102 protein-coding genes, 1 tRNA gene and 18 pseudogenes (1 of these 121 running past the window's edge) are annotated in these 112102 nt (G+C 63.9%); 35 read left to right on the forward strand and 86 right to left on the reverse strand.

The genetic code is table 11. The features are described 5' to 3' along the window. Nucleotides 1–23 precede the first annotated feature (23 nt). The 3 genes and pseudogenes from ACFQDL_RS03220 to ACFQDL_RS03230 all read right to left on the reverse strand — a co-directional run bounded on the left by ACFQDL_RS03220 (nucleotide 24) and on the right by ACFQDL_RS03230 (nucleotide 2262). The gene (locus ACFQDL_RS03220; RefSeq protein ID WP_379912833.1) at nucleotides 24–233 is read right to left on the reverse strand and encodes a group II intron maturase-specific domain-containing protein; all 210 of its coding nucleotides are present in this window, start codon (nucleotides 231–233) and stop codon (nucleotides 24–26) included. 168 nt (nucleotides 234–401) lie between these two features. Continuing rightward, a pseudogene (gene ltrA, locus ACFQDL_RS03225) lies at nucleotides 402–1271 on the reverse strand (group II intron reverse transcriptase/maturase); the annotation flags it as partial. Between the two features lie 739 nt (nucleotides 1272–2010). Next, a complete protein-coding gene (locus ACFQDL_RS03230; RefSeq protein WP_379913472.1) occupies nucleotides 2011–2262 on the reverse strand; it encodes a hypothetical protein in 252 nt (83 codons plus the stop codon). Between ACFQDL_RS03230 and ACFQDL_RS03235 the strand changes: the two genes are divergently transcribed. After that, nucleotides 2212–2331, forward strand: coding sequence for a helix-turn-helix domain-containing protein (locus tag ACFQDL_RS03235; RefSeq protein ID WP_379912835.1), 120 nt, complete (start codon nucleotides 2212–2214; stop codon nucleotides 2329–2331). The genes ACFQDL_RS03230 and ACFQDL_RS03235 overlap by 51 nt on opposite strands. A 111-nt stretch (nucleotides 2332–2442) precedes the next feature. On the opposite strand, the gene ACFQDL_RS03240 is transcribed toward ACFQDL_RS03235, so the two are convergent. The 17 genes and pseudogenes from ACFQDL_RS03240 to ACFQDL_RS03320 form a co-directional block, all read right to left on the reverse strand. Further along, complete coding sequence (locus tag ACFQDL_RS03240; protein WP_379907798.1) at nucleotides 2443–3054, reverse strand: type II secretion system protein GspD; 612 nt, start codon at nucleotides 3052–3054, stop codon at nucleotides 2443–2445. Further along, nucleotides 3048–4607, reverse strand: a complete 1560-nt coding sequence (locus ACFQDL_RS03245) for a secretin N-terminal domain-containing protein (protein ID WP_379907799.1) — start codon at nucleotides 4605–4607, stop codon at nucleotides 3048–3050. The genes ACFQDL_RS03240 and ACFQDL_RS03245 overlap by 7 nt, the downstream gene beginning before the upstream one ends. Continuing rightward, nucleotides 4600–5265, reverse strand: a complete 666-nt coding sequence (locus tag ACFQDL_RS03250; protein ID WP_379907800.1) for a hypothetical protein — start codon at nucleotides 5263–5265, stop codon at nucleotides 4600–4602. Before ACFQDL_RS03250 ends, ACFQDL_RS03245 begins: the two co-directional genes overlap by 8 nt. Then, nucleotides 5262–5867 carry a type II secretion system protein GspM gene (gene gspM / locus ACFQDL_RS03255; protein WP_379907801.1) on the reverse strand — a complete coding sequence of 202 codons (606 nt, stop codon included), beginning with the start codon at nucleotides 5865–5867 and terminating at the stop codon, nucleotides 5262–5264. The genes ACFQDL_RS03250 and gspM overlap by 4 nt, the downstream gene beginning before the upstream one ends. Next, complete coding sequence (locus tag ACFQDL_RS03260; RefSeq protein ID WP_379907802.1) at nucleotides 5864–6988, reverse strand: PilN domain-containing protein; 1125 nt, start codon at nucleotides 6986–6988, stop codon at nucleotides 5864–5866. Before ACFQDL_RS03260 ends, gspM begins: the two co-directional genes overlap by 4 nt. Before the next feature lie 137 nt (nucleotides 6989–7125). Then, nucleotides 7126–8061, reverse strand: a complete 936-nt coding sequence (locus ACFQDL_RS03265) for a type II secretion system minor pseudopilin (RefSeq protein WP_379907803.1) — start codon at nucleotides 8059–8061, stop codon at nucleotides 7126–7128. Beyond that, nucleotides 8039–8761: a prepilin-type N-terminal cleavage/methylation domain-containing protein gene (locus ACFQDL_RS03270; protein ID WP_379907804.1), complete on the reverse strand. Its 723-nt coding sequence runs from the start codon at nucleotides 8759–8761 to the stop codon at nucleotides 8039–8041. The genes ACFQDL_RS03265 and ACFQDL_RS03270 overlap by 23 nt, the downstream gene beginning before the upstream one ends. Further along, the gene (locus ACFQDL_RS03275; protein WP_379907805.1) at nucleotides 8758–9147 is read right to left on the reverse strand and encodes a type IV pilus modification PilV family protein; all 390 of its coding nucleotides are present in this window, start codon (nucleotides 9145–9147) and stop codon (nucleotides 8758–8760) included. The genes ACFQDL_RS03270 and ACFQDL_RS03275 overlap by 4 nt, the downstream gene beginning before the upstream one ends. Continuing rightward, nucleotides 9140–9430 carry a GspH/FimT family pseudopilin gene (locus tag ACFQDL_RS03280; RefSeq protein WP_379912837.1) on the reverse strand — a complete coding sequence of 97 codons (291 nt, stop codon included), beginning with the start codon at nucleotides 9428–9430 and terminating at the stop codon, nucleotides 9140–9142. Before ACFQDL_RS03280 ends, ACFQDL_RS03275 begins: the two co-directional genes overlap by 8 nt. Nucleotides 9431–9579: 149 nt before the next feature. Beyond that, nucleotides 9580–9651, reverse strand: a pseudogene (locus ACFQDL_RS03285) (prepilin-type N-terminal cleavage/methylation domain-containing protein); the annotation flags it as partial. 15 nt (nucleotides 9652–9666) lie between these two features. Next, a pseudogene (gene gspG / locus ACFQDL_RS03290) lies at nucleotides 9667–9992 on the reverse strand (type II secretion system major pseudopilin GspG). After that, the gene (locus ACFQDL_RS03295; protein ID WP_379907806.1) at nucleotides 9986–10123 is read right to left on the reverse strand and encodes a prepilin-type N-terminal cleavage/methylation domain-containing protein; all 138 of its coding nucleotides are present in this window, start codon (nucleotides 10121–10123) and stop codon (nucleotides 9986–9988) included. Before ACFQDL_RS03295 ends, gspG begins: the two are co-directional and overlap by 7 nt. A gap of 19 nt (nucleotides 10124–10142) precedes the next feature. Further along, nucleotides 10143–11360: a type II secretion system F family protein gene (locus tag ACFQDL_RS03300; RefSeq protein ID WP_379907807.1), complete on the reverse strand. Its 1218-nt coding sequence runs from the start codon at nucleotides 11358–11360 to the stop codon at nucleotides 10143–10145. 3 nt (nucleotides 11361–11363) lie between these two features. Further along, nucleotides 11364–12545 carry a GspE/PulE family protein gene (locus ACFQDL_RS03305; protein WP_379907808.1) on the reverse strand — a complete coding sequence of 394 codons (1182 nt, stop codon included), beginning with the start codon at nucleotides 12543–12545 and terminating at the stop codon, nucleotides 11364–11366. Further along, nucleotides 12545–12706 (reverse strand): hypothetical protein, encoded by a 162-nt coding sequence (locus ACFQDL_RS03310; protein ID WP_379907809.1) that lies wholly within the window; start codon nucleotides 12704–12706, stop codon nucleotides 12545–12547. Before ACFQDL_RS03310 ends, ACFQDL_RS03305 begins: the two co-directional genes overlap by 1 nt. An 83-nt stretch (nucleotides 12707–12789) precedes the next feature. After that, nucleotides 12790–13083: pseudogene (locus ACFQDL_RS03315) on the reverse strand (type II secretion system protein GspE); the annotation flags it as partial. A 331-nt stretch (nucleotides 13084–13414) separates the two neighbouring features. Beyond that, a complete protein-coding gene (locus tag ACFQDL_RS03320; RefSeq protein WP_379907810.1) occupies nucleotides 13415–14617 on the reverse strand; it encodes a GAK system CofD-like protein in 1203 nt (400 codons plus the stop codon). Between the two features lie 137 nt (nucleotides 14618–14754). On the opposite strand from ACFQDL_RS03320, the gene ACFQDL_RS03325 reads away from it, so the two are divergent. The 3 genes from ACFQDL_RS03325 (at nucleotide 14755) to phnP (ending at nucleotide 17531) form a co-directional block, all read left to right on the forward strand. Further along, the gene (locus ACFQDL_RS03325; protein ID WP_379907811.1) at nucleotides 14755–15969 is read left to right on the forward strand and encodes an EAL domain-containing protein; all 1215 of its coding nucleotides are present in this window, start codon (nucleotides 14755–14757) and stop codon (nucleotides 15967–15969) included. Nucleotides 15970–16174: 205 nt separating this feature from the next. Further along, nucleotides 16175–16774, forward strand: a complete 600-nt coding sequence (gene phnN, locus ACFQDL_RS03330) for a ribose 1,5-bisphosphokinase (RefSeq protein ID WP_379907812.1) — start codon at nucleotides 16175–16177, stop codon at nucleotides 16772–16774. Continuing rightward, nucleotides 16767–17531 (forward strand): phosphonate metabolism protein PhnP, encoded by a 765-nt coding sequence (gene phnP, locus ACFQDL_RS03335; RefSeq protein WP_379907813.1) that lies wholly within the window; start codon nucleotides 16767–16769, stop codon nucleotides 17529–17531. The genes phnN and phnP overlap by 8 nt, the downstream gene beginning before the upstream one ends. A gap of 79 nt (nucleotides 17532–17610) precedes the next feature. Here phnP and ACFQDL_RS03340 read toward each other — a convergent pair whose 3' ends face one another. Then, on the reverse strand, nucleotides 17611–18219 hold the full coding sequence (locus ACFQDL_RS03340) for a hypothetical protein (RefSeq protein ID WP_379907814.1): 609 nt from the start codon (nucleotides 18217–18219) through the stop codon (nucleotides 17611–17613). A gap of 94 nt (nucleotides 18220–18313) precedes the next feature. On the opposite strand from ACFQDL_RS03340, the gene dauA reads away from it, so the two are divergent. Further along, nucleotides 18314–20038 carry a C4-dicarboxylic acid transporter DauA gene (dauA, locus tag ACFQDL_RS03345; RefSeq protein WP_379907815.1) on the forward strand — a complete coding sequence of 575 codons (1725 nt, stop codon included), beginning with the start codon at nucleotides 18314–18316 and terminating at the stop codon, nucleotides 20036–20038. A gap of 279 nt (nucleotides 20039–20317) precedes the next feature. On the opposite strand, the gene ACFQDL_RS03350 is transcribed toward dauA, so the two are convergent. The 13 genes and pseudogenes from ACFQDL_RS03350 to ACFQDL_RS03405 form a co-directional block, all read right to left on the reverse strand. After that, nucleotides 20318–20803, reverse strand: a complete 486-nt coding sequence (locus ACFQDL_RS03350) for a molybdopterin-binding protein (protein WP_379907816.1) — start codon at nucleotides 20801–20803, stop codon at nucleotides 20318–20320. Then, nucleotides 20797–21555, reverse strand: a complete 759-nt coding sequence (locus ACFQDL_RS03355; protein WP_379907817.1) for a molybdopterin molybdotransferase MoeA — start codon at nucleotides 21553–21555, stop codon at nucleotides 20797–20799. The genes ACFQDL_RS03350 and ACFQDL_RS03355 overlap by 7 nt, the downstream gene beginning before the upstream one ends. Beyond that, nucleotides 21552–22100 (reverse strand): molybdenum cofactor biosynthesis protein B, encoded by a 549-nt coding sequence (gene moaB, locus ACFQDL_RS03360; protein WP_379907818.1) that lies wholly within the window; start codon nucleotides 22098–22100, stop codon nucleotides 21552–21554. The genes ACFQDL_RS03355 and moaB overlap by 4 nt, the downstream gene beginning before the upstream one ends. A gap of 10 nt (nucleotides 22101–22110) precedes the next feature. Further along, nucleotides 22111–22524 carry a putative zinc-binding protein gene (locus ACFQDL_RS03365; protein WP_379907819.1) on the reverse strand — a complete coding sequence of 138 codons (414 nt, stop codon included), beginning with the start codon at nucleotides 22522–22524 and terminating at the stop codon, nucleotides 22111–22113. A gap of 163 nt (nucleotides 22525–22687) precedes the next feature. Continuing rightward, nucleotides 22688–23380 (reverse strand): Crp/Fnr family transcriptional regulator, encoded by a 693-nt coding sequence (locus tag ACFQDL_RS03370; protein WP_379907820.1) that lies wholly within the window; start codon nucleotides 23378–23380, stop codon nucleotides 22688–22690. Nucleotides 23381–23542: 162 nt separating this feature from the next. Beyond that, nucleotides 23543–24542 (reverse strand): annotated as a pseudogene (gene moaA, locus ACFQDL_RS03375) (GTP 3',8-cyclase MoaA). Nucleotides 24543–24567: 25 nt separating this feature from the next. Continuing rightward, entirely contained in the window at nucleotides 24568–24813 is a 246-nt protein-coding gene (locus ACFQDL_RS32905) for a peptidylprolyl isomerase (RefSeq protein ID WP_465264011.1), read from the reverse strand. Next, a pseudogene (locus ACFQDL_RS03380) lies at nucleotides 24802–25439 on the reverse strand (peptidylprolyl isomerase); the annotation flags it as partial. The gene ACFQDL_RS32905 and the pseudogene ACFQDL_RS03380, both read right to left, overlap by 12 nt. A gap of 119 nt (nucleotides 25440–25558) precedes the next feature. Continuing rightward, a pseudogene (gene narI / locus ACFQDL_RS03385) lies at nucleotides 25559–26232 on the reverse strand (respiratory nitrate reductase subunit gamma). Between the two features lie 15 nt (nucleotides 26233–26247). Then, a complete protein-coding gene (gene narJ / locus ACFQDL_RS03390) occupies nucleotides 26248–26811 on the reverse strand; it encodes a nitrate reductase molybdenum cofactor assembly chaperone (protein ID WP_379907821.1) in 564 nt (187 codons plus the stop codon). A 35-nt stretch (nucleotides 26812–26846) separates the two neighbouring features. After that, entirely contained in the window at nucleotides 26847–26975 is a 129-nt protein-coding gene (locus ACFQDL_RS03395) for a hypothetical protein (RefSeq protein ID WP_379907822.1), read from the reverse strand. Between the two features lie 59 nt (nucleotides 26976–27034). Further along, a pseudogene (gene narH / locus ACFQDL_RS03400) lies at nucleotides 27035–28596 on the reverse strand (nitrate reductase subunit beta). Then, nucleotides 28593–32342 carry a nitrate reductase subunit alpha gene (locus ACFQDL_RS03405; RefSeq protein WP_379907823.1) on the reverse strand — a complete coding sequence of 1250 codons (3750 nt, stop codon included), beginning with the start codon at nucleotides 32340–32342 and terminating at the stop codon, nucleotides 28593–28595. The pseudogene narH and the gene ACFQDL_RS03405 overlap by 4 nt, the downstream one beginning before the upstream one ends. 538 nt (nucleotides 32343–32880) lie before the next feature. Between ACFQDL_RS03405 and ACFQDL_RS03410 the strand changes: the two genes are divergently transcribed. Genes ACFQDL_RS03410 through ACFQDL_RS03430 form a run of 5 tightly spaced genes read left to right on the forward strand, consistent with a single transcriptional unit; the run spans nucleotide 32881 to nucleotide 39004 of the window. Next, on the forward strand, nucleotides 32881–34686 hold the full coding sequence (locus tag ACFQDL_RS03410) for a TOL_0244 family TonB-dependent receptor (protein ID WP_379907824.1): 1806 nt from the start codon (nucleotides 32881–32883) through the stop codon (nucleotides 34684–34686). Beyond that, entirely contained in the window at nucleotides 34683–35417 is a 735-nt protein-coding gene (locus tag ACFQDL_RS03415; protein WP_465263943.1) for a YfiR family protein, read from the forward strand. Before ACFQDL_RS03410 ends, ACFQDL_RS03415 begins: the two co-directional genes overlap by 4 nt. After that, nucleotides 35350–36828, forward strand: coding sequence for a sensor histidine kinase, YfiR-like protein-associated (locus ACFQDL_RS03420; RefSeq protein WP_379912839.1), 1479 nt, complete (start codon nucleotides 35350–35352; stop codon nucleotides 36826–36828). Before ACFQDL_RS03415 ends, ACFQDL_RS03420 begins: the two co-directional genes overlap by 68 nt. Further along, complete coding sequence (locus ACFQDL_RS03425) at nucleotides 36825–37259, forward strand: response regulator (protein WP_379907825.1); 435 nt, start codon at nucleotides 36825–36827, stop codon at nucleotides 37257–37259. Before ACFQDL_RS03420 ends, ACFQDL_RS03425 begins: the two co-directional genes overlap by 4 nt. 11 nt (nucleotides 37260–37270) lie before the next feature. After that, complete coding sequence (locus ACFQDL_RS03430) at nucleotides 37271–39004, forward strand: putative bifunctional diguanylate cyclase/phosphodiesterase (protein WP_379907826.1); 1734 nt, start codon at nucleotides 37271–37273, stop codon at nucleotides 39002–39004. Between the two features lie 34 nt (nucleotides 39005–39038). Here ACFQDL_RS03430 and ptsP read toward each other — a convergent pair whose 3' ends face one another. Continuing rightward, the gene (gene ptsP / locus ACFQDL_RS03435) at nucleotides 39039–40751 is read right to left on the reverse strand and encodes a phosphoenolpyruvate--protein phosphotransferase (protein ID WP_379907827.1); all 1713 of its coding nucleotides are present in this window, start codon (nucleotides 40749–40751) and stop codon (nucleotides 39039–39041) included. A gap of 233 nt (nucleotides 40752–40984) precedes the next feature. Here ptsP and ACFQDL_RS03440 point away from each other — a divergent pair, with 233 nt between their 5' ends. Continuing rightward, entirely contained in the window at nucleotides 40985–43189 is a 2205-nt protein-coding gene (locus ACFQDL_RS03440) for a glycosyltransferase (protein ID WP_379907828.1), read from the forward strand. A gap of 94 nt (nucleotides 43190–43283) precedes the next feature. On the opposite strand, the gene nhaD is transcribed toward ACFQDL_RS03440, so the two are convergent. From nhaD to ACFQDL_RS03455, 3 genes are all read right to left on the reverse strand, one after another. Then, nucleotides 43284–44711, reverse strand: a complete 1428-nt coding sequence (gene nhaD / locus ACFQDL_RS03445) for a sodium:proton antiporter NhaD (RefSeq protein ID WP_379907829.1) — start codon at nucleotides 44709–44711, stop codon at nucleotides 43284–43286. Nucleotides 44712–44961: 250 nt separating this feature from the next. Continuing rightward, complete coding sequence (locus ACFQDL_RS03450) at nucleotides 44962–45357, reverse strand: substrate-binding domain-containing protein (protein ID WP_379912841.1); 396 nt, start codon at nucleotides 45355–45357, stop codon at nucleotides 44962–44964. Continuing rightward, nucleotides 45252–45860, reverse strand: coding sequence for a LysR family transcriptional regulator (locus tag ACFQDL_RS03455; RefSeq protein WP_379907830.1), 609 nt, complete (start codon nucleotides 45858–45860; stop codon nucleotides 45252–45254). Before ACFQDL_RS03455 ends, ACFQDL_RS03450 begins: the two co-directional genes overlap by 106 nt. Nucleotides 45861–45977: 117 nt before the next feature. Between ACFQDL_RS03455 and ACFQDL_RS03460 the strand changes: the two genes are divergently transcribed. From ACFQDL_RS03460 to ACFQDL_RS03470, 3 genes are all read left to right on the forward strand, one after another. Then, the gene (locus ACFQDL_RS03460; protein WP_379907831.1) at nucleotides 45978–46217 is read left to right on the forward strand and encodes a hypothetical protein; all 240 of its coding nucleotides are present in this window, start codon (nucleotides 45978–45980) and stop codon (nucleotides 46215–46217) included. Then, entirely contained in the window at nucleotides 46196–46972 is a 777-nt protein-coding gene (locus ACFQDL_RS03465; RefSeq protein ID WP_379907832.1) for an agmatinase, read from the forward strand. Before ACFQDL_RS03460 ends, ACFQDL_RS03465 begins: the two co-directional genes overlap by 22 nt. 199 nt (nucleotides 46973–47171) lie before the next feature. Continuing rightward, the gene (locus tag ACFQDL_RS03470) at nucleotides 47172–47813 is read left to right on the forward strand and encodes a TetR/AcrR family transcriptional regulator (protein ID WP_379907833.1); all 642 of its coding nucleotides are present in this window, start codon (nucleotides 47172–47174) and stop codon (nucleotides 47811–47813) included. A gap of 100 nt (nucleotides 47814–47913) precedes the next feature. Here ACFQDL_RS03470 and ACFQDL_RS03475 read toward each other — a convergent pair whose 3' ends face one another. The 9 genes from ACFQDL_RS03475 to ACFQDL_RS03515 all read right to left on the reverse strand — a co-directional run bounded on the left by ACFQDL_RS03475 (nucleotide 47914) and on the right by ACFQDL_RS03515 (nucleotide 55068). Then, nucleotides 47914–48663, reverse strand: coding sequence for an SDR family NAD(P)-dependent oxidoreductase (locus tag ACFQDL_RS03475; protein WP_379907834.1), 750 nt, complete (start codon nucleotides 48661–48663; stop codon nucleotides 47914–47916). Beyond that, nucleotides 48660–49442, reverse strand: a complete 783-nt coding sequence (locus tag ACFQDL_RS03480) for an SDR family NAD(P)-dependent oxidoreductase (RefSeq protein ID WP_379907835.1) — start codon at nucleotides 49440–49442, stop codon at nucleotides 48660–48662. Before ACFQDL_RS03480 ends, ACFQDL_RS03475 begins: the two co-directional genes overlap by 4 nt. Nucleotides 49443–49456: 14 nt before the next feature. Beyond that, entirely contained in the window at nucleotides 49457–49948 is a 492-nt protein-coding gene (locus ACFQDL_RS03485; protein WP_379907836.1) for a creatininase family protein, read from the reverse strand. Beyond that, complete coding sequence (locus ACFQDL_RS03490; protein WP_379907837.1) at nucleotides 49945–50220, reverse strand: creatininase family protein; 276 nt, start codon at nucleotides 50218–50220, stop codon at nucleotides 49945–49947. Before ACFQDL_RS03490 ends, ACFQDL_RS03485 begins: the two co-directional genes overlap by 4 nt. Before the next feature lie 12 nt (nucleotides 50221–50232). After that, complete coding sequence (locus ACFQDL_RS03495; protein WP_379907838.1) at nucleotides 50233–51039, reverse strand: ABC transporter ATP-binding protein; 807 nt, start codon at nucleotides 51037–51039, stop codon at nucleotides 50233–50235. Then, a complete protein-coding gene (locus ACFQDL_RS03500; protein ID WP_379907839.1) occupies nucleotides 51036–51926 on the reverse strand; it encodes an ABC transporter permease in 891 nt (296 codons plus the stop codon). The genes ACFQDL_RS03495 and ACFQDL_RS03500 overlap by 4 nt, the downstream gene beginning before the upstream one ends. Nucleotides 51927–51941: 15 nt before the next feature. After that, a complete protein-coding gene (locus tag ACFQDL_RS03505) occupies nucleotides 51942–53006 on the reverse strand; it encodes an ABC transporter substrate-binding protein (protein ID WP_379907840.1) in 1065 nt (354 codons plus the stop codon). Nucleotides 53007–53263: 257 nt separating this feature from the next. After that, a complete protein-coding gene (locus ACFQDL_RS03510) occupies nucleotides 53264–54142 on the reverse strand; it encodes a LysR family transcriptional regulator (protein ID WP_379907841.1) in 879 nt (292 codons plus the stop codon). Between the two features lie 14 nt (nucleotides 54143–54156). Continuing rightward, entirely contained in the window at nucleotides 54157–55068 is a 912-nt protein-coding gene (locus tag ACFQDL_RS03515) for a LysR family transcriptional regulator (protein WP_379907842.1), read from the reverse strand. Between the two features lie 306 nt (nucleotides 55069–55374). On the opposite strand from ACFQDL_RS03515, the gene speB reads away from it, so the two are divergent. Both speB and ACFQDL_RS03530 read left to right on the forward strand, forming a co-directional pair. Further along, the gene (speB, locus tag ACFQDL_RS03520) at nucleotides 55375–56349 is read left to right on the forward strand and encodes an agmatinase (RefSeq protein WP_379907843.1); all 975 of its coding nucleotides are present in this window, start codon (nucleotides 55375–55377) and stop codon (nucleotides 56347–56349) included. A 301-nt stretch (nucleotides 56350–56650) separates the two neighbouring features. Continuing rightward, a pseudogene (locus ACFQDL_RS03530) lies at nucleotides 56651–57981 on the forward strand (APC family permease). A 167-nt stretch (nucleotides 57982–58148) separates the two neighbouring features. Here ACFQDL_RS03530 and ACFQDL_RS03535 read toward each other — a convergent pair. Together ACFQDL_RS03535 and ACFQDL_RS03540 are read right to left on the reverse strand one after the other, a co-directional pair. Then, nucleotides 58149–59009 carry an SPFH domain-containing protein gene (locus ACFQDL_RS03535; RefSeq protein ID WP_379907844.1) on the reverse strand — a complete coding sequence of 287 codons (861 nt, stop codon included), beginning with the start codon at nucleotides 59007–59009 and terminating at the stop codon, nucleotides 58149–58151. A gap of 45 nt (nucleotides 59010–59054) precedes the next feature. Then, nucleotides 59055–59507: an NfeD family protein gene (locus tag ACFQDL_RS03540; protein ID WP_379907845.1), complete on the reverse strand. Its 453-nt coding sequence runs from the start codon at nucleotides 59505–59507 to the stop codon at nucleotides 59055–59057. Between the two features lie 293 nt (nucleotides 59508–59800). On the opposite strand from ACFQDL_RS03540, the gene ACFQDL_RS03545 reads away from it, so the two are divergent. The 3 genes and pseudogenes from ACFQDL_RS03545 (at nucleotide 59801) to ACFQDL_RS03555 (ending at nucleotide 62473) form a co-directional block, all read left to right on the forward strand. Then, nucleotides 59801–60097 (forward strand): SemiSWEET transporter, encoded by a 297-nt coding sequence (locus ACFQDL_RS03545; protein WP_379907846.1) that lies wholly within the window; start codon nucleotides 59801–59803, stop codon nucleotides 60095–60097. A 292-nt stretch (nucleotides 60098–60389) separates the two neighbouring features. Next, a complete protein-coding gene (locus tag ACFQDL_RS03550) occupies nucleotides 60390–60806 on the forward strand; it encodes a universal stress protein (RefSeq protein WP_379907847.1) in 417 nt (138 codons plus the stop codon). A gap of 54 nt (nucleotides 60807–60860) precedes the next feature. Beyond that, nucleotides 60861–62473, forward strand: a pseudogene (locus ACFQDL_RS03555) (BCCT family transporter). Nucleotides 62474–62759: 286 nt separating this feature from the next. Here the strand turns inward: ACFQDL_RS03555 and ACFQDL_RS03560 are convergent. The 6 genes from ACFQDL_RS03560 to ACFQDL_RS03585 form a co-directional block, all read right to left on the reverse strand. After that, entirely contained in the window at nucleotides 62760–63386 is a 627-nt protein-coding gene (locus tag ACFQDL_RS03560) for an SDR family oxidoreductase (RefSeq protein ID WP_379907848.1), read from the reverse strand. A 270-nt stretch (nucleotides 63387–63656) separates the two neighbouring features. Beyond that, nucleotides 63657–64208, reverse strand: a complete 552-nt coding sequence (locus ACFQDL_RS03565; RefSeq protein ID WP_379907849.1) for a GAF domain-containing protein — start codon at nucleotides 64206–64208, stop codon at nucleotides 63657–63659. Next, nucleotides 64097–64963 (reverse strand): hypothetical protein, encoded by an 867-nt coding sequence (locus tag ACFQDL_RS03570; protein ID WP_379907850.1) that lies wholly within the window; start codon nucleotides 64961–64963, stop codon nucleotides 64097–64099. Before ACFQDL_RS03570 ends, ACFQDL_RS03565 begins: the two co-directional genes overlap by 112 nt. Before the next feature lie 222 nt (nucleotides 64964–65185). Then, nucleotides 65186–66424 carry an efflux RND transporter permease subunit gene (locus ACFQDL_RS03575; protein WP_379907851.1) on the reverse strand — a complete coding sequence of 413 codons (1239 nt, stop codon included), beginning with the start codon at nucleotides 66422–66424 and terminating at the stop codon, nucleotides 65186–65188. Beyond that, complete coding sequence (locus ACFQDL_RS03580; protein WP_379907852.1) at nucleotides 66385–68283, reverse strand: efflux RND transporter permease subunit; 1899 nt, start codon at nucleotides 68281–68283, stop codon at nucleotides 66385–66387. Before ACFQDL_RS03580 ends, ACFQDL_RS03575 begins: the two co-directional genes overlap by 40 nt. After that, nucleotides 68280–69431: an efflux RND transporter periplasmic adaptor subunit gene (locus tag ACFQDL_RS03585; protein WP_379907853.1), complete on the reverse strand. Its 1152-nt coding sequence runs from the start codon at nucleotides 69429–69431 to the stop codon at nucleotides 68280–68282. The genes ACFQDL_RS03580 and ACFQDL_RS03585 overlap by 4 nt, the downstream gene beginning before the upstream one ends. A 106-nt stretch (nucleotides 69432–69537) precedes the next feature. Here ACFQDL_RS03585 and ACFQDL_RS03590 point away from each other — a divergent pair. Both ACFQDL_RS03590 and ACFQDL_RS03595 read left to right on the forward strand, forming a co-directional pair. Then, nucleotides 69538–70178: pseudogene (locus ACFQDL_RS03590) on the forward strand (TetR/AcrR family transcriptional regulator). A gap of 34 nt (nucleotides 70179–70212) precedes the next feature. Beyond that, nucleotides 70213–71562, forward strand: coding sequence for an MBL fold metallo-hydrolase (locus ACFQDL_RS03595; RefSeq protein WP_379907854.1), 1350 nt, complete (start codon nucleotides 70213–70215; stop codon nucleotides 71560–71562). A gap of 6 nt (nucleotides 71563–71568) precedes the next feature. On the opposite strand, the gene xylB is transcribed toward ACFQDL_RS03595, so the two are convergent. From xylB to ACFQDL_RS03640, 9 genes and pseudogenes are all read right to left on the reverse strand, one after another. Then, entirely contained in the window at nucleotides 71569–73062 is a 1494-nt protein-coding gene (gene xylB, locus ACFQDL_RS03600; RefSeq protein WP_379907855.1) for a xylulokinase, read from the reverse strand. Between the two features lie 2 nt (nucleotides 73063–73064). Next, nucleotides 73065–75103 (reverse strand): annotated as a pseudogene (gene tkt / locus ACFQDL_RS03605) (transketolase). Beyond that, entirely contained in the window at nucleotides 75100–76068 is a 969-nt protein-coding gene (tal, locus tag ACFQDL_RS03610; protein ID WP_379907856.1) for a transaldolase, read from the reverse strand. Before tal ends, tkt begins: the two are co-directional and overlap by 4 nt. 11 nt (nucleotides 76069–76079) lie before the next feature. Then, nucleotides 76080–76742 (reverse strand): HAD family hydrolase, encoded by a 663-nt coding sequence (locus tag ACFQDL_RS03615; protein WP_379907857.1) that lies wholly within the window; start codon nucleotides 76740–76742, stop codon nucleotides 76080–76082. Next, nucleotides 76742–78223 carry a mannitol dehydrogenase family protein gene (locus ACFQDL_RS03620; protein ID WP_379907858.1) on the reverse strand — a complete coding sequence of 494 codons (1482 nt, stop codon included), beginning with the start codon at nucleotides 78221–78223 and terminating at the stop codon, nucleotides 76742–76744. The genes ACFQDL_RS03615 and ACFQDL_RS03620 overlap by 1 nt, the downstream gene beginning before the upstream one ends. A 196-nt stretch (nucleotides 78224–78419) precedes the next feature. Then, nucleotides 78420–79484 (reverse strand): ABC transporter ATP-binding protein, encoded by a 1065-nt coding sequence (locus ACFQDL_RS03625; protein ID WP_379912845.1) that lies wholly within the window; start codon nucleotides 79482–79484, stop codon nucleotides 78420–78422. A gap of 59 nt (nucleotides 79485–79543) precedes the next feature. Continuing rightward, on the reverse strand, nucleotides 79544–80377 hold the full coding sequence (locus tag ACFQDL_RS03630; RefSeq protein ID WP_465263944.1) for a carbohydrate ABC transporter permease: 834 nt from the start codon (nucleotides 80375–80377) through the stop codon (nucleotides 79544–79546). Nucleotides 80378–80481: 104 nt separating this feature from the next. Then, complete coding sequence (locus tag ACFQDL_RS03635; protein WP_379912849.1) at nucleotides 80482–81288, reverse strand: carbohydrate ABC transporter permease; 807 nt, start codon at nucleotides 81286–81288, stop codon at nucleotides 80482–80484. 345 nt (nucleotides 81289–81633) lie between these two features. Then, the gene (locus tag ACFQDL_RS03640) at nucleotides 81634–82950 is read right to left on the reverse strand and encodes an ABC transporter substrate-binding protein (RefSeq protein WP_379907859.1); all 1317 of its coding nucleotides are present in this window, start codon (nucleotides 82948–82950) and stop codon (nucleotides 81634–81636) included. Between the two features lie 473 nt (nucleotides 82951–83423). Here ACFQDL_RS03640 and ACFQDL_RS03645 point away from each other — a divergent pair, with 473 nt between their 5' ends. Next, nucleotides 83424–84332 (forward strand): AraC family transcriptional regulator, encoded by a 909-nt coding sequence (locus tag ACFQDL_RS03645; protein WP_379907860.1) that lies wholly within the window; start codon nucleotides 83424–83426, stop codon nucleotides 84330–84332. Nucleotides 84333–84487: 155 nt separating this feature from the next. Here ACFQDL_RS03645 and ACFQDL_RS03650 read toward each other — a convergent pair whose 3' ends face one another. From ACFQDL_RS03650 to ACFQDL_RS03660, 3 genes and pseudogenes are all read right to left on the reverse strand, one after another. Next, nucleotides 84488–84916, reverse strand: coding sequence for a BLUF domain-containing protein (locus ACFQDL_RS03650; RefSeq protein WP_379907861.1), 429 nt, complete (start codon nucleotides 84914–84916; stop codon nucleotides 84488–84490). Nucleotides 84917–85198: 282 nt separating this feature from the next. Then, on the reverse strand, nucleotides 85199–86548 hold the full coding sequence (locus tag ACFQDL_RS03655; RefSeq protein WP_379907862.1) for an aminotransferase: 1350 nt from the start codon (nucleotides 86546–86548) through the stop codon (nucleotides 85199–85201). Nucleotides 86549–86574: 26 nt separating this feature from the next. After that, nucleotides 86575–88039, reverse strand: a pseudogene (locus ACFQDL_RS03660) (NAD-dependent succinate-semialdehyde dehydrogenase). Between the two features lie 152 nt (nucleotides 88040–88191). Here ACFQDL_RS03660 and ACFQDL_RS03665 point away from each other — a divergent pair. Further along, nucleotides 88192–89130, forward strand: coding sequence for a LysR family transcriptional regulator (locus ACFQDL_RS03665; protein WP_379907863.1), 939 nt, complete (start codon nucleotides 88192–88194; stop codon nucleotides 89128–89130). Nucleotides 89131–89232: 102 nt separating this feature from the next. Here ACFQDL_RS03665 and ACFQDL_RS03670 read toward each other — a convergent pair. The 4 genes and pseudogenes from ACFQDL_RS03670 to ACFQDL_RS03685 all read right to left on the reverse strand — a co-directional run bounded on the left by ACFQDL_RS03670 (nucleotide 89233) and on the right by ACFQDL_RS03685 (nucleotide 91760). Continuing rightward, a pseudogene (locus ACFQDL_RS03670) lies at nucleotides 89233–89861 on the reverse strand (hypothetical protein). 104 nt (nucleotides 89862–89965) lie between these two features. Then, nucleotides 89966–90706 (reverse strand): annotated as a pseudogene (locus tag ACFQDL_RS03675) (AAA family ATPase); the annotation flags it as partial. 56 nt (nucleotides 90707–90762) lie between these two features. Then, the gene (locus tag ACFQDL_RS03680; RefSeq protein ID WP_379907864.1) at nucleotides 90763–91170 is read right to left on the reverse strand and encodes an ATP-dependent metallopeptidase FtsH/Yme1/Tma family protein; all 408 of its coding nucleotides are present in this window, start codon (nucleotides 91168–91170) and stop codon (nucleotides 90763–90765) included. 281 nt (nucleotides 91171–91451) lie between these two features. Continuing rightward, complete coding sequence (locus ACFQDL_RS03685) at nucleotides 91452–91760, reverse strand: hypothetical protein (protein ID WP_379907865.1); 309 nt, start codon at nucleotides 91758–91760, stop codon at nucleotides 91452–91454. A gap of 328 nt (nucleotides 91761–92088) precedes the next feature. Here ACFQDL_RS03685 and ACFQDL_RS03690 point away from each other — a divergent pair, with 328 nt between their 5' ends. Further along, nucleotides 92089–92292: a DUF6726 family protein gene (locus ACFQDL_RS03690; RefSeq protein ID WP_379907866.1), complete on the forward strand. Its 204-nt coding sequence runs from the start codon at nucleotides 92089–92091 to the stop codon at nucleotides 92290–92292. A 1084-nt stretch (nucleotides 92293–93376) separates the two neighbouring features. On the opposite strand, the gene ACFQDL_RS03695 is transcribed toward ACFQDL_RS03690, so the two are convergent. The 7 genes from ACFQDL_RS03695 to ACFQDL_RS03725 form a co-directional block, all read right to left on the reverse strand. Next, a tRNA-Ser gene (locus ACFQDL_RS03695) sits at nucleotides 93377–93464 on the reverse strand. A gap of 365 nt (nucleotides 93465–93829) precedes the next feature. Beyond that, on the reverse strand, nucleotides 93830–94957 hold the full coding sequence (gene ftsZ / locus ACFQDL_RS03700; RefSeq protein ID WP_379907867.1) for a cell division protein FtsZ: 1128 nt from the start codon (nucleotides 94955–94957) through the stop codon (nucleotides 93830–93832). 263 nt (nucleotides 94958–95220) lie between these two features. Further along, a complete protein-coding gene (gene ftsA / locus ACFQDL_RS03705) occupies nucleotides 95221–96477 on the reverse strand; it encodes a cell division protein FtsA (RefSeq protein ID WP_379907868.1) in 1257 nt (418 codons plus the stop codon). Nucleotides 96478–96957: 480 nt separating this feature from the next. Further along, on the reverse strand, nucleotides 96958–97599 hold the full coding sequence (locus tag ACFQDL_RS03710; protein ID WP_379907869.1) for a gamma-glutamylcyclotransferase family protein: 642 nt from the start codon (nucleotides 97597–97599) through the stop codon (nucleotides 96958–96960). Next, nucleotides 97596–98030, reverse strand: coding sequence for a DNA recombination protein RmuC (rmuC, locus tag ACFQDL_RS03715; protein WP_379907870.1), 435 nt, complete (start codon nucleotides 98028–98030; stop codon nucleotides 97596–97598). Before rmuC ends, ACFQDL_RS03710 begins: the two co-directional genes overlap by 4 nt. After that, complete coding sequence (locus tag ACFQDL_RS03720) at nucleotides 97913–99088, reverse strand: DNA recombination protein RmuC (protein WP_379907871.1); 1176 nt, start codon at nucleotides 99086–99088, stop codon at nucleotides 97913–97915. The genes rmuC and ACFQDL_RS03720 overlap by 118 nt, the downstream gene beginning before the upstream one ends. Nucleotides 99089–99094: 6 nt before the next feature. Next, nucleotides 99095–99445 (reverse strand): hypothetical protein, encoded by a 351-nt coding sequence (locus ACFQDL_RS03725; RefSeq protein ID WP_379907872.1) that lies wholly within the window; start codon nucleotides 99443–99445, stop codon nucleotides 99095–99097. 156 nt (nucleotides 99446–99601) lie between these two features. Between ACFQDL_RS03725 and ACFQDL_RS03730 the strand changes: the two genes are divergently transcribed. The 3 genes from ACFQDL_RS03730 to ACFQDL_RS03740 all read left to right on the forward strand — a co-directional run bounded on the left by ACFQDL_RS03730 (nucleotide 99602) and on the right by ACFQDL_RS03740 (nucleotide 101463). Beyond that, a complete protein-coding gene (locus ACFQDL_RS03730; protein ID WP_379907873.1) occupies nucleotides 99602–100018 on the forward strand; it encodes a potassium channel family protein in 417 nt (138 codons plus the stop codon). An 86-nt stretch (nucleotides 100019–100104) separates the two neighbouring features. Next, nucleotides 100105–100659 carry a potassium channel family protein gene (locus ACFQDL_RS03735; RefSeq protein WP_379907874.1) on the forward strand — a complete coding sequence of 185 codons (555 nt, stop codon included), beginning with the start codon at nucleotides 100105–100107 and terminating at the stop codon, nucleotides 100657–100659. 162 nt (nucleotides 100660–100821) lie between these two features. After that, on the forward strand, nucleotides 100822–101463 hold the full coding sequence (locus tag ACFQDL_RS03740; protein ID WP_379912851.1) for an O-methyltransferase: 642 nt from the start codon (nucleotides 100822–100824) through the stop codon (nucleotides 101461–101463). 94 nt (nucleotides 101464–101557) lie between these two features. On the opposite strand, the gene ACFQDL_RS03745 is transcribed toward ACFQDL_RS03740, so the two are convergent. The 3 genes from ACFQDL_RS03745 to ACFQDL_RS03755 form a co-directional block, all read right to left on the reverse strand. After that, nucleotides 101558–102154 (reverse strand): DUF3501 family protein, encoded by a 597-nt coding sequence (locus ACFQDL_RS03745; RefSeq protein ID WP_379907875.1) that lies wholly within the window; start codon nucleotides 102152–102154, stop codon nucleotides 101558–101560. Between the two features lie 29 nt (nucleotides 102155–102183). Then, entirely contained in the window at nucleotides 102184–102993 is an 810-nt protein-coding gene (locus ACFQDL_RS03750; protein ID WP_379907876.1) for a heterodisulfide reductase-related iron-sulfur binding cluster, read from the reverse strand. A gap of 615 nt (nucleotides 102994–103608) precedes the next feature. Next, nucleotides 103609–104028: a rubrerythrin family protein gene (locus ACFQDL_RS03755; RefSeq protein ID WP_379907877.1), complete on the reverse strand. Its 420-nt coding sequence runs from the start codon at nucleotides 104026–104028 to the stop codon at nucleotides 103609–103611. Between the two features lie 149 nt (nucleotides 104029–104177). Between ACFQDL_RS03755 and ACFQDL_RS03760 the strand changes: the two genes are divergently transcribed. From ACFQDL_RS03760 to ACFQDL_RS03800, 8 genes and pseudogenes are all read left to right on the forward strand, one after another. Beyond that, the gene (locus ACFQDL_RS03760; protein WP_379907878.1) at nucleotides 104178–105101 is read left to right on the forward strand and encodes a hydrogen peroxide-inducible genes activator; all 924 of its coding nucleotides are present in this window, start codon (nucleotides 104178–104180) and stop codon (nucleotides 105099–105101) included. 9 nt (nucleotides 105102–105110) lie between these two features. Beyond that, a complete protein-coding gene (locus ACFQDL_RS03765) occupies nucleotides 105111–106373 on the forward strand; it encodes an intermembrane phospholipid transport protein YdbH family protein (RefSeq protein ID WP_379907879.1) in 1263 nt (420 codons plus the stop codon). Next, nucleotides 106361–107400: pseudogene (locus ACFQDL_RS32910) on the forward strand (intermembrane phospholipid transport YdbH family protein). Before ACFQDL_RS03765 ends, ACFQDL_RS32910 begins: the two are co-directional and overlap by 13 nt. Before the next feature lie 25 nt (nucleotides 107401–107425). After that, a complete protein-coding gene (locus tag ACFQDL_RS03780; protein ID WP_379907881.1) occupies nucleotides 107426–107623 on the forward strand; it encodes a YnbE family lipoprotein in 198 nt (65 codons plus the stop codon). A 12-nt stretch (nucleotides 107624–107635) separates the two neighbouring features. Further along, nucleotides 107636–107977 (forward strand): YdbL family probable chaperone protein, encoded by a 342-nt coding sequence (locus tag ACFQDL_RS03785; RefSeq protein ID WP_379907882.1) that lies wholly within the window; start codon nucleotides 107636–107638, stop codon nucleotides 107975–107977. A 113-nt stretch (nucleotides 107978–108090) separates the two neighbouring features. After that, nucleotides 108091–108381: pseudogene (locus ACFQDL_RS03790) on the forward strand (disulfide bond formation protein B); the annotation flags it as partial. A gap of 65 nt (nucleotides 108382–108446) precedes the next feature. Beyond that, entirely contained in the window at nucleotides 108447–108614 is a 168-nt protein-coding gene (locus ACFQDL_RS03795; protein WP_379907883.1) for a disulfide bond formation protein B, read from the forward strand. Nucleotides 108615–108622: 8 nt separating this feature from the next. Next, on the forward strand, nucleotides 108623–109651 hold the full coding sequence (locus ACFQDL_RS03800) for a lipid A deacylase LpxR family protein (protein WP_379907884.1): 1029 nt from the start codon (nucleotides 108623–108625) through the stop codon (nucleotides 109649–109651). Nucleotides 109652–109924: 273 nt separating this feature from the next. Here the strand turns inward: ACFQDL_RS03800 and ACFQDL_RS03805 are convergent, their stop codons facing one another. The 5 genes and pseudogenes from ACFQDL_RS03805 to dctP all read right to left on the reverse strand — a co-directional run. Further along, on the reverse strand, nucleotides 109925–110224 hold the full coding sequence (locus ACFQDL_RS03805) for a TRAP transporter large permease subunit (RefSeq protein WP_379912855.1): 300 nt from the start codon (nucleotides 110222–110224) through the stop codon (nucleotides 109925–109927). Beyond that, a complete protein-coding gene (locus ACFQDL_RS03810; protein WP_379912857.1) occupies nucleotides 110206–110550 on the reverse strand; it encodes a TRAP transporter large permease subunit in 345 nt (114 codons plus the stop codon). The genes ACFQDL_RS03805 and ACFQDL_RS03810 overlap by 19 nt, the downstream gene beginning before the upstream one ends. Nucleotides 110551–110662: 112 nt before the next feature. After that, nucleotides 110663–111220: pseudogene (locus ACFQDL_RS03815) on the reverse strand (TRAP transporter large permease subunit); the annotation flags it as partial. Beyond that, complete coding sequence (locus ACFQDL_RS03820; protein ID WP_379907885.1) at nucleotides 111220–111765, reverse strand: TRAP transporter small permease; 546 nt, start codon at nucleotides 111763–111765, stop codon at nucleotides 111220–111222. The pseudogene ACFQDL_RS03815 and the gene ACFQDL_RS03820, both read right to left, overlap by 1 nt. 69 nt (nucleotides 111766–111834) lie before the next feature. Beyond that, nucleotides 111835–112102 carry the end of a TRAP transporter substrate-binding protein DctP gene (gene dctP, locus ACFQDL_RS03825; RefSeq protein ID WP_379907886.1) on the reverse strand. The gene runs 740 nt beyond the window's last position, so 268 of the gene's 1008 nt are visible here — the last part of the coding sequence; its start codon lies off the right edge, out of view; the stop codon is at nucleotides 111835–111837.

Consider the following 112102-nt stretch of genomic DNA (forward strand, 5'->3'; position numbering starts at 1 on the left):
CCACCAACGGCGGCTCAGCGCCGCTACCGATTGCGCCACCCACGGGGCAGCCCCAGGCCGATCAGCTCCCGGTAGATCGTCTTGCCACGGCGCCACTGCTTGAACTGGAGGGCCCTCAGGCGGCGACGTATCCAGCCATCCAGACTGCGCCAGATGCGCGGCGTCTGTGCCAAGCCGAAGTAGCCTTTCCAACCCAACAGATAGCGTCGCAGCTTCTCGACCACCTCGGCCATGCTACGTCCGCCGTTTCGTCGGGTCAGTTGCCTGCCCCTTTGCTTGAACGCCTTCAGCGCCTTTTCCGATACCGCGCGCCGCACCTCGCCATCCCGACCCTGCCACAGGGCATAGCCAAGGAGTTTGCGGCTGAACACGCGGGTCACCGCACTTTTGGATTCATTGATCTTCAGGCGCAGTTTATCGTAGCAACGCCGCAGCAGGCGCATCACCCGCTCGCCCGCCTTCTGACTGCGCACGTATACATTGCAGTCATCAGCGTAACGGGCAAAGCAGTGCCCTCGACGCTCAAGCTCACGATCCACCTCATCGAGCAACACCTTGGCCAGCAGCGGTGAGAGCGGACCGCCTTGCGGCGTGCCCTCCACCCGCTCGATCACCACGCCGCCTTCCATGATCCCCGCGTTCAGTTAGGCACGAATCAGCCGGATCACCCCGGCGTCCTTCACGCGCTTACTGAGTCGGTCGATCAGGATGTCGTGATTGACCCGGTCGAAGAACTTCGACAGGTCAACATCGACCACGATGTGGCAACCTTGCTGGACATAGCGCTGCGCGGCCAGCACCGCGTCCCGCGCCCGGCGACCGGGGCGAAACCCGTAGCTGTGCTCGCTGGAGGTCGGATCGATCAACGGTTGCAGCACCTGCAACAGTGCCTGCTGTATCAGACGGTCGGTCACAGTGGGAATACCCAACTCACGTTCACTTCCGTCTGGCTTCGGGATGCCCACACGCCGCACAGGCCGGGGCCTGTACGTGCCGTCCAGCAGTTGCTGTCGGATGCTTGGCCATGCCTGTTTCAGGCACGTCCCGGTCTGGGCTATATCCAGACCATCAACGCCTGCGGCACCCTTGTTTGCCTTCACGCGTTTCCAGGCACGCTGCATGTTTTCTCTCGCGAGCACCTGCCTCAGCAGGTCTCGCCCTGCGTCCTCCGACTCTTGTCGCGCAAGGCCGGTTTCATCGCTGGCCGTTTGGGGCAGGGCTTCACCCTGACCGGGCACGACCCGCCCCGCGCAGGCGGGCATCTGATGCATTACCGTTCTCGTCGACAAGACGTTTGACGCTCCTTCTCGTTTGGCCCTTCGCCCCTTGCCGGCGGCTACTATGGCCTCTGCTGACTTCTCGCTCCGTGTCTCCACGTCGCCCTTTCAGGCACAAGGCGAGACCTCCCCGGGTAAGAACACACGCCTTCACCGCACAACCGCCGGATATACGCCACTTCGCCTTGGCCACGAGAGCTTCGCGGCTTCTTGCCCGCTCGCCCTGCTCGGCGGCGCCTCATATCCGATTCTTGTTCATCGGCTCACGGTTTACGCTCCACGCTTCCTCCCCACGGTCAGTCACCTTTGCGCAGTTGCGCTTCACTTCGTTCGCTGTGGCCAGCTTACGGGAGGACTTGCACCTCCAGGAGTGCGCCCGTGCCGGGTGCACAAGAAAGTAATCCATTGGATTACTATTGATCGCATGCTAACGACGATCACCGAGCTACCGGAGTATATACGCCGCTCCAGCGATCTGTTGGACGAGTCAGAACGCAAGTCGCGTTATCGACGACCTCGCGGCACATCCGCGAGCCGGCGATCCAATGGAAGGCACCGGCGGCATCCGGAAGCTACGGTGGCGTCGTGGAAGCAGAGGCAAGAGTAGTCCCTTCTGAGATATCGGACGAGCGCCAGTTCTACGAGACCGAGATGTGGCGGATTACGGCGCGCCCGTAATCAGGAGTAACCGGCACCCAGATGCGGTGCGCGCCTAATCCGCCCTACGGGCTGGTCAGGCTTCTCGTGAAAACAGCATTGGAGAAACACCATGGCTAACGCATTCAAGAGCATCGCGCAAGGATTGCAGGAAGCCCTCGCCCTCGAAGAGGGTAAAGCCGTCGCGGTCCGGGTTCATCGCCCGGAAGAGATTGACGTTGCCGAACTGCGTCATAGCCTCGGTTTGACGCAACAGGAGTTTGCCGCCAAGTTTTGCATCAGCCTCGGCACGCTTCGCCACTGGGAACGGGGAGATCGCAAGCCCCAAGGACCGGCTCTGGCGCTGCTACATGTAGTTGCCAAAGAACCTCAGGCTGTGCTTCGCGCTTTGGCTTGACGAGGCACCGGGCACCGATTTCGCAAAATAGGTGAACGGCCCATTCAGAGATTACGGATTCGCCCGGGGGCCGGGCTCCCACAAGAAGACAAACTTGGAGCCGGGGTGCTATCAGTTGTTCGCCTTCGCCGAATCCATCGGTTGCGACGGCAGGTTCAGGCCACGCAGCTTGTTCTGGTACTCGCGGGTCACCTCGCGGGCATCCGCGGTATCGGTCACGGCGGTCGGCGTGATCATCACCACGAGCTCGGTGCGCTGCACGCTCTTGCCCCGGCTGCCGAACGCCCAGCCGACCACCGGCACATGTCGAAGATAGGGAACACCCTCGCCGTCGTTGGTGTTGTTTTCCTTGATCAGACCGCCCAGCACCAGGGTTTCGCCGCTCTGTACCGCAACGCTGGTGTTGACGCGGCGCTGGATGATGGTCGGCGAGTCGATCCCGGAACTGGTGGTACGGTCGACATCGTTGACCTCCTGGGTGATATCGAGCACCACCATGCCACCGGCATTGACCCTCGGGGTCACCTCCAGCAGCACACCGGTGTCGCGATACTGGATCGTGCTGGTGACATTGCCGGTATCGCTGCTGGTATTGGTGGTCGACGAGGTCTGGATCGGCACCTGGTCGCCGACCCGTATTTCGGCGGTATGATTGTCGAGTACCATCAGCGTCGGTGACGAAATCACGTTCAGCCGCGAGTCCTGCGCCAGCAGGTTCAACAACCCCGGGTCTGACCGCCACTGATCACTTCGTAGCTGGCGCTGCCGACGAGGTCCGCCGCCGACGGCACCGGGCTCTGGCCGATGGTGCCGAATCCCTTGGTATTGCTGTCGAGATGGTTCTTGAAGAACCACTGCAAACCGTAACGCAGCTCATCCTCGAGCGAGACCTCGACGATGGTGGCCTCGACCAGCACCTGGAGCGGCAGCACGTCGAGCTTCTGGATCGCTTTGTAGACCTTGTCGTAATCGCTTGGCGAGGCCATGATCAGCAGCGCGTTGTTCTCCTCGTCGGCAATGATGCTGACCTCGCCGACATCGAGACTGGCCCCGCCGACACTGGCTTCTGCCCGCGTCAGGGTTCCGTCGTCTTCTTCGGCGGGCGTTTCCGTTGTGGTGGCCGTCGCCGGTCTGCGCGCCGCTTCGGCCTGTCGTGCCTGCTGCGTGCGGCGCTGACCTTCGAACAGCTGCCCCAGCATGTCGGCCATGCTTTCGGCACGACCGTTCTGCACGTAATAGACATACATCCCCAACCCCTGAGCACCTTCGCTGCGATCCAGCCGGGTGATCCAGGCCCGGGCATCGGTGAGATACTTGCGTTGCGGCGTAATCACCAGCAGGGCATTGAGACGCTCGATCGGCATGAAACGCACCATCCCGGCCAGAGGCCCGTCGGCCGCATCGCCGAAAATGGTTTGCAGCTCGTCAACGAGGGTCAGCGCATCAACCGACTGCAGCCGGAACAGCCCCACGGACATGCCCTGCAGCTGATCGACGTCGAACGTCTTGATGGTTTCCCGCAGGTTGATCAGCTCCGACTGGGTCCCTCCCAGCAACAGCAGGTTGCGCCGTTCGTCCGCTTCCATCATGCCCTGCTGCGGCTTCAATGGCTCGAGGATCTTCAGCATTTCCTGGGCACCGATATAGCGCAGCGGTACCACCAACAGCTGATAACCGCGATCGGCGCTGAGGTTGGCCCGCAGGCTGATGGCACCGCCATTGACGGCGTCAACCGGCACCACCTCGTAAAAGTCATAGTGATCGACCAGGGCGGCACCGTTGACCTGCAGCAGCTTCTCCAGTGTCGGCACCAGGGCTTCGCGGCTGATGGGACGGCTGGTCTGCATGTTCACAACACCCCGGACCCGGTCGTCGAGGATGTAGTTCACCTGCAGAATATCGCCGAGGATCGTTTTCACCACCTCGCTGATTTCGGCCCCCTGGAAATTGAAGGTAATATCACCTTCGACCGGTGCCTCTCCGGCTCTCCTGCCGACATCGAAAAAGACTCCGTTACCACCATAGAACTCCGCCCGCGGCGCCTGGGTCCCTTCCAGCACGCCGGCCTCCGCAGCAAAACGCTCAGGCTCTCCCACCACATCGACCTTGGTTTTCTGGCTGATAGCACTGGCCCCGCTCGGCTGGGCCTGCTGCCGGGCGTTCGCCCCGCGCCAGGGGCTGTCGAGGGCATTCTCATTTTGCATGTCCTGCAGCGCACAGGCGCTAAGCATCAGGCAGGAGACGAACAGCAGAGATTTTTTCAAGACCTTACTCATCGGGAGTCTCCGTGGCGGATTCAGCATCCTGCTCCAGCTGGCGCGAGGCGGCGCGGGTGCGTTCTTCTACGGTACCGGGCTCGGCGGCCTCTTCATCGCCGGCGCCCTGTTCCGGCGCTGCAACAGGTGTCATATCCCTGGGTTCCAGTAATTCCAGCGTCACCTGCTCGTCCCCGGAGCCCATGGTGACTGTTTCGGCGTTGATCTCGTCGAGTATCCAGTTGGCATCGAGCGGCATGCCGGCGCCGAGTGTCAACCGGCGGTCGCCATTGCGCTCTTGAAACAGCGCCTTGACCTCGTCGCCGACGATGACGATGCCGGTCAGCTTCCAGGTTTCCCGGAGCTCCTGGGCCGAACCGCCGCTTCCGGTATCCTCGGCCTGGGGCCTGCGGCTGGAATGGAACAGGGGCCGCTGCAGCATGTCATCGAACTGGCTGCGGGGCGGAAACGGCGGCAACTGCATGGGATCGGGCTGAGCCGGAACCAACGATGCGTCCGGTTCGATATCCGTGCCCAGGTCCGGCGCGTCGGACGGTGGAAGCGACTCGGCCGGCAGGCTCTCGACAGGCGCCTCTTCCTCATCCTGGGCCAGGAGCGGCCCTGTCAACGCCGTGAGCAACAGCAGCGCACTCAGGCGAAGTCCATTCAATACCCTCATGGCACCTGCTCCTTGCCGGCATAGCCAGTGAGATCGAAACGAATATCCAGTGCCGGGACCGACTGCACCTGCACGCGGCGATTATTGCGTCGTGATACCCGGGTCTGGCGGCGGGGATTGGCCAGTACCGTCACATTCTCGGCGAAGAGTGCAGGCTTCCCCGATTCGATGTTGTAGAAAAGATCCACCAAGTCCTCGAGTTCACCACGCATATGCACCTGGATACTGATCGCCTGCAGCGGTCCCTCCTCCTCGCGACTGAGGATCTGGGTACTGATCACCTGGCCGCCATTGCGCCCGACCAGCTGATGCAGATACTGCTGAAGATGCGCGGCCGCCAGCGCCGGTTTGCTCTCGGGCAGATAAAGGTCGGTCACCGGATTGGCCGCCTGCAGCTGCACCAGACGGGCTTCGTCGGCTTCGAGCCCTTCAGCCAGGCGGCGATAGATCGCCAGTTGGTTTTCCAGCGTTTCGATGCGCTCGCCATAAGCCAGGAAGCTGCCAACGAGCGGCTGGATCACATAGAGGATAAGCAATAGAACGGCGATGATCAGCAGGCCGACGGCCAGCAAGCGGCTGCGTTGCGGGCTCATCGGCTTCATGGCGCCGCCTCCTCGTAGGGACTGGCCGGCTCTTCGAGCCGGGCTTCGATGCTGAAACGCTCGCGCCGGCTGCGCGGATTGATGGTGACCGGCGAGGTGAAATCGACCGACATCAGCATCTCCGACTCCTCCAGGATACCGATCAGCGATGAAGCGCTGCCGGACTCGCCCTGTATCCGCAGGCTCTGACCATTGAGTTCGAACCGGCTGAGCCAGGTGTTGTCGGGCAGCAACTGTGTCAGTTCGTCGAGCACGAACAGTACCGGCAGCTGCTCGGCCTTGCGCCGTCCAAGGTATTGCCGGCCATCGACCAGGGCTTCGATCTCGGCACGGATCTGCTGAGCCCGTTGCGCCTCTGCACGGGGCTGATCGAGCGCCGCTTCCAGCGCTTCGACCCGTTGCGATCGCTGGTAGAGCGGAAAACCGACCAGCATCACCAGCAGCAGGGCCACGATGATCAGTCGGTTTCGCATCGAGCGCTGACGGCCCTGCGTATTGCCGCTACGCAGCTCCGGCGGCAGCAGATTGAGCCTGTGCCGCTCGGCAGAGGTCCGGGCCTCGACCGGCAAAACTGCGGTCGGGACGATGCCGAAGGTCTTGAGCCGCTGCAGCAACGTATCGAGCCGCTTGCGGGGAAGCAGATAAAGATCGACCAGAATCCGCTGGGCCGCCGGCTCACGCCGGGTGACGCGATAACCGAAATAGACATCCTCCGCCTTGAAGGGCGTATGCCGGTCCATCTCGAAGCCCAGCACCGACGCCAGCCGCGGTTCGGTCACCGCCGGCAGCGCAATGGACTTGTGCAGCACCGCGCCCGGCTCGAGCTGAAGCACCGTCCGGCCGGCCTGGCTCGCCATCTGTCGCAGCTGCTGGATCAGAGCGGGCGGCGGCGCAACGTTCAAAGGCAGACGGTAGATCTCTTCGGTGTCATCCAGAACCACCAGCTCCACTTCCTCCTGCGGCTCGACGCGCACCACCAGCGCCTGGCCGCTGAAGCGGCGCCGCCATCCGGTCGGCAACAGCCCGTAAAGCTCCCCGCTCCACCAACGCCAGAAACGGGCCAGCGGATCTCCCAGCTCCTGCTGCCAGCGTCTGATCCTGCTACCGGTCGCGTCGATCACACCGTCTCCCTTTAGATGCAATTGATTTGTTGAGCCTAGTTCATATTCGCAAAATGGTGACGCGTGACGGGCGACGCGTTACGCGAAAAAGCCAAAGAGCCCGCGACCGTCGACAAATGTCTATCACGCGAGACGTGTCACCTGTCGCCTTCTGTTTCAATCACCGGCTGCATTTCCCGCTTCAGATCCGTCAGCGTGAAGGCCCCACGCTGCGAGCGGCCACGCCTGACCAGGTGGGCACTGTAGCGGCTACGCACCACCGGGCCGACCTCGGCTTCGGTCAGCACCCTATAGTTGATGCCGGAGCGCCCCTGGCTGACATACTGGGAAAGCCCAACCGGTGGCTCCGGCGGTTCGAGGCCGTCGAGCCGGTTCTGCCGGCGCTGCTCGATGTACTGGTCGACCGTTCCCTCGTCCGCGCCGGGCAGCGCCAGCAGTGCCAGGCGCGGCGCATAGAGCGGGTTGATGGCCGGCAGTCCGTTCAACACCGTGACACTGCCCTTCACCTGCCGATAAAGCCCCGGGGTCATGCCCAGCACCAGCTGCAGCTCTTCGACCTTTTCGAACCGGGCGTTGGCCGGCCCCTTCTCACGGCCGACCGCCAGATAATCGTCCTCCTCGGCGCCGTTGAGCCGGCGCAGGTCGTCTTCGTCGCGCCAGTCGAGGATCGCATCGGCCAGGGCCTCGGCCCGGGGACCGTCGAGCTCCGCCGCCAGAAACAGGCCGGTCAGCAGCTCTACCGGCGCCGCATTCAGATCGATCTTGCCGCTCTCGTCCTGCAGCGCGACGTGCACCAGGATATCGTCCAGTTCCAGCACCTGGATGCCGCCATCGGCCAGCCACTGGTTCTCTTCCGGCTGCTGCAGATTCCACAGCGCCCACTGCATGCCCGCCTCGCTGGCATACTTGCCGCGCGTCGCATCGACCAGGTTCTGCGCCAGCAGGCCGTTGCTGCGGCTGCCCTGGGACAGGTTGCCGGCCATCAGCGACAGCAGTACCAGGACCCAGAGCACGGCCACCAGCGCCAGGCCCCGTTGCCGGTGCGCAGGCTTACAGAAGCGTTTTTCCGCCATAGCGGTACTCCGTCGGCGATACCAGCAGTTCTGGCCAGAAGGCGGTATCGGCCTCGCCTGCCAGCCCGTCTTCGTCCTGCGGCAGGACCTGGAAGCGAATCAGGTACGGCAGCACCGATTCCTCGACCCATTCCCGGCGCCATTCGGGCTGATCGGTCTGGTCGTAATAGAGGTACTCGAACTCCAGCTCCGCCACCCCTTCCAGCAGCACCCGCTCCTCGGGCTCGGTGAACGGGATCTCCTCGCCATTGAGTCCTTCCCCGGTCGGCTCGAACGGCGCCAGCCAGTCGATGATCTCCCCTTCGGTATAGGGCCGGGTCGTCATGATCAGCTGTTTCAGTTGCGTTTCCGTTTCCTTGACGCGGAGCTGGCACCAGTAGAATTCGGCGACGCCGTTGCGGGTCGGCAGCTCGGTGACGAAGATCAACTGCTCCCGATCGCCGTGCATGGCCACCGACAGCCTGGCGTCGATATCCCGCAGCCGCAGCGGCTGCGCCTGTTCCAGCAGCCGGCGCACGAAGGTCTGCACCAGATACCGCTCATGCACCCGCTCCTGCTGCGAGACCACCCGTTCCCAGCTGCCGGTGGCGATGCGAAAGGCACCGAACACCAGCATCGCCACCATGCCGGTCAGCAGCAGGGCGATCATCAGCTCCACCAGGGTGAAGCCCTGCATCCTGTGGGTCGGTTGACGAATCATTCCTCGTTCACCAGCCGCAGGGTACTGAGGGTCAGCGCCTGATTACGGTCCCACTCGACGGTGACATCGATGCGATAGGGCACCAGAGTCGCATCGAAGCCTTCGTCCTGCTCCGGAAAGTCGAAGCGATCGATGCGCGACACCCAGCGGAAGCGGTCGTCGATGCGGCCCTCGTCACGGCCCGGGGTGATTTCATTCAGCGAACCCAGTTCCGCCATGCGGGACTCGGCCAGCAACAGCGCCTGCTGGCGCGCCGCGGCGCTGTCGGTGGTGCGCATCGTCAGCGAGAAGATCTGCAGGATGACGCCGAGCGACAGCGACAGGATCAGGAAAGCCACCAGCACCTCGAGCAGGGTGAAGCCGCTGTTCTGCCTGCGCCTATTCACCGGGGACCCGCTCTTCGTCACGCCCGCTGCCGTCATCGATGCGGACCCGGCCGGTCAGCCAGTCGACGCCGATCTCGTATCGGCCGCCGCTGCCGGTAAGCACCACTGTGCCGCCGCTCGAGCTGCCGTCGGGATAAAAGCGGATGCTGGGACCGCTTTCCGGGTCCCCTCGGTCGGCGGCACGACGATCTCGTTGCCGAGCGCCAGGGCGCCGTCGTCGTTCAGGGTCAGCTCGATATCGACCGGCAGATCCAATGGCTCGGTACGGTTGCTCAGGCGCAATGCGTGGGCCTCGGTATCGACGCTGAGCGCGACGAGTCGGCTCTCGGCCATCGCCTGGCTGCGCAACTGACGCAGCAGCGCCGCGGTTTTCTGGGTATAGCTCTTGAGTTCGACGCCCGGAAGCACTGCGGCAAAGCGCGGTACCACCAGACTCAGCATCAGGGACGCCAGCACCAGTACCACCATCAGCTCGAGCAGCGTAAAGCCCCGTTCCATTCTCATGGCGAACTCGAGTACCTACTCCCAGCTGCGTACATCCTGGTTTTCACCATCGCCGCCCTCTTTGTTGTCCGCGCCGAGGGAATAAAGATCGAACTCACCGTTGCGGCCCGGATATTCGTAGACATAGTCGAACCCCAGGGATCCTTGCGGATCACCTTTTTCTTCAGATAGGGGCCGTTCCAGTTCGGCGCGCTGGAGGGCTTCTCGATCAGCGCATCCAGCCCTTCGTTGCCGGTCGGATATCGACCCACCTCGAGCCGGTAGAGATCGAGCGCCGCGCTCAGCTCCTCGATCTGCAGCGCCGCCGTCTTGGTCTTGGAGGTCCCCAGATGTTTCAGCACCGGGGACCGACCAGGCTGGCCAGCAGGCCGAGGATAACCAGCACGACCAGCAGCTCGAGCAGCGTAAAACCCCGCTGAGGGTGCCCCGCTGACGGGGTGGGGGAATGTTCAAGAGTGGAAAGCTTGCTCACGGTTAAGATTCCTCACAGGTCAGATAGGCAGTTCGTTGATCGACATGATCGCCACCAGAATCGACAGGATGATGCCGGCAATCATCAATCCGAGTCCGACGATCAGCACAGGTTCCAGGATCGTCAGCATGCGCTGCACGGCATTGGCCACTTCGCGGTCATAGACATCGGCGACCTTGAGCAGCATCTCGTCGAGCTGCCCGGTCTCCTCGCCGACCTGGATCATCTGCAACGCCAGCACCGGGAAAACGCCGGTCGCCTGCAGCGGCTCGGCCAGACGGCGCCCCTCCTTGAGACTGACGGCAGCCGTGTCGGCCCCCTCGGCCATGGCCTGATTCACCAGGGTGTCGCGGGCGATCTGCAGGGCCGTCAGCAACGGTACACCGCCGCGCACCAGGGTGCCGAGACTGCGACTGAAACGCGCCGTATCGAGCCGCTGCAACAGACTGCCCGCCAGCGGCAGACGCAGTACCCGGGCATCCCAGCGCAGGCGCGCATCCGGATCCTGCAAACGGCGCCGGAAAACCAGCGCCGCGAGAATCAGCAACAGCAATATCCAGGGACCCAGGTCACGGATGAACTCGGCAATGCCGATGACGATACTGGTGGACAGCGGCAGCGCCCGCCCCATGTCGTCGAACAGTTGCTGGAACTGCGGTACCACGTAGGTGAGGATGATCAGCAGCGACAGGCCGGCGACAATCAGCAGGATCAGCGGGTAGAGCAGCGCCGACAGGGTTTTCTCCCGCAGTTCGCGACTGCGCTCCATGTAGAAGGCCAGATCGGTCAACCCCTCGCCAAGGCTGCCGGACAGCTCGGCCGCATGTACCATGCTGATGTAGAAGCGGGAAAATTGCCCGCCCTGCTCCTTCAGCACGGCCGACAAGGACTGCCCCTTGCGTACCCCCTCCTGAACATTTTCCAGCAGCGCCCGGGTCTCTGCATCCCCGGCAACCCGGCGCATGATTTCCAGCGCCCGGTCGAGCGACACCCCGGCGCGCATCAGGGTCGCCAGATCCAGGGTAAACTGCAGCACCCTTTTCTGCGACGAGCCACCAAGGCTCAGCTTCAGCTGCAGCAGATTCTGCAATCCTGCGCCGCTGCCCTCCTCGACCGAGATAGGGATCAGCCCGGAGCGCTGCAACTGCTGCACCGCCAGCGCCTGATCGCCAGCTTCGACGGCGCCGCTGCGTTGTTCGCCCTCCGGCGTCACCGCGCGGTACTGAAACTGCGGCATGGATCAGGTCTCCTGGGTGACACGTATGACTTCTTCGAGATTGGTGATGCCCGCCAGCGCCTTCATGCAGCCATCCTCGTACATGGTGCGCATGCCGGCGGCCCTGGCCGCCTGATGGATACGCCCGGAATCCGCATGTTGCAGCGACAGGCGGCGGATTTCATCGTTCATTTGCAGTAGTTCATGAATCACCACCCGGCCATGGAAGCCGGTGCCCTGGCAGTGCTGACAGCCGCCGGCGCGGTACAGCTGCACCGGCTTGCCGCCGCTCAGCGCCTCGAGACCGAGCTCGGCCACCATCTCGGGCAACGGCGTATAGGCTTCCTTGCAATGGTTGCAGAGCACCCGTACCAGGCGCTGGGCAATCACCGCATTCAGGGTCGAGGTCAGCAGATAGTCTTCGACCCCCATCTCGAGCAGACGGGTGACACTGGTCGCGGCGTCATTGGTATGCAGGGTCGAGAGCACCAGGTGCCCGGTCAGCGCCGACTGGATACAGATGCGTGCCGTTTCGAGGTCGCGCATCTCGCCGACCATGATGACATCGGGGTCCTGGCGCACGATCGATCTCAGGGCACTGGCGAAGGTCAGGCCGATCGACGACTTCACCTGGATCTGGTTGATGCCCTCGAGCTGGTACTCGACCGGATCCTCGACGGTGATGATCTTGCGCTCGGGCGTATTGAGGCGATGCAACGCGGTATAGAGCGTCGTGGTCTTGCCGCTGCCGGTCGGCCCTGTCGCCAGTATCATGCCGTTGGGAATCTTCAGCAGTTCCTCGAGCGCCTGGCGGGTGTCTTCGGCGAAGCCCAGGGCGACGAAGTCCAGCGAGACGCTTTCGCGGTTCAGCAATCGCAGCACCACGCTCTCGCCGTACATGGTCGGTACCGTCGAGACACGCACGTCGAGATCCTGCCCCTGAACCCGCAGCTCGATGCGCCCGTCCTGCGGCAGACGCCGTTCGGCGATATTGAGACGCGCCATGATCTTGATACGGGAGATCACCGCCGGCGCCATCTTCATCGGCGGCGCTTCGCCCTCTTTCAGCACGCCGTCGATGCGATAGCGTACCTTGAGGCTGTTCTCGAACGGCTCGACATGGATATCCGAGGCCCGCGCCTCGACCGCCCGCTGGATGATCAGGTTGACGAGCCGGATGACCGGCGCGCCGCTGGCCATGTCCATCAGCAGCTCGACGCTCTCCTCGCTCTCCTCCCCGGCGCCACCTCGGACAGGATATCGCCCATCTGGCTCTGGCCCTCGCCATAGAGCCTCTCCAGCGCCGTATCGATCTCGGAGCCGATACCCACCAGGGGACGGACCTCGCAGTCGGCCGCCAGCGCCACGGCCTCGGCGGCAAAGCGATCCTGGGGTTGGCCATCGCCAGCACAAGGATATCGTCCTCACGCCGCAGCGGCACCAGCTGAGACTCTTTCAGAAAACGGAAGGAGAGACCGCTTTCGAGCACCGGGGTTTCGGGATAATCGGCGGCGGCAGCCTGTGGCAGTTTCAGCAGCTCGGCGAGACTGGCCGCCATATTGCGCTCCGATACCAGTCCCAGCTTGACCAGCAGAACCGACAGTGGCGACTCGTCGGCCTGGTTGCTGCGCATGCGTTCGACCCGCGCGAGATCCGCCTCGGACAAACGCCCGGCCCGCACCAGCGCCTGACCCAGTGCTTTGTCGTCCAGTTGCAGCAGCTCGGTCTGTTCGGCCACGGCCATCGGTTTTCCCCTCCCGTTCGCTGTCCGACACTCTCATTTGGTGCGGTTCACTCCGTTCACCGGCACCCTACGTCAAGCGTTCTTCGTAGGGTGCTGGTAAGCGCAGCGCAGCGCACCGAATCTTCTACGTCACTATAGCCGAAGTTCCGCCTCGCCAAAGGTTGCCGTCCTGCTCTAAGCTGAAGCGGAACAGGATCGAAGGATCATGCCGGTGTAGGAGCACGGCCCTCCGGGCGAAACTGTGTTGCACCGAAGCTATTAACCGACAGACTGGGCTCCCATAGGCGTGTAGACCCCAGTCTGTCGGGCGAACTGACCGGTCCCCCGCGGCCTACTGGCCGACCGACAACAAGGCCGCGACCAGCAGTTCGGCATCGGCCAGCGGCGCGCTCTGGTCAGACACCAGCCGGCGGTCGAGCACGCGGATGCCGAGTGCCTCCAGCGCCGGACGGTCGATGCCGCCATTGTAGTGACCATTGCGACTGTCGACGACAATATGGCTCAGCAACTGGCTGGAAGGCGTTTCGGGGCCACAGTCGGCGTGCAGCACGGCGAGCAGCCGGTGCACGGCATCGGTCAGGCTGATACCGAATTGCTCCGGGTCGCCGCCCAGGCTCGGCACGTAGACCTTGGGCGCGTCGGAGGCCGCGATGGCACGCCCGGCACCGCGGGGAAGCAGATTCGCCAGCACGCTGGTATAGAAACTGCCGGGCGGGAAGCAGATCATGTCCGCCGCCGCGATCATCGCCCGCCGCGACTCCGGCAGAATGGACTGTACGGGCGCCAGCTCGTCGAGCGACTGGCTCAGGCTCAGCCCTTCGATCACCGCGCCGCAGGCCGCCAGATCGAGCCCTGTGATCAGGTGCTCGCCGATCACCCGGCGGCCGTCGCTGAGTTCCGCCACCAGGTGGTAATGGTCATTGGTGACCGTATGCACTTCACCGAGTACCTCGGCGTAGCGGGCAAATTCGGCGATGGCCGAATCCAGGTCCTTGGCGTTGCGCAGCCAGGTACCGGTCAGCACGAGGTTGCCGATACTGGCGCCGCGCAGATCGAAATCAGCCGGCATGGCTTCACGGCAGGCCTGGAGCTGAACACAGATCAAATGCCTCAGCGGCGGGTCGATCACCCGTGCAAGGGGGTGAGTACCGGCAACAATGGTGTCCAGCTCTGCCCACAGCTGCGCCGGGGCATCGTCTTTCGACAACCGGTGCGCAAACAGCCGCACGCCCTCCGGGTGTCCGGTGACCCGCTCGTCGGCCAGCGACATCAGCCTGCTGCGCAGATCGCCGATGGACGGCATGCCGAACGCCTGACGCAGAATCGCCGAACTGCCGCCCGAGTCGTAGGGCGTCACCAGATGAACCGAGTTATGGGTATGGAACTTGAGCGCGCGACTGGCGCCGTCGAGCGCCGAGCCACCGGTAAAAAACAGCAGTGCCGGCCCCTGCTCCGGCGCCCTGGCACCGCATCCCGAGCCGGACGAGTCCATGCCCTGAAGCGCAGCGCTATGGGTCTGTTTCCCTGATGCCATCGATTGAGCGTGCCTGTCGTGCGGATAAGGCCGACCATTATCCCCATTCCGAGGCTCCGACGATAGACCGAACCCTGAACCTTCTACCGATGGCACAGTGCTTGCTCCAACCGAGCATACTGTTTCGGGACACTCACATGACTGCCAAGCTTTTTCCCTGCTTCCAGCCCATCATCGAGATCGCCAGCGGCCGCGTTATCGGCCATGAGGCCCTGGCCCGCCGCCGGAGCGTCGGCGGTGCTATCGAGTCCGCGGCCGACATCTTCAGCGACATGAGCCGCAGCCCCGGGGAGCGCCTGGAAGCCGATCGCAGGGTGCGCTATCAGGCCCTGGAACGCTTCGCCGCCGACGCCGACAACGGCTTTCTCTGTCTCAATCTGTCCCCCGAGTGGATCGACCAGCTCGAGTCGCTGGACCGGTTGCCCAGCCTCGAAATGATCCGCGAGATCGGCCTCGATCCGCACCGGGTCGTGCTCGAGATCACCGAGCACGCGGGCTGCGTCGAGCGCATCCGCGACCTGGCCGAGCAGTACCGCGATGCCGGCGTGCGGATCGCCTACGATGACTTCGGTAGCGGCTTTCAGCAGCTGGACCGGCTACAGGCCTTCACCCCGGACCTGATCAAGCTCGATCTCGGAATGCTCCACAAGGGTGCAGGCAACGCACAAAAAAGGATCATTCTGCAGCAAATCGGGCAGATGGGCGCCCAGCTCGGCAGCCGGATCGTCTGCGAAGGCGTCGAAACGGCCGAGGACTTTTTCCTCGCACTTCACTGCAATGCCAGCTACGTTCAGGGCTATCTGTTCGAGCCGGCATTGCCGGAACTGGCCGCGGCCGATGCCACCTGCCCGCGGGTACGGGAACTGCTGGCCCGGCACCTGGACATGACGGTCGAGCAGACCGCCCGCCGGCAATGGCAGAGCGAAGGGCTGCACAGCAGCCTGCAGGCCCTGCGAGACCTGCTGCTCGCCGACGCCAGCCCGCGGGCCTTGGAGCACTTTCATCCGGCCCGGGGCATACTGCGCTTCTATATCTGCAACCGGCACGGCGAGCAAATATCGCCGAACTACCACTTCACCGAAGGGCACTGGCATGCCGACCGGAGCGTGATCGGCAACAACTGGAGCTGGCGTCCCTACTTCTACCAGTTGATCGGCTCGCCGGACTACGCCCGTCGGGTCCTGCACTCTTCGCCTTATCTCGATCTGGGCACCGGTCAGCCCTGTATCACCCTGAGCCTGGCGCTGGATGCCGACCGGGTAATGCTGGTCGATGTCCAGACGCCTGAAGCGACCCTGGTCTCCGGAACCTTCCACAGCGAACTGATGCCGGTGCAGACATCCGAAATCTGAGCAAAAGACCCCGGTTGTTCCGACACGGATAGTCAGGTTGCATGCCTGAAGCATGATGGCTGCCAAATCTCCGGCCACACTTCACTAACATTTCAGGAAGTAATTCTGAGAATGGCATTATTTCCTGAAACGTTAGTAAGTTGCAGTAGGGAGCCGCCGACGGCGGCTTCGACATCCGCAGCATGCCGGGAGGTCGACTTTGAACATGTCTGGAAGCATAGCCGCCCTGTTTTCCGAACCCAGCCGTGGCGCCCGCCTGATCTACCTGATGGGCCCGTCCGGCAGTGGCAAGGATACGCTGATCCAGGCGCTCAAGGCCCGTCACCACGAGGTGCTGGTTGCGCACCGCTATATCACCCGCCCCTGGCGCGCGGGCAACGAGAACCATGTCGAGCTGAGCCCGCAGGAGTTCGCCCAGCGCCAGACCCTGGGTCTGTTCCTGATGAGCTGGGAGGCTCATGGTCGCGACTACGGCATCGGCTGCGAGGTCGAGGCCTGGCTCGCGGCCGGCCATCCGGTACTGGTCAACGGTTCACGCGGTCATCTGGAGGAGGCCCAGCTGCGTTTCGGACCGACACTGTTGCCGGTGCTGCTGCGGGTTGACGAAGCGGTGCTGCGGGCGCGCCTCGAAACCCGCGGCCGCGAGTCGCCCGCCGAGATCGAGGAGCGCCTGGCGCGGGCCCGGGAATACGGTAACGGTATAAGCGACAAGGCGGTCGTCATCGACAACAACGGCCCCGTCGAGCAGGCCGTCGAGGTGCTCGAGCGCCTGCTCGAAGCGCCGGAGCTGAGCCTCGATGGTTGAACTCGAACTGCTCGGTACCGGCGATGCCGGCCGGGTGCCGCTCTGGGGCTGCGAATGCCCGGCCTGCGATCGTGCCCGCCTCGACGAGCGCTACCGCCGCCGCCCCTGCAGTGCGGCGCTGCACGCAAGGGACGGCATCACGCTGATCGATGCCGGCAGCACGGATCTGGCCGAGCGTTTCACCTTCGACGAGATCAGGCGGATCTGGCTGACCCATTTCCATATGGACCATGTGCAGGGGCTCTTTCATCTGCGCTGGAGCGAGCGCATCGAAAGGATCCCCGTCTACCGGCCGGAAGACGACAAAGGCGCCGACGACCTCTACAAGCACCCGGGGGTATTGAGTTTCCAGCCGCCCTGCCGGCCCTTCGAGTCCCGACGCTTTGGCGCGATCAGCGTGACCCCACTGCCGCTGAACCATTCGCGCCCGACCCAGGGGCTGCTGATCGAAACGGCCCATACGCGCCTGGCCTGGCTCACCGACACCGTCGGCCTGCCCGACGAAACCCGGGACTTCCTGCTCGGCCAGCCACCCCTGCACTGGCTGGTGCTGGACTGCTCCGTGCCGCCGCAGGAAATACCGCCGCGCAACCACAACGACCTCAACCAGGCGCTGACGATTCATAACATTCTGGCGCCGAAAAGGACCCTGCTGACCCATGTCGGCCAAAGGCTCGATACCTGGCTGATGGAGCATCCGGGCGAGTTGCCCGAAGACGTTACAATTGCGACGGACGGGATGCGGATCGGTCTGTAGTTGTTTGCCCCACAAGCAGCAAATAACTGCCGTGCCTGACCGATTCGCCGTAAGAAGGTGCCCTTCGGGTGCGCAGCGCCTACGGGGACATGAGGAAACCCAGCAGGATATAGAACCCGAGATACAGCAGCGGATAAACAACGACCAGCGACCAGAGCAGCCCGATGCGCACGCCCCTTCGCAGGTCGGCCTCGCGGATTCGGCCCACCAGGGCGCGCGACAGCCAGAGCGCCAGCAGCATCGCCGGAATCAGCACCGACCAGAACAGCGGAAATTCGAGCCCGGCCAGCCAGCGGCCGTCGAACGGCTCCGGAAAATAGGCGAGCGGCGCCAGCAATAGCGGCGGAATGCGCCAGCTGCCGCTGCCGGCATAGACCAGCGCCAGCGGTACGCAGAGCAGCATCGCCAGCAGGTGCAGCAGCCAGACCGCCCGGCTCGGCCGCACCTCGCGCTTGTGCCGCTCGACGGACTCGAGCTGACGCGCCCAGCGACCGTAATGGTAGTCGTTCAGCCGCTCGAGATGGGGTTCGAGGGCCGGGATCCGGTCGCTATTCTCGCGCACCCAGAGCAACGCATCCTCAGCGCTGGCGAAGCGCCGGCGATAACGGAGGCCGAAGCGCTTCTGCTCGCAGCCGAAATCGTCGTGCCGGGAATCGTAGCGCACCGGATTGGGTATCGGTTCGGACATGGTCATTCCTTAGAGCTTTTGGCTAATTGAAACCGAAGGCTTATTCCATATAGAGTATAAGCCTTTAGCTTCCGATCATAAGGATGCGCCCGCCATGCCCCACCGCGCCCATCTCTTTTCGCTGCGTATCGCCAATGCCCTGCGCGAAAGCTGTCTCGCCGAGCCCTATACCGGCCGGCGTTTCGCCAGGGATCTGATGGCCGGCATCACCGTCGGCATCATTGCAATCCCGCTGGCGATGGCGCTGGCGATCGCCAGCGGCGTACCGCCGCAGTATGGCCTCTATTCGGCGATGATCGCCGGTTTCGTCATCGCCCTGACCGGCGGCTCGCGCTACAGCATCTCCGGGCCGACCGCCGCCTTCGTCGTGATCCTCTTTCCCGTGGCCCAGCAGTTCGGGCTCGCCGGCCTTTTGCTGGCGACGCTGATGTCCGGCCTGATCCTGGTGGCGCTGGCACTGGCCCGTCTGGGCCGGTTGATCGAGTATATACCGGAACCCGTGACCCTGGGCTTCACCTCTGGTATCGCCATCGTCATCGCGACACTGCAGGTCCGGGACTTCTTCGGTCTGGATATCGAGGAGTTGCCGGAGTCCTGGCTCGGCAAGGTTGAAACCCTGCTGCTGGCGCTGCCGGAGCTGGACCCCGCGAGCCTGGCGGTTGCCGCCATCACCCTCGGTCTGATGATCCTCTGGCCGAAACTGAAGACGCCGGTCCCGGGCCACCTGCCGGCGCTGCTGATCGGCGTGGGCCTGTCGCTGCTGCTCGGCGCCTTCGGCCAGGAAGTCGATACCATCGGCTCGCGCTTCAGCTATCTGCTGCCGGACGGCACCTCGGGCCAGGGCATCCCGCCGGTGCTGCCGTCCTTCGAATGGCCCTGGTTGCAGTCAGGCCCCGGTGGCGAGCCGCTGGCGCTGTCGTTCGAGACCCTGCGCGCCCTGCTGCCGGCGGCCTTCACCATCGCCATGCTCGGCGCCATCGAGTCGCTGCTCTGCGCCGTGGTGCTCGATGGCATGACCGGCAAGCGCCACAACGCCAATACCGAACTGCTGGGACAGGGGCTCGGCAACCTGGTCGCCCCCTTCTTCGGCGGTATCACCGCCACGGCCGCGATCGCCCGCTCGGCGGCCAACTACCGTGCCGGCGCCGAGAGCCCGGTTTCAGCAATGATCCATGCGCTGGTGGTGATGGCCGCGCTGCTGGCGATCGCGCCGCTGCTGTCCTACCTGCCAATGGCGTCGATGGCGGCGATGCTGCTGATGGTGGCCTGGAACATGAGCGAGGCCCACAAGGTGGTGGCACTGGTGCGCCGGGCGCCGGCCGGCGACATCCTGGTGCTGGTCGTCTGCCTGTCGCTGACGGTGCTGTTCGACATGGTGATCGCGATCGCCACCGGCATCGTGCTGGCCTCGCTGCTGTTCGTGCGCGACCTGGCGGCGATGACGAAGGTCAGCGAGATCGGCGGCAACCGCCGCCTGGTGCCCGAGCCGCTGCCGCAGGGCTGGTCGCTGTACAAGATCAACGGCCCGCTGTTCTTCGCCGCCGCCGACCGGGTGTTCTCGGAGCTCGAGCTGCTCTGCCGCTACAACGACGGCGTGCTGCTCTATCTTGACGGCGTGCCGATGCTCGATGCCGGCGGGCTCTCGGCGCTGGAGAAGTTCATCGCCAGTTGCCGCGAACGCAACGTTAAGCTGCTGATCGCCGACCTGCAGTTTCAGCCCCTCAAGGCCCTGGCCCGCGCCGGCATCCAACCCGTCGAGGGCCGCCTCGCGTTCGCCCCGACCCTGGCCGAGGCATTGGAGCGAGTGGGAAAAACCTGATGGACGGTGCGGTTCGCAGGCTCACCGGCACCCTACGCGGCTTCCGATCATGTAGGGTGCTGCAGAGCACAGCGAAGCGCATCGAACGGCATTGTTGGGCTTCGGGCTGCGCCCTCAGGCCAACCTACGGTAACAACGCACCTGTCGTAGGGTGCTGGTAAGCGAAGTGCACCGCACCGATAAGCGCGTCTGTAGGAGCCCGGTCTCCGGGCGAACAGGAATTGGCACCGAATTTATTCGCCCACAGAGTGGGCTCCCACAGGCGCCATTTCGCCCCTCCTACATCCCCAGTTCCGAGAACGGGATGAATTCGAGTTTCATGCCGCGCTCGACGGCGGTCTGCGGCGGCACCACCAGCAGGCCCTCCGCCAGCAGCGCCGAGCTCAGTACGCCGGAACTCTGGTTATGGGCCGGCGCGGCCAGCAGGGTGCCCTCCTTCTCGCTCAAGGCCACCCTCAGGTACTCCTCGCGGGCGATGCGCTTGTCGCGGCTGAAGCCTGCCAGCACCGGGTAGCGGCGTGGCAACAGGCCTGTCGCCTGCCCCTGCATGCGCAGCAGGTAGGGCCTCGCCAGCATCAGGAAGGTCACCAGCACGGCCCCGGGATTGCCCGGCAGACCGATGAAGGGCGTCTCGCCGATGCGACCGAACGCCAGCGGCTTGCCCGGCTTGATGGCGATGCGCCAGAGACTGAGTTCGCCCAGTGCCTCGATCGCGCCCTTGACGTGGTCCTCGTCACCGACCGAGACGCCGCCACTGCTCAGCACCAGATCCCCCAGCCGGCGGCGTCCTGCAGCGCGGCGCGGGTCGCCTCCGGGGTGTCGGCGACGATCCCCGGACTCCAGACCTCGGTATCGAGTCCTTTCAGGAGTCCCAGCAGCGTGAAATAGTTGGAGTTGTAGATCTGTCCGGGCGCGCAGGGCTGCCCCGGCATCACCAGTTCATCGCCGGTGTTGATCACCGCGACGCGCAGCCGGCGATAGACCTCGACACCGTCCACCCCGACCGATGCCAGTACTCCGAGCTGTGCCGCACCGAGACGGGTGCCGGCCGCCAGCAGAGACTGTCCCGGCGCGATATCCTGGGCGGCCCTGCGGATATGGTCGCCGGGGCCCGGACGCTGGCGCAGCCTTATAAGATCGCCATCGCGCACCACCTGCTCCTGCATCACCACGCAGTCGGCGCCGGGCGGAATCGGCGCGCCGGTGAAGATCCGTGCCGCGGTGCCCGGCACCAGAGTCTGCGGTGGCTGGCCGGCGGCGATGCGCTGCTCCACCGGCAGCCGGAGGTCATCACCCAAATCCGCCAGCGACAGCGCATAGCCGTCCATGGCGCTGTTGTCGACCGGCGGCACCGCGATCGGCGAGACGACATCCTGGGCAAGCACCCGCCCGGTTGCATGATCCAGCGCCAGCCATTCGGTTTCGGCCACCGGCCGCGCCGCCTCGAGCAGCGCGGCCAGCGCCTGGGCGAACGGCATCAGCACGTCCTTGACGGAATCGCAGCCGCAACCGCTCATGACCGGCTCCCGCAGGCGGTCTCGGCCTTCGGCACCACCATCTCGACGAAGTTGCAGGGCCGGTGGCGGGCATCGAGCTGCTCGACGATGCAGCGGTCCCAGGCGGTGGCGCAGGCCCGGGGCGAGCCGGGCATGCAGAAGATGACGGTACGGTTGGCGACGCCGGCCACGGCCCGCGATTGCATTGTCGAGGTGCCGATCTCCTCGTAGGAGATGGCGCGAAACAGCTCGCCATAGCCCTCGATCGCCTTGTCGAACAGCGGCTCCAGCGCCTCGGGTGTGTTGTCGCGGGCGGTGAAACCGGTGCCGCCGGTCACCAGTATGGCCTGCACCTCGGGGTCGGCGATCCAGATCGACGCCTGGGCGCGCAACTGATAGATATCGTCCGGCACCAGCGCCCGGTCGGCGAGCCGATGTCCGGCTTCCTGCAACCGCAGCTGCAGGGTATCGCCGGAGGTGTCGGTTTCCAGCGTGCGGGTGTCGGAGACCGTCAGCACGGCGATATTGAGCGGACGGAAAGGTACCTTGTCGTGAACATGTCCCATAGGTTGTTCCTCAGGAAGCAGCCAGTTCGCCGACCAGCCGGATGACTTCGGCGGCGACCTCGTTGAACTGTTGTGCATCGGCCTTGCAGCCGTTGCGTTTGCGATAACCGAATTCGTACAGTTTCAGATGGCGGTCCGCCTCGACGCCTTCGCGGGCCAGGCATTGCGCGACGCAATGCAGCGGACAGCCGTCGATGCCGATGACCGGCCGCCCGGAGCGGGCGGTCTTCACCAGCGCCGGAACCCCGCCGCCGACGCCGGCGATGCAGGACATCTCGACCACACCCTGGTGGTCGAGATGGACGGCGACGTCGTTGGCCAGCTGGGCCACATTCGAACAACCCGAGCAGGAATACAGTAAAGGCAGGTCGCGGCGGCGCGTCATTTCAATCCCCCTCTGGCCCAAATGGCCAGCTGCGGTCATTACATCCGGAACAACCCGAGCATGAATACAGCAAAGGCAGATTACGGCGGTTTACCACTTCAAAACCTCCCAGGCAGAAAATTGCTCCTGCATTTCCGGAGCGCCGGACCGCTGCCCACATGGCGGGGCGGCGCTCCGCGGGCGGCCTTCCGCCATCCCTGGCCTAGATCATCTCCTGCAGTGCCGACACGTCGAGGACCTGCAACTGACGGGTCGTGCCCTCGACGATGCCCTCCTCCTTGAGGTCGTGCATGATGCGCGACAAGGTCTCGGGCTGCATCGCCAGACGCGACGCGATCAGGCGCTTGGCCACCGGCAGCTCGATGTGGCCGGTATTGCCCGTTGCATCCGGTACCAGCAACTGCAGCAGGTAGCGCACGAAACGGTGGCGGGCGTTCTGCAGCGTCAGGGTTTCGATCTCGTCGAGGCGCAGGTGCAGCCGGCGCGCCATCGAGGCCATGACCCGAAAACAGGCCTGGCTCGAAGCTTCGAGGCAGCCCTTGTAGGCCAGGTTGCTGAACGACAATACCCGGGTCGCGCCCAGCGCCTCGGCGTTGACCGGATACTGGGTCTGGGACATGAACATCACCGCCTCGGCCAGGCTGTCGCCTTCACGCATCAGGTGTACCACCTTTTCCTGACCGTCGAAGGCGATGCGAAACAACTTGATGCTGCCGGACAGCACCAGGAAGAAGCGTTCGGCCTTGTCGCCCTGGGTGAAGAGCCGCTCGCCGCCATCGAGATCGAGCAGCCGGGCTCGGGCCGTGGCCTGTTCGAACTCCTCGTCATCGAGGGCATCGAACAGCATATGATGTCGGGCCTGTTGCAGTGCAGTGTTGATATCGCCTCTTTTCATGGGAACTCCTGGGCGTTTTATTCAATATTGTGTTCGGTGCCAATTGGCGGTGATGCGGTGCCGTTCGCGTTCCGGTGCGGTGCGGTGCGCTTCGCTTACCGGCACCCTACGTCCTGTCCGACTGTGTAGGGTGCTGGTGAGCAACGCGAACCGCACCGCTTCTCACCCGCCTGTCATGTTCATAAAACGCAGTACCTGCGGCTGGTCGGGGTCGTCGAACCAGTGCTGCTTCGGCTTGCGCCGTACCGCTTCCACTATAGCCGCCTTGAGCCGTTCGAGATCGCCGGGATAGCGGCGCAGCAGGCCGCGCAGGTCGACCGAATGTTCATTGCCCAGGCACAGCAGCAGCCGCCCCTCGGCGGTAACCCGGACGCGGTTGCAGCTGGCGCAGAAATTGTGGCTGTGGGGCGAGATCAGGCCGATACGTACCCGGCTGTCGGCCATGCGGTAATAGCGCGAGGGTCCGCCGGTGGTTTCGGTGCTTGGCAGCAGTGGGTAACGCTCGCCGATGCGCGAGAGCACCTCGTCGCTGGAGCAGAAGGTCGCATCGCGGTCGTGCTCGGAGATGGCGCCCAGCGGCATCTCCTCGATAAAGCTGATATCGACACCGCGGTCGCGGGCATAGTCGACCAGCGGCAGGATCTCGTCGTCGTTGCGCCCGTTGAGGATCACGGCATTGAGCTTGATCCGCTCGAAGCCGGCGCCGATCGCCGCATCGATGCCGTCGAGCACCTGGCCCAGGCGGTCGCGACGGGTCAGGCTGGCGAAACGCACCGGATCCAGGAGTCGAGGCTGATATTGAGACGCTTCAGGCCCGCTTCGCGCAATGGGCGGGCATATTTACTCAGCTGCGAGCCGTTGGTGGTCATGGTCAGCTCGTCGAGGCCCTCGAGGCGGCCGAGGTTCTGCACCAGTTCGAGGATATCGCGCCGTACCAGGGCTCGCCGCCGGTCAGGCGGATACGCCTGACGCCCAGCTCGCTGAACGCGCGGCCCACCAGCGCCATCTCCTCCAGCGTCAGCACCCGGGCCCGCGGCAGGAACTGCATCTCCTCGGCCATGCAGTAGACACAGCGGAAATCGCAGCGGTCGGTGACCGACAGCCGTACATAATCGATGCGCCGGCCGAAGCCGTCTATGAGTTCTGCAAAGTTTCGAGGCATCTTCTGTTCCTGCGGGGCGCTTTCCTTATTGCAGCAGCAGCGAATCGGCCGCCTGCATCTCGTGGCCCTGGATCTCGGCCTGGCCGGCCAGCAGCGCGATGTACTGGTTGATGCCGCGACGGTAGACCTGTTCGCGCAGATAGGCGCGAATCCGGTCCTCGACCATTGCGTAGTCCAGAGGCTGCCCCGGCACCCGCTTGTCGATGCGCACCACATGATAACCATAGCGACTTTCGACCGGACTGGCGCAAAGACCTTCGTCAAGGCTCAGTACCTGGCGCTCGAACTCCGGCACCGTCTGGCCCTTGTCGAGCTGGCCGAGCTGGCCGCCGAGCTCCTGGACGGGCAGTCGGAATGGGCCTGGGCCAACGCGGCGAAGCGCTCCGGCGCCTGCTGCAGCTGCGCGATCAACGCCTCGGCTTCCGCCTTGCGCTGCGCCCGCTCCTCGGGGTCATTGGGATCGGCGCCGAGCAGGATATGGCTGGCGGCGACATAGTCCGGGGTACGGAATTTCTGCGGGTTGGCCTCGAAGTAGCGCCGGCAGTCGGCCTCGTGTGCCTGCGGCAACTCGACCTCGTCGGCCAGCAGTTGGCGGATGCACGCCTCCTCGTCGGACTCCCCGTCCTGCGGCAGCGCCTCGATGCCGAGTTCGCGGGCACGGTCGAGCAGCAACTGGCGCACCACCAGTGCCTGCACCGCCTGTACGCGCGCCTCGTCGACGCCGTCGGCCGGGTGATACTGCATCTCGTGGGCGATGCTCTCTTCGCTGATCCGCACGCCGTTGACGCGAACCTCGGCAAACGCCGGCGGTTCGGTCGGCAGGCTGCGGGTATCGATCAGTTGCATGATGTTCTCCTTGGGTGACGCGTTACGCGTTGTGTTGGGTTGCGCTGGCATTTGTGCTCCTGCAATGCCGGCCTTCCCGCCATCCGTGGCGGTCGCTTCGCTCCACCCAACCTACATGAGCGGTTGTAGGTTGGGTGAAGTTCCGAAGGGACGAAACCCAACACCCATCGTTAACGGGTGCGGACCACCTGGTAGCTGCGGTTGAAGTATTTCACCGGCACGCTCCAGATATGCACCATCCGGGTGAACGGGAAGACGATGAACATCGTCAGGCCGACCAGGATGTGCAGCTTGTAGATCAGGCTGACATCGGCGATATGGGCCGCCGCACCGCTTTGCAGGGTCACCAGGCTCTGGGCCCAGGCGGCGAGCTTGAGCATCACGCTGCCGTCGAGGTGGCCGAGGGAGAACGGGATGGTCAGCAGGCCCAGGGTCACCTGGACGAACAGCAGCGCCAGGATGAAGATATCGGCCCTGGTGCTGGTCGCCCGCACCCGCGGCTCGCCGAGACGGCGCTTGAGCAGCAGGAAGGCGCCGGCCCAGCAGGCGATACCGGCGGCGCCGCCGCTCACTATCGCCAGCAGCTGCTTGTTGCCGCTGGAGATGAAGGGCTCGTAGAGCGCATGGGGGTCAGCAGCCCGACCAGGTGGCCGAAGAAGATGAACAGCACCCCGACGTGGAACAGCACGCTGGCGCGGCGAAAGCCCTTCGAGCTCAGCATCTGGCTGGAACTGGCGCGCCAGGTGAACTGTTCCCGGTCATAGCGGATCCAGCTGGCGATCAGGAAGGTCGCGCCGGCGATATAGGGGTAGACCCCGAACAGCAGATCGTTGATATAAGACATTTTTCCTCTCCCGACTCAGTTGGCGCCCGAGGCTGCCGGACTCTGTGACATCGGCTGGATATGCAGCGGACGCACCTGATCGATCTGGGCGCGACGCTGCTGCACAGCGTTATCGCCGCAGTCCTGGGCGCTGCCCTCGGTAAAGCGCACCATCTCCTCCTCCCAGACCCGATCGAGCGCTTCCGGGGTATCGTCGCGCGCTTCGGCCGCGACCTTCTCGCGCAGCGCCTCGCGCTCGACACTGACACCGGCGATACCGAGCAGGGTCTCGAACAGCACCGCATAGTCGCTGCCGCGCTCGCTCAGGCGCACCTCCAGCAGGCTCAGGATGTGGCAGACCTCGCCGAGCCACTGCTCCGCCTCTTGCTGCGGCCGTTTCGACAGGTACTCGAGGAACAGCGGCAGATAGTCCGGCAGCTCGCGGCTGTCGAGGACGAAGCCGTTTTTCTCGTACACCGCCATCAGGTCGACCATTGCCTGGCCGCGGTCGCGGGACTCGCCGTGGACATGCTCGAACAGCAGCAGCGAGAGCGAGCGGCCGCGATCGAACAGGCCGACGTAGTTCTCCTGGGCATCCATCAGGTCGCGGGTGCAGAGCTGCTCGGCGAATTCGATCAGCGCCTCGCGCTGATCGGCGTCCGGGCCTTGTCGGCCCGCAGTTCCTCGACCAGGTCCCGCCGCGCCTCGAACAGCTCAGCGCCCGGATAGTCCAGCAGCAGTGAAATAACCTTGAGGCTACGCATTTTTTACCTCCAGCATTCCCGGGAGCAGGTGTTGAGTTCGTGCCAGGGCGTGTTGGGTTTTAGGCATCTTCCAGCTCCTTCGGGTCGACCTGCTTGACCCCGCTGATCTTCTGCACCATGGTGACGTTCTGCTTCTTGGCGCCGAACAGGTTGAACTCGCTCTCGCCGCCGGCACAGCCGTTGCCGAAGCTGAAGCCGCAGCCGTTGCGTTCCGGGAAGGCCTCCTTCGCCAGTTCGCGGTGACTGGTCGGGATCACGAAGCGGTCCTCGTAGTTGGCGATCGCCGGTACCGGTACATCTCCTGCACCTGGCCTTCGGAGAGGCCGACGTCCTCCAGCACCTCGAGGTTGCGCTTGCCTTCGACCTGCTCGTCGCGCTTGTAGGCGCGCATCGCCAGCAGGCGCTTGAGTGCCAGCACCACCGGCTTCTCGTCGCCCGCGGTCAGCAGGTTGGCGAGGTACTTGACCGGGATGCGCAGACTGTCGACATCCGGAATGGCGCCGTTCATGCCGACCTGGCCGGCATCGGCGGCGGACTGGATCGGGCTCAGCGGCGGCACGTACCAGACCATCGGCAGGGTGCGATATTCCGGGTGCAGCGGCAGCGCCAGTTTCCAGTCCATCGCCAGCTTGTACACCGGCGACTGCTGCGCAGCCTTGATGACGCTGTCGGCGACGCCGTCGCGACGGGCCTGGGCGATGATCGCCGGGTCGTGCGGATCGAGGAAGATCTCCAGCTGCTTCTCGTACAGGTCCTGTTCGGAACCGCTGGCCGCCACTTCCTTGATGCGGTCGGCGTCATAGAGCATCACGCCGAGGTAGCGGATGCGGCCGACGCAGGTCTCGGAGCAGACGGTCGGCATGCCGGCCTCGATGCGCGGATAGCAGAAGATGCACTTCTCGGACTTGCCGGTCTTCCAGTTGTAGTAGATCTTCTTGTACGGACAGCCGGAGACGCACATGCGCCAGCCGCGGCACTTGTCCTGGTCGATCAGCACGATGCCGTCTTCCTCGCGCTTGTAGATGGCGCCGGACGGGCAGCTGGCGACGCAGGCCGGGTTCAGGCAGTGCTCGCACAGCCGCGGCAGGTACATCATGAAGGTGTTCTCGAACTGGCCGTAGATCTCCTTCTGGACGTTGTCGAAGTTCTTGTCCTTCGAGCGCTTCTTGAACTCGGTGCCGAGGATCTCCTCCCAGTTCGGGCCCCACTCGATCTTCTTCATGCGGTCGCCGGTGATCAGCGAGCGCGGACGGGCCACCGGCTGGTGCTTGCCCTCCGGGGCGTTGTGCAGGTGCTGGTAGTCGAAGTCGAACGGCTCGTAGTAGTCGTCGATCTCCGGCAGGTCGGGGTTGGCGAAGATGTTCGCCAGCACCCGCCACTTGTTGCCGATGCGCGGCTCGATATCGCCGTTGGCCTTGCGCACCCAGCCGCCCTTCCACTTGTCCTGGTTCTCCCACTCCTTCGGGTAGCCGATACCGGGCTTGGTCTCGACGTTGTTGAACCAGGCGTACTCCATCCCCTCGCGGGAGGTCCAGACGTTCTTGCAGGTGACCGAGCAGGTGTGACAGCCGATGCACTTGTCCAGGTTCAGCACCATGCCTACTTGCGAACGGATTTTCATTTCACGGCCTCCTGTACATAGTCGTGGCCTTCACCGTCGAGCCAGTCGATATTCTTCATCTTGCGCACCACCACGAACTCGTCGCGGTTCGAACCGACGGTGCCGTAGTAGTTGAACCCGTAGGACTGCTGTGCATAGCCGCCGATCATATGGGTCGGTTTCGGACAGACGCGGGTCACCGAGTTGTGGATACCGCCGCGGGTACCCGAGGTTTCGGCGCCCGGCACGTTCACGATGCGCTCCTGGGCGTGGTACATCATCGTCATGCCCTCGTTGACGCGCTGCGAGACCACCGCACGCGCCGCGATGGTGCCGTTGGTGTTGAAGATCTCGACCCAGTCGTTGTCCTCGATGCCGACCTTGGCGGCGTCGCCCTCCGACATCCAGATGATCGGACCGCCGCGGGACAGGGTCAGCATCAGCAGGTTGTCGCTGTAGGTGGAGTGGATGCCCCACTTCTGGTGCGGCGTGATCCAGTTCAGCGCGATCTCCGGGTTGCCGTTGGACTTCTTGTTCATGATCGGGTGCACCGACTTGGTATTGATCGGCGGCCGATAGACCAGCAGGCTCTCGCCCAGATCGCGCATCCACTGGTGATCCTGGTAGAACTGCTGACGTCCGGTCAGGGTGCGCCAGGGGATCAGCTCGTGGACGTTGGTGTAGCCGGCATTGTAGGAGACGTGCTCGTCCTCGAGGCCCGACCAGGTCGGCGACGAGATGATCTTGCGCGGCTGCGCCTGGACGTCGCGGAAACGGATCTTCTCCTCCTCCTTCGGTTCGGCCAGATGGGTATGGTCGAGACCGGTGAACTCGCCCAGTGCCTCCCAGGCCTTGACCGCCACCTGACCGTTGGTCTCCGGCGCCAGCGCCAGGATCATCTCGGCGGCGTCGATGGCGGTCTCGATGCGGGCACGGCCCTTGCTCTCACCCTCGTCGACATGGGTCCAGTTGAGCTTCTTCAGCAGGTCGACCTCGTCCTTGGTATCCCAGCTGATGCCCTTGCCGCCGTTGCCGACCGACTCCAGCAGCGGGCCGACCGAGGTGAAGCGGGCATAGGTGTTGGGGTAGTCGCGCTCGACCACGCTCAGGCTCGGCATGGTCTTGCCCGGCACCGGCTCGCACTCGCCCTTCTTCCAGTCCTGGACGCCGAACGGCTGCGCCAGCTCCGCCGGGGTGTCATGCTGCAGCGGCAGCGTCACCAGGTCCTTCTCGACGCCGAGGTGACCGACGCAGACCTCGGAGAACGCCTTCGCGATGCCCTTGTAGATGTCCCAGTCGGAACGGGCTTCCCAGGCCGGATCCGTGGCCGCGGACAGCGGGTGGATGAACGGATGCATGTCCGAGGTGTTGAGGTCGTCCTTCTCGTACCAGGTCGCGGTCGGCAGCACGATATCGGAATAGAGGCAGGTGGTGGACATGCGGAAGTCCAGCGTCACCAGCAGGTCGACCTTGCCCTCCGGCGCCTGGTCGTGCCAGACGACCTCTTCCGGCTTCTTGCCGCCGGTCGCGCCCAGGTCCTCGCCCAGCACGCTGTGGTTGGTGCCCAGCAGGTACTTGAGCATGTACTCGTGGCCCTTGCCGGAGGAACCGAGCAGGTTCGAGCGCCAGATGAACATGTTGCGCGGGAAGTTCTGCGGGTTGTCCGGATCCTCGGCGGCGAAGCGCAGGGTGCCGTTCTTCAGCTGCTCGACCGTGTACTCGGCCGGGTTGCGGCCGGCCTGTTCGGCCTTGCGCACCAGCTCCAGCGGGTTGGTGCCCAGCTGCGGACAGGACGGCAGCCAGCCCATACGCTCGGCGCGGACGTTGTAATCGATCAGGCTGCCGGTCCACTTGGACTTGTCGGCCAGCGGCGAGAGGATCTCCTGGGCCTCCAGCTTCTCGTAGCGCCACTGGCTGGAGTGGTTGTAGAAGAAGGAGGTGCCGTTCATGTGACGCGGCGGACGCTGCCAGTCGAGGGCGAACGCCAGCGGCAGCCAGCCGCACTGGGGACGCAGTTTTTCCTGCCCGACGTAATGCGCCCAGCCGCCGCCGCTCTGACCGATGCAGCCGCACAGCACCAGCAGGTTGATCAGCCCGCGGTAGTTCATGTCCATGTGGTACCAGTGGTTCATACCGGCACCGACGATGATCATCGAACGACCGCGGGTCTTGTTGGCGTTGTCGCCGAATTCACGGGCGATGCGCTCGACGATCTTGCGGTCGACACCGGTGATGCGCTCCTGCCAGGCGGGCGTGTAGGGCGCGTTGTCGTCGTAGCTCTTCGCCACGTAGTCGCCGCCGAGACCGCGGTCGATGCCGTAGTTGGCCAGCATCAGGTCGTAGACGGTGACCACCAGGCTCTCGCTGCCGTCGGCCAGCTTGATGCGCTTGGCCGGCAGGTTGTGGTGCACTACGTCGGCGATCTTGTTGTCCTGGAAGTACTCGTTTTCGACACCGCCGAAATAGGGGAAGCCGACCGATACCACCTCGTCGTGATCGTCGAGCAGGCTGAGCTTGAGCTGCGTTTCCTGGCCCTCGCCGCCCTCTTTCGCCTCGATGTTCCACTTGCCCTTCTCGCCCCAGCGGAAGCCGATCGAGCCGTTCGGCACGACGTAGCGTCCGGAGGCCTCGTCGAAGGCGACGGTTTTCCAGTCCGGGTTGTTGTCCTGGCCGAGGTTGGCGTCGAAGTCGGACGCACGAACGAAGCGGCCGGCGGCGTACTGGCCGTCGTCACGCTTGTCGAGCTGCACCAGGAACGGCATGTCGCTGTAACGGCGGCAGTAGTCGGTGAAGTACTCGCTCGGATTGTCGACGTGGAACTCTTTCAGCACCACGTGGCCCATTGCCATTGCCAGCGCCGCGTCGGTGCCCTGCTTCGGGTTCATCCACAGATCGCAGAGCTTGGCGACCTCGGAATAGTCCGGGGTCACGGCGACGGTCTTGGTGCCCTTGTAGCGCACCTCGGTGAAGAAATGGGCATCGGGGGTACGGGTCTGGGGGACGTTGGAGCCCCAGGCGATAATGTAGTTGGAGTTGTACCAGTCGGCCGCTTCCGGCACGTCGGTCTGCTCGCCCCAGGTCATCGGCGAGGCCGGCGGCAGGTCGCAGTACCAGTCGTAGAAGCTCAGGCAGGCGCCGCCGATCAGCGACAGATAGCGGGCGCCGGCGGCATAGGAGACCATCGACATCGCCGGGATCGGCGAGAAGCCGACCACGCGGTCCGGGCCGTACTGCTTGATGGTGTAGGTGTTGGCCGCGGCGATGATCTCGTTGACCTCGTCCCAGCTCGAACGCACGAAACCGCCCTGACCACGGACGGACTTGTAGGATCTGGCCTTGTCGCTGTTCTCGACGATCGACGCCCAGGCTTCGACCGGCTCGAGACTGGTGCGGGCTTCACGCCAGAGCTTGAGCAGGCGCTTGCGCACGGTCGGATACTTCAGCCGGTTGGCACTGTAGATATACCAGGAGTAGCTGGCGCCGCGGGGGCAGCCGCGGGGCTCGTGATTCGGCAGATCCGGACGGGTGCGCGGATAGTCGGTCTGCTGGGTCTCCCAGGTGATCAGACCGTTCTTGACGTAGATCTTCCAGCTGCAGGAGCCGGTACAGTTGACGCCGTGGGTCGAGCGCACGATCTTGTCGTGCTGCCAGCGCTGGCGGTAACCGTCCTCCCAGTCGCGGCTCTCGCTCCGGGTCTCGCCGTGGCCCCCGGCGAAGGTGCCCTGTTTCTTCTTCAGGAATCTCAATCGATCAAGCAGATGGCTCATGGTTCTCTCTCCTGAAACCTTCAGGTCAGGACGGAACCTGGACCCGACGGGTCTGGCTCCGATCTTGGGGTTTTGAATCCGGTGGCGGCAGGCGAGGTATTGCTGCCTCTCCCGCCGGCATTGGGGCCACTCTAGGTCAGCCGGGTCCTGCGAAAGTTGACTCAGATCAACGCCCGCCGACCGGCCTCCGGCCTGCCAGGGAGCGAATACCACTTTGGTGGTACCTCCAGATGAAGAACCCAACTTACTGAAAGAAAACCACTTTTTAGGTCAGGACCGACGTTTTCGAGGGACCGGCGGCGAACCCGGGGTCTTAGTGGGTAATACCCGTCCGGAACGCCGGATTTCGGATTGGCCTAACCCCGGAATAGCGACTATCCTGCATGCTGTATGCATATATAACTGGACGCTCTGACTATGCCGGCAAGGATGTCAAGGAAGCGCCGGGCAGCCAGCGCGCTGCCGACCCGCTACCGTTCGCTGCCGTTCAGCCTTTATATCGGGCTGTCCTGGCTTGCACTTGCCCCTCTCCCGGCCAGTGCGCTCCCCCCGACGAGCTGATCGAACTCAGTCTCGAAGATCTGGCGAACCTGACCATCAGCTCGGTTTCGAAGACACCCGAACGGCTGTCCGATGCCGCCGCGTCGGTGTTCGTGATCACGGCCGAGGATATCAGGCGCAGCGGTGCCACCCGCCTGCCCGAGGTCCTGCGCCGGCACCGAACCTGCTGGTCGCCCGCACCGGCGCCGACAGTTACGCCATCAGCGCCCGCGGCTTCAATTCGACCACCGCGAACAAGCTGCAGGTGCTGATCGACGGCCGCATCGCCTATACCCCGCTCTACTCCGGGCTATTCTGGGATGCCCAGGACCTGATGTTGGAGGATATCGAGCGCATCGAGGTGATCAGCGGCCCCGGGGCCACCCTCTGGGGCAGCAACGCGGTCAACGGCGTGATCAATGTGATCAGCCGTCCGGCCAGCGAGACCCGGGGAACGCTGCTGAGAGGCGGCGCAGGCAACCTCGAGCGCGGTGCGGCACTGCGCCATGGCGGCCCGGTTGGCGCCGACAGCCATTTCCGGGTCTATGGCCAGGGGTTCCGGGTCCCGCAGTCGGAGCAGGAAAACGGCAGCGGCGCCCGTGACGGCTGGCACAAGGGGCAGGCGGGCTTTCGCCTCGACAGCGGCGAACTGACGCTGCAAGGTGATCTTTATGAGGGCCGGCTGAACCGGGAAACGGCCGATAGCGGCGAGATCCGCGGCCTCAACCTGCTCAGCCGCTGGCGCCACGACCTCGACGACGGCTCCAGCCTGCAGTTGCAGGCCTATTACGACAGAACCGAGCGCGAACTGCCCGGTCTGTTCGCCGAGACGCTGGATATCGTCGATCTCGAGCTGCAACACAACCTGAACGCCGGGGACGGTCACCGGGTTGTCTGGGGGCTGGGCTATCGTCATGCCTGGGACGAGGTCAGCAACTCGGCGCTGCTGCAGTTCCTGCCGGACGACGAACGGCTGCACTGGAGCAACGCCTTCGTTCAGGACGAAATCCGCCTGCGCCCCAACCTGCACCTGACGCTCGGCGCCCGCCTCGAGCACAACCGCTACACCGGTTTCGAGTTCATGCCCAATGTGCGCCTGGGCTGGAACCTGACGCCCCGGGACCTGCTCTGGGCCTCCCTGGCCCGTTCGGTGCGCACGCCGTCGCGCCTCGACCGTGACTTTTTCGTTCCCTTCCTGCCGTCGGCGGGCGGGCCCTTCAACGGCGGCCCGGATTTCGAGTCCGAAACGGCCGACTCGCTCGAGCTCGGCTATCGGGGGTCGCGCGGCGGACGCTTCAACTACTCGATCACCGCCTTCTACCAGGATTACGACAAGCTGCGGGCGGTCGAGCCGGTCGGTGACGGCACTTTCGTACTCGGCAACGGAATCGAAGCACAGATCTACGGCCTCGAGGCCTGGGGCGACTACCAGGTCAACGAAGGCTGGCAACTCAATGCCGGCGCCCTGCTGCGGCGCGACGAGCTCGATCTCGACCGCGGCAGTCTCGAGACCTCCCAGGGCAATGACCCGTCGCACCAGTGGCTGCTGCGCTCGCGGCATGCACTGAGCCCGGTACACGAGTTCGACTGGACGATCCGCCATGTCGGCAAGCTGCCCGACCCGGAGGTCCCGGCCTATACGGCGCTCGATATCAGACTCGGCTGGCAGCCGAGGCCCGAGTTGGAACTGTCGTTGTCGGGCTGGAACCTGCTCGATGACCGTCATCCCGAGTTCGGCCAATCCGGGTCACGCAGCGAGGTCGAGCGCAGCCTGTACCTGGAACTCCTGTTGAGGTTCCGATGATGCGACCGATTGCGAGTCTGCTCGCCCTGCTCTGCCTGGGTGCCGGCCTGCTGGGTGCAGCCACGGCACCGGCGCAGGAGGCGGCACCGGAAACGCGAATCAAGGCGGCCTTTCTGTACAAGTTCTGCCACTACGTGGAATGGCCCGATCAGGCCTTCGAAGCCCTGGACAGTCCAATCCGGATCGGCATCGTCGGTGCCGAAAACATCGCCGATGAACTCGAGCGGGCGGCGCAGGGCCAGCGTATCGGCCGGCGACCGTTGCAGCTGCACCGTCTCGATCCCGATGCCGACCCGGCGGGCATCCATCTGCTATTCGTCGACGCCGGCACGCTGAATGCCCGCCCGCCCATTCTGGGCCGCCTGCAGCACCAGCCCGTGCTGCTGGTGACCGACAGTCCGGCAGGGCTCGACACGGGGGAACCATCAACTTCGCCGTCGAAAACGACCGGGTACGCTTCGATGTCTCGCTGGCCGTGGCCAGCGAGCATTCACTGCGTATCAGCTCGCAGCTGTTGTCGGTGGCACGACAGGTACGGAGGGCACAGCCATGAACCGGCATCTGGACGCCGTACGGCACACCGACTTTCCAGCCTCCGCCGCCCCGCCGTCGTCACGGCAGGCCTTCGGGCTGCGGTCGATCCGTCACAAGCTTTCGCTCGGGGTGCTGCTGAGCACGGTGACGGCACTGTTGATTTCGGGCGCCGTCATCATCTACTACGACCTGAGTGATTTTCGCCAACGTACATTGCAGGACCTTCGCACCCAGGCCGACCTGCTCGGCCAGGCCAGCGTGGCGGCGCTGCAGTTCGATGACGCCGACACCGCGACCGCCCAGCTGAGCCTGCTGCGGCTGCGTCCGCAGATACTGGCGGCCACCCTTTATGGTGTCGATGGCAAGGCCTTCGCCCGTTACAGCGCCGGCGGCGTCACGGACCTGCCGCTCCCGACGCGGGTCGACGACACCGCCTATCGCATCGACGGTGACCGGCTGCTGCTGTCCCGCCCCATTCTGTTCGACGGCGAGCGGCTGGGCTTCATCTACCTGTTGGCAAACTACCCCTACCGGGAGCGGTTGCTACGGGATGTCGGCATCGTCGTCGGCGTGGCCCTGTTCGCTCTGGCGATCTCGATGTTGATCTCGCTGTGGATCCAAAGCCGCATCACCCGGCCGGTCCTGCGGGTCAGCGAACTGGCGCGACGGGTGGTCGAGCAGCGTGACTATGGCCTGAGAGCCGATACCGGCGGCGACGACGAGATCGGTTATCTGGTGCAGGCCTTCAACGACATGCTGGCCGAAATCGGCCGCCGCACCGCGGAACTCGAATCCAGCAACCGCCGCCTCGGGGAGGAGATCCACGAGCGCCGCCAGGCCAGCGAGGAGATCCGGCGCCTGAATGCCGAGCTCGAACAGCGCGTCCAGCTGCGCACCGCCGAGCTGGAGAACGCCAACAAGGAACTGGAGGCCTTCAGCTACTCGGTGTCCCATGACCTGCGGGCACCGTTGCGCTCGATCGACGGCTTCAGCCAGGCGCTGCTCGAGGACTGCCTGGACTCCCTCGACGCCACCGGGCAGGATTATCTGAACCGCGTGCGCGCCGCTGCCCAGCGCATGGGGGTGCTGATCGACGACCTGCTGAACCTGTCCCGCGTCAGCCGTGCGCAACTGACACTCGAACCGCTGGACCTCAGCCTCCTGGCACGGGAGATCCTGGCCCAGCTTAGCGAACAGGAGCCCGAGCGCGATGTGACGGTCGATATAGAGAATGGCCTGCTCTGCCGGGGCGATCCGAGGCTGATCCGGGTGGCGCTGGAGAATCTGCTCGGCAATGCCTGGAAATACAGCGCCCGGCGCGAACGGGCACGGATCGCCTTCTATCTGCGCGACGGCGAACAAGGGCAGGCGTTCTGCATCGAGGACAACGGCGCCGGCTTCGACATGGCCTATGCCGACCGGCTGTTCGGCGCCTTCCAGCGCCTGCACGACGCCCGCGACTACCCCGGCACAGGCGTCGGACTCGCTACGGTGCAACGCATCATCCGCCGCCACGGCGGAGATGTCTGGGCCGAGGCCGAAGTAGACCAGGGTGCCCGCTTCTATTTCAGACTGCCGGCACCGACGCCGGACGGAGACGCGTCATGACCAACAAGCCGATACTGCTGGTAGAAGACAACCCGGACGACGAAGCCCTGGCGCTCAGGGCCTTCCGCAAGAGCAACATCAGCAACGGCATAGAGGTCGCCCGGGACGGCGCCGAGGCCCTTGATTACCTCTTCGCCCGCGGCGCCTATGCCCACAAGGAAGGCCTGGAGCTGCCGGCGGTGGTGCTGCTCGACCTCAAGCTGCCGAAGATCGATGGCCTCGAGGTGCTGCGCCAGATACGGCAGAACGAACGAACCCGCTCGCTGCCAGTGGTGATCCTGACATCGTCGCGGCAGGAGGAGGATCTGGTCCGGGGCTATGACCTCGGTGCCAACAGTTACGTCCGCAAACCGGTTGATTTCAACGAATTCGTCACGGCCGTCGGCCAGTTGGGCATGTACTGGCTGCTGCTGAACGAGTTGCCCTACTAGGGAGTGCCATCATGGATAGAACACCGCTCAAGGCGCTGATCATCGAGGATATGGAGGACGATGCTCAGCTGCTGCTGCGCGAACTGCAGCGCAACGGTTACGACACCGATTATCGCTGCGTCGATAACGAAAAGAACCTGCTCGAAGCCTTGCAGGAGCCCTGGCAGATGGTCTTCTCCGATTTCACCATGCCCGCCTTTGACGGACGCAAGGCCCTGCAGCTGGTGCGCCAGAAGGATCCGGACCTGCCCTTCATTTTCGTCTCCGGCACCATCGGCGAGGAGCGTGCCGTCGAGGCCGTGAAGTCGGGCGCCCAGGACTATATCCTCAAGGGCAACCTGCGGCGGCTGTCGGCCGTTATTCCGCGGGAGCTGCGGGAGTCGGAGACCCGGCGCCAGCGGCGCGCGGCCGAGCGGCGAATTCAGTTTCTCGCCAACTACGACGAACTGACTGCCCTGCCCAATCGAGCCCTCTTCATCCATCGCCTCGAGCAGACCCTCGAGCAGGCGCGCCGCGTCGGCATGATGGTCGGTCTGGTGCACCTGAACCTGGTGCGCTTTCGCGATATCAACAGCAGTCTTGGCCAGAATGCCGGCGATGCGCTGCTCAAGCAGGTGGCGCGACGCCTGATTCGCCACGCCCGGGCCGAGGACTTGATTGCCCGCCTCTCCGGCGACGAGTTCGGGATGATTCTGCCGGGGCTGCTGCTGAAAAGCGAACTGGTCCAGGCCCTGCGCCAGCTTCTGGCGGCGCTGACCGAACCGGTTACGCTGCACGGCTACACGCTGCAGGTTCAGGCCAGTATCGGCGTCAGCGTTTTTCCGGCAGACGGAGAGCAGGGCGACGAGCTGCTCCGAAATGCCACCATGGCGATGCAGAGGGCACGACAGGACGGCGGCGGCTGCCGCTTCTTCAGACCTGAGATCCTCGCACAGCTGCAGCGGCGCCTGAGTCTGGAGCGTGAGCTGCAAATGGCGGTAGAAAACCAGGCATTCAGCCTCTGCTACCAGCCACAGGTAGATCTCGCCACCGGTCGGGTGACCGGCCTCGAAGCGCTGATTCGCTGGCGACACCCGAGTCGTGGTCCCGTCGCCCCGGACGTTTTCATCCCGGTCGCCGAAGAAACCGGGCAGATCCTGCCGATCGGCCAGTGGGTACTGGGCGAGGCGTGCCGCCAGCTCGAAAAGTGGCAGGCGGCGGAGCTCGGCTCGACCCCGAACCTGGCGGTGAATATATCGGCGTTCCAGTTCCGCCAACGCAATTTCGCCGACATTGCCCAGCGAGTCATCGAGCACCACCAGCTGAACCCCGAACGTCTTGAACTCGAGATCACCGAAACCGCCTTGATGCAGGACCCGGACAGCACGCTCAAAACCCTGAAGAAACTGCGCGACCTCGGCGTCTCGATCTCACTCGATGACTTTGGCACCGGCTACTCGAGCCTGAGCTACCTGAAACGCTTCCCGGTCAATGCGCTGAAGATCGACAAGAGCTTCGTCGACGACCTGCCGCTGGATCTCGACGATATCGCCATTGTGCGGGCAATCATCGCACTGGCCGAACGCCTGAAACTCAATGTCGTCGCCGAAGGCGTCGAAACCCGCGAACAGGCATTGTTCCTGCGCGACGAAGGCTGTCAGCTCGCCCAGGGCTACTTTTTCCTGCGGCCGGTACCGGGCGTCGAGATCAACCCCCTGCTGACACTGCCGCCGCCCTTCGTTTCACGACTGAGGCGTGACTGTTGAGTTTGAGACAGCCTCAGGTGAGTATGAGACCGCCTCAGGCCCCGGGCCGGAGGGCGTCCAGCAATTGCGCAACCTGCTCCGCGCTGTCGGCCGCCAGCGACCGTTCGGCCAGGTCCTCGAGGTCGCTCAGCCGGTGGCGGCGCAGCCGGTAGCGCACCGACGCCGAGCGCACCGGACTCATGCTCAGCCGGCGCACCCCCAACCCCACCAGCAGGCTGGCGATAGCGGCCTCCCCGGCCGCCTCGCCGCAGACACAGATCTCACGATCGGCTTCGTCACAGGCGCGCACAACCTGACGGATTGCGCGCAGCACCGACGGATGCAGTACCGACGAGGTTTCCAGCAGCTCCGTGGCATTGCGGTCGGCGGCCAGCATCAGCTGTGTCAGGTCATTGGTACCGATGCTGATGAAATCGACGAGCGCCAGGATCTCGGGCAGCGCGAACAGCGCCGACGGGGTTTCGATCATGGCGCCGACCGGTGGCAGCCGGTCGAGACCGGCTGCCTCGGACTCGCGCCGCAGCAGTTCAATTCCCTGACGCAGGTCACTCGGACCCAGCACCATCGGGAACAGCACGCTGACATCGCCGCTGCCGGCAACCCTGGCGATCGCCTGCAACTGCGCCGAGAACAGCTCGGGTTCGGCCAGCGAAAAACGCAGTCCACGCAATCCGAGGTTGGGGTTGGATTCACGACGGCGCGAGATAAAGGCCGGCAGCTTGTCGCCACCCAGATCCAGCGTGCGAATGACCAGCGACCGCCCCTCCAGCGCAGCAACCAGCTGGCGATAGACCTCCAGTTGCCGATCGGACTCCGGCGGTGTCGGCGCATCCAGGTAGAGGCACTCGGTACGAAAAAGCCCGACGCCGTGGAGATAGTGGCGGGCGACCAGGGCCGCCTCGTCCTGGCGATTGATGTTCGCCAGCAGCTTTATCGGCGTACCGTCGAGGGTCACGCAGTCCAGCTGCTCGGCACTGGCTTCGGTCGCGGCATGGCGCTCGTAGCGCTGCTTGCGGCCGGAGAAGTCTTTCAGCGCGCCGGTACTCGGCATCAGCGTCACCTGTCCGGCCACGCCGTCGACCAGCAGCCGGCTGCCGGACTCTATCAGGGTGCAGGCATCGGTCACCGCTGTCACCGCAGGAATGCCGAGCGCCCGGGCCAGGATGGCGGCATGGCTGTTTACACCGCCGGCTTCGGTGACGATCCCCGCCAGGTGCCGTCGGTCGAGGTCGATGGCTTCCGACGGCAGCAGCTCGCGGGCGACGATCACAGACCCGGACGGCAGCGCTGCGAGGCGCGGGCTGTCCTCGTGCGCCAGCTGGCGCAGCACCCGCTTGCCGACATCGCGCAGATCCAGCGCCCGCTCGCGCATGTATTCGTTCTCGACCGAGGCCAGCAGACGCGCCAGATCGCTGATCTCGCCGTCCAGCGCCTGCTCGACATTGACCAGGTCATCGCTGATGCGCTGCTTCACCTTGTCGCTGAACTGGCGGTCGCGCAGCAGCGCCAGATGAGCGGAGAAAATCGACGACTGCGTATGCCCGAGCTCGTCGAGCACACGCTGCTCGAGTTGTCCCAGCTCGTCGCAGGAACGTTCGAGAGCGTCGTGAAAACGAGCGATTTCACGATCGACCTCATTAAAATCGATGGAATATTGCGGAATGTCCGAGGTTTGCGCCAGGTCCAGAATGACCGCTATGCCCTCGGCATAACCTGGCGATATCGGAACCCCCGTCAAGCTTCGCACTTGCGTCTCCGGCGTTCATCACGAAAGCGGCAGTTCAGTCGAACCTGCACTCAAACAGGAATCTGCCTACTCTGTTAGACAGCATAGTCGCAAATCGTCACACGTTCGGACGGCATCGCCGGGGCTGGGCCGACAGGATACCCGTCGTTGCGGCAGGGACGCGCAGAGAGGAGCCGGCGTTGCAACGGCTATCCTTAATCCTGGCCCCCGACGCCGTTACCGACAGGCCCGTTATGAGACTCCGGCCCCTCAAGGCACTCTTTTACAGCTGCGTACTGATCGTCTGCCTGCTGCTGGGCTACAAGGCGTATCTGAACTTCTTCCTGCCGGACTTCGAAGCCGAGCACAGTACCCAGATCGAGCGTATCCAGCAGCGGCTGCAGGACCGTCAGCAGTTCAGTTTCGCCGTCGTCGGCAATATCCGCAACTCGATCGGCATCTTCGAGCACCGCATCATCCCCCGGCTGAACGCCTCCGGCGTCGATTTCCTGGTGTCATCCGGCAATGCCGTCAGCGGTGGCGGCGAGGACAACTACCGGGCGCTGTTCGGCAGCCTCGGCCACCTGGAGGTGCCCTACCTGCTGACCTTCGGCGAACGGGAGTACGAGGAGTTCGGCAGCTACCGCTACTACGAGCACTTCGGCCCGCATTTCTTCAGTTTCCGCGCCGGCAACAGCCGCTTCATCTTCCTCGACAGCAGCGGCAAGACGCCCTGGCGCTGGCAGTTGCTCTGGCTGCAGGACCTGCTCCAGCGCAGCGATGCCGCCCGCCGCTTCCTCTTCGTCTCCCATCCACCACTGCCGCCACCACAGGCGAAGATCGACGGCGAGGATCTGCTGCAGCCCGCCGCCTTCAGGGAGGCGCTGCTGAGGCTGATCCGCCAACACCGGATCGACGCCGTCTTTTCAGCCCAGCTGCCGCTCTATGCCGAACGGCCGCTCGATGGCACCCGCTTTTTCACCACCGGGGGCGGCGGCGGCCTGGTACTCGACCGCGACAAGAGTTTCTACCACTACCTGCAGGTTTCGGTTTCACCCCAGGGGCTGGAGGTCGCGCTGCAGCCGCTCGAGGGCAGCCAGCCGGCGCTGTGGCGGCAGCTGGAAAGCCTCTGGCTGTTTATTTATTCGCTGATCTATGTCGGCTATTTGAATTTCATCCTGATCACCAGCCTGCTGGCGCTGGCGGCGATCAAGCTGCATGCGCTGGTGTTCACGGATCGCGACTACTATCCCGACTACGATCTGGACCTGACACCCTGGTCGCAGCGGCCGCTGAAAGTGGCGATGTTCAGCAACAACTACCTGCCCTTCATCGGTGGCGTGCCGCTGTCGATCGAGCGGTTGCGACGCGGACTCGAGGCGCTCGGCAATGCGGTGCTGATCGTCGCGCCGGGCTACCGCGAGCAGCCGGCGCCGGAGCCCGGCGTGATCCGGGTCCCGACGCTGCTGACGCTGGGCGTCCGGCGCGAGTTTCGCCTGGCGAACGTCTTCCTGCGCCGCATCCGTCGTGACGTCCGGGCCTTCGCCCCCGACCTGATCCACCTGCATCACCCCTTCTGGCTCGGCTCCCTCGGGCTTTGGCTCGCGCGCCGCCTGGGCGTGCCGGCGGTCTTCACCTATCACACCCGGCTCGAGCACTATGCCCATTTCGTGCCACTGCCGGGCATCCTGTTCCGCAACCTGATCTCCCATGCGCTGATCCGCCGCTTCGCCAACCGCTGCAACGGCGTCATCGTGCCCACCTGGTCCGCGGAAGAATACCTGCGCCTGATCGGTGTCCGTACACCGATCCTGATCCAGCCCACCGGCATCGACGTCGAGCACCTGCGCCGGTACGACGCCAGGGCTGTCCGGCGCCTGAAAACATCGCTGGGACTGGCTGACGAGCGGGTGCTGATCAGCGTCTCGCGCCTCTCCAACGAAAAGAACATCGATTTTTTGATCGACGCCATCGATTGCCTGCACCGGCGTACGAGCCTGCCCTTCCGGCTGCTGATCATCGGCGATGGCCACCAGCGCAAACGGTTGCAGACGCGTATCGAGGCGCTGCAGCTGGATCGCCATATCGTCTTGCTCGGCGCCGTGCCGCCCGACGAGATCGCCCTGTATTACCGTCTCGGCGACCTCTTCGCCTTCGCCTCCAAATCCGAAACCCAGGGCATGGTGATTCTCGAGGCGATGGCGGCGGGGCTGCCGGTGGTGGCGGTGCGCGCCAGCGGCATCGACGATGTCGTGTGCCAGGGCGGCAACGGCTTCAAGACCGCGGAAAACATCGAACAGTGGAGCGAACGGGTGCTACAGCTGCTGGAGGACGAAGCATTGCGCCAGACGATGGCCCGCGAGGCGCAGGCACTGGCAGCAGAGCACTCGATCGAGCGCTTCGCCGCCCGGGTACGGGAGTTCTACGATACCCTGCTCGCCACCTCGCCGAAGCGGTAACCTCTCAAGTCGGGTGACGCGTAACGCGTAACGCGTAACGAACGATTATTGGACTTCGGCCTCAGCCTGACCTACGACTCGCCACTCACCCGTATCAAAACAACCCCGCATTGACCCAGAAATGGGTCGCGATACTGGCGACGTAGCCCAGCGCCACGGCCGGCGCCCAGCGCAGGTGACCGAAGAAGGTGTAGACGCCACGAGCCTGCCCCATCAGCGCGACGCCGGCGGCCGAACCAATCGACAGCAGGCTGCCGCCGACACCGGCGGTCAGGGTGATCAGCAGCCAGTGCCCCTCGGACATCTGCGGCTCCATCGTCAGCACCGCGAACATCACCGGGATGTTGTCAATCACCGCCGAGATCACGCCCAGGGCGATATTGGCATGGCTGGCGCCCCACTGTGTATAGAGCAGGTCCGACATCACCGCCAGATAGCCCATGTAGCCGAGCCCGCCGACACACATGATGACGCCATAGAAGAACAGCAGCGTGTCCCACTCGGCCCGCGCCACCCGGCTGAAGACATCGAAGGGCACCACGCTGCCCAGCGCCCTGAGCCGCTCCTGGTTGCCCTGGGCCTCGGCCAGGCGGCGCTTGCGCGCGAGCGAGCGCGGCAGCGTCATGCGCAGGAAATAGCCGAAGAACTGCAGGTAACCGAGCCCGGCCATCATTCCCAGCACCGGCGGCAGATGCAGCACCATGTGGCAGCTGACGGCGGTCAGGATCGACGCCAGGAACAGCAGCATGATGCGTCGCGCGCCCCTTTTCATCTCCACCTCTTCGTTGACGGCGCTGGGGACGCGGTTGCGGATCGCCAGGCTCATCAGCGACGCCGGCACCAGGAAATTGACCATCGACGGGACCAGCAACGCGAAGAAGCCTTCGAACGGCACGATGCCCGCCTGCCAGACCATCAGCGTGGTGATGTCGCCGAACGGGCTGAAGGCGCCGCCGGCATTGGCCGCCACCACGATGTTGATGCAGCAGAGGTTGACGAAGCGCGGATCGTCCTCGGCCACCTTCATCACCACCGCGCACATCAGCAGTGCCGTGGTCAGGTTGTCGGCCACCGGCGAAATGAAGAACGCCAGGATCCCGGTGAGCCAGAACAGCGTGCGGTAACTGAATTGTCGCCGCACCATCCAGGCCCGCAGGGCGTCGAAGACCCGCCGCTCCTCGAGGGCGTTGATATAGGTCATCGCCACCAGCAGGAAGAGCATCAGCTCCGAGAACTCCAGCAGGGTCTCCTTGTACGCCTCCTCCACCAGGCCCGGCATGCCGCGGTCGATGTAGACCCAGCCGATCACCGACCAGATGATGGTGGCCCCGACCAGCACCGGTTTGGACTTGCGCAGATTGAGGCGTTCCTCGCTGATCACCAGCAGATAGGCGAAGGCGAAGATGGCCAGCACGAAATAGCCGCTGGCACTCTGGGTCAGATCGAGGGGGCCGACCACGGCCTGGGCAGGCAGGCTGGTCAGCGCCAGTAACGCGGCGAGGCAGAAGGCGAGTCGTTGCATGATTTCAGACGGTTCCTTATCCGGAAAGCGTGAACGGCTCTCCCATTTAACAGGGCCGAGGCCGGTTCGGCAATGGGTCGGAGGGCGTAAAGCGTGAGTCGTAAAGCGTGAGGCGTGAGGCGTGAGGCGTAGGGTGCCGGTGACCGCCACGGACGGCGGAAGGCCGCCCCGCGGAAATGCTGTAAACGCAGGAGCGGTTTACAGTGAAGCGAAGCGCACCGCACCATCGCTTCCGCTTACCATTTACTGCTTACCGGTAGGCGCGCGTCATCTCCTCGACGAAAGCGTCCAGCACCGGATGCGATCCGGCGCCCTTGCGCCTGATGGCGGCGAATTCGGTGACGAAGTGCATCCGCTGCGCCAGCAATGGCCGCATCTCCCTGTTCCCGATCCAGACCTCGGCATAGTGATCCGGCAGAAAGCCGATATAGCGCCCCGACAGGACCAGGGTCGCGAGTCCTTCCATCTGATAGGCCGTCGCCGCTGCATGCAGCGGACGGTATAGCTCGCGCACCTGCGGACTCTGGGTATAGCCGGGCATCACGAAATCGTGGCGGGCCAGGGCGTCCAGATCGAGCCTGTCCTCGGCAATGTCGAACAGCGGATGGGCCGTGCTGCAATAGAGAAAGGAGCGTTCCCGGTACAGCGGCCGGTAGTCGAGGCCCGGCAAGCGGTGATGGACAGGCACGATCGCCGGTGCAGCCGCCCGTCGAGCACGGCACGCTCGAGTTCGTTCGGCGAGGCAACCTGGAGGCCGATATAGACCTCGGGTCCTCGGGCCCGGAAGCTGTCCACTATCTGCGGCAGCCGGGCTCCCGGATCGGTCAGAGTACTGTCGGCGACGCCCAGGTTCAGGTCGCCGACCAGGGTGTCCCGGCAGGCACTCATCCGGGTACGGAAGCTTTCCAGCGCGGCCAGCAGGATCAGCGTCTGTTCATAGGCCTTGCGGCCATGCTCGGTCAGCGCGAAACCACTGCGCCCGCGGTCGCAGAGTCGCATACCCAGTCGCTGCTCCAGATCGGCCATATGGGTGCTGATCGCCGAACGACCGATATTGAGCTCGACCTCCGCCGCCGAAAAGCCGCCGCACTCGACGACCGACTTGAACACCCTCAACAGGCGGATATCGACATCGCCCAACCGGTGCATCGGACAGCTCCCATTTTGTTCAATAAATTCACAACCTAACTTCATTAAGATCGTATTTATCAAACGTAATAGAAAGCGCAGACTCAGTCAAAAGCGCGAGCACCCGGGAGTATAGCCATGACCACTGCGAAACCTTCAATCGAATCCTTTTACCAGACCCGGGATATCCTCGGCGAGAGTTACCAGCCGATCCAGAGTCCGCGTTACAGCGAGATCGCGACCTTCATGCGGGCACCCCGGGTCAACGACCTGAGCCAGGTGGACATCGGCCTGATCGGCATTCCGTTCGATGGCGGCCTCACCTGCCGCACGGGCGCGCGCAGCGGCCCCAGGAAGTGCGCAATCAGTCCACCCTGATGCGGGCCATCAATGTCGCCACCGGCATCGAGCCTTTCCGGCTCGCCCGCATCGGCGATCTCGGGGACGTGCGCTTTGCCAACGTCTTCAACCTGAACGAAGCTATCCTGGACATCGAGAGATATTATGCCGCCATCGCCGAGGCCGGCGTGATGCCGCTGGGAATCGGTGGCGACCATTCGGTAAGCTATCCGATCCTTCGGGCGCTGGCGCGCCGTCACAGGACACCCCTCGCCGTGATTCATATCGACTCCCACACCGATACCTGGCCCGCATACCAGGGTTCCAAGTTTCATCACGGCGCGCCTTTCCGTCTCGCCACCGAGGAGGGCCTCATCGATCCGACGAAAACGGTTCAGATCGGCATCAGGGGCGGCCAGAATTTTGCCGACGGTCTGCACTACTCCCGCGACAGGCAGATGAGAGTCATCACCATCGAGGAGTTCGAGGATCTGGGCTGGCAGGCCGTTGCCGGGGAGGCCCGGCGCATCGTCGGCGACAGCCCGGTCTATCTGACCTTCGATATCGACGGCCTGGACCCTGTCTTCGCGCCCGGTACCGGGACCCCCGAGGCCGGCGGCATCACCATGCGCGAGGCCCAGCGCCTGCTGCGCGCACTGCGCGGCCTGAACTTCGTCGGCGGCGACCTGGTGGAGATCTCGCCGCCACTGGACCCGTCCGGCACCACCGCCCTCAACGGCGCCACCCTGCTGTTCGAAATGCTTTGCCTGCTGGCCGAGACGTTCGCCGATTAATCCTCTCCTCCCGGGCCGCCCCTGAAAGGTGCGGCCCGCCACTCGCTCCCCGCCCCGATCTGACCGGAAGATGGTGCCCCGAACGGCGCCCAAAGTGGTAGAATCTCCGACAGATATCCCGGCTTGTTTCAGCCGACCGAAAGGCGGTCATGTCAGTTGGCCGACGCACGCCAGTGCCGGCTGCCGGGATGAAGTATCAGTGAAAGGCGAGGTCGAGATGAGCGGGTTGCGCGAAAGGCAGAAGAGAAGCCGGCAGATGGATATCCTGGCCAGCGCACGCGAGCACTTTCAGCAGCGGGGATACGAGTCCACGTCCATCGAGAACATTGCCGAAACGGCCGGTGTTTCGGCGGTCACCATCTACAACCACTATCGCACCAAGGGCGGCGTGCTGCTGGCCCTGGTCACCGAAAGCGACTCGGTGCTGATCGGCAAGATCCAGAAGGTCATGCAGGCGCCGCCGGAGGAGCCGTTGACCGCCGTCTGCGCCTTTTTCGGCACCGTCAACGAACATGCCTTTTCGTATCTGGACCGCGAACTCTGGCGCCATGTCATCGCCATCTCGGTGATCGAGGGCGATTCTCAGTTCGGACAGGTCTACCGTTCACTCGATGCCGAGCTGATCCGGCTACTGGCGGCGTTGCTGGAAGACCTCGACCACAGGTTCGACAGGCTGCAGAGCGACGACCACCTGACGGCGGCCGAAGTGCTCTACAACGTCCACAATGCCCGTTTCATGGAATACATCATCGACCCGGCCTGCAGCGAAAGCCGCCGGGACAGCCTGACGCGGCGCGACATCGCCTTTGTGATGGCGCAACTCGAGCGGATAGACAGCTAAGACCCGCAAGAGGCGGGACCTCCTGTCCGCCACAATAGACAAGGCCCCCGTGCAGTCGCAACCACACGGGGGCCGATCGGCATTCACGTGCCAGGCCGACTCAGGGCATCACCGATCCGCCGTTGGGACCGACGATCTGACCGGTCAGGTAGCTGCTGCCGGGCCCGGCCAGAAAGACGGCGAGCGACGCCACCTCTTCGGGCCGGCCGATCCGCTTCAGGACCGTCAGCGCCTCCTCCTTGCGACGCCACTCCGGCGTCATATGCTCGACGTCCAGCATATCGGTATCGATGGGACCCGGCGCGATGCCGTTGACCAGCACCTGTGGCGCGAACTCCCGCGCCCAGGACCTGGTCAGCGCATTGACCGCCGCCTTGGAGGCGCAGTAGGGGGAGAAATCCTCGCGGCCGCTGTAGCTGAGGTCCGACGTCATGTTGATCAGGCGGCCTCCGCGACCGGCCATGCGCCTGAGCGCCTCGCGGCCGCAGAGAAACTGTCCCCGGACGTTGACGCCCATGACCCAGTCGAAGTCCGCGGCCGACGTCTCCAGCAACGGCTTTTCCTGGATCACGCCGGCATTGTTGACCAGGATGTCCAGCTCGCCGAGACGGTCGACCTCCCGGAACAGCGCCAGCACCTCCACCTCATTGGCCACATCCGCCTGAAAGGCGTGAACATCGCCGCCTTCGGCGCGAAGCGCAGCGACGGCCTCGCTCGACTCCCGCGCGCCGCTGCGGTAGCTGAAGACGACCCGCGCCCCTTCGGCCGCGAACGCCCTGACGATGGCCAGGCCGATGCCGCGCGAACCGCCGGTGACCAGCGCCAGCTTGCCTTCGAGTTGCCGGCTCATCCCATCACCTCCCCGCGATCGACATTGAGGGTCTGGCCGGTGATATTGGCGGCACCGTCCGACGCCAGAAACAGATAGGTCGAGGCCATGTCATCCGGCTCCATCAGGCCGCCGAGCGCCTGGCCCTCGAGTATTTCGTCCAGCAGCCGGGCTTCGTCGACGCCCCGCTCCTGCGACATTCGTCTGAGCGAATGCATCGCCGCATCGGTTTTGACCCAGCCGGGACAGACTGCGTTGACGTTGATCCCCCGCGGACCGAGTTCCTGGGCCAGACTGCGCATGAAGCCGATATTGGCATGCTTGGAGGCGCAGTAGGCGGAAAACCCGGCAACCGCCGTCTGCCCCCAGATGCTCGAGGTGATGATGATGCGGGCACCGGCCGGCATTCGCGGCAGCGCTTCGCGGGTGACGAAATAGGTACCCATGACGTTGGTGTCGATGATGCGGCGAAACCGCTCCTCGACCTCCTCGCCGGCTTCGAGCATCGGTGTCGGCTGCTCGAAACCGGCATTGTTGACCAGCACATCGATGCGCGGGATGGCACCGACCATATCCCGGACGCCCTGGCGGTCGGTGATGTCGCAACGGTGCGCCGTGACCTGGCCACCGGCCTGCGCCTGCAGCATCTGCTCCGTTTCGAATACGCCTTCGCCGGCACCGACGATATGCAGGTCGGCCCCCGCCCGGGCGAAGCCCCGCGCCACACCCAGGCCGATGCCCCGGGAGGCACCGGTCACCAGCACCGTTTTGCCGCTGAAATCGAAAGTAATCTGCGTCATACCCTCTTCCCCCTTCAGATGGCGAATTCGCGTTGCAGTGCGCGACCGATATCACCGCCCACCTGTTCCGCCAGCAGACGGCCCTTGTCCGCGCTGGCCGCCTTCGCCGAGACCAACGCTCCGCTGTCGGGCACCCATTCGCGGTGCGGCGGCCAGACGTCGTAGGGGCCGCTGTCGGCAGGCGGGTTGTCGGGAATCAGCGATTCGCGGACCAGCTCCGGGTAGTAGTGCATCATCAGCGATGTCTCCAGCACCGCGGCGTGTTCCAGTTCGATCCCCGGGAAGCCGTCCGGGAAGACCGTCTCCAGCGTCGCTTCGGTGATGAACTCCCAGTGCTGCAGTACCAGGATGCGGATATCGCTGTCCCGCAGCTCGCGGTAGGCCAGATCGACGCCTTCGTTGAGAAACCAGAGATTCTCGTAGTGGCCGTCCAGCAGGCAGATCCGGCGCACGCCGTGGCGTGCCAGCTCGCGGATCAGATCCCGCACGAGATGGCTCAGGGTCATGCCGTCGAGGCCGATGGTGCCGGGAAAAAGGGCCCGCCGCCCGAGCGCGGCATCGACTTGTAGCCGAACGTCAGCGGCGGCGCGACGATGGCGTCGGTGGCCCGGGCCACGTCCAGCGCAATCGCCTGCGGCAGCAGGAAGTCGACGCCCAGCGGCAGATGGGCGCCGTGCTGTTCGGTGGTACCTGTGGGTACGATGACCGGTGCCCCGGCCGCGACCCGCGCGGCAAACTCCGGCGACGTCATCTCGGCCATCTGATAGCGTTTTGTCATGATCGCAGCTCCTCAGGCCAGTGCGGCTTCTGTGCCCTGCTGACGCATCAGGCGCATGATGTGCTGTTCGGCTTCGGCGTAGCCCTCAAGATCGAAGATCTCCTCCTTGCGGGCGATGCGCCGGCCCTGCTTGAAGTCCGGCTGGCTGTTTTCCAGCACCTGCCCGGGATGGCTCGAGAAGAACACGATGCGGTCGCCCAGGAACAGGGCCTCCTCGATGTCGTGGGTCACCATCACCACCGTCGTCCGGGTCGATTCCATGATCGAGACCATCAGCTCCTGCATGTTCCAGCGGGTTTCGGCATCGAGGGCGCCGAAGGGCTCGTCCATCAGCAGCAGGCTCGGCTGGTTGGCGAGCGTGCGGGCGATGGCGACGCGCTGCTTCATTCCGCCCGACAGCTGCTTGGGATAGACATCGCGGAACTTGCCCAGCTTCACCAGCTCGATGAAATGCCGGGCCCGCTCGAGGCGCTCGGCCCTGGGCACGCCATTGAGCTTCATGCCGTACTCGACATTCTGCTCGACCGTCAGCCAGTCGAAGGAGGTGTAGCTCTGGAACACCATGCCGCGCTCGCGATCCGGCCCGTGAATGGCGCGGTTGTCGAGGCGGAGGCTGCCGTCGCTGGGCTCCTCGAGGCCGGCGATCATGCGCAGAACCGTCGATTTGCCGCAGCCGCTCGGCCCGAGCAGAATGCAGAACTCGTTTTCGAACACCTCGAAGGAGGCACCGGTGACGGCCTGGATCCGCTCCCCGTTGCGCAGGCTGAAGTGCTTGCCGATATTGCGCACCGAGAGTTTGACGTTGGCTTGTGAATTCATCGGCCATGCTCCTCGAGGTAGGGGAATAACAGGCGGTGGGCCTTGCGCAGCAGGTAGTCGAACAGCAGCCCCAGGATGCCAATGACGACGATGCCGGCGATGATCTCATCGGTGTGTATGAAGCGCTTGGCCCGCATCATCACCGCGCCGATACCGTTGGTCGACGCCACGATCTCGGCAATGACCAGGTAGGTCCAGCTGACCGCCAGCATCTGCCGCATCGCGGTCACGACCTGCGGCATCACCGCGGGTATGACGACGGTGCGCAGAATCTGCCGGCGATTGCCGCCCAGGGTCTGCGCAGTCTCGATCAGCTCGCCGCGCACGCCCCGGGTATGGTCCATCACCAGCGTCACCAGGAACCAGACGACGCCGACGAACAGCAGCGCCAGCTTCGGTGCCTCACCGGTACCGAACCACATCAGCAGGATCGGGATGAAGGACGGGGCCGGCAGATAGCGCCATGCCGAGACGAAGGGATTGAAGAAGGCCGCCACCGAGCTGAAGGCGCCCATCAGGATGCCCAGCGGCACCGCGAACAGGCAGGCCGCCGCGAAGCTCAACAGCACCCGGTAGATCGAGATGCCGACATCGTTGAGAAAGCCCCGGTTGACGATCATGTCGTAGAGCGCCGCCAGCACCTGCTGCGGCCCCGGCATCAGCAGCTCCGAGACCCAGCCCATCGGAACCGCCAGTTCCCAGAGACCGAAGAAGATGACCCAGGCACTGATTCCGAGTGCGATCGCCGCCGGCGTCGATACGGACTTGCGGTACTGGAACCATGGCGACCGGCGTTTGCGGCCGCCACCCGCCGCCCCGGGCACCGCATGGCCGCCATCGAGCGTCATGTGCGCCGCCATGATGCCTGACTGTCTTTCAGTTTTCATCGGACAACTCCTTTATCAGGGCCGCGCCTGCAGCGACTGGCGATACCCGCCTTCTGCCAGCTCGGCGATCAGCGAACAATCGAAGCCCCTGGCCGGGTCATGCCGTTCTTTCAGCACACCGAGCTTGACCCACCAGTCATTGGTGGTGGCCACGGCATCGGCGAAACCGCCGTTGCGGCCGAAGGGCGGCTCGCCTGGAATGGCGCCGCAGAACTGTGCGGCCTCGTCGAAATCGAACATGTAGATGCCGCCGAGGAAGTACTTGCCATTAGTACCGGTGACGGCTTCGATGTCCTCGACCGGCCACTGCAGGTAATCGGCCCAGAGAGCGTTCACGTCCGCGGTATTGTCATGCCAGTACCGGACCGCATCCCAGCGGGCCTTGAGCATATCCAGCGCGGCCTGGCGACGCTTCTTGATGAAGTCGACATTCATGAAGATGGCATCGCCGAACAGGCCCAGCTTCCTGAAGTCCTCCTGCGCGGTGTCGGCCACGATACGGGTGCCCTCGAGCGCCCCGGTCAGCCGGGAGGTGTAGGGTTCGTACATGTAGGCGGCGGCGAGGTCGCCCGAAATCATCGGCCCGACTCCGGAATCGGCGTTCAGGTTGACCCAGTCGACCTCCTCCGGCCTGACGCCGTTCTGCTCGAGCCAGTAACCGACCATGATCTGCCCGATAAAGGCTTCGGGCGCCGCCACTTTCCGGCCCCGGATGGTGTCGGCGCTGACGCCCGGTGCCAGTACCACCTGGTCGACGCCGTAGGACGGGTTGCTGTAGGCGACGCTGACGATCGGCAGCCCGTATTCGATGGCAACCGGCGCGTAGTCCAGCGTCGAGACGAAGATGTCGATGTTGCCGGCGGCCAGCTGGTTGTGACCGGTCAGCGGATCTTCGTAAATGGTGATATCGAGGGCATAGTCCGGCGCCAGGTTCTTGACTCTCGCCAGCTCGTAGAAGGCGTAACCCGGCCATGACACCGCAACACCGATGCGCACCTTCTCCTGAGCCTGTGCCTCGGTCTGGGCCAGCAGCGCCAGCGGAACAAGCAGGAGACCTGCGAAGATAGATCGGAACGACATAAGACCACCTGTTTATTGTTATAAGACATGCCTATATTTACTTCACTAAAAAACTTTATTCAACTAAAAGTTTTATGATGACCCGCAGTGATCCATGCAGAGACAGGCGTCTGAGTCGTGAGGGTGTGAGGACGTGAGGACGTGAGGACGTGAGGACGTGAGGCGTAGGGTGCCGGTAAGCGAAGCGCACCATCACTACCGCTTACACCTACCACTTGCGGTTCGCGGCGGGGAAGTGCCCTGTGGGTACGCCGCGCCTACAGTTGGGAGGAGAGGCGCTCGATCAGCCAGCGGCCGGCGGGGCCCGGGGCGCGGTCGCGGCGCCAGATCAGGTCGATGCCGGCCTGGATATCGACCTGCTGGAACGCCAGTTGCAATTGGATCGCCTGGCCACTGGCCAGGGCTTCCTGTACGAAGGAGCGCGGCAGATAGGCCCAGCCGAAGCCGGCGCGCAGCAGTGCGAGGATGCCGTACTGGCTCTCGAGTCGCCAGCAGTGCCCGCCGCCGAGTACCGGTTGACGGCCGAGGCCGGGACTGCGCGTGGTCGGCACCAGCTGACGGTACTGCTCGAGGTCCGCGAGCTGGATTTCGGGGACGGCGGCCAGCGGGTGGCCGGGCCCCGCTACGGCGATGACCTCGACATGATCGATACCGGTGAAATTGAAACCGCGGGGATAGAACTCCTGTTCGAACATCACGCCGAGATCGGCACGGCCGCTGCTGACCAGCTGGGCGACGTCCTGGCTGGTCGGATTGAGCAGTTCCAGCTCGAGGTGGGGGAAAGCCTGCTCGAAGTCGATCAGCTGCGGCGCCAGCGACTCGAGCGCGATGGCGGCGTCGATCGCCAGACAGAGCCGGGTCTCGACACCCTGCCCCAGCGCGGCGGCGCTGGCATGCATCTGCTCGCAGCGCTGCAGGATCGCCCGGGCATCGCGCAACAACGCTCGTCCATGCTCGGTCAGCACTGGCGCGCGGCTGCTGCGATCGAACAGTTCGACGCCGCAGTCGATCTCGAGGTTCTGCACCGCCACACTGATCACCGACTGCGCCTTACCCAGACACCGGGCGGCAGCCGAAAAGGAGCCCTGCTCTGCGGCCGCGACGAAGGCCTGCAACTGCTCGATACTGAATCCCATAGACGAGTCTCCCGTCAGGTTCCGAAGGCCTGCAACTGCTCCCGCAGCCACAGAATAGCCCCATCCCGGGCATAGAGCGGATGGTGGATCAGCGACATCTCCACCGGTGGCAGCCCCGGTGGCGGCTCGACCAGTCTCAGCGGCAACAGTTGCACGAACAACAGGGCCATCTGCCGCGGCAGCGTCAGCACGGCATCGGTCAGCGCTGCCGCCCGTGCCGCCGCCATGTAGTTGAGATTGCGCGACAGCAGCCGGCGCGCAAGCCCCTGCCGGGCCAGCCACTGATCGACGCCTTCGGGATTGCCGGCACCGATATGGGACACACCGATATGGGGCTGGCGCAGATAGTCGTCGAGGCTGAGTCGGTCAGCCACAGCGACGTTATCCCCGGCCACCAGGCAGACCAGCGCTTCGGACATCCAGGATTCCTGCACCAGGCTTGACGGCAGCTCCGCGCCATACTCAAGCCCGACGACCAGGTCGACATCGCCGTTTTCAAGCCCCTGATGCAAAACAGTCTCGGTAATCAGCGCGATCTCGAACTCCAGCTGGGGTGCTCGGGACTGCAGAGCTGCAAGAAACGGCGGATACAGGACTTCCTCGAAATAGTCGTTGGTGGCGATGACAAAGCGACGACGGCTGGTCGCCGGATCGAAAGCTGGCGGTGGCGACAATCCCCGATCGATCAGTTTCAACGCCTGCTGCACGACCGGCAACAGCGCCTGCGCCCGCGGTGTCGGCTGCAGACCGCCCTCGGTCTTGACCAGGAGCGGATCGTCCAGTGCCTCGCGTAGCCGCTTCAGTGCATGACTCACCGCCGGCTGGCTCAGGCAGAGCTTCTCCGCCGCCCGGGTGACGTGGCATTCGCTGATCAGGGTGTCGAAGACCCGCAACAGGTTGAGGTCGAACTGGCGTAAGGAAAGCATGTTAGGCGTTAGGCGTTAGGCGTTAGGCGTTAGGCGTTATGTCGTAGGGTGGGTTAGCAATGCACCGGTCAGGGGTTTCCGGTCGCCCCGTCGCTTGGGCGTTGCGTAACCCACCAAGCAGTTCAAGGGCGGGTTACGTGATGCAGACAAAACAGCAATGACTCCAACGAAGGTGCCACTGCATCGCTAACCTACCCTGCAAATTTAATTCGTATCACGAATAGAACCATCCATTCAATTCATTTTATTAATTGAAAGCCTGCCTCTAGAGTGGACGGATCACTCAGGCAACCAGAGGCAAGGTTCATGTCCGACGCAAATAGCAGCAACGGCACCCAGATCAACGAAGCGCACAGCGCCATCTATGCCACCCAGACCTCCACCTTCATGCAATTTCCGGCCTATCACCCGCAAAGCGCATCAGACGCCGGGGTCGTGGTCACCGGCATCCCCTTCGATCTCGCCTGCTCCGGTCGCTCCGGCACCCGTCTCGGCCCCAACGCCATTCGGCAGGCCTCGGCCAATCTGGTCTGGGAGGGCATCCGCTGGCCCTGGGAGTTCGCCCTCGACGACCACCTGAAGGTCGCCGATGCCGGCGACCTGGCGTTCCGCTACGGCGAGCCCCAGACCCTGGTCGACAACCTCGAAACCCACGCCGGCCGGCTGCTGGAAGCCGGCAAGCGCATGCTGAGCCTTGGCGGCGACCATTTCGTCAGCCTGCCTCTGCTGCGCGCCTACGCCCGCCGCCACGGCCCGCTGGCCCTGATCCATTTCGACGCCCATACTGATACCTATTCAGGCGGCACGAAATATGACCACGGCACCATCTTCCACCATGCGGTGCAGGAGGGACTGGTCGACAGGGACCACTCTATCCAGATCGGTATCCGCACCACCTACGACCGCCAGAACCACCCGTTCGAAGTGCTCGATGCCGCCTGGGTCAACGACCATGGACCCGCCGCTGTGCTCGAGCGCATTCGTCGCCGGGTGGGCGATTGCAAGTCCTACGTCAGCTTCGATATCGACGGCCTGGACCCCACCTATGCCCCCGGCACCGGCACGCCTGTCAGCGGCGGCCTGACCATTGACTGCGCCCTCAAGGTGATCCGCGGCCTGGTCGGTCTGGAGCTGGTCGGCATGGACCTGGTCGAGGTGAATCCCGCCTACGACCACGCCGATATCACCGCCCTGGCCGGCGCGACCCTGGCGCTGGAGTTTCTCTACGTGCTGGCGGCCAACAAGCGCCGAACCAGCCTGATCAAGTCGGCAGGACGATAAAGGGTGTTCAAAGGGGCCGGGGATGGGCTAAGCCGCGCATAGGGATGTGCGCAACAGGCTGTCGTGACATGGAGCTACGCCAGGGATGGCGTGTGTGTAGAAAATGCAGGAGCAATTTTCTGCGAGCGCCGGCCTGCGTGACCATCCCCGGCCCCGACACTACTCGGTTCATTTGGCAAAATGACGATAACAACAACGACAGGTTCACGATGAGTAGTTCTGAAAAAAGAGAAAGGCACTGTCCGCCCTCGATATCACCCTCTATACCGTTTCGGCGATCCTGCTGGTCGACCAGATAGCCCTGTCCGCGGCGGTCGGCGAATCGGCGATCTTCTGGTGGCTGCTGGTGCTGGTGCTGTTTTTCCTGCCCAATACCCTGGTCACAGCCGAACTCGGCACCCGCTATCCGGAGCAGGGCGGCATCTATGCCTGGGTCCGCGACGCCTTCGGCGCCCGCTGGGGGCGCGCATCACCTGGCTCTACTGGATCAATATCGCGCTCTGGATGCCGGCGGTCTTCATCATGTTCGGCGCCATCTTCGCCGCCCTCTTCCAGCCGGATCTCGGTCTCTGGGGCCAGATCGGCCTCGGTATCGCGCTGTGCTGGCTGACCGCCTGGATCAACTGCCTGCCGCTCAGGCTGAGCAAGTGGATACCGAACCTCGGCACGCCGCTGAAGTTCGCGGTGATCCTGACCCTCGGCGCCGGCGGGCTGCTGTACGGGCTCGAGCACGGCTTCGCCAACGACCTGAGCCTTTCCGCCACACTGAAACGCCTCGACGAGGGGCTGGCCTATATCCCGGTCATCGTCTACGGCTGTCTCGGGGTCGAGCTGATCAGTGCCGAGAGCGGCGCCATCCGCAACCCCGAGCGCAATATCCCGCGGGCGATGCTGATCGCGGGCCTCCTGACCGCCGTCTGCTATATCTTCGGTACCCTCGGGGTGCTGGCGGCGGTCCCGGCCGAGCGAATCGATACCGTCGACATTATCGCGGTCAGCCTGCGAGAACTGTTCGGCAGCGCGCCACAGGGCGAAACCCTGGCGCTGCTGGTTGGCGGTGCGGCCCTGCTGACCTTCTTCTCGACCATGGTGACCTGGACGCTCGGCGGCAATTGCGCCATGGCCGAGGCGGGGGCGGCACGGGAAATGCCGGCAGCCTTCGCGAAAAAGCACCACCGCCATGGGGCTCCCGTCGGAGCCGCCCTGCTGACCGCCGGTGTCAGCTCGGCGACCCTGCTGCTCTATGGCTTGATGGCCGGCAGCGCCGAGGAGCTGTTCTGGACGCTATTCTCCTTCAGCGCCATTATCTTCCTGCTGCCCTATATCGGCATGCACCTGGCCTATCTGAAACTGCGCCGACGCGATGTCCAGCGGGCTGGCAGCTTCCGCATCCCGGGCCGACGGCTCCACCGGCTGTTGTCGATCAACTGCATCCTGATCCTGGTGGCCGCCATCGGCCTGTTTTTCTGGGTACCGGGCGAGCCGCTGGATCTGTTCTTCCTGGTCCAGGTGGGATGCGGTGTCGTCGTGACCCTGCTGCTCGGAGAGTATCTGGTGCAACTGGGGGAGCGGCACCGCAAAACGGCGGGGCGGCCGGTGGAAAAGCTTCCGGCAGATGAGATGCCATCCTGAGACAGTGCGGTACGCTGACATTTGCTCCTGCAATGCCAGTCTTCCCACGGGGCGGCCTTCCGTCATCCCTGGCGGTCGCTTCGCTTACCGGTACCCTACATAACCGGACGCCGCTTCGCAAAGAGTAGTCCACGCAGGGTGCCGGTGAGCACCGCACCGCTACCGCCCTACTTGCTGAACGAGCCCATGATGCCGCGCACGGCGGCGGGAATATCGCCGGGCAGCACGACCAGCTTGCTGTTCTGGGAGGTGGACATATCCCTGATCGCCTCGACGTAACGCTCGCCGAGCAGGAACATCACCGGCAATTCGTTGTTGTGGATCGCCGCCGTGACCTTCTCGATCGCGGTCTGGCTCGCCTCGGCCAGTACCACCGTGGCTTCGGCATCGCGACGGGAGGCTTCGAGGCGCCCTTCCGCCTCGAGGATGGCGGCGGCCTTCTGGCCTTCGGCGCGGGTCACGGTGGCGCGCCGGCTGCGCTCGGCGGCGGCCTGCTCCTCCATCGCGTGCTGCATGGTCTCGGATGGGTTGATATCCTGGATCTCGACCGTCTTCAGGGTGATCCCCCAGTCGGAAATATCGTCGGAGATACTGGCCTTGAGCTTGGCCTTGATCGCATCCCGGTTCGACAGGGCATCGTCCAGATCCATCTCGCCGATGATCGAACGCAGCGATGTCTGCACCAGATTCTGGATCGCGATACTGTAATCCTCGACGCCGTAGACCGCCTTCTCCGGCGAGACGATATTGATGTAGGCCACGGCGTTGGCAATGATCACGGCATTGTCGCGGGTGATCACCTCCTGGGACGGGATATCGAGCACGATATCCTTGGTCGTGACCCTGTAGGCCACCGCATCGATATAGGGAAAGATAATATTGAGGCCGGGCCCCAGGGTGCGGTGGTACTTGCCCAGGCGCTGGACCACGTACTTGTTGCCCTGGGGAACGGTCTTGACCCCGACCGCAACGGTTACGATCACCAGTACCAGGAAGACCCCCGCCAATACGATTCCGTCTACAGGCATGCCGCTCTACTCCTTCAGATAATATTGCTCCCCGGGAGGGGCCGTTTAACGTTTCTCGACAATAAGGGTGTTGCCCGATATATCCTTGACACAGACCCGGTCGCCGACGGCTACCGGTGCATCGCAGATAAAGTGCCACTCGTCATCGCCCAGCAGCGGCGTGGTGAATCGCACCAGTCCGCGGCCATCGGGCGTTGGCGCCTTGATGACCTGGCCGCACTCGCCGCTGATCGCCTCGCGGGCGATGCCGGCCTTGGTGCGATCGATCATCAACGGCCGGAAAAAGCGGAACCAGAGCAGCGTGAAGAGGCTGGACGACAGCGCCCAGACCACCAGTTGGCCGCTGAAGGCGAAATCGGGCACCAGCCAGAGCAGCGCCGCGACGATCACAGCCCCGAGACCGAACCAGAAGATGGTGAAGCTCGGGATGAAGATCTCCGCCATGACCAGCAGCATGCCGAATACCAGCCAGTGCCAGTCCTGTATTGCAAATTCCATTTCCACTCCTGATCACAGCATGCGTGCAGGGAACTTAACCCAATTTAGCCGGTAGCGACAGTCTCGGGCGTCGATGTGATGAAGGCCCCGTTTAAGTGAATATTCGTCATCGATGCGATGCGTTCTAATCACTTGCACCCAGCCATCCCCGAGCCCTAAAATCGCCGAGATTTACGACAGCGACAGGGTGTCGCCGTTACCAGACTCTCCCAGATTACACCATTTTTGGCGACCGGCTACGCACCTTCGGTGCCCGGCGTGCCGTGCGTGACTGAAAACGAGGCTTCGCTACCTTGGAATACACGACCCTTATCGGCCTCGCGGCGGCATTCTGTACCACCGCCGCCTTTGTTCCCCAGGTTCTGCGCATCCTGCGGACCGGCAACGTCGACGGCATCTCACTGTCGATGTACTCGATTTTCACCCTCGGCGTGACGCTATGGCTCGGTTACGGCATTGCCCTGCGCGACCTGCCGATGATCCTGGCCAACCTGGTCACGCTGATGCTGGCCGCCTCGGTGCTGACGCTGACCCTGCGCAAGCGTCTGCAACGTCGTCGCCAGCCGATCGCGACGGCCCCCGCCCATTGAACCCCGCCCATTGAAAGAGCACCGCCGGCAATTGCCGGCGGTGCTCTTTCACGGCCATCCGGACCGGCCTCGCCGCCACTGGCCCCTCTCGTAAAGCCAGTCATTTATTATTCAACCCATTGGCAAGTTGATCAAAAGCCGGCCACCGGTGGCGGCAATCACGACAAATTCTGTTCAGTCTGCGACCATTTTCGCTGAAATTCCCAATTCCTTCAGGCATCTGCAATAATGTTTGGTGCACGGCCCGTTTCGTACGACGACCGTTTGTCACCAGCATGGAGGAGGAACCTGGATGTATTCCAAAATAATGGTACCCGTCGATCTTGCGCATATTGACCGGCTCGAAAAGGCACTGACCACCGCCGCGGATCTGGCAAAGCTCTACGCCATACCGGTCTGCTACGTGGGGGTTTCCGCCTCGGCGCCGAGCCCTATTGCCCATACCCCCGCCGAGTTCTCGGCCAAGATGAAAAAATTCAGTGAAGACCAGGCCAACAAATATGGCCTGTCGGAAGCCAGCAGTGCTGCCTATATCAGCCACGACCCCGCCATCGACCTGGACGATACGCTGATGAAAGCCGCCAGGGACAGTGGTGCGGACCTGGTCGTAATGGCGTCGCATGTTCCCGGCCTCGCGGAGCATATATTCGCGTCCAATGCCGGCTATTTCGCCTCCTATTCCGATGTATCCGTTCTGGTCGTCCGATAATGCGGATACTCAAGCACGCTGCCCCCAGTTATAAGCCAGAAAAGAGGGATCAGTATGACTGAACCAACCGATTTAACCCCAGAAGGCGACGCCACTCTGATCGAGACCGATTATGAGATTGGTCAGGATAATATCAGCACCCAGGTCGGCCCCTTCAGTCTCGATGTTCACAACCCGGTCTTTTTGATTTCCGGTATTACCATCGTCGCTTTCGTATTTCTCACCCTGGCCTTCCAGGATGCCGCCGGCCCGATGTTCAATGCGCTTCGGGGCTGGCTGACCTCGACCTTCGACTGGTTCTTCCTCGGCGCCGCCAATATCTTCGTCGTGCTCTGCCTGGTACTGGTGATCTCCCCGCTGGGCAAGGTCCGCCTGGGCGGTACCGATGCAACACCGGACTACTCCTACACCGGCTGGTTCTCGATGCTGTTTGCCGCCGGCATGGGCATCGGCCTGATGTTCTACGGCGTATCCGAACCGATTTCGCACTTCTCCTCCTCCTTTGCCGCGGATGCCGGTACGCCGGACAGTTGGGCGCCTCTGGCGGGCGCGCCGGGGGATGCCGAGGCTGCGCGCCGGCTCGGGATGGCCGCGACCATCTTCCACTGGGCGCTGCACCCTGGGCCATCTATGCGGTCGTCGCACTGGCGCTGGCGCTGTTCTCCTACAACAAGGGGCTGCCGCTGACGATGCGGTCCATGTTCTATCCGATCTTCGGTGAACGGATCTGGGGCTGGACCGGACACATCATCGACATACTGGCGGTATTCGCGACGCTGTTCGGCCTTGCGACCTCGCTCGGCTACGGTGCGGAACAGGCCAATGCCGGCCTCGAGTTTCTGTTCGGCCTGCCGGTCAACGATGTCTCCAAGGTGGCCCTGATCATCGGCATTACCGGCATCGCGCTGCTGTCGGTGGTCGCCGGTCTCGATGCCGGCGTCAAGCGGCTGTCGGAAATCAACATGGGCCTGGCGCTGCTGCTGCTGCTGTTCGTGGTCCTGGTCGGCCCGACCCTGAGTATCCTCAGCGGCTTCTTCGGCAACCTCTGGGCCTATGGCGAAAACCTGCTGGCGCTGTCGAACCCGGTCGGTCGCTCCGACGCCAACTTCAGCCAGGGCTGGACGTCCTTCTACTGGGCCTGGTGGATCTCCTGGTCACCGTTCGTCGGCATGTTCATCGCACGCGTCTCCCGCGGCCGTACCGTGCGGGAGTTCATCACCTGCGTACTGCTGATTCCGTCCCTGGTCTGCGTCTTCTGGATGACTGCCTTCGGTGGCACGGCCATCAGCCAGATCGTCAATGACGGCTACCAGGCCGTTGCGAATGCACCGCTCGAGCTGAAGCTGTTCTCGATGCTGGAGCAGTTGCCGCTGCACCAGATCACTTCGTTCATCGGCATCATTCTGGTGATCGTGTTCTTCGTGACCTCGTCCGACTCCGGCTCCCTGGTGATCGACACCATCACCGCCGGCGGCAAGATCGACGCCCCGGTGCCGCAGCGCGTGTTCTGGGCGGTTTTCGAAGGCATGGTCGCCGTCGCGCTGCTGCTCGGCGGCGGCCTCGGGGCATTGCAGGCAATGGCGGTATCGACGGGCTTCCCGTTCACCATCGTCCTGCTGCTGGCGTGCTACGCCATCGTCAGAGGCCTGATGACCGAGCCGCGTTAATACCTGGCTCTGACCACGACGCAGAGGCCCCGCATTCGCGGGGCCTCTTTTTAGGTGCCGAAAACAGCTTCGAAGATGTGCTTCGCAGCATCCTGCAGCGACGTAGGTTGGAATGATGCCCCGCAGGGGCGAATTCCGACATATACCCGGAATTCGTGCCACTCATTCCAGGCTACCAGGCGGCATCCTGCATTAGCGGTGATTACGATAATCCGATGGCATGGCGGTGTCAGGAACCGTTGGTCCGAGGCCCAACAATGGCGAAGCCCAACACCGATACTTTGTCTCAATGCGCCATGATATGGTCGCCCGCATCGACGAAGAGGTTGCTTCCGGTGAGATTCGCGCCCAGATCGCTGACCAGGAAGGCGGCCAGGGTGCCGACATCCCGCGGCGTGCCGAGGCGGTGCAATGGCGCCCGTTCAACCGCGCTGCCCATCAGCGCATCGAACTGCTCGATACCGGACGCCGCGCGGGTCGGCATCGGCCCCGGCGACAGCGAGTGGACCCGGATGTTGCGTGGTCCCAGTTCTGCCGCCATGTAACGCACCGAGCTCTCCAGCGCAGCCTTGACCGGCCCCATCAGGTTGTAGTGCTCGACCACCTTTTCCGAGCCGTAGTAACTCATTGTCAACAGGGTCCCGCCGGCCGTCATCAGCGGCTCCGCCAGCTTCGCCATGCGGATAAAGGAGTGGCAGGAGATATCCATCGCCCGGGCGAAGCCCTCGGGAGAGGAATCCAGCAGGCGCCCATGCAGCTCCTCGATCGGCGACCAGGCAATGGAGTGAATGAGGAAGTCGACCCGGCGCCAGGTTTCGGCGACCATTTCGAACAGCGCGTTCAGCTCTTTCGCGCGGGAGACATCGCAGCGCAGCAGCAGGGACGCTCCGAGCCGGTCTGCCAGCGGTGCCACATGGGGTTGCGCCTTGTCATTGAGATAGGTGACGCAGAGGTCCGCGCCGGCCTCCTCAGTGCCGCAGCACAGCCGTAGGCGATGCTTTGTTCATTGGCGATTCCCAGCACTATGCCCTTCTTGCCGCTCAGATCGATGGCCAGACTCATTGGATATCCTTCCCCGGTTTGTGTGACGGAAGCTCGGGACGGCTCCGTTGCGATAAGGCGGGATGTTAGACGCAGATGTTGGCGAATGCCAGCGGGCAACTATTGCAGGTGCCCGGGACGCTCAGTGACGCAATGGCAGAACCACCAGAGTGCCGACCTGGCGCTGTCGCAGGCGAATCGGCAACCGACGACACTGCGAGAGCCAGGGCGGCATCGACACAGAGACCTCTTCCGCATCCAGGTCCAGCGCCGGCAAACGGGTCTGGGGCGTGAGTGCCAGGTCCGCACCCAGCGCCTTCAGCGCCCGGTGGGCCAGGCTGCTGGCCTTGACCAGGCGTCCGCGACGGTCGAAAGCCAGCACCCCGTCGCTTTGCCAGCTGCGAAAGGCCTCCCTGGAGCCTTCGATCACCTGTTCGCGGCAGCGAAAATAGCCGGCCACAAGATTGGCTTCGATCAGGCGTGCGGCCTGGATCGCGAAGTCCAGCGAATGACGCTGGTAGCTGTAGGTCCGGCCAGACAGATCCAGTACCCCCAGCACGCGGCCATCGTGGGGGTCCCGAATCACGTCGGCAGAACAGGTATAGCGCTTGATGCCGGCGCAGAAGTGCTCGGCGCCGTAGAGCTGGATCGGTTCCGCCGACGCCAGGGCCGTACCGATGGCATTGGTCCCCACGGCCTCTTCGCCCCAGAGCCCCCTTCCACCAGATTGACGCTGGCGGCCGTGCCGCGCATGCGCCGGTCCCCCGCGGTATCCAGGATCAACCCCTGGTCATCGGCCAGAAAGACCAGGCTGTCGGAATGAAACAGCAGCTCGCCGACACGTTGCATTACTGGCCGTGCCGCATCCAGCATCTCGGCACGGCGGTAGCGCCGATATTCGAGCTGCTCCCGGTCCGCCACCAGCGGCGCCTCGCGCAGCTCCGGATCGACCCGCCGCTGGCAGCGCCGCCAGGAATCCTCGACCACGGGCCTGATCGCCCCGCTGGCATAATCCTGGTCCTGCACGAAGCGCTCCCAGATTGACAGCAGCTGAGTGTGATCCTCGGGGTTGCTGAGCCGGTGGGCCGGATCCCGCATCTGGGCCGTGGCCAGAGCCGCCTGCTCCCGGGTGAAGAAGTGGTCCTGACGCACGAAACCGGCCACCACCCCGGGCTTGACCGCCGTCACCCGCCCGTTCTCCTGGCGCGCCACCACAAGATCGTCCGGCAAGCCGTCAAGCACGTGCATGGGCGCCTCCAGCCCGTTGACGAACCGGGACGGATGCACCGTCCCGGTATCCATATCGTAGAAGGCCGGGCGAAATCCCAGGGACCTGTTGCCTGCACTGACGCCGCCGCTGCCCCGGAAGACCTCGTTCTGTCGACTCAGCGCTTCGAGGGTCAGCTCGGTCAGCACCTCGTGGGGCCTTATGCTCTGTCTGACTGCCATGGACTGTTTCCGGTTATCCGGCCTGCCAGCCCGCCTGCAATCACCCACCGCGCCCGCATCTGCAGACGTCGACAATGGCATCCGGACTGCGCCGGGGACTGGCATCACGGTCATTGTCTGATTATGAGTATAGACAGAGGAGGAGTCCCGCGATGCAGTACCTGGCCTGACCGTTTCCGGCGAAGCGCCGGTCCCCGGAACCCGATCAGCCGGACCTGGATATCAGGCGGCCCGGAGCTGCGTCACCTCGAAATCGCTGCCGCTTACCTCGAAGGCGCAGCGCCGACTCAGCAGCAAGAACGCTGCCGGGACGAAATAGAACGACAGCAAAGTGGTCAGGACGGTGCCTCCGGCTATCACGATAGCGAAGGGCGGCCAGAAGCCGCCACCGGCCAGGATCAGCGGCAGAAAGCCGCCCACCGTGGTGATGGTGGTCGAAGTGATGTGGCGCGAACAGCCTCGCACTGCGGCGACGATGGCGGCGCGGTCGCCGCGCGCCGCCGCCGGATCCGCCTTCAGTTCGGCCAGGATCACGATCGCCGCGTTGATCGCCAGTCCCATCAGACCCAACAGGCCGATAATGCCGGTAAAGCCGAACGCATAGTCGAACAGCCGGATGCTCAGCAGCCCGAGGCCCGCCGACTGGACGGCGGTCACCAGGATCAGTGCGCTGAGACGGAAGGAGTTAAACGACAGCACCAGCACGGTCACCAATAGCGAGACGATCAACCCGATGCTGGCCAGCAGATTGCCGACAGCATCGTTGCGGCCCGCCGATTCGCCGCCGAACTCCATCCGGTAGCCCATTGGCAGGCTGAAGCCGGCCGCGTCCAACCGGCTGCGGTAGTCGGCCAGCACCGTCGACGGCAGCACGCCGGCACGCACATAGCCTTCGATCACGTTGACGCGCTGGCCATCCCGTCGCGGTATCGCGCCCCGGCTGGGCCTGAGTTCCAGGTCTGCCAGCGCCGACAACGGCACGGCGTCGTCCGAGCGCGGCGAAACCAGGCTCAGGCTGGCAAGGTCCTGCAGCTCCTGCCGTCCCTCGCCGGCAACGCGCACCCGGACCGGGATGGACTCGGTGGCTTCCAGCACCGTGCCGCCGGTCACGCCATGGAGCGCCCCTTGCAGCTGCGCCGCCATTTCGGTCAGGCTCAGGCCGCTGAGCCGGCCCGCTTCCTCGTCGACATCGAGCCAGAGCTTGGGCGTGCCCGGCTGCAGAGTCGCACGGCTGTGAATCACGTAGTCGGTGTTGGTCAGGATACGCCGTGCCTCCTGCCCCAGCGTTTGTAGCCTGTCCAGGTTGGGCCCGTACAGCCTCAGTTCGATCGGCGCCTGGAACGGCGGCCCCTGTTCCAGCTTGCGCACCAGCACCTGCGCCCCGGGCAGGCGTTCGTCGAACTCGCGCTGTAAGCGGGGAATCAGGCGGTTGGCGGTACGGGCGTCGGTTGCGCTGACCATCGCCTGGGCATAGTTCGGCGTCCCCTGCCGCCCCCCAGCAGGTTGTAATAGAAGGAGGGCGCGCTGTTTCCGATGAACCATTGTACCCGCTGGATGCCGTCGGCCCGCTGCAGCAGGGTGCTGACGCGTTCGGCGGTGGCGCGGGTTTCCACCAGGCTGGTCTGCGCCGGCAGGTACAGCTCAATCTGGAACATGTCGCGGTCCGACGGCGGGAAGAACTGCTCCCGCAGCTGGCCGGCGCCGAAAAAGCCGGCCAGCGGCAGCAGGCAAAGCATCGCCAGCGTTAACCAGGGCCAGCGCAGTGCGCCCTCCAGCGAACGGCGGAAACGGGTCGCCAGGTTCAGCGGCCGGATGCCGGTGCGGTACCAGCGTTCCCGGCCCGGGTCTGGGCGGATAAAGCGTCCCGCCAGCGCCGCCAGCAGGCTGTGGGCGATCAACCAGGAGCCGATCAGCGAAAAGATAACGCTCAGCGCGATGCCGCCGACAAACTCGCCCGCCGGTCCCGGCATCAACACGATCGGCATGAACGCCAGTATGGTGGTCAGGGTCGAGCCGAGCAGCGGCAGCCAGAGGTGCCGGATCGATCCGGACACCGCCGCCAGCGCCGCCTCGCCCCGCTGTCGGCGCTGCTGAATGCTGTCGACCATGACAATGGCGTTGTCCACCATGATGCCCAGTGCCACCACCAGCCCGGTAACCGACATCTGGTGGATCGGCAGGCCGTAAACTTTCATCAGCGCCAGGGTGAAGAGCACCGTCAGCGGTAGCGCCAGCGAGACGATCAGTGCCGAGCGCCAGCCCAGGGTCACCAGCAACACCAGCGCGATCAGGCAGAAGCCGATCAGGATGTTTTCGACCAGCTCGCCAAGGCGTCGCTCGGTATAGCGATTCTGGTCGAACAGGATCTCGGCCTCGACTTCCGCCGGCAACTGCGCCGCGACTTCGGCCAGGCCGGCGCGCAGGCCCTGGCTCCAGCGGTCGATGCGCAGGTCCGGCAGCATGCGTACCGCGACCACCACGGCGGGACGGCCATCGACCAGTGCCAGTTCATCCGCCGGAGTTTTCAGGGAGCGCTGCACCCCGGCGAGGTCACCGACGCGCATCAGGTAGCCCCGCGCATCGCTGGCCAGCGGTACGGCGCGGATCCGGTCCAGGGAATCCAGCGCCCCGGTCAGCTCCACCTGCAGCTGGTTGAGGTCGTTGTGCAGCTCGCCGGCGGGCACCTTGGCGTCCGCCTGGGCGATTCGTCCGGCAATTGCGGCCGGCGTCAGCTGCAGGCTGCTACTCAGCTGTGGGTCGATCTCGACCAGGATCTCCTCGTACTGTTCGCCAAAGAGTTCGACGAAGTCGGTGCCCGGCAGCCCGCGCATGCGGTCCCGCAACAGCTCGCCGTAGCGCCCCAACACCGCCAGATCCGGATCACCCTCGCCGCGCCATGTCAACGCGATCAGGCTGGTGAAAGCGTAGCCGCGGTTGTCGTCCAGTTCCGGCTTGCCGGCCCCGGCGGGCAGTTCGGCTTCGACGTCTCCGAGCAGGTCACGGGCACGGGACCAGACCGGTATCGTATCGGTCACCTGATCCTTGAGCTCCAGCCGGACAATCGAGATGCCCGGGCGCGATGTCGAGCTCAGGTGCTCGATCTCCGGCAGCTCGCGCAGGCGGTTTTCGATCTTCTCGGACAGCAGCGCCTCGACGCGTTCGGCACTGGCGCCGGGCAGCGCGGTGATGACCATCGCGACCCGGTTGAGAATGCGCGGATCTTCGGTGCGCGGCAGCGTCGCCAGCGCGCCCAGCCCGGCCACCAGCAGGATGGCGATACAGAGCGTCAGCAGACGCCCGTTCTGCAGCCAACGGCTCATGGCGTGGTTCCCGCCAGCCGTTCGTCCGCCGCCAGCCGGACCATCTGCCCCGGCACCAGCCGTTGCAGACCGGCCGTAAGCACACGCTCGCCCTCCTGCAGCGTGCCACTGACGTAAGCTCGCTCGGCCGTGGCGTGCAGTACCTGTACGTTGCGACTCTGCAGCGCATAGAGCTGGCCGTCACCGGTCGGCTCAAGGGTGTAAAGGTTCCAGAGCCCGCGGGGCGCATCGGTCAGCGCGGTCAACGGTACCCAGAAGCCCGGCGTCCTGTAATGCTGCTCCAGCGACAGCCAGGCACGCTGGCCGTTGACCAGGCCGGTATTGCGGGGCAGTTCGAAGCGCAACTGCACGGTTCGGGTGACCGGATCGACATCGGCGCCGGCGGTCAGCAAACGTGCCCGATATTGCCTGTCGCCGACGCGCAGATCACGGGATACCTTCGCTGCGATCTGGTCGACCAGTTCGACCGGCACGCCGACCCGGACTTCCGGGGCCCACTGCTGCAGCAACGTCAACACCGGCGCACCAGCGCCGACCACTTCACCCTCGTCCACCCGCCGTTCGCTGACCACCGCATCGAAGGGTGCCCGCAAAGCGGATTTTTCAATGCGCAGGCGATTGGCGGCGATGGCGGCCTCGACGTTGCGCCGTTTCGCCTGCAGGCCCAGTTGCCGGGCCTGCAACTCGTCGAGCGTCTGATCCGACGCGTAGCCGCGGTTCTGCAGTGCGTGCTGGCGCTTGAGGCTGGCGCGGATCAGGGCAAGTTCCGCATCGACCTGCTCATGCTGCGCCTGCAACTGCCGGCCTTCCACCTCGAGCAGTTCGATGTTCTGCTGCGCCAGCAATTGGCCGTGCGCAACCTTGTCGCCCTCGTTGACGAGAATCCGGGCAACCTTGCCATGCTGTTCGAAACCGACACTGGCATTCTGCCGCATCTGCACTTTGCCGACAAAAGTCCGCGGGACGCTGTAACCGGTCTGGTACTGCAGCAGCACGCTTTGTGCCGGATGATACCGGGGACCCGCGGCGTCGGTGGCAGCGCTGTCACTGCAGCCGCCGAGCATCGCCAATGCCCCGGAGAGGACCAGGATAAATGCCGGCCCACCCGCATTTTTCAGAAGCCGGAAAAGCAACCGCTGCCTGTTCATGCTACATTCGCCCCAGGTGAAGGAACTTAAACTGGACCGTCCAGTCCATTAACTTGGCAGTCTAGTAACATCAAACTGGACTGTCCAGTATGATAATTGGTGATCGATGAACAACAGCAGAAGCAAGAGCGAAGAAAAGGGTTTTCAGATCCTGGACGCGGCGGTGGAACTCTTTACAGAACAGGGATTTGCCAGCACCAGCATGGACCAGATCGCGAAACGCGCCGGGGTATCGAAGCAGACCGTCTACAGCCACTACGGCAGCAAGGAGGAGTTGTTCGTCGCGGCGATCGGTTGCAAATGCATCGCCCACCAGCTGACGCCCGAGCTGTTCGATCCGTCTTCAGATCCCCGAAGCCAGCTGCTGAGCGTCGCCCGGCAATTCGCCGACCTGATGATGTCCCGCGAATCGGTTCAGGTCGCCCGTACCTGCATCAGCGAAGCCGAGACCTACCCGCAGCTGTCACAACTGTTCTACGAAGCCGGCCCCGAACGTGTCATCGGCCTGCTGACAGCGCTGCTCGAACGGTTCAACCGCAGCGGCCGACTGTGCATACCCGAACCCGCTTCGCGGCCGTGCAGTTTCTCAAGATGGTGCAGGGCGAACAACGCATGCGCCTGGAATTCAATGTCGGCGGATTGATGGCCGACGACGAGTACCAACGCTACCTGACGCTGTGCGTCGATATGTTCCTGCGCGCCTACGCCCCTGTCGACAACGACGCTGCAACTCCTACACTGAGGTAGTAGGGAGCATAAAGGCACGGCCGGCGAGGCGCGAATGGCAGACGATTTCTATCTCAGGTTCTGGGGCGTGCGGGGATCCTGCCCCTGCCCGGGGCCCGACACCCTGACCTATGGCGGCAACACCTCCTGTATCGAGGTGCGGGCTGGCGACCATATGCTGATACTGGATGCCGGTACCGGGCTGCAGCCGCTCGGCGAAAGCCTGCGCGCCCGGGATGGGATCGAGGCCGACATCCTGCTGAGCCATATTCACTACGATCATATTCTCGGCCTGCCGTTCTTCAGGCCTGCCTATCATCCGCAAAGTCACCTGCGGATCTGGGCCGGGGACTGCAACGGCGGTATCGCAGTGGCGATGCACCGTTTCGTCCAGCCGCCCTTTTTCCCGGTACCGCTGCAACAGATGTCGGCGCGTTTCAGCTTTCGTGATTTCAGTGCCGGCGACGAGCTGAAACTGGCACCGGAGATCCGGGTGCGTACCGTGGCCCTGAATCATCCGGATGGCGCCACCGGCTATCGCATCGACTACGACGGCCGCTCGATCTGCTATATCACCGATACCGAGCATCCGGACCAGGGCTACGACCGCGACATCGCGGACCTGGTCCGGGATGCCGATATTGTTGTCTACGACGCCACCTACAATGACGAAGACTATCCGGCCCATGTCGGCTGGGGGCATTCGACCTGGGAGGCAGGCCTGGCGCTCTGCGAACAGGCCAATGCCCGTATTCTGGTGGTCTTTCACCATGCGCCCGAGCGCACCGATGCCGAACTCGCGGTTCTCGATCAGGAGCTGGACCGCAGGCGTCCGGGATCCCTGGTCGCCCGGGAAGGCATGGTGCTGAACCCTGAAGCCCCCGACGCGAAAGTTCTGAACGCAGGAGACGCCATGTCAGACGCAAGACTGAAGCTGCTGCAACAGATGCCGATCTTCGGAGGCATCACCGACGACGTACTGGCCTTTCTGCTTGCACGCAGCCGGATCCTGACCTGCAATGCCGGCGACTACTTTTTCAACGAGGGCGACCCCGCGGGGGAACTCTACGTGCTGGAGAAGGGCCGCGTGGAGATCCTGAGAAACTGGCAGGAACAGGAATACCGCATCAGCACCATGGCCCAGGGCGACTGCTTCGGCGAGATGGCGCTGATCGACTTTTGCCCCCGCAGTGCCAGCGTGCGCGCCCTCGAGGACTGCAGCGCCATCGAACTGTCGGCCTCGGCCCTGCACGAGCTGTACGAAAAGGACCCCGGTCAGTTCACCATGATCTACATGAACCTGGCCCGCGAACTGAGCCGCCGGCTGCGCGAGGTCAACGACCTGTTGTTCCAGGCCACCATCCAGGTGCGCCGGCACGAGAACGACTGCATCCATCCCACCTGAACGGCATCAGGCCCCCGGATGCAGGGCCGACAGCTGCTGCCGGTAGCGAGCGTAGCTGTCACCGTAGGCGGCGACCGCCGCTGCATCCGGCTCCACCGCGCAGCTATCGTCCAGCGCGACGTAGCGCTCGCAGAGCGCATCCAGCGCGAGTGGTGTCCCCTTTTCATGGCTTTCGCACCAAACCGCCTGCAGGGCGCCACCGAGCGCCGCCGCCTCGCCGATGGTCGGGCACAGGACGCGGGTATCCATGATATCGGCGACCATCTGACGCCAGAACGGACTCCTGGCGCCGCCGCCGATCAGGCGCAGCTCGCGCGTCGCGATGCCCGAGTCGCGCAGCAGGTCCAGCCCGTAGCGCAGGCCGAAGGTGGTGCCCTCCAGCACCGCACGACAGAGGTTGGCGGCGTTGAGGTTCTGCATGTTCAGTCCCAGCAGGCTGCCGGTTGCCCCGGGTAGCGCCGGTACCCGTTCGCCGCTGAGAAACGGCAGCATGGTGACGCCGTCGCAGCCGATTGGCGCCCGGGCCGCCTCGGCGTTGAACTGCACCAGATCCAGGCCGAACATCTCCCGCACCGCATTGGCGGTGCCGGTCAGGTTCATGGTGCAGATCAGCGGCAGCCAGCCATTGCTCGACGAGCAGAACGGCGCCACGAGCGCCCGCTGCTGCTGCGGCGCCCGTTCCGAAAAGGCGTAGAGCGTGCCCGAGGTGCCGAGACTCAGAGTGACGACGCCACCACGAATATTGCCCGTACCGATGGCGCCCATCATGTTGTCACCCCCACCGCTGGCAACCAAAACGTCGTCACCCAGCCCCAGCTCTCGTCCCACATCGGGGCGCACCCGGCCGACCGGCTGCTGCGCCTCCAGCAGCGGCGGCAGGGCGCGCTCGAGACGGCCGGACGGCTCGATCAGCCCCAGCACCTCGGGTGCCCAGCGCCGTGTGCGGATATCGAAATAGCCGGTGCCCGAAGCGTCTCCGTATTCGGCGGCGATCTCGCCGCTGAGCCAGTAATTGAGATAATCGTGGGGCAGCAGGAGATGGGCGATGCGGTCGAAGTTCTCCGGCTCCTGTGTTTTGAGCCAGAGCAGTTTCGACAGCGTGTAGCCGGTGGCGGGCACCAGCCCGAGCTGTTCCATCGACCCCTGTTCGCCGCCGAGGCGATGCAAAAGCTCGGCGTTCTGCGGCGCCGTTTCGGTATCGCACCAGAGCTTGGCCGGCCGGATCACCTCACCCCGCGCGTCCAGCGCCACCAGCCCGTGCTGCTGGCCGGACACTCCGATTGCCCGGATCGCGCGGCTGTCGATATCGGCACGCTCCAGTGCATCGCGGTAGGCCCGCCGGAATGCATCGACCCACCATCGCGGCTCCTGCTCGCGCAGCCCGGAGGCTTCGCTGATCAGCGCGTGGGCCGCATAGCCCTCGCCCCGTAGGCCGCCCTTTTCCGGATCCAGGATCACCACCTTGGTGCCCTGGGTCCCGCAATCCACGCCCAGATACATACTCAGGCCCTCCCGTCCAATCGTGCCAGTACCGCCCGCGCCTCGGCCTCGACCTGCTCGGCGGTGAAGCCGAAATGTTCGAACAGGTCCGCGGCCGGTGCCGATTCACCGAAGGTTTCCATGCCGATCACCACGCCGTCGAGACCCACCCAGCGATACCAGCCGTCCGGCTGCGCCATTTCGATCGCCACCCGTGCGCGAACCGCCGGCGGCAGCACGGCGTCACGGTAGGCCGGTTCCTGTTTGGCGAAGCGCTCGACGCAGGGCAACGACAGTACCCGGACCGCCAGCCCCCTGTCCGTCAGCCGGTCGGCCGCCGCCAGCGCCAGCGCCACTTCGGAACCGGTGGCCAGCAGGACCAGCTGCGGGGTGCCGCTGCAGTCGCGCAGGATATAGCCGCCGCGGGCGATGTCGTTCAGCTGCGTCCCATCGCGCGCCTGCGCCGGCAGATTCTGTCGCGACAGCACCAGCGCGCTGGGGCCGTCGGTGCGCTCGAGCGCGGCACACCAGGCGGCTGCGGTTTCGGTTTCATCGCAGGGACGCCAGCACTCCATATTCGGCGTCTGCCGCAGGCTGGCGAGCTGCTCGATGGGCTGATGGGTCGGGCCGTCCTCGCCGAGACCGATGGAATCGTGGGTATAGACGAAGATATTGCGGATCCCCATCAGCGCGGCCATGCGTACGGCATTGCGGGCGTACTCCATGAACATCAGGAAGGTGCCGCCGTACGGGATGAAGCCGCCATGCAGCGCCAGGCCGTTCATGATGGCGCTCATGCCGAATTCGCGCACGCCGTAATGGATATAGTTGCCGTCTGCGGCCTCGGCCGAAACGGCTTTCGAGCCGGACCACTGCGTCAGGTTGGACGGCGCCAGGTCCGCCGAGCCACCGAGCAGCTCCGGCAAGGCCGGCCCCGGGCTTCCAGCACCTCCTGCGAACTCTTGCGGCTCGCCAGGGTGCGGCCTTGCTGCTGGCAGCGCTGCAACAGCTCCAGACTCAATGCCTTCCAGTTCGGCGGCAGTTCGCCGGCCTGGCGACGTTCGAACTCGGCAGCCAGCGCCGGATGCGCGGCGCGATAAGCCTCGAATCGATGCCGCCAGTCCAGCTCCAGTGCGGCGCCGGCATCCTGGGCATCCCAGGCCCTGCGGATATCGTCGGGTACCTCGAAGGGTGCATGGGGCCAGTCGAGCGCGTCACGGGTCGCGGCGATCTCGTCGTCGCCCAGAGGGGCACCGTGGCAGTCGTGCGTACCGGCCTTGTTTGGCGAGCCGAAGCCGATGGTGGTCCTGCAGCAGATCAGGCTCGGCCGCTGCGTCTCGGCCTTCGCATCGCGGATAGCCCCATCGATGTCGACAACGTCGTGGCCGTCGACCGCCTCGATCACCTGCCAGCCGTAAGCGCGGAAGCGCGCCGGCGTGTCGTCGTTGAACCAGCCCTCGACCTCGCCGTCGATGGAGATGCCGTTGTCGTCGTAGATTACGATCAGCTTGCCCAGTCCCAGGGTGCCGGCCAGCGAGCAGACCTCGTGGGATATCCCCTCCATCAGGCAACCGTCGCCGACGAAGGCGTAGGTGTGGTGATCGACGATGGCATGGCCCGGCCGGTTGAACTGCGCCGCCAGCGTTCGTTCGGCCAGCGCCAGTCCGACGGCATTGGCGAGCCCCTGCCCCAGCGGGCCGGTGGTGGTCTCGACGCCGGGGGCATAGCCGTATTCCGGGTGGCCCGGGGTCTTCGAGTGCAACTGTCGGAAGCGCCTGAGCTCATCGAGCGGCAGGTCGTAGCCGCTCAGGTGCAGCAGGCTGTAGAGCAGCATCGAGCCGTGGCCGTTGGACAGCACGAAGCGGTCGCGGTCGGGCCAGTCCGGATTGACCGGACTGTGGCGCAGATGGTCGCGCCAGAGCACCTCGGCAATATCGGCCATCCCCATCGGCGCGCCGGGGTGGCCCGAGTTGGCCTGCTGCACGGCGTCCATGCTCAGGGCGCGGACGGCGTTGGCCAGGGTACGGCGGCTCAGTTCGCTGTGAGCGGCGGGGGCGTTCATGCGGCACCTCCTGCCAGGCGCTCGCGCAGCAGCGCTTCGAGCTTCAGCTGATCGGCCTCGAAGCCGCGGATGCCCTCGGCGAGCTTCTCGGTCGCCATGGCGTCCTCGTTGAGCTGCCAACGGAATTCGGCTTCGCCGATTGGCGCCGGGCGCCCGGCACGCTCCCCACTGTCGGCCAGCACCCGCTCGACGGAGCCTTCGGTGTGGGCCAATTCCTCGAGCAGTGCCGGACTGATGGTCAGGCGGTCGCAGCCTGCCAGTGCCAGGATCTCGCCGCTGTTGCGGAAACTTGCCCCCATCACCACGGTGGGATAGCCGTGACGGCGGAAATAGCGGTAGATCTCCCGTACCTGCAGCACGCCCGGTTCTTCGTCGGGTGCGTAATCCGTGTCGGGGTTGGCCTTGCGGTACCAGTCGAGGATGCGTCCGACGAACGGCGAGATCAGGAAGGCGCCGGCCTCGGCACAGGCGCGGGCCTGGGCAAAGCTGAAGATCAGCGTCAGATTGCACTCGATGCCCTCGCGCTCCAGCACCTCGGCGGCACGGATACCCTCCCAGGTGGACGCGAGCTTGATCAGGATGCGGTCGCGGTCGATACCGGCCTCTTCGTACAGTGCCACCAGCCGGCGCGCCCTGGCGATGCTGGCCTTGGTGTCGAACGACAAGCGGGCATTGACCTCGGTCGAGACCCGGCCCGGGACATGATTGAGGATCAGGCAGCCCATCGCCACCACCAGGCGGTCGCAGGCCTCGTCGATGGCTTCGTCGAGGCTGCCGTTATGGTCGCGGGCGACGGCGACGATGTCGTCGAGCAGCGCATCGTACTGCCCGGACTGCACCGCTTTCAGAATCAGCGACGGGTTGGTGGTGGCATCCTGGGGCGCGAAGCGCCGGATCGCCTCGAGGTCGCCGGTATCGGCGACCACCGTGCTCAGTTGCTTGAGTTGTTCCAGCAGGTTGGACATGGTGACTCCTGTTATTCTGTTGTTTGTGCCGTCCCGGCAGTCTGCAGTTCGCTCAGGCTCTGGTGCAGGCTGCGATGGATATGGTCGGCGATACTGAACTTCTGGGGTGCCGGGTGGGCCGGATCCGGCACTGCGGTCACCGTCATGCCGGCGGCCCGGGCGGCAACCACACCATTGACCGAGTCCTCCCAGACCCGGCACTGCGCAGGCTCGGCGCCAAGACGCCCGGCCGCCAGCTCGAACACGGCCGGATGCGGCTTCGACCTCGGCACCTCGGTACCGGAGGCCAGCACCCGCACCGGCAGCCGGTGTCGCTCGACGACCGCCTCGATAAAGGCAAGTGGCGACGACGAGGCGATCGCCATCGGTACCCCTTCCCCGGCCAGCCAATCGACGAGCGCCCGCGCGCCCGGCATCAGCGGCGCCTCGACGATGGCCCGCTCCATGCGCTGGAGCAACTCGTCGAGCAGCTCATCGGGTTTGACGCCCCGCCCGGGATGACATCGCGCCATCGTCTGGCAAAAATCCCGACTGCTGCGCCCCTGAAAGGCCTGCAACTGGGTGTCGCTCAGGGTCAGGCCGTAGCCTTCCTGCATCACCGCCCGCTGTGTCGCCATCCAGACCGGCTCCGAGTCGATCAGCAGGCCGTCCATATCGAAGATCGCAAACGTCATCAGCCCTCGTCCGCCATGCACCGTTCGAGGGTGGCGCGCACGCCCAGTGTCTGCAGTCGCTCAAGCTGCAGCCGGAAAGCCTCGACGAAGGCCGCCGATTCAGGAATCCTGCGGCCGAACACCTCTTCCATGCCGAGAAAACGCTCGACCTGGTCGTCACCCGGACGGGCCGCCTGCCGTACCAGGTCGCTGCGGGGATCGCCGACCTCGAATGGATTGCCGTTCTGGTCGATCCGCGTCTGGTACTGGCACCAGGCGGCGATTATCAATGCGGTGCGATGCAGTGGCGCGCCCGCCTCGATCTGCCTGAGCAGGGTCGGCAGCACGAACTTCGGCAAACGGGACGAGCCGTCATAACCGATGCGGCTGAGCTGATCGCAGATGGCGGTGTTGGAGAAACGCTGAATCAGGCTGTCCTTGTAGGCCGCAAGGTCGATGCCCGGCGCTTCTTCCAGGTAGGGCGTGACGTCGCTGTCCATGTAGACCCGCACATAGTCGCGCAGTTGCGCGTCCTGCATGGTCTCGTGGGCGTAGCGATGCCCCAGCAGGGCGCCAAGATAGGCGAGCGCCTGATGACCGCCGTTGAGCAGGCCGATCTTCATCTCTTCATAGGGCGTGACGTCATCGGTGAACTGCACGCCGACCTCGTTCCAGTCCGGACGGCCGTTGCAGAATTTGTCCTCCAGCACCCACTGCAGGAAGGGTTCCGCCACCACCGGCCAGGCGTCTTCGATACCGGTTTCGTCCAGCAGCTGCTGGCGATGGGCGGGGCTCGTCATCGGTGTGATGCGGTCCACCATGGCATTCGGGAAGGTGACATTGTCGGCGATCCAGTCCCGCAGCGCCTCGTCCCGCAGGGCGGCAAAGCTCAGCAGCGCATTGCGGGCCACCTCGCCGTTGTGCGGGAGGTTGTCGCAGGACATGACGGTGAAGGGCCGGATACCGGCATCGCGCCGCCGTTTCAGCGCCTCGACCAGGAAGCCAAACACCGTTTTCGGCGACTGCGGGTTCTCCAGATCATGGCGGATCTCCGGCAGCTCGGCCAGGAATTCGCCGGTACTGTCATCGGTGCAGTAGCCGCCCTCGGTAATGGTCAGCGACACGATGCGTATCACCGGATCGGTCAGCCGGGCGAGCAGAGCCTCGGGGCCGTCCGCGGCCAGCACGAAGTCCAGGATGGCACCGACGACCTGAATCCCGGTGTCGTCGCCATCCCCCAGTTCATAGAGGGTATAGAGGTAGTCCTGGGCCGCCAGGGCATCGCGCATCGCTCTGTCCTCGGCGCGCAATCCGACGCCGCAGATGCCCCAGTCGCCCGCTTTGCCTCGGTTCAGCAGTTGCTCGGTATAGACGGCCTGGTGGGCGCGGTGGAAACCGCCGACACCGATGTGCAGTATGCCCGGCGTCACCGCGCTGCGATCATAGGCGGGCTTGAGAATATCGTCACCCAAAAGTGACAGGCTTTCAGCCTTGAGTTTCATCTGTTCGTTACCTTGGGCTGGAATAAAGGAATTGGTAATGGCGTTTAGGTGTGTCTGGGCGCTACCTTTATTCGCTGCGGGGGCGCAGCTCCTACGGCGTTCGGTCGGCCCGTAGGAGCGCCGCCCCGGTGCGAATATCGTTGGCACGGAGGTATGCAGAAACCTCATTCGTTGCGGGGCGCAGCTCCCACTATGGTCAGGCGGCCTGGGCCGGAGCGCCGGGCTTGGGCACCGCCCGGCCCTCTTTGTCGAACAGGTGGCAGTGCGCCAGCTCCGGAGCCAGTCCCACCTGCTCGCCGAAACGGCCGGCGAAATCGCCGCCGGCGCGCACGGTCAGCGTCTCGCCGTTATCCGCCTTGACGTAGCAGTAGGTGTCGGCGCCCAGGTGCTCGGTGACGTCCAGGGTGACCCGGAACGGGCTGGCATCGGCCGCGACCACCTGGATATGCTCGGGCCGCACACCGAGAGTCACCGCATCGCCCGCCTTGAGACCGCTGCCATCCAGCGCCAGCTGATATTCGGGGCCGCAGTCGAGCGCCACGCTGACGCCGGCATGCTCGGCTTTTGCCACCTTTCCTTTCAGGAAGGCCATCTTCGGCGTGCCGATAAAACCGGCGACGAACTGGTTGACCGGATGGTGATAGAGCTCCAGCGGCGAGCCGACCTGCTCGATGCGGCCGCCGTTAAGCACCACCACCTTGTCGGCCAGCGTCATCGCCTCGACCTGGTCGTGGGTGACGTAGATCATCGTGGCGTTCAGTTCGTGGTGCAGCCGCGCCAGCTCCAGGCGCATCTGTACCCGCAGCGCCGCATCGAGGTTCGACAGCGGTTCGTCGAACAGAAAAATCTTGGGATGGCGCACGATGGAGCGGCCGATCGCCACGCGCTGGCGCTGACCGCCGGACAGTGCCTTGGGCTTGCGCTCCAGCAGGTGGCCGAGTTCGAGAATCTTGGCGGCCTCGTTGACCTTGTTGTCGATCTCGGCTCTGCTGACGCCGGCCAGCTCCAGGGCGAACGACATGTTCTTGCGCACCGTCATGTGCGGGTAGAGGGCGTAGGTCTGGAACACCATCGCCAGGTCGCGCTTGGCCGGCGCCACGTCGGTGATGTCACGCTCGTCCAGATGGATACTGCCGCTGGTGACCTCCTCGAGGCCGGCGATCAGGCGCAGCAGCGTCGACTTGCCGCAGCCGGACGGGCCGACGAAGACCACGAACTCGTGGTCCCTGATGTCCAGGTCGATGCCTTTGATGATGTCGATGTCTTCGAAGCTTTTTTCAGGTTGCGAATAGTCAGATCAGCCATGGGGAAAACCTCTTGTTATTTGACGGCGCCAAAGGACAGACCGCGGACCAGCTGTTTCTGGCTCAGCCAGCCGAAGATCAGGATCGGTGCGCAGGCCAGGGTCGAGACGGCCGAGAGCTTGGCCCAGAACAGCCCTTCGGGGCTCGAATAGGACGCCACCATCGCGGTCAGCGGCGCGGCGGCGGAGGCGGTCAGGTTCAGCGACCAGAAGGCCTCGTTCCAGCTCAGGATCAGGGACAGCAGCACCGTCGAGGCCAGGCCGCCCTTGCTGATCGGCAGCAGCACCCGCACGATCTCCTGCCCGGGGGTGGCGCCGTCGAGGCGCGCGGCTTCGAGGATGTCCTTGGGAATTTCCTTGAAGTAGGTGTATACCATCCACACCATGATCGGCAGGTTGATCAGGGTGTAGATGATGACGAGGCCGGTCTTGGTGTCGAGCAGGCCCGCATCCTTGAACAGCAGGTAGATCGGCACCAGTACGCCGACCGGCGGCAGCATCTTGGTCGACAGCATCCACAGCAGCGTCGACTTGGTGCGCCTGGTTTCGAAGAAGGCCATCGAATAGGCCGCCGGTACCGCCAGCAGCATCCCGGCCAGGGTCGAACCGAAGGATACGACCACCGAGTTCCAGGCGAAGTGGAAATAGTCGCTGCGCGCGTCGATATGGATGTAGTTCTCCAGTGTCGGCGTGAAGAACAGCTGCGGCGGCGTCGCGAAGGCGTCGATCTCGGTCTTGAAGCTGGTCAGCACCATCCAGAAGATCGGGAAGAAGATCGTCAGCGCCACCAGCCAGGCCAGGCCGCCGAGCAGCACCGTCTGCAGACGACGGCTTTGTTTCAGGGTCAACATGATCCGTCTCCTACGCTTTCTCGGTGAGCGTCTTGGTTATAAGAGCGCCGATCATCCGGAGCAGGATGGTCTGTGATGCGCGATAGTGAGTCATGTCCATGCTCCTAGGCCTTTTCGGTGAGATTCTTGCCGATCATCCGGATCAGGATGAAGGCCGCTATGTTGGCGATCACCACCGCCACCAGACCGCCGGCACTCGCCATGCCGACATCGAACTGCAGCAGCGCCTGGCTGTAGATCAGGTAGGCCAGGTTGGTGGTCTCGTAGCCCGGACCGCCGCCGGTGGTGGTGAAGATCTCGGCGAAGATCGACAACAGGAAGATGGTCTCGATCATCACCACTACCGCGATCGGTCGTGCCAGGTGCGGCAGGGTGATGTGCCAGAAGATGGCGATCGGGCCGGCGCCGTCGAGACGGGCGGCATCCTTCTGCTCCTGGTCGAGGGACTGCATCGCCGTCATCAGCAGCAGCACCGCGAAGGGCACCCACTGCCAGGACACGATCAGGATGATCGCCTGCAGCGGATACTCGGCGAACCAGTCCACCGGCGTGGCGCCGAAGAAGCGCCAGACGGCGGCGAAGACCCCGGATACCGGGTGCAGCAGCAGGTTCTTCCACACCAGGGCGCTGACCGTCGGCATGATGAAGAACGGCGAGATCAGCAGCACCCGGGCGATCCCCCGGCCCCAGAAAGGCGTATCGACCAGCACCGCGATCAGCACCCCGGCGACGACGCTGATCAGCAGCACCGCGCCGACCAGCCAGAGGGTATTGAAGGCGCCGTGGACGAAGCCTTCGTCGGTGAGGAAGTAGTAGAAGTTTTCGAAGCCGACGAATTCGTTGTCACCCGGATAGAGCAGGTTGTAGCGAATCAGCGAGAAATAGACCGTCATCGCCAGCGGCACGGCCATCCAGATCAGCAGCACCAGTACCGACGGCGATACGGTAAACAGACCGACCCGGCTCTGGCGCCGCTTTTCGGCCTTGACGGTCTGGGGTCCGGTGTCCGGCTCAGCCGTCACCCCGGCTTGCAGACTTGAGATACTCATAGGAAATGCTCTTGTTAGGGTCTTGCTAAAGGGGCCGGAACCGCCGTCCCGGCCGGAGGAACCGCATCAGCAGAAAATTGCTCCTGCATTTTCTGCATACATGGCGGGGCGGCCTTCCGCCATCCATGGCCTTAAAAATTGCTCCTGCATCTCAGGAACGCCGGACCGCTGCCCACATGGCGGGGCGGCCTTCCGCCATCCATGGCCTTAGTTGTAGTAGCGGGCGCGCTTCATCTCACGCTCGGTGATCGACTGGGCGCTCTTCATTGCCTGGTCGACCGACATCTGACCGGCAAGGGCGCCGGAGACCAGCTTGCCGACCTGGGTCGCAATCGACTGAAACTCGGGGATCTGTGCCAGCTGGATACCGGTATAGGGCGCAGGCTTCAGAGTGGCATCGGTCGGATCCGCCTTGTTCAGGGACTCGAGCGTTTTCTGCGCGAAGGGCGCCGCGCTCATGTACGCCTCATTGGCATAGGTCGACTGGCGGGTACCCGGCGGAACCGCCGCAACGCCGGACGTTTCGGCGACCAGCTCGCCATACTGCTTGGAGGTCGCCCAGGTCACGAACTCGGTCGCGGCGTCCTTGGCATCGGAGCTGGCCGGAATCGCCAGCGCCCAGGACCAGAGCCAGCCGGCGCCTTTCTCGGTCACCTGCTTCGGCGCCAGCGCGAAACCGACCTGTTCCGGCACCTTGCTCTGGCTCGCATCGGTGACGAAGGAGCCGGCCACGGTGGCATCGACCCACATCGCGCACTTGCCTGAGTTGAACAGTGCCAGGTTTTCATTGAAGCCGTTGGAGGACGCTCCGGGCGGGCCGTAGTTACCGAGCAGATCGACATAGAACTCGATGGCACTGGTCCAGGCCTCGCCGGTAAACTCCGGCTTCCAGCCCTCGTCGAACCAGCGGGCACCGAAGGCATTGGCGACCGTGGTCACCAGCGCCATGTTCTCGCCCCAGCCGGCCTTGCCGCGCAGGCAGATGCCGTACTGTTCCTGATCCGGCTTGTGCAGCGCCTTGGCAAAATCGCGCATCTGCTCCCAGGTCGGCTGCTCCGGCATCGCCAGGCCGGCCTGCTCGAACAGGTCCTTTCGGTAATAGGTCATCGAGCTTTCGGCATAGAACGGCAGCGCATAGAGCGTGCCGTCGACCGAGAGGCCATCGCGTACCGACGGGAATATATCGTCGACATCGTAATCGGCCGGCAGGCTTTCCAGCGGCATCAGCCAGTCGCGCGCGCCCCAGATGCCGGTCTCGTAAAGGCCGATGGTCATGACGTCGAACTGACCACCCTTGGTGGCGATATCGGTGGTCAGGCGCTGACGCAGCACGTTCTCCTCCAGCACGACCCAGTCCAGTTTGATATCGGGATGGGACTTTTCGAACGCGCCCGACAACTCCTGCATGCGGATCATATCGCCGTTGTTGACGGTACCGATGGTGACCGTGGTTTCGGCGCTCGCCGGTAACGCCATCATGGCTATCGAAGAGGCAACAAGGGTAGGAATCAGTCGCTTTTTCATTTATTAACACTCCATCGCTGACAAAGGTCAGCCTGTTGTTATCGTTTTTGTCTACCCTGCCGAGTGACCCTGACGGGCACCGGGGGAGCTAGGGTGTCTTCATTACACTGCCCTGCGGGTTTTGAAACAAATGCAATATCGACTCAAAACCTGTACTTTTTTGCACTCGCCGAGATCAAAGCAAGAACCAGACGGGCAGCCAAACGAAATACAATCCATTTAAATTCAAATACTTGACACAAAAAGTCACGTCTGCAGCAGCTTTGAAAGTGTACAACCCGAACGAGTTGGGCTAGGGTAGGAAAAAGCTGGAAAGCGACCGGTACGTCGAGGGGCTTTGCCATCGCTACCGTTGCCGCGGTGGCCAGAGGCTCGCCGTGGCACAGGAGCCGGAGAACAGGGCGGTTCGCCATTGCAGAAGTTCGTTACACCTTTACTTGATAGTCCAACCAGCCGGTATTGCAACCCGCGCCATGAACAACCGTCTCAGGCCACAGGCCGATCCCGCCTACGAACTGATCGACCCGCAGGCACACAGCTCGATTCTCTACCGCCAGCACGGCTTCCCCCACCCGCTGGTGCGCTGGCACTATCACAAGGAATACGAACTGCACCTGATCACCCACAGCAGCGGCAAGGTGTTCGTCGGCGACTACATCGGCAACTTCTACCCCGGCAACCTGATTCTCACCGGTCCCAACCTGCCCCATAACTGGATCAGCCAGGCCGGTCCCGGCGAGAGCTTTGCGCAACGGGACAGGGTCGTGACCTTTACCGACGAGCTGCTGCAGTCCGCACGCCAGGTGTTTCCGGAGATCACCGCCCTCGACGACCTGCTGCAGCGTGCCCGCGTCGGCATCGAGTTCCGGGGGCGGGAGACGATCGCACAGGCACGTGAGCTGATGCGGGAGATCGCCGAATCGGACGGGTTGCGGCGCCTGGGCGCCTTCCTCCGCATCATGGACCTGCTCGCGGAAGCACGGGACTATCAGTTGCTGTCGAGCGGTCAGTACCTCACGGTCAGCGGCGACAAGCAGCAGCAGCGCGTCAACCTGGCGGTCAACTATATTTTCGACCATTACAGCGGCGAGCTCAGCCTCGAGGAGGTCGCCGAGCATCTGGGCATGCAACCGACCTATTTCTCGAAGTTCTTCCGCCAGGCCACGGGCCGGCGCTTCATCGAATTCGTCAACAGCCTGCGCGTCACCCGCGCCTGCGACCTGCTGGCCCACAGCGACCTGCCGGTGACCGATATCTGCTTCGAGGTCGGTTTCACCAACATCTCCAACTTCAATCGCCGTTTCCAGGCCCTGAAGGAGATGACCCCGTCCGATTACCGCAGGCTGGCGTCCGTGGCGAACGAGAACGACCGGACCGATTAGCGGGGTGTTGAAAAGCGTTATCGAGGCAGCCGAGGCGTGTGGACCGCCACCCGGGCAAAAACAGGCGAAAAAGCGGAATTTAGCGGACTAAATGAGCATTCTGAGCCTGTTTTTAACGATGCATTCGGCAAGGTAGATAGATTTTCAACAGCCTGTCAGGAATGCCAACGGCCATCGCGAAAAGCGGCCAGCAGCTTCTTCACCCGCCCCTCCTCGAGCTGTAGAAAGGAGGACCCTTCACTGAAAAAATCATTGAGCCCAGGTATGCGCGCCAGTTCGGCGGCCGTGACCTTTGGATACCCCATGCTCCAGTGCGAAAAGTCCCGCTGCACAATCGGCTCGACGACGATCTTGGTCAGCCGGCGATGCCGGTCATCGAGCTCGATTTTGCTGTATAACGCCTCGACTTTCGCCCGCTCACCCTCGAGTATCTGAAAGAAAGATCCCTTGTGGAACAGTAACATGCCGGTAATTCCGAGCTCAGCATTGTTACGGCGACTAATGTTCAGCAGCGACTCGAGCTCAGTTTCACCCATGGCCGGATTGTTAGCTGCACTGCTGTATACACAACGTATCAACTCCATCTGCTCCCTCGACAGAAATAGCTTCGCGAAAATCTTCTCCGGAATATCCGTCTGGTGTCATATGATAGAGAATTTTGTATTTTTTTCATAATTACACTTTTTATCGCAACAGATCGGTCTTCTGACATGCGATACGGCCGCCCAAAAAGCGAAAAAACCGCCGACCCAAGGGCCGGCGGTGAAAGGTGATCGGGATGCAACTCCGATCGATGGGAGGCGGTATGGAGCCAACCGCCAAGTGCAGAAGTGCAGAAGTGCAGAAGTGCAGAAGTGCTGTGAAACTCAGGCCACCCGTTTTTCGCGGCTGACGAAGTCCTGGGTGTCGGCCAGGGCCTTGCCGAATTTCTCGATCATCTCGTCGATCTGGGCCTCGGTGATGATCAACGGCGGGCAGAATGCCAGGCTGCTGCCAGCCACCGCGCGCAGAATCAGACCGTGCCGCTCGCAGGCGCGCTGGGCGAAGGCGCCGACACTGCCGTCGACGAAGGCCTTGCCGGTTGCCTTGTCGGCCACCAGCTCGACGGCACCGATCAGGCCGCGACCGCGCACTTCGCCGACCAGCGGATGGTCGCGGAATTCGGCCAGGCGGCGCTGCAGGTAGTCGCCCATTTTCGCCGCGCGCTCGAAGATGTTATCGCGCTGGTAGATCTCCATCACCTTCAGCGCCACCGCGCAGGCCACCGGATGGCCCGAGTAGGTGTAGCCGTGGCCGAAGACCCCGAGCTTGTTACTCGGCTCGATCATCGCCTCGTACAGGTCGCCGCGGATCACCGAGGCGCTGATCGGCATGTAGGCGGACGAGAGCTGCTTGGCCAGGGTCATCAGCGCCGGGCTCTCGATGCCCACGGTGGTGCTGCCGAAATCGTGGCCGGTGCGTCCGAAGCCGGTGATCACCTCGTCGGCCCAGAACAGGATGTCGTACTTGTTCAGGATCGCCTGCACCTTCTCGTAATAGCCGGCCGGCGGTACGATCACGCCGCTGGCGCCGGTGATCGGCTCGGCGATGAAGGCGGCGATGGTCTCGGGAGCTTCACGCAGGATCAGCTGCTCCAGGTTGTTCGTGATGCGTTCGACGAACTGCGCCTCGCTCTCGCCCGGCAGCGCGCCGCGGTAGTAGTGCGGCGCATCGGTGCGCAGGATGCCCAGCGCCTCGACCGGCAGGTCGAAGTTGGTCTGGTTGACCGGCAGCCCGGTCAGCGAGGCGGCGGCCACGGTGACGCCGTGATAGGAGCGCTCGCGGGCGATGATCTTGCGCTTCTGCGGCTTGCCGATGGCGGCGAAGTAGTAGTGCAGCAGCTTGATATGGGTGTCGTTGGCATCGCTGCCGGAGTTGCCGAAGAACACCTTGGCGTTCTCGACCGGCACCATCTCGCGCAGACGTTCCGCCAGTTCCTGGCCCACCCTGTGGGTCTTGCCGCCGAACATGTGCGAATAGGCCAGTTTGCCCATCTGCTCGGACGCGGTGTCGATCAGCTCTCTGTTGCCGTAGCCGAGCGAGGTGCACCAGAGACCGGCCAGGCCTTCGAGGTACTGCTTGCCGTTGCTGTCGTAGACGTAGACGCCTTCACCACGGTCGATGGTCAGCTGTTCGGTCGCCGTAAAGTTGGTCGTCGGATAGATGATGTTGCTCATGACTTGACTCCTCGTTGCGCCCGCGATCAGCGGTCCAGGCCGCCCATGCAGATGTATTTGATTTCAAGATAGTCGTCGAGGCCGTATTTCGAACCCTCACGGCCCTGGCCGGATTCCTTCATGCCGCCGAACGGCGTGACATCCGATCCCAGCGCGATCTCGTTGACGCCGACCATGCCGAATTCGAGCCCTTCGCTGACGCGCCAGACGCGGCCGATATCGCGGCTGAAGCAGTACGCCGCCAGGCCGAACTCCGTATCGTTGGCCATGCGGATCGCCTCGGCCTCGTCGCTGAAGCGGAAGATCGGCGCCACCGGGCCGAAGATCTCCTCACGGGCGATGCGCATTTCGCCGGTCACCCCGGTGATCACGGTCGGTTGAAAGAAGCACTCGCCCTGGGCATCGACCTGGCCACCGGTGGTGACGGTGGCGCCCTTCTGCACCGCATCGTCGACCAGCGCCTGGACGCCGCTGACCGCCCTGGCGGTGATCAGCGGGCCATGGGTGCTGTGCTCGTCCAGGCCGTTGCCGAGGCGGAAGCCCCGGACCTTCTCGGAGAACTTCTCGACGAAGGCATCGTAGATACCGTCCTGCACCAGGATGCGGTTGGCGCAGATGCAGGTTTGGCCGGAGTTGCGATACTTGGCCGCCAGGGCGCCGGTCACCGCCAGATCCAGATCGGCGTCGTCGAACACCAGTACCGGGGCGTTGCCGCCGAGCTCCATCGAGGTGCGCTTGACGGTTTCGGCGCTCTGCTTCATCAGCAGTTTGCCTACCGGGGTGGAGCCGGTGAAGGTCAGCTTGCGCACGGTCGGGTTCGAGGTCAGCTCGCCGCCGATGGCACGGGAATCCCTGCCGACCACGACGCTGAACAGGCCCGCCGGCACGCCGGCGCGATCGGCCAGCTCCGCCAGCGCCAGCGCCGACAGCGGCGTCTCGGCCGCCGGCTTGAGCACGATGGCGCAGCCCACCGCCAGTGCCGGCGCCACCTTGCGGGTGATCATGGCATTGGGGAAATTCCAGGGGTAATGGCACCGACCACACCGACCGGCTGCTTGATGACGATGGCGCGACGGTCCGCCTGGGCGCCGGAATGACGTCACCGTAGACCCGCTTGGCCTCCTCGGCGAACCACTCGACGAAGGAGGCGCCGTAGGCCACTTCGCCGCGGGACTCGGCCAGTACCTTGCCCTGCTCCAGGGTCATCAGCACGGCCAGATCCTCCTGATGGGCGATGATCAGGTCGTACCAGCGGCGCAGAACCGCCGAACGCTCCTTCGCCGGACGGGCTTTCCAGTCCTGCATCGCGGCCTCGGCCGCTTCGATGGCGCGACGGGTCTCGATGGCACCGACACTGGCGACCTCGGCAAGCGTCTCGCCGGTCGCTGGGTTGGTAACGTCAAGGGTCTCGCCGCTGTCGGCATCGACCCACTGACCGTTGATATAGGCCCGGGTCTTCAGCAGACCGCTATCTCGCAGCTGGATGCTCATGCTCTGTTTGCCTCCGCATGGGTTGTTCGGGCCCCGGCATAAACCGGGGTCAGCGTATGGGTTACAGTTATACAAAGCCGAACCATTGCCTTATATAATGACTTTTATGACTTTACTTTTATAAATACAAAAGTAAGCGCGGGGTGATATCGATGGGCAAGCGCAAGACCGCCATCGGCGGGCAACTGGCCGACATGGATTTGAGGTTACTGCGGATCTTCAAGGCCGTGGCCGACAGTGGCGGCTTTACCGCCGCCGAAGTGGAACTGAACCTGGCGAACTCGACCATCAGCAACTACATCGCCGACCTGGAGAAGCGTCTCGACATGCGCCTGTGCGAACGTGGCCGCGGCGGCTTCGACCTCACCGAACAGGGCCGGGTCGTCTACGAGGCGACCCAGGAGCTGCTGTCAGCCATCGACCAGTTCCGCAACCGGGTCAACCTGTCCCACGACCGCATCCTCGGTCATCTGCACCTGGGCTGTGCCGAACACATGCTGGGACTGCCCCGTGCCTTCATCGTCGGGGCACTCGGGCACTTCGCCGAAAAAGCACCGGACGTGCGCCTGCGCATTTCGACGATGGCGTCGGATGATGTACTGCCGGCCGTGCTCGATGGCCGGATCCAGATCGGCATCACGGTGCTGCACGGCGAGATGTCGAACCTGAAAAGCCTGAAACTCTACGACGAGGAGATGTCGCTCTACTGCGGCCCGGGCCATCCGCTGCACGGCCGGCACGACGACGACATCCGCTTCGACGAACTGCAGCAGTACAACTTCGCCGAGTCGCCGCGCCTGCAACCGGGGCGTGAACTGCACCCGGCGATGGCGGGCTGGAACAAGCAGGTCTCGGCCCACCACCAGGAGGCCCGCGCCACCCTGATCCTGACCGGGCACTATCTGGGATTTCTGCCCCGCCATCTGGTGAAGAACTGGGGCTGGGGTGATGCCCTGCAGCCGGTGCTGCAGGACAGCCTCAGCTACAGCAACACCTTCTGCGCCGTTTTCAAGCCCCAGGCGGAACGCAATCTCGTGGTGGACACCTTTGTCGGCTGCCTGCGCGAAGCCCTGGAACGGGAAGCCAGATAGCTACGGTGCCGTCGCACCCGGTGTTTCAGCAGCGTAGCCTGGAATGAGTGGAACGATTTCCGGGTCGATGTCGGAATTCGTCCTGCGGGGCATGATTCCAGTCTATGAGTCTTCGTTTCGGCCGGCGGGTCTTGCATCGCCGGTATCCCGCTGCTGCTCGAGAATCGCCCGGATCTCGTCGCCCTCCAGCGTTTCCTTCTCCAGCAGCGCCTTCGCCAGCGCTTCCAGCTGGGGCCTGTGTTGCTCCAGCAACTGTACGACCTCGTCCTCCAGTTGCCTGACCAACCGGCTGACCTCCTCGTCGATCACCTCGGCGGTGTGCTCGCTGAAATCGCGCTGCTGCGCCATTTCGCGGCCGAGGAAGATATGCTCCTCACCGCGGCGGAATGCCACCGGACCGATCTTGTCGCTCATGCCCCAGTGGCTGACCATATGCCGCGCCAGGCTTGTCGCCTGTTTCAGGTCCTCCTCGGCGCCGGTACTGACCTCGCCGAAAATCAGCTTTTCCGAGGCACGCCCGCCGAGCATCACACCGATGCGATCGCGCAAATAGCTCTGGCGCAGGTTGTGACGCTCCTCCTCGGGTATCTGCTCGGTCACGCCCAGCGCCCGGCCACGGGGATAATCGTGACCTTGTCCAGCGGGTCGGTATGGGGCAGGAAGCTGGCCACGATCGCATGCCCCGATTCGTGGTAAGCCACCAGCTCCTTCTCCTCGTCACTGAGCGCCATCTCGCGCAGCCCCCGAGCACCACCTTGTCGCGGGCATTGAGCATCGCGGCCATATCCACCTGGTCGACGCCCTGACGCCCGCTGAGAAGGGCGGCTTCGTTGACCAGGTTTTCCAGGTCCGCACCGGAAAAGCCGACCGTCAGCGCGGCCAGACGCTCCAGGTCGACATCCTTCGCCAGCGGCACCTCGCGCGAATGAATTTTGAGGATCGCCAGCCGGGCCGGCCTGTCCGGCAGATCCAGGGTCACCTTGCGGTCGAAGCGGCCGGGCCGCATCAGCGCAGCATCCAGCACATCGGGCCTGTTGGTCGCCGCCAGCACCACCACCGTCTCGTGGGGGTCGAAACCGTCCATCTCATTGAGGATCTGGTTCAGGGTCTGCTCGCGTTCGTCGTGACCGCCGCCGAGGCCCGTGCCCCGCGCGCGCCCGACCGAGTCGATCTCGTCGATGAAAATGATCGCCGGCGACTCCTTCTTGGCGCTCTCGAACATGTCCCGCACCCGGGAGGCCCCTACGCCGACGAACATCTCGATGAACTCGGAGCCACTGATACTGAAGAAAGGCACATTAGCCTCGCCGGCCACCGCCCTGGCCAGCAACGTCTTGCCGGTGCCGGGCGGCCCCATCAACAGGATGCCGCGGGGAATCTTGGCACCGAGTTTGCGGTAATGCTCGGGATCGCTCAGGTAGCCGCTGATTTCGCGCAGATCCTTCTTGGCGTTCTCGAGCCCGGCGACATCGTCGAAGGTGATCTTCGACTGCCCCTTCTCGAAGCGCTTGGCGCGGGACTTGGCAAAACCGAACAGGCCTCCGGCACCACCGCCGCCCATCATGCGCTCCTGCATCTTGACGCTGGCCCACCAGAAGAGCCCGATCAGCAGCAGCCAGGGCAACACACCAATCAGCAGCCGCGCCCACCAGCTTCCTCCGCGGAACGGGCCTTGACCTCGACCTCGTGCTGTTCCAACAGCGGCATCAGATCGGGATCGTCCACCGGCGGCAGCGTTGTGACAAAGCGGTTGCGCGCCGGCTGCCCCTCGGCAGGCGCGGCGCCCTCGACAAGACTGTGCAGTTGGCCGGTAATGCGTTCGCCCTGCATGGTTACGCTGACCACCTCGTTGGCCCGTACGCGTTCCTTGAACTGGGTGTAGGACAGTTCCTGCTGCTGACTCTCGGTAACACCGAGCCAGTAGTAGGTGAACAGCATCACGGCCAGGAACCAGGCGATCATGCGCAGCCCCGACATTTGCGGGGGCGGTGCGCCGCCGCTGCCGCCGCCGGAGGGTCTGTCTTGCGGATCTTGTGCCATGGAAAGCTCTCGCTGCCGTGCTTGGGAGTTTATCCATGCAGTGTAGTTGATCCCCATCCCGCCCCTGCAGGACGGCACGGCGTTCAGCGAGGTGAAGGAAAGGAGGTGCAATCAGGTCAACGAAGACGGCTAGGGTTCAGCGCTGGATGACTTCCCGCCACTGGGTCATCATGGCGCCCTGGGTGCCGGCGTCGTCCCCGGTACTGGCGCAGTTCTCGTCCAGCTGCCACATCGCCCTGGCGGATTTGGTCAGCAACTCACGCGCCTGCGGTTCGAAAGTATCAGTTGCCCTTCTCTTCGTGCAGACTCGCGGCTCGCTCAATATGCGACGTCAGCTCGAGCATCTGCCGATAACAAGCATCGCGCTCGTCGGCCTGAGTCTGCGACGCTTCATTGCTGTAGAAACGGCGGGCCTGCGCGCTGATGCGACCAGCCTTGTCGGCGGAATAGAGGCAGAAGCGGGTCAGCTCTTTTGCAGCCTGCTCGATATCGCTCAACGCGCGATAATTTGCACGTGCGGCCTGGTTCTGCAGCAGGGTCTGTTTGAGGTCCAACGCAATGGACTTGACTCGCGACGATACTTTCAACATTTAGGTGTATCCAATTAGAGACAATTGAACATAAAGCCAAGACTACTCCATCCGGATCCCGCGTTCAATTACGACTTTCATAATTGCCGATTTTGGCATCCACACCGTTCAGGCGAGCCCTTCGGTGCCACTACCGGTCGAACCCGGCCCGGTTCCGGCCATTCGTGGTACGGGGCATTCGGCAAAAAAACCGCATAAAAGTCTGGCGACCTGATCGAAAACCAGTATCCTTCCGGCGACATCAAGCCCCAGGGAACAGGCCGGCAATGCCCGCGCTGCCTGCCATCGTGCAGTGGCCGTTGCCCATGGACAAATGGAGACCCTCTCGATGCGCTTCAAGGCCATTCCCGTGCTCAAACTGACGATCATCCTGTCGCTGCTTCCGCTGCTGAGCGGCTGCGTCCTGACCAAGGTCGTCACGGTCCCGATGCGGATCGGCGGCGCGGTGATCTCGGTGGTACCAGGTATCGGCAACGATGTGGATGCGGTGATCGATACCGCCGCCGACACGATCGACCTGGTGCCGATCTGAGATTGCCGGCAGCGCCGTAGTAGAGGTCGACGTAGCCTGGAATGAGTGCAGTGAATTGCGCTATTGGTACCTATTCCGGAATCCGCGCCGAGTCATGGCTGACCTTTTCGCAGACAGGTCGAGCGCCGAACGGGCAAGAACAATTCGAATCCGACGACAGTGCAGCACCTTCAGAAAGGGACCTCGGGCCCCTGCCAGCCGGAAGATATCGGGCGGGCGCGGGCGAGTGCCGCCTCGGCGCTGCCCCACCCTTCGCAGCGCGCCTTGCCGGGACGCCGACGCCACTTGTTGAGCAAGTCCTTGCAGCGGGCGTAGAAGCGAAAAAGGCCAGGACTCGCCGGCGTTGCCCTATCGTCAGCGGCTCGACGGAACAGATCAGCTTGTCGTCGTACATAAACCGCTCGGATAACCCCACGGCGCCGCGCGCCGGCACCCTGACCCGATGCCACAACGGCAACCGTGGTCCCAATACCACCGCATCCAGCAGATCCCCTTCGCCACCGATAAAGGCCGGCACACAGCCATAGTTGAACGGGCACGGAAATGGCGAAATAAAATCGACATGGCCGTTGCAGCCACGCTTCAAAAAGCTGCCCTTGGGGATTTCGATCAGGACCTCAACCTCGGGGCACGGATCCTGCTGCATCGTAGTTACGCACATAACCACAGCATAGCTTCAGATCACAGATCACTGGCCAAGCAAATCACAACAATTGAAAAAACGATGGTTCCGAGTACAGGAACCGCCAGATCCTCATCCAAGATAAACCACCAGCTGGCTGGTAGCACCGGACCCGATATAATTCATCGCCCGCCATCACAGCCTCTTCACGCCTGGATGGGCATCTACACCGGGCGCAAGTCGAACCTTTTCCCGGATTCAAACCTTCTCTCACATCCAAAACAAAAGGGCTCCGCTGTCGAGCAGAGTGCCGATCGAACACGGTGAAGCGGTCGGGATGGCCGTCGCGCCGCGACGGCTTGCTCCCGCTAGTCGCAGATAGCCCCCTTATCGGGCACGAACACTTCCCACGCCCAAAACAAAAAGCCCCGCTCGTTCGAGCAGGGCTTTTTGTTTTGAATATGGCGGTGAGGGAGGGATTCGAACCCTCGATACCTTGCGGTATACACACTTTCCAGGCGTGCTCCTTCGGCCACTCGGACACCTCACCAAATTGTAGTGCACTGCGCTTATCTGCGGTCTTTGCGACCTCTTTGCTTCAGTGCCGCTCAACGTTGCACATCGTTGAGGCCGCGTAATTTAATAGATAACTTTATGAATTGCAAACTTTTTACCGAAAAAATTTGCCGATTTCGTGTTCTCCTGCACAGACGCTTTGCGGGCGTTTCCAAGTCGGTGTTTCGGCCGGTCGAAATGAGCGTCGCAGCGGGCGTTCACGTGCCACGAAAAAAGGCCGCCCCTGCGGGGCAGCCTGAAATACCTGAAAGGATGCAGCGCTTTGTCGGTGTCAGTCGGCCTGTCGACGCAGGAATGCCGGAATATCCAGGAAGTCCATGTCGTCGGTGCCGGTGCGCTTCATCGTCTGCTGCTCCGGGGTTTCCCCTCCTGCGTCCGGGCTGCACGCTCTTCGTTGCGGTTGCGCAGCACGGTCGGCAGTTCCAGCTGGCTGTAGTCGGTGGTCGGGCGGGATGCCGAGCGGCCGGCCGTGGTCGTACCGCCGTTGGCCACACGGACCTCCTGCTGCTGGGCCTGGCCGAGACCGGTGGCGACGACGGTCACCTTGATCTCTTCGCTCATCTCCGGGTCGATGACGGTTCCGACCACGATGGTGGCGTTCTCGGAAGCATACTGCTCGACGATAGCGCCGACCTCGGAGAATTCACCCAGGCTCAGGTCGAGTCCGGCCGTGATGTTGACCAGCACGCCGCGGGCACCCTTCAGATCGACGTCTTCCAACAGCGGACTGTTGATCGCCGCCTCGGTCGCTTCCAGGGCGCGACCTTCGCCGCGGGCCTGGCCGGTGCCCATCATCGCCATGCCCATTTCCGACATCACGGTGCGCACGTCGGCGAAGTCGACGTTGATCATGCCCGGACGGATAATCAGGTCGGCAATGCCCTGCACCGCCCCCTTGAGCACATCGTTGGCGGCGTTGAAAGCATTGAGCAGGCTGCAGTTCTTGCCCAGGACCGGCAGCAGCTTCTCGTTCGGAATGATGATCAGGGAGTCGACATGGTCCTTGAGCTCCCGGATCCCCTCTTCGGCGATCTTCAGCCGCTTGCGGCCTTCGAACGGGAACGGGCGTGTCACCACGGCCACCGTGAGAATACCCAGTTCGCGGGCTACCTCGGCGACGATCGGCGCCGCGCCGGTGCCGGTGCCGCCGCCCATGCCGGCGGTGATGAAGACCATATCGGCACCGCTCACCATCTGGGCGATGCGCTCGCGATCTTCCAGTGCCGCCTGACGACCCACGTCGGGGTTGGCGCCGGCGCCGAGTCCCTTGGTCAGCTCGCCGCCGAGCTGTATCACGCTGCGTGCCGCCAGCCCGGACAGAGCCTGGGCATCGGTGTTGGCACAGATGAAATCGACGCCTTCAACATCGGTGGAGACCATGTGCTGCACGGCATTGCCGCCGCCGCCGCCCACGCCTATCACCTTGATGACGGCACTCTGCGGAATGCTATCAACCAGTTCGAACATTTCCTTTCCCCTCCAGGTGCTGCGCCGGCTTCTGGGTCCGGTCGGCAGCGCTTGATTTTGCTTTTGTTAACAACACTTGGATTGCAGGCAATTCCCATTGCCACTTATTAACCTGGCTGACAACCAGGTTCCCTACCTGGTTGTCAATCACACCACAAAAGCTGGCGCAGGTGCGCGGACATGCTGGCGTTTGTGGCGTTCGCATTGGCCTGCGGCCAATGATGAAGCATCCCTGCTTCATGTATTAACCCGCCGGGTTAATATCAATAATTGCCCTGAAACCAGGACTTCATCCGTTCCAGAATACCGGGGCCACCCGGCGCTTCGGCGACCGCTGCCTCGGCCCGCATACTCCCCTCGGCGCCATAGCCGCCATCGAGGTTCTGATGGGCGTGGATCAGCAGTCCCAGCCCCGTCGCGTAGATCGGATCGCGCAGAATATCCTCCATGCCATGGACACCCTCCGGGCACGCCAGCCGGACCGGTATGTGGAAAATCTCCTCGGCCAGCTCGACCGCCCCTTCCATCTTGGCGGTACCGCCTGTCAGCACGATACCGGCGGCCACCATGTCCTCGAAACCGGAGCGGCGCAGCTGCGCCTGCACCAGCGTGAACAGCTCGTCGTAGCGAGGCTCGACCACCTCGGCCAGCGCCTGGCGCGAAAGACTGCGTGGCGGCCGTTCCCCGACACTCGGTACCTTGATGGTCTCGTCGGCGCGGGCCAGCTGCGCCAGGGCGCAGGCATACTTGACCTTGAGTTCCTCGGCATTCTGGGTCGGGGTGCGCAGCGCCATGGCGATATCGCTGGTCACCTGGTCGCCGGCGACCGGAATCGAACAGGTATAGCGGATGGCGCCGCCGATGAAGACAGCGATGTCGGTGGTGCCGCCGCCGATATCCACCAGGCAGACGCCCAGCTCCTTTTCGTCGTCGGTCAGCACCGAATAGCTGGAGGCAAGCTGCTGCAGCACGATGGCGTCGACACCCAGACCGCAGCGGCGGATGCATTTGTCGATGTTCTGCACCGCGTTGATCGAGCCGGTGACCAGGTGCACCTTTGCTTCGAGGCGTACACCGGACATGCCGAGCGGCTCCTTGATGCCCTCCTGGCTGTCAATCAGGTATTCCTGCGGCAGGATATGAATGATCTTCTGGTCGGCAGGTATCGCTACGGCCCGGGCGGCATCGATCACCCGGTCGAGGTCCTGCTCGGTGACTTCGCGCTCCCGTACCGCGACGATGCCATGCGAATTCAGGCTGCTGATATGGCTGCCGGCGATGCCGACCGAGACGGAATGCACCTTGCAGCCGGCCATCAGTTCAGCTTCCTCGACGGCACGCTGAATCGAGTTGACGGTGGCCTCGATATTGACGACGACGCCCCGTTTCAGCCCCTGGGACGGATGCGAGCCTATACCGACCAGTTCAATACGGCCACTGGGACCGGCCTCTCCAATCAGGCACACGACCTTGGAGGTTCCGATATCGAGTCCGACGATCATATTGTTTTCGGTCAGCATTTTGCCGTCATCCAAAAAAGAATGGGTCAGTTCTTAAGAACCCCCGGCGCTTTTGGCGTTTCCTGCGCTCTACCCGGAAACGTCAGCAACTTGCGCGCCAACTTGTATCGCTCTTTTGCCAACAACCGTTATAGCAGGCCCTCGCTGAAAATGTACAAAAAAACAACAGCTGCTGTCATCTTTTTATCGGCAAACTTTTGCCTTTATTTAGCGAAATTCTTTGCCTTTCAGGCGGATAGCTATTGCCGCCCTGTCAAAACTTGCCGCTCTGCCGGGTATTTAGCCGTAAAATCCACAATCTTTTTCTAAAGAAAAAATCAAGATCAAACGCTGATATTTTCATCATCAATCAATATTTAATATTGATTATTAGCCAAAAAATCAAGATTGATTCCTGATAAATCATGAAATTTATCAGGACCGGATAATGATTTCATACAGACAGGTTACCGGTGATATAACAATCAATACCGGCTGTTTTCAGCCTCTGCGGCCATAGCCGTAATCGATGATCTCGCTCTGCCAGTCCAGAGGCGGCTGGCATCGCTCCAGATAGTGGCGCAGGCGGGTCCTGCCGTCCGCCAGGAAGCTGCTGTCGAGAAAGTTGTCGAGCACTTCCGGGCCCTGGGAAGCGGCCGCCTGGAGACAAAAACGCAGGTAGCGTGGAAACGGCAATATGTCATCGCGCCAGAGCCGCCCCGGGTAATACTGGCCGACCCGGCGCTGATACTCGGCCTCGGTAATGCATTTGTTGAGGCGGTATTCCTCGTCGCTGTAGCGCGTGCAGATCCGCCCCGGGCGGATGCTGCCGTCGGCTTCGCGGGCCTCGACCTCGATCCAGCGAAAACGATGTTCGCGCTCGTACAACGCCTCGAAATCGGCTTCCGGGCAATCGAATGCCGAACAGATGATCTCGCACCCCGGCGCCGGCTCCGTCGAGCAGGAGGCGATCTCGAGACTGGCCGGATCCGCCCGATGACGGCTGAAAAACACCACCCCGACCTTGTTGAAGATGCGGCGATAACCCGGTACCCGCACCAGGCGGAAACGCTCGAGTCCCGGTACCGTTTCCCGGGCGGAGCCTTCCGACAGCAGCGAGCCGTAACCGAAAACCCTGATCATTCCTCGTTCTCCATCAACTGTTCGGGCGCCCCGTCCCCATCCGCGCCGAATCCCGCCGGCAGGCTTTTCTTGCCAACGGCGCCGAGGCGGTGCAGCGCGGCGGCCTGGCTGACCAGGCTGCCGCGGCCGCTGCTCAGGCGCTTGTGGGCGGTATCCCAGGCCTGGCGGCTGCGCTCCAGATGGCGGCCGATCTCGTCGACAGACTCGACGAAGCCGACGAACTTGTCGATCAGCTCGCCGCCGCGCCGGGCGATCTCCTGGGCATTGCGGTTCTGGTATTCGTTGCGCCAGATATGGTTGATGGTGCGCAGCGTCACCAGCAGGGTGGTCGGGCTGACCAGAATGATATTGCGCTCATAGGCGAAGCGCACCAGTTCCGGATCCTGCTCCAGCGCCAGCAGAAAGGCCCCCTCGATGGGGATGAACTGCAACACGAAATCGAGGCTGCGCACCCCTCGAGGCGTTCGTAGGCCTTGTCGCCGAGCCCCCGCACGTGACCGCGCAGCGACTGCAGATGGTCGCGCAGCAGCCGCGCCCGCTCGCCGTCGTCCTCGCTGGAGCAGTACTGCTCGTAGGCGGTCAGGGACACCTTGGCATCGATAATCACGTCCTTGTTATCCGGCAGGCGCACGATCACGTCCGGCTGATAGCGCCGGCTGCCGTCGTTGATCGACACCTGCAGCTCGAACTCGTGGCCGGCGCGCAGGCCCGAGGACTCCAGCACCCGGGCCAGTACCACCTCGCCCCAGTTGCCCTGGGTCTTGCTTTCGCCCTTGAGCGCCCGGGTCAGGTTGATGGCATCCTGGCTCATCTGCTGATTGAGCTGCTTGAGCTGATGGATCTGCTCGTGCAGCGCGCGCCTGTCCTTCGCCTCGCGGTCGTAGACATCTTCGACGCGCCGCTTGAACTCGCCGAGCTGCTCGCGCAGCGGCGTCAGCAGCTGGCCGATGCTGTCGCGGTTGCCGGCGCTGAAACGGGCCGACTTCTCGTCGAAAATCCGGTTGGCAAGATTCTGGAATTCGGTCTTGAGCTGGTCCCGCGCCTCGGTCAGCAGACGCAGTTTCTCGTCCTGGGCCTGGCGTTCCGCCTCGGTGCGGCTTTCCAGCTCGATGAACTGCTCGTTGCGCCGGCTCAGCAGTTGCTGCACCGAATCGAGTGAACGCTCGAGGTCGGCGTTCTCCTCCTCCAGCCGTTCGAGCTGGTGCACCCGCTCGATCAGCTGGGCACGGGCCAGCTCCAGCTGTCGCGCCTCGCGATCACGCTGTTCGTAACGCTGTTGCAGCTGTTCCTGCTGTCGCCGCCCCTGGCTGCACTGCTCCTCCAGCTGCTCCTGCTGCTGCCCGAGCAGAGCCAGTTGCTGTGCCAGCGCCTGCTGCTGCTCAAGGTCCGCAGCACGGCGCCGGGAACTCCAGAGCAGGGTCATCAGGGTCGCAAGCAGGGCGCCGGTCAGCAGTCCCGCCGCCAGACTCGGGGGATCCAGAGAAGCCATCGCCCGTTACCAGTAAAGATAGAGCGCGACGATGGAGGCCAGCACCAGCGGCAACATCACGAAGAGGGTACGGACATGACCCAGAACGCGCTGCAGCAACGCCAGATGCAGGACAGGGAAGGTCAGGAACAGGCACAGCAACGGAATCCACCACTCCAGCAGGCGAAAGCCGTAGGCCATGGCACCGACCAGGGTCAGGGCTGCCAGATTGCCGATCATTACCACCGTAACCTGACCGTTGCGGGTCTGGGCAAAGGCCGGTCGCTCGGTGTCCGGCAGCTTGTTGATGGCACCGGCACTCAATGCAGCGGACATCGAAACGAAACCGGTAAGCAGAAAAAGTACGAGGGGATCCAATTGAAACGCTCCTGTCAGTCATCCTTGGCCCGCATTGTACGGGAATTGCCCGGCCTCCCCCAGCCTTTCGCACCACTGCTTCTTTGCCCGCTTTTGCACCCGCCGCACGCCACTGCTAACATCCTGCCACTGTTCAATTCAGAAGGCCGGAAACGGATGCCGCTGCTAAGACGCCTGCGCAAACTCGTCTACCACCATTTCAAGGAAATGAAATGGCAGGCATTGCTGCTGCTGTTGCTGGGCTATGTACTGATCAACTGGCTGGTTCTGAGCCGGCTCGGCGAACAGGACCTGACTGGCAGCGACTACTTCTACTGGCTGCTGGTCACCGCCTCGACCGTCGGCTACGGCGATCTGTCGCCGGAGACCGCCGGCGGCAAACTCTACACCGCCTTCGTCGTGATCCCCTTCGGCCTCGGACTCTTTGCCGTGACCGTCGGCAAGATCGCCGCCTTCAGCGCCTACCAATGGAGAAAAGGGCTTATGGGCTTGAAAGCTCTTAACCTGAGCGACCATATCCTGGTCATCGGCTGGGATCCCGTGCGCACCCTCAGCTGCTGCGTCTGCTGCTGATCGAAGCCGAGCAGCACCGCGGCCGCACGCTCTGTCTGTGCGTCAGCGACGAGATCGAAAACCCGCTGCCCGGCGAGATCGAGTTCGTGCGGGTCTCGGCCTACAACGATGCCGGCGAGATGGCCCGCGCCTGCATCGACCGGGCCTCCAGCATCATTATCGACTGCGCCCGCGACGACAGCACCCTGGCCGCGGCACTCTACAGCCACAGCTGCAATCCAAAAGCCCACACCATCGCCTATTTCCGCGACGAATCCCTCGCCCGGCTGCTGAAGCACCACTGTCCGAATATCGAGTGCACGCCGTCGGTGGCGGTCGAGCTGATGGTCAAGGCCGCGATGGACCCCGGCTCCAGCGCCCTGCACCACCAGTTGCTCAGTGCCGCCCAGGGCATGACCCAGTATTCGATCCGCTACCCCGAGTCGCTGCCGCCGGTGACCATCCGCAGCCTGTTCGGCCCGCTCAAGGAGCTGTACCAGGCCACCCTGATCGCGGTCGATGTCGAGGCCGACGGCCAGCCCGAGGTCAATCCGCAGCTGGACCTCGAAATCCATACAGGCTCCCTGATCTACTACATCGCGCCGCAGCGCATCCGGGAATTCGACTGGGCGACGCTCACGACCGATGTCGCTCAATCATGACGTAGGGCGGAATGAGGGCACCGAATTTCGCCGTTGTTCGACAAATCCGCGGTGGAATTCGCAGGCTCATTCCACCCTACGCAGACAATTGCGACGGCGACGACCCGCAAGTGGAAAAATGCTATAGTGGCGCCCCTTTTCGAACAGACCGTCTTTGCCCCCATGACCGACTTTATCGTCAACGAAGCCATCGAGGACTACGCCTTTCTCAGCACCGGCCCGGAGCCCGCACTGCTGCAGGAGCTGATCGATGAAACCAATCGCAACATGGGCTGGCCGCAGAAGCTGTCGGGGCGACTGGTCGGCCGGACGCTGAAGATGCTGGCGGCACTGACACGGCCGAAGGTGGCGCTGGAGATCGGCATGTTCACCGGCTATTCGGCGCTCTCGATCGCCGAGGGCATGCCCGATGACGGCCGGCTGATCTGCTGCGAAACCAACCCCCGCGCGATCGAGTTCGCCCAGGGCTTTTTCGACCGCAGCGAGCATGGCCACAAGATCGAAGTGATCTTCGGACGTGCCCTCGATACGCTGGAGACGCTGGATCTGGAACTGGATTTCAGCTTTATCGATGCCGACAAGCGCAATTACCTGGAATACTACGAGCGGGTCAAGGCGATGACCCGCTCCGGCGGCCTGATCGTGCTCGACAATGTGCTCTGGTCCGGCAAGGTGCTGCAGCCGGAGTCCGAAATCGACGATACGCTGGTCGAGCTGAACCGCCGTATCGCCGCGGACAGCGATGTCGAGAACATCTTCCTGACGGTGCGCGACGGCATCAATGTGGTGCGCAAGCTCACGTAGGTTGGAATGGTGCCCAGTAGGTTGGAATGATGTCCCGAAGGGACGAATTCCGACGCGGGCATAGCACGGGGTTCGAACCCGGTACCTCATGGACTCAATGCGTCACCGGCGCGAGGTCCCCCACCAGCGCATCGCGCAGCGCCGGGCTCAACTCCGTCGCCTCGACGCGGTAGGCGGGATGTCCGATGCCGGCCGTCACCTTGGCGCCGGCACAGGCCGCCCCGACCATTTCAGGCGTCAACTCGAAGCGCAGGAAATGCACGCTGGAGGTCTTGTCCTCGGTGCTACGTTCCATATCCTCATCGGCGATCGGCGTGACTCTGTCCAGGTCCCCGACCCGCATCCAGACCCGGTGCTCGATGCCGACCATCTCGGCCAGGCGCCGGTGGCGCTCCTCGACGTCGGTGAACTCGATCATCATCGTCGCCTTCCAGTTGCTGCCATCGGGGATCAGCGGGTTGTAGGCATCGAGCTCGTCCTGGATCTCCTGTACCTCGAACAGCTTCTCGACCCGAAGCATCTCCTGGATCTGGTACTGGATGGTGGTCCTGTCCTCGAAAAACAGCCGCACATGCTCGCCGAGCATCAGTTGCCGGTTGCGCTTGTGGCTCATCACCTCGGCGCGGAATTCGGCACGGCGCCGGGCATAGGTCTCCAGCGACCAGAGATCGTCAGGGGTCAGTTTGGTCATGGCTAAACTCCGCTACTTGATACAAAAATTCAGATTCCGTAGGCCTTGCGCAACAGTGCCATCGGGTTCTCCGGTTCGGCGACCGACTCGCTCAGGTGGCCAATATGGGTGGCCGCCATCGGACAGTCGCTGGCGAAATGATCGGCCTGCTGCTGATCCACCTTGCGCACCACGGGTTTGGCGATCTTGACCGATTTGTCGCGGGTCTCGACACGTACCGCATAGGTACCGTCGTGGCCGGAGCAGCGCTCCAGCGCCTGGACCCGGGTATCCGGCACCAGGCTCAGCACATCGCGGGTCTTGAGGCCGATATTCTGCACCCGCAGATGGCAGGCGACCTGGTAGCTGATATCGCCAAGCCCCTGCTTGAAGTCGGTCTTGAGCTCGCCGCCCTTGTGGCGCAGCCAGAGGTACTCGAAGGGATCGAAGAAGGCGGCCTGCACCTTGGCGACACCGGGGTCGTCCGGGAACATCAGCGGCAGTTCCTGCTTGAACATCAGCACGCAGGAGGGCACCGGCGCGATCAGATCGAACCCCTCGTCGACCAGTCTGGCCAGCACCGGGATATTGGCCTCCTTGGCCCGCGCCACCGATTCGAGATCGCCGATTTCGAGCTTGGGCATGCCGCAGCACTGCTCCCGCGGCACCAGCTCGATGCGGATATCGTTGTGCTGGTAGACGCGATAGAGGTCCTCGCCCAGATCCGGCTTGTTGTAGTTGCCGTAACAGGTGGCGAACAGCGCCACCTTGCCGGTGGTGCCGTTGACGGCCCGGGGCTCGATCGCGCGGGCAAGGCCGCCGACCCGTTTGCGCAGGGTCTTGCTGTGATATTGGGGCAACGGCGCCTCGTGATGCACCCCAGGGTTTTCTCGAGCAGGCCGCGGAAGGCAGCGTTGCGGTTCATGCCGTTGACGGTGACGTCCACCAGCGGGATGGTCGCCAGGCGCCCCATCCTGTCCGTGCTGGTCAGGGTCCTGTCACGGAAGGAGGCGCCCTCGCTGCGAAAGCGTACCGCCTTGGCCCGCAGCATCAGGTGCGGAAAATCGACGTTCCATTCGTGGGGCGGCACGTAGGGACACTTGGTCATGTAGCACATGTCGCAGAGGTAGCACTGATCCGCGACCTTCATGTAGTCGGCCTTGTCGACGCCGTCGACCTCCAGGGTTTCGGATTCGTCGACCAAGTCGAACAGCGTCGGGAAAGCATCGCAGAGACTGACGCAGCGGCGGCAGCCATGGCAGATGTCGAACACCCGCTCCAACTCCCGGTTCAGTGCCTCGCTATCGTTGAACTCGTCCGACTTCCAGTCGATAGGATGCCGGGTCGGGGCTTCCAGGCTGCCTTCACGCGTCGTCTTGCTCTGACTCATCTGCTCTTGCCTCCCGGGTTACGAAGCGGATATGCGGTTGGGTTCGGATAGTCGGTGCGGTGCGCGAAGCGCACCGCACCGCCGACTAGCTGTCCAGCGCGTCCAGGGCCTTCTGGAAGCGGTTGGCGTGGCTGCGCTCCGCCTTGGCCAGCGTCTCGAACCAGTCGGCGATTTCGTCGAAACCCTCGTCGCGCGCGGTTTTCGCCATGCCCGGATACATGTCGGTATATTCGTGCGTTTCGCCGGCGATGGCGGACTTCAGGTTGGCCGCGGTTGCGCCGATCGGCAAACCGGTCGCCGGATCGCCGACCTCCTCGAGGTATTCCAGATGGCCGTGGGCATGTCCGGTCTCGCCCTCTGCGGTGGAGCGGAAGACGGCGGAGACATCGTTATAGCCTTCGACATCGGCCTTGGAAGCGAAGTAAAGGTAGCGGCGATTGGCCTGGGATTCGCCGGCGAATGCATCCTTCAGGTTTTGTTCGGTTTGCGAGCCTTTGAGCGACATGACACACCTCCAGAAACTGTTGGGGAGATCGTTTCGGTTCCAAGAGCCCACGCGCGGCCTGCTGCCACTCAGGCTCCCTGGTTAAAAAGTAGGCGGGCATCTAGAATCTGTACAATAGATAAATTCAGATGTAGCGATCGGTTTTTTCGATGACACATCCGCCGACCCTGAAACAGCTCAAATACCTCTGCGCCGTGGCCGAACATCTGCACTTCGGCCGCGCGGCCCGGGCCTGCTATGTCTCACAGTCCACCCTCAGCGCCGGTATTCAGGAACTCGAGGAGCACCTGGGCGTGGTCCTGCTGGAGCGCAACAGCAAGCGGGTCCTGCTGACCGAGGTCGGCCGCGAGGCGGTGGCGCGCAGCCACCAGATACTCAACGCGGTAGAGGACCTGGCGGCGTTGTGCGAACGCTCGGCGTTGCCGCTGAGCGGCCGCATGCGCATGGGGGTCATCCCGACCATCGCGCCCTATCTGCTGCCGCGCCTGCTGCAGCGGCTGCGGGCCGAGCACCCGGCGTTTCAGCTGTTTATCCGCGAAGACCTGAGTCAGCACCTGGTAGACGCGCTGCAGCAGGGCGACCTGGACCTGCTGCTGCTGGCGATCCCCTTCCCGGCCGAGGGCGTGGAGACACTGCATCTGTTCGACGACGATTTCGTGCTGGCCTACCCGCCCCGCCATCCGCTGGGCGCGCTGGAGCTTCTCCATACCCGGGACCTCCAGGGGCAGGACCTGCTGCTGCTCGAAGAGGGCCACTGCCTGCGCGGCCATGCCCTGGCCGCGTGCCGGCTCAACAGCGGCGAACTGTCGGTGCCCTACCAGGCCACCAGCCTCAACACCCTGGTACAGATGGTCGCCAACGGCATCGGCGTCACGCTGCTGCCACGCATGGCCCTCGATACGCCGATTCTGGCCGGTACCGGCGTGCGCACCAAGCGCTTTGCCGAAGCCGGCGTGCGCCGCTCGATCGGCCTGATGTGGCGTCGCCAGGCGGCGCGCAGCGAGGAATTCCGTCTGCTGGGTGAATTTATCCGCCAGCACGGAGTCCCTCCCTCCAGACCCCCAAGCCGCTGAAGGACCGCGATGATGCTGCGCCGCGCACTCTGGCTGCTGATACCGCTGCTGTTGCTGGGCCTGCTGTATGCCGGTCTGCCGGCGCTGGCCAGCTACGTGCTGACCGGTTGGCTGGAATCCCGCGGCTTCGAGCAGCCCCAGCTGCAACTGGCCCATCCCGGGCGCAACCGCCTGCTGATCCGCCATTTCAGTCTCGGACAGCAGCAGCCGCAGCGACACCTGGCGCTGACCACCGACTCGATCGAGGTCGAGTATGCGCCCCTGACACTGCTGCTGGAACAGCGCCTGACGCTGATCCGCATCCCCCGGATCGAGCTGCGCGTGCGCCAGACCGGCACCGCGCCCCCCGACAGCGCGCCCTTCGACCTCGCCACGATGCTGCCCACCGCCTGGCTCGGTCTGGCGCCGGCGGACCGCCTGCAGGTCGGGCAACTGACCCTGAGCTACGACAGCGGCGGCGGGCCGGAGCCCGTTCTGCAGGGCAATTTCGATCTGCAGCAGGGGCAGTTGATCAGCCGCCTGCAGCTGTTTTCCGCCTCCCGACCGCTGGCGCGCCTGGACCTTCAACTCGATGGCGGCAACCGTTTCGAGGCCAGGCTGACGCACGACAACGCGCCGCTCTACCAGGCCCGGGGCACACTGCACCGCCGTGACGCTGAGCTGGATATCGACCTCCTCCAGACCCTCGCGCTGGACCGGGCCCGGGACTGGCAGCAGCAGTGGCTGCCGCTGGCGATGACGCTGCCCGGCATCGAGGGCGAGCTGCACAGCGAAGGGCGACTGCAGCTGCCATTGCAGCTGGACCTGGCCGCCACCGACTGGTGGCGGGCGCTGTCGCTCGAGCAGCAGCTCAGCGGCGAGCTGAGGCTGCAGGCACCGGTGGCCGGACTGGAACGCCTGACACTGCCCCTGGACGGACGGCTGCAGGTCGATAACGGCCACCTGCAGGTGCGGCTCCCGGCCGGCGGCGAACTCCAGTTTAAGGGGCTCGAGCTGGGCGCCTTCGGCACGTCCGCACTCACCACCCGGCTGGCAAGCACACTGGAACTCGACGCCTCGCTGGACGACCTGCCCGGCAGCGCAATGCTGGCGCCCCTGACCCTCGAGCTTGCCAGCGCCCGGCTGCAACATGACCAGGGGAGCTGTTGCTGGGCCCCGCGTCGCTGCATCTGCAGACAGTCGATATGCAGCAGCGGACACTGTCCGGTGCGGTCGCGTTCGAGCGCATCGAGTGGCAGCAACCCGAACAGCCGCTGCCGATGGCGGCGCTGAGCAGCGACTTCGAGTTCGACGGCTCGACCCTGGAGAACCGCTTCGAACTGCGCCTTGACGCCCCGTCGCTGATCGCCCAAGGCCGGGCCCGCACCCGCCTGGCGCCCCTCGAAAGCGATATCCACTGGCAGACCCGGCCGCTGGCACTGAAGCAGGTGGAGCAGCTGTGGAACCGCTATCACCCGCCGGCGCCTCCGGAGCTGACGGTGACCGGCGGTCAGCTGCACCTCGACGGCAGTGCCAACTGGACGCAGGACGGCCTGGCGCTACGGCTTGAGCCGCACATCGAGCGGCTCGCGGCCCAGTGGCGGGCAGCCCGCATCGAAGGCGGCGAATGGAAGGGGCTGGCCCTGATGCGCCGCAACGGACGCCTGGAACACCAGGGCCGGCTGAGCATCCCGCTGCTCGATATCGGCTTTCCGGTCGAGACTGTCGAGGCCGTCTACGACTACCGTCAGGCACCGCAGCAGCCCCTGAGCTGCGCCTCGAGCAGTTCGAGGCCCGGCTGCTGGGCGGTCACCTCGATGTCGATTCAGTTAGCATAAATCCGCTCTCGCCCAGACTGGAAACCCGGGTCAGACTGGAGCGCCTGCAGCTGGCACGGCTGCTGGAGCTGCAACAGCAGCCGGGTCTCAGCGGCGAGGGTGAGCTGTCGGGGGTTTTGCCGCTTCGATACGACCCGACAGGCCTGCGGGTACGCGACGGCCGCATCGGCAATGCAGGCCCCGGCCGGATTCGTTACGCTCCCGACGCCGGCGTCGCCGCACTGGGGCAGTCCCATCAGGGCATGGCAATGGCACTGCAAGCGCTGCGGGACTTTCATTACGAGGTACTGTCGGTCGACCTGCAGTACGCGCCCGACGGCGCCGCCCTGATGCAGACGCGCCTGAAAGGTTACAACCCGGGCTGGAACGGCGGCCGGCCGGTCGATTTCAATATCAATATCGAGCAGAACCTGCTGAAATTGCTGCAGGCCCTGCAATTTACCGGCAAATTAACGGATTCGATCGAGCAACGCTACCGTTAGCCCGTGCGGAACTGAGGACACTATCATGGATATCAGGCAACGACTCGGCGCCCTGGCGCTGGCAGGCATCGGACTGATCGTCGGCTGTACGCCGACGGTGCAGATCGCAACGCCCAGCGAGCCGATCACCATCAACCTGAACGTCAAGATCGAGCACGAGATCCTGGTCAAGGTCGACCGCGAGATCGATGAACTGCTCCAGGAAAACAGCGACCTGTTCTAATAGGAGTCCGTCATGAAGAAGACACTGAAACACCTGCTCGCCATGATGGGCCTCGCCCTCAGTCTGCTGGCCCTCCCGGCCTGGGCGCTGTCCCTCGATGAAGCCAAGGACCAGGGCCTCGTCGGCGAACAGGTCAACGGCTACCTCGGCATCGTGGTCGACAGCCCGGACAGCGCCCTCAGATCCCTGGTGGCCGACATCAACCGCCAGCGCAAGGAGGCCTACCAGGACAGCGCCAAAAGCGCCGGTGTCGAGCTGCGCATCATCGAGCTGCGGATCGGTCAGCGCCTGCAGCAGAAGGCGGCACCCGGCCACTACATCCAGTCTCAAGGCGGCAGCTGGCAGCGCAAATAGTCAGGTGGAGCGGTTTCGGATATGGTTATCGAGCCCGGCTGCTGCAGCGAAGGCGCGCCGGGCATGACGACAACAGAAGAAACGACAATCACTGACACTTTCAAGGACTGCCCGTGATTCCCAATCCCGACAACGCCGGACTCTCCTATCGCCTGATCAACTTTATCGGGCTGGCCGCCTGTGGCGGCACCCTGGCCTTCGCGGTGCTCTACCTCCAGGGCGAACTCGGTATCGAGCCCTGTCCGCTGTGCACCGTCACCCGCGTGATCCTGCTGGTCATGGCGGTGCTGTTCCTGATCGGCTGGGTGATCAATCCGCGTCCCTGGCTGCAGCGCTTGCTGGCCGGCTGCAACCTGCTGCTGGTGTTCGGCGGCCTGGCGGCAAGCCTGCGCCAGATCTGGCTGCGCACCACCGCCGATCTGCCCCCTGCGACCAGCTCGACGGCACCGCGCTCAACGGCGGTCCGGGCATGCCCTCGCTGGCCGAGGCCTTCCGTGGTGTCGGAGAGTGCGCCGACAATGGCTGGAGCCTCGCCGGCATCGACTGGCCCTATCTGATGCTGGTGCTGTTCGTGCTGCTGCTGGTGCTGGTCTGGCGCCAGCTGCGCAAGCGCGCGCGCCGCAGCTATTTTTCCTGAGGCCCGCCGTGCGTACCCGGATCCTGCTGCTTGCGACGCTGTTGCCGCTGCCGACCCTGGCCGAGGAGGGTGCGCCCTGGACCTACAACTTCTATCTGGAAAACGACCTCTTCGCCGAGACCGACCGCCACTATACGAACGGGGCCCGCTTCTCGGCGGTCTCGCCCGATATCGACAATTTCCTCTACGATCCGCGCCTGCCGGCCTGGGTACGGGAGCTGAACGACTGGTTCGAGCCCCTGTACCCCGTGCCGGAATCGCGCATCGACGAAGTCCGGCGCAATATCGTGCTGACCCTGGGCCAGCAGATCTACACGCCGGAAGATATCGACCGTACCGATATCGATCCGACCGACCGGCCCTATGCCGCCTGGCTCTACGGTGGCGTCGGCTACCATGCCAAGACCCGCAACAAGCTTAATTCGGTGGAGCTCAATCTCGGCATGATCGGCCCGGCGGCGCTGGGCCAGGAAGCCCAGGATTTCATCCACGATCTGCGTGGCTTCGACAAGTTCCAGGGCTGGGACAACCAGCTCGAGAACGAGCCCGGCCTGCAGCTGGTCTACGAGCACAAGCGCCGCCAGCAGAGCCTCAAGACGCCCGCGGGCTGGGGTACCGACCTGATCTGGCACGCCGGCGGCAGCCTCGGCAACGTCGCCACCTACCTCAATGCCGGCGCCGAGCTGCGGCTCGGCTGGCGCCTGCCGGACGACTTCGGTACCTCGGCGCTGCGCCCCGGCGGCGACAACAGCGCCCCGGGCCGTCGCGACCCGCGCCTCAACGGCACCCTGGGTCTGCACGGCTTCGTTTCGCTGGACGGCCGCTGGGTGCTGCAGGACATCTTCCTCGACGGCAATACCTGGCGCGACAGCCACTCGGTCGACCGCGAGTCGCTGGTCGGCGAAGCGGCCCTCGGCGTCTCGGCGGTGTTCGAAGGCTGGAAACTCTCCTTCGCCCGCGTCCACCGCAGCCGGGAGTTCGAGGGCCAGCGCAAGGGCAACAGCTACGGCTCGCTGTCGGTTTCGTACAGCTACTAACCTGGAATGAGCCGAAGGCGAATTCCAACGGGGCAATCGACGGCACGTGTGGAGGGTGGGTAGAGCGATGCATTTTACCCGCCAGAAAGGTTTCGCGCCTTGTATGGGCATCGCGAAACCCGCCATATCGATCGTATTGCAGATCGATTGGTGTCAGCCGGCAGAGCGGTTGTTGGGCTTCGCGGCCTTCATTTGCTCCTGCAATGCAGGCATTCCCGCCGGGCGGCTTACCGCAATCCATTGCGGTTGCTATGCCGCGCTACCCAACCTACATCAAATAAACCCCAGCAACCGCGGCAGGAACAGCGACAGCTCCGGCACGAAGGTGGTCACCAGCATCACCGGCAGCCCGACCCAGGCGATCAGCATCAGCGCCGGCATCACCGTCTTGTGGATCGAGACCTGGCCGATACGGCACGCCATGTAGAGGATCGGGGCCACCGGCGGACTGTTGGCGCCGATCACCACCGAACAGGCGACGATCGAGGCGTAGTGCACCGGGTTGACACCCGACTCCACCATCAGCGGCAGGAACAGCGGCGCGATCACCACCGTCACCGAGACATCGTCCATGATGGCGCCGGCCAGATCAGGAAGAGGTTGACCGCGATCAGGATCATCACCGGGTCCTTGATCAGCGAAGCCACGGTCTCGGTCAGCTCCTGCGGAATCCGCTCCGATGCCAGGATACGCCCGATCATGAAACTGAACAGCAGGATCAGGATCACGGTGCCGGTGGTTTCGGCGGCGGCGATCACGCTGTGGGAAAACCGCTTGAGGTTGAGGTCGCGGTAGATCAGGAAGCCGATAACGATCGCCACGAAGGCCGCCACCGCCGCCGCTTCGGTCGGCGTGAAGACTCCGCCGTAGATGCCACCGAGGATGATCACCGGCAGCATCAGCGCCGGCGTCGCCCGCAGCGTGGCCCGGCCACGACTCGGGGTCTGGGACAGGGATGCCGGGCCTGGACGCGACCTCCTCGAACAGACGCCCGACTGACAGCCGGTTGGCGATGATCAGGCCCGCGATCAGCAGCAGCGCCGGCCCCACCGAGGCGGCGAAACAGGCGGCCACCGACTGGCGCGTCACCACCGCGAACAGGATCATGGTGATCGAGGGCGGAATCAGTATCCCGAGCAGAGACGAGATGCCGAGCAGTGCCGAGGAGTAGCCACGGGGATAGCCGCGCTGCTCCAGCGGACCGATCATGATGGTGCCGATCGACGCCACCGCAGCGGTGGCGGTGCCGGCGATGGCGCCGAAAATACCCGACGCCAGCACCATCGAGGCGCCCATGCCGCCGCGGCGCCTGCCCACCAGCATCTCGATGAAGTCCACCAGCCGGCGAGCAATGCCGCCGCTCTGCATCAGGTAGCCGGTCAGGACGAAGAGCGGCAGCGCGATCAGGATCACCGAATCGACCGAGCGATAGCCCTGCAGCATCAGGGTGTTGAGGTTGGCATCGTAGGCGAAGGTGAGATACGCCAGCACGCCGGCGAAGGACCAGGCGACCGGTATGCCGATGCCCATCAGCACCAGCAGCAGGACTATGGCCAGTAAAGCTTCCATCAGCGCATCTCCGGCTTGGGTTCGGAATCGGACAGGGGCAGACTGCGGCGGCTTTCGCCGACCGCGACAACGCCGCGGCAGCAATCGCGCAGGGCGTAGAGGGTACAGCCGACCGAGGCGAACAGGATCGAGGCCTGGGGCAGCCAGAGCGGAATGCCCAGTCCCGGCGTGGACTGGGGCCGGCGCATGCCCCACTGAAGCATGCGCCAGGACAGCACGACGAAGAAGCAGCAGATCGCCAGGGTGACGACAGCGACCAGCGTCTGGTGCAGGGCCCGGGTACGCTCGTTAATCAGCTGCTGCTGCAGGAAGTCCACCACCAGGTGTTCGCCCTTGCGGCTGGCGATCAGGCTGCCGACCATGTAGAGCCACATGCCGAACAGCATGATCAGCTCGAGCAGGCCGACGACCGACCAGCCAAATACGTAGCGTGACAGCACCAGAAACAGCATCAACGCGACAACCAGCAGGCTCGAGACCAGAGCCATGGCATCGAGCAGCCGACCCAGGCCCCGGTCGAGGCGGGACAGAGTGTGGCCAATCATAATGAGAATCCTCCCAACGACCGCGGCCCGGAAAGCCCGGGCCGTGGTCGTTCTGCCGGCGGTTATCGGTCAGAGCGCAGACGCATTGCCGCGAATGGTTTCCATGATTTCCGCGCCGACTTCTGCATCCATCAGCGGCCAGACCTTCTCGCGTGCCGCCCGGGCGAAGACGCCGATCTGTTCGTCGCTGGGCTCGAAGTACTCCATGCCCGACTCCTTGGCCTTCTGCACATAGAACTCGTCCTGCTCGCGGGCGGCCTTGAACTGCTCGTTCATCACCTCGATGGCGGCGTCCGAGACAGCCTTCTGCTGCGCCTCGTCCAGACCGTCGAAGGAT

This window comes from Marinobacterium aestuariivivens (assembly GCF_042661465.1).
GTDB classification, from domain to species: domain Bacteria; phylum Pseudomonadota; class Gammaproteobacteria; order Pseudomonadales; family Balneatricaceae; genus Marinobacterium_A; species Marinobacterium_A aestuariivivens.

Bases quoted from the DNA above. Each gene is read 5' to 3' on its own strand.
- ACFQDL_RS03635 (WP_379912849.1), bottom strand. From the start codon at position 81,288: ATGGCCGTGCCGCTGGCGATGACGGTCTATTTCTCGCTGATTCGCTAC.
- ACFQDL_RS03645 (WP_379907860.1), top strand. From the start codon at position 83,424: ATGAACAACCGTCTCAGGCCACAGGCCGATCCCGCCTACGAACTGATC.
- ACFQDL_RS03785 (WP_379907882.1), top strand. From the start codon at position 107,636: ATGAAGAAGACACTGAAACACCTGCTCGCCATGATGGGCCTCGCCCTC.
- moaB (WP_379907818.1), bottom strand. From the start codon at position 22,100: ATGGGACATGTTCACGACAAGGTACCTTTCCGTCCGCTCAATATCGCC.
- ACFQDL_RS03720 (WP_379907871.1), bottom strand. From the start codon at position 99,088: ATGGCTTCTCTGGATCCCCCGAGTCTGGCGGCGGGACTGCTGACCGGC.
- ACFQDL_RS03495 (WP_379907838.1), bottom strand. From the start codon at position 51,039: ATGAATTCACAAGCCAACGTCAAACTCTCGGTGCGCAATATCGGCAAG.
- ACFQDL_RS03710 (WP_379907869.1), bottom strand. From the start codon at position 97,599: ATGATCAGGGTTTTCGGTTACGGCTCGCTGCTGTCGGAAGGCTCCGCC.
- ACFQDL_RS03220 (WP_379912833.1), bottom strand. From the start codon at position 233: ATGGCCGAGGTGGTCGAGAAGCTGCGACGCTATCTGTTGGGTTGGAAA.
- nhaD (WP_379907829.1), bottom strand. From the start codon at position 44,711: ATGCAACGACTCGCCTTCTGCCTCGCCGCGTTACTGGCGCTGACCAGC.
- ACFQDL_RS03320 (WP_379907810.1), bottom strand. From the start codon at position 14,617: ATGGCATCAGGGAAACAGACCCATAGCGCTGCGCTTCAGGGCATGGAC.
- ACFQDL_RS03455 (WP_379907830.1), bottom strand. From the start codon at position 45,860: ATGCACCGGTTGGGCGATGTCGATATCCGCCTGTTGAGGGTGTTCAAG.
- ACFQDL_RS03570 (WP_379907850.1), bottom strand. From the start codon at position 64,963: ATGGCAGTCAGACAGAGCATAAGGCCCCACGAGGTGCTGACCGAGCTG.
- ACFQDL_RS03685 (WP_379907865.1), bottom strand. From the start codon at position 91,760: ATGTTGAAAGTATCGTCGCGAGTCAAGTCCATTGCGTTGGACCTCAAA.
- ACFQDL_RS03505 (WP_379907840.1), bottom strand. From the start codon at position 53,006: ATGTCGTTCCGATCTATCTTCGCAGGTCTCCTGCTTGTTCCGCTGGCG.
- ACFQDL_RS03340 (WP_379907814.1), bottom strand. From the start codon at position 18,219: ATGTCCGAACCGATACCCAATCCGGTGCGCTACGATTCCCGGCACGAC.
- ACFQDL_RS03490 (WP_379907837.1), bottom strand. From the start codon at position 50,220: ATGACAAAACGCTATCAGATGGCCGAGATGACGTCGCCGGAGTTTGCC.
- ACFQDL_RS03425 (WP_379907825.1), top strand. From the start codon at position 36,825: ATGACCAACAAGCCGATACTGCTGGTAGAAGACAACCCGGACGACGAA.
- ACFQDL_RS03405 (WP_379907823.1), bottom strand. From the start codon at position 32,342: ATGAGCCATCTGCTTGATCGATTGAGATTCCTGAAGAAGAAACAGGGC.
- ACFQDL_RS03485 (WP_379907836.1), bottom strand. From the start codon at position 49,948: ATGACCCTGAGCCATCTCGTGCGGGATCTGATCCGCGAGCTGGCACGC.
- ACFQDL_RS03475 (WP_379907834.1), bottom strand. From the start codon at position 48,663: ATGAGCCGGCAACTCGAAGGCAAGCTGGCGCTGGTCACCGGCGGTTCG.
- tal (WP_379907856.1), bottom strand. From the start codon at position 76,068: ATGTCCAACCTGCTGGAACAACTCAAGCAACTGAGCACGGTGGTCGCC.
- ACFQDL_RS03640 (WP_379907859.1), bottom strand. From the start codon at position 82,950: ATGAAAAAGCGACTGATTCCTACCCTTGTTGCCTCTTCGATAGCCATG.
- ftsZ (WP_379907867.1), bottom strand. From the start codon at position 94,957: ATGTTCGAACTGGTTGATAGCATTCCGCAGAGTGCCGTCATCAAGGTG.
- ACFQDL_RS03365 (WP_379907819.1), bottom strand. From the start codon at position 22,524: ATGACCGCAGCTGGCCATTTGGGCCAGAGGGGGATTGAAATGACGCGC.
- ACFQDL_RS03515 (WP_379907842.1), bottom strand. From the start codon at position 55,068: ATGCTTTCCTTACGCCAGTTCGACCTCAACCTGTTGCGGGTCTTCGAC.
- ACFQDL_RS03305 (WP_379907808.1), bottom strand. From the start codon at position 12,545: ATGGACATGGCCAGCGGCGCGCCGGTCATCCGGCTCGTCAACCTGATC.
- ACFQDL_RS03325 (WP_379907811.1), top strand. From the start codon at position 14,755: ATGACTGCCAAGCTTTTTCCCTGCTTCCAGCCCATCATCGAGATCGCC.
- ACFQDL_RS03550 (WP_379907847.1), top strand. From the start codon at position 60,390: ATGTATTCCAAAATAATGGTACCCGTCGATCTTGCGCATATTGACCGG.
- ACFQDL_RS03665 (WP_379907863.1), top strand. From the start codon at position 88,192: ATGGGCAAGCGCAAGACCGCCATCGGCGGGCAACTGGCCGACATGGAT.
- ACFQDL_RS03250 (WP_379907800.1), bottom strand. From the start codon at position 5,265: ATGAGGGTATTGAATGGACTTCGCCTGAGTGCGCTGCTGTTGCTCACG.
- ACFQDL_RS03595 (WP_379907854.1), top strand. From the start codon at position 70,213: ATGGCAGACGATTTCTATCTCAGGTTCTGGGGCGTGCGGGGATCCTGC.
- ACFQDL_RS03535 (WP_379907844.1), bottom strand. From the start codon at position 59,009: ATGCCTGTAGACGGAATCGTATTGGCGGGGGTCTTCCTGGTACTGGTG.
- ACFQDL_RS03805 (WP_379912855.1), bottom strand. From the start codon at position 110,224: ATGGACGATGTCTCGGTGACGGTGGTGATCGCGCCGCTGTTCCTGCCG.
- ACFQDL_RS03245 (WP_379907799.1), bottom strand. From the start codon at position 4,607: ATGAGTAAGGTCTTGAAAAAATCTCTGCTGTTCGTCTCCTGCCTGATG.
- ACFQDL_RS03755 (WP_379907877.1), bottom strand. From the start codon at position 104,028: ATGTCGCTCAAAGGCTCGCAAACCGAACAAAACCTGAAGGATGCATTC.
- ACFQDL_RS03440 (WP_379907828.1), top strand. From the start codon at position 40,985: ATGAGACTCCGGCCCCTCAAGGCACTCTTTTACAGCTGCGTACTGATC.
- ACFQDL_RS03395 (WP_379907822.1), bottom strand. From the start codon at position 26,975: ATGCGTAGCCTCAAGGTTATTTCACTGCTGCTGGACTATCCGGGCGCT.
- ACFQDL_RS03680 (WP_379907864.1), bottom strand. From the start codon at position 91,170: ATGGCACAAGATCCGCAAGACAGACCCTCCGGCGGCGGCAGCGGCGGC.
- dauA (WP_379907815.1), top strand. From the start codon at position 18,314: ATGCCCCACCGCGCCCATCTCTTTTCGCTGCGTATCGCCAATGCCCTG.
- ACFQDL_RS03580 (WP_379907852.1), bottom strand. From the start codon at position 68,283: ATGAGCCGTTGGCTGCAGAACGGGCGTCTGCTGACGCTCTGTATCGCC.
- speB (WP_379907843.1), top strand. From the start codon at position 55,375: ATGTCCGACGCAAATAGCAGCAACGGCACCCAGATCAACGAAGCGCAC.
- ACFQDL_RS03500 (WP_379907839.1), bottom strand. From the start codon at position 51,926: ATGAAAACTGAAAGACAGTCAGGCATCATGGCGGCGCACATGACGCTC.
- ACFQDL_RS03780 (WP_379907881.1), top strand. From the start codon at position 107,426: ATGGATATCAGGCAACGACTCGGCGCCCTGGCGCTGGCAGGCATCGGA.
- ACFQDL_RS03480 (WP_379907835.1), bottom strand. From the start codon at position 49,442: ATGACGCAGATTACTTTCGATTTCAGCGGCAAAACGGTGCTGGTGACC.
- ACFQDL_RS03575 (WP_379907851.1), bottom strand. From the start codon at position 66,424: ATGGTCAGCGCAACCGACGCCCGTACCGCCAACCGCCTGATTCCCCGC.
- ACFQDL_RS03460 (WP_379907831.1), top strand. From the start codon at position 45,978: ATGACCACTGCGAAACCTTCAATCGAATCCTTTTACCAGACCCGGGAT.
- narJ (WP_379907821.1), bottom strand. From the start codon at position 26,811: ATGGATGCCCAGGAGAACTACGTCGGCCTGTTCGATCGCGGCCGCTCG.
- ACFQDL_RS03760 (WP_379907878.1), top strand. From the start codon at position 104,178: ATGACACATCCGCCGACCCTGAAACAGCTCAAATACCTCTGCGCCGTG.
- ACFQDL_RS03810 (WP_379912857.1), bottom strand. From the start codon at position 110,550: ATGCTGCCGGTGATCATCCTCGGTGGCATCTACGGCGGAGTCTTCACG.
- ACFQDL_RS03820 (WP_379907885.1), bottom strand. From the start codon at position 111,765: ATGATTGGCCACACTCTGTCCCGCCTCGACCGGGGCCTGGGTCGGCTG.
- ACFQDL_RS03415 (WP_465263943.1), top strand. From the start codon at position 34,683: ATGATGCGACCGATTGCGAGTCTGCTCGCCCTGCTCTGCCTGGGTGCC.
- ftsA (WP_379907868.1), bottom strand. From the start codon at position 96,477: ATGCTGACCGAAAACAATATGATCGTCGGACTCGATATCGGAACCTCC.
- ACFQDL_RS03370 (WP_379907820.1), bottom strand. From the start codon at position 23,380: ATGAAAAGAGGCGATATCAACACTGCACTGCAACAGGCCCGACATCAT.
- ACFQDL_RS03690 (WP_379907866.1), top strand. From the start codon at position 92,089: ATGCGCTTCAAGGCCATTCCCGTGCTCAAACTGACGATCATCCTGTCG.
- ACFQDL_RS03765 (WP_379907879.1), top strand. From the start codon at position 105,111: ATGATGCTGCGCCGCGCACTCTGGCTGCTGATACCGCTGCTGTTGCTG.
- ACFQDL_RS03585 (WP_379907853.1), bottom strand. From the start codon at position 69,431: ATGAACAGGCAGCGGTTGCTTTTCCGGCTTCTGAAAAATGCGGGTGGG.
- ACFQDL_RS03265 (WP_379907803.1), bottom strand. From the start codon at position 8,061: ATGGCGGAAAAACGCTTCTGTAAGCCTGCGCACCGGCAACGGGGCCTG.
- ACFQDL_RS03650 (WP_379907861.1), bottom strand. From the start codon at position 84,916: ATGGAGTTGATACGTTGTGTATACAGCAGTGCAGCTAACAATCCGGCC.
- ACFQDL_RS03430 (WP_379907826.1), top strand. From the start codon at position 37,271: ATGGATAGAACACCGCTCAAGGCGCTGATCATCGAGGATATGGAGGAC.
- ACFQDL_RS03620 (WP_379907858.1), bottom strand. From the start codon at position 78,223: ATGAAACTCAAGGCTGAAAGCCTGTCACTTTTGGGTGACGATATTCTC.
- phnP (WP_379907813.1), top strand. From the start codon at position 16,767: ATGGTTGAACTCGAACTGCTCGGTACCGGCGATGCCGGCCGGGTGCCG.
- ACFQDL_RS03630 (WP_465263944.1), bottom strand. From the start codon at position 80,377: ATGTTGACCCTGAAACAAAGCCGTCGTCTGCAGACGGTGCTGCTCGGC.
- ACFQDL_RS03300 (WP_379907807.1), bottom strand. From the start codon at position 11,360: ATGCCGCAGTTTCAGTACCGCGCGGTGACGCCGGAGGGCGAACAACGC.
- ACFQDL_RS03655 (WP_379907862.1), bottom strand. From the start codon at position 86,548: ATGAGCAACATCATCTATCCGACGACCAACTTTACGGCGACCGAACAG.
- ACFQDL_RS03540 (WP_379907845.1), bottom strand. From the start codon at position 59,507: ATGGAATTTGCAATACAGGACTGGCACTGGCTGGTATTCGGCATGCTG.
- ACFQDL_RS03615 (WP_379907857.1), bottom strand. From the start codon at position 76,742: ATGACGTTTGCGATCTTCGATATGGACGGCCTGCTGATCGACTCGGAG.
- ACFQDL_RS03740 (WP_379912851.1), top strand. From the start codon at position 100,822: ATGACCGACTTTATCGTCAACGAAGCCATCGAGGACTACGCCTTTCTC.
- ACFQDL_RS03730 (WP_379907873.1), top strand. From the start codon at position 99,602: ATGCCGCTGCTAAGACGCCTGCGCAAACTCGTCTACCACCATTTCAAG.
- xylB (WP_379907855.1), bottom strand. From the start codon at position 73,062: ATGTATCTGGGCGTGGATTGCGGGACCCAGGGCACCAAGGTGGTGATC.
- ACFQDL_RS03355 (WP_379907817.1), bottom strand. From the start codon at position 21,555: ATGAGCGGTTGCGGCTGCGATTCCGTCAAGGACGTGCTGATGCCGTTC.
- ACFQDL_RS03510 (WP_379907841.1), bottom strand. From the start codon at position 54,142: ATGGGATTCAGTATCGAGCAGTTGCAGGCCTTCGTCGCGGCCGCAGAG.
- ACFQDL_RS03745 (WP_379907875.1), bottom strand. From the start codon at position 102,154: ATGACCAAACTGACCCCTGACGATCTCTGGTCGCTGGAGACCTATGCC.
- ACFQDL_RS03795 (WP_379907883.1), top strand. From the start codon at position 108,447: ATGCCCTCGCTGGCCGAGGCCTTCCGTGGTGTCGGAGAGTGCGCCGAC.
- phnN (WP_379907812.1), top strand. From the start codon at position 16,175: ATGTCTGGAAGCATAGCCGCCCTGTTTTCCGAACCCAGCCGTGGCGCC.
- ACFQDL_RS03270 (WP_379907804.1), bottom strand. From the start codon at position 8,761: ATGATTCGTCAACCGACCCACAGGATGCAGGGCTTCACCCTGGTGGAG.
- gspM (WP_379907801.1), bottom strand. From the start codon at position 5,867: ATGAAGCCGATGAGCCCGCAACGCAGCCGCTTGCTGGCCGTCGGCCTG.